Source organism: Gemmata obscuriglobus (assembly GCF_008065095.1).
GTDB classification, from domain to species: Bacteria; Planctomycetota; Planctomycetia; order Gemmatales; family Gemmataceae; genus Gemmata; species Gemmata obscuriglobus.
Genome location: NZ_CP042911.1, coordinates 4193274 through 4308616, shown reverse-complemented (window position 1 = coordinate 4308616; position 115343 = coordinate 4193274). Strand labels below are relative to the sequence as shown.

The window sequence follows — 115343 nt, the reverse complement described above, 5'->3', positions numbered from 1 at the left end:
CGCAGATACCTGTGCGGTCGCCGAAGAGACCAGAGGCGGACGAACCGAAGGACAGTCGCGTTCGTGCCGTTCGGGGTGAGAATGGCGATCCGACTCACCGGTTTGCGATTTTGCGCCGCCGGGCGACGCCGACGGGTCGGTTGTCGGCGCGTGGTGCCCGCAGCCACACAGTTCTGCGTCCGGGTCGGAGTCGGGAGCGGAGTGATCCGCTGGCTGAACTGGTTTTGCGGCGTTCGCGCAGGTGCAAATGCGGAAGGGCGTACCCCCCAACGTCATCAGCACCACGAGCAGCAACCGCACCAGCATTTCGCCCCTTTTTGCGTGTCAAACAGTAACGCTATTATCACGCGTGTGGCAACAGAGTCAATGCGGCTCGATCACCCATGTTCAGTCCTCCGCCCCCTGCCGTGCCGTGTTTCATCAAGGGCGCGGCTTCAAGCCGGCCGGCTTTCGAGTGTCGCTCGCTACCGCGCATACGAATGAGCGCAGTTGGGGTGCCGATCAACCGGTCTACCGCGCAGGCTCGCTGCCATCAGCCGTAGTGCACGTCTCTAAGGGCAGCCTTGACGGGCAGGCGGTCCAGGACCGCCGACGGGTGCCAGGGCAGGCCGCACCGGCTCCAAAGCAATGTGTACTGCCGCTGCTGATTCGAGCAGCGACGAGTTAGAAAATCCGGGTCGCGATTCGATTGGATCGCACAGTGGCGTGGCGCCGCTCACAACTCGAAACATGTGAGCGGGCCGTAGACCTGATCTCAGTACACCCCGACGACGGTGCTGCCGGCGATCTCGGAGAACGGCCGCACGCCGCTGACCCCGTCCCACGGGTACTTCTCGAACGGCTTCTCGCGCTCGCCCTCGTCGCGCTCGGGGAACCGGGGCACGAAGAACTCCTTGGTGAAAGTGGACAGCAGCACCCGGCCGGTGCCGCCGTAAGGCACCACCTCGTCGTAGTTCTTCGGGTTCACCACCTCGATCACCGCACGCGGCTGCGGCGCGTAGTAGCTGATCTTGAACCCGTCGTCCGGCCCGATCGGCTTCGAGCACGCCAAGCCCATCAGCGTGTTGCCGTAGGTCGGAGTCATGTACACCTCGCCGTTGTCGAGCATCTCCTCGTAGGCTTCTCGGGTGAACTGCGGGGTGAACTCGGTCCCGCCGGAGAAGATGCCCGTGATGCCGGCCTGCTTGATGGACCGCACGCCGCCGCGCGGCACCGGTTTGCCAATCGACCGGTACTTCTCCTCGAGCTTCCCGCCGCGCAGCGCCTCGTCGAGGGCTGCGAGCAGCTTGGGGGTGGTGAACATGCACTTGATGTCGTGGCCACCGGCCAGAATCGTCAGCGCCTGGTCGATGCAGTGGTCCTTGTAGGCTTGCGCTTCGGCAATTTTCCGCTCCTTGATGCACTTCACCACGTACCGCGGGTCCAGGTCGACGCAGAAGCAGATCCCCCCGCGGTACTGCGCCAGGTGCTCGATCGCCAGCCGCAGCCGGCGCGGGCCGCTCGGCCCGAGCATGAGCCAGTTACCGCCCCGGGGGAAGTACTGGTCGGGGAGCGTGTCCGACATCATCTCGTAATCGATCTTGAAGTCGTCGATCACGATGCGCGACTTCGGGAGGCCCGTCGTCCCCCCCGTCTCAAACACGTACACGCCGCGGTCGGCGTAGCCCTTCGGGACCCACTTGCGGACCGGGCCGCCGCGCAGCCAGTCGTCCTCGAAGATGGGGAACTTTTTGACATCGTCCCACCCGCCCACATCGGTGAGGGGGTTGAAGTTGAACGTCTTGGCCTTTTCGAGCCAGAACGGGGTGCCGGTTTCGGGCGAGAAGTGCCAGCGGACGACTTCTCGGATGTGGGCGTCGAGCTGCGCGCGGGCGTTCTTGATCCGCTCGTCCAGCGTCGTGCCGGTGACAGGGGACGGCTTGCCAGGTGTGTCTTTCACAGTTGCTCCAGTGCGAGCGAGGTTGGTTCAGGAGTTCAAAAGGCGAGCGGGGGGCATGAGCCCCCCGGGAAATCGACCGACAAAACGCTCATGAGAAAACCGGCTTCGCGGTCGAACTCGGAAAACTCTCGTCAGGGATCGGCCGGTTACGCGCGGACCGGTCGTCGGCTCGTTCCGTCGGTCCGTTCGTAGCGGTCTTTTCTGTCTGCGGTCGGCCGAGGGGCATCGGGCGTGGTTAAGTGCGCCCCGCCGGAATCACTTCGTCTTGAGTGCGAACAACTGGTTCTCGGTCATCACGTACATGACGCCGTTCGCGACGACCGGCGTGGACCGGATCGCTGAGGGGAACTCGAGCTTGGCGATCAGGTATTCTTTCTCGGTCTTGACCTTTTCGGCCTTCTGAATGGCTCGCGCTTCTTTCATGTTCGGGGCGTTCTGGGCAGCTCCCACCGCATCGAACTTCTTGGGCGTTGGAGTGTGTTTGAAAACGTACAGGTCCCCCGACTCGACCGCGAGGAACACCTTGCCGTCCACGTAGCACGGCGACCCCCAGATCGAGGCCTTCGTGTCGTACTGCCAGTACGACTCGCCGGTCTTGGCGTCGAGGCAGTGGATGTACCCGTTCAGCTCGCTGATGTAGACGATCCCGTCCACGATGCACGCCGTGGACATGGTGCGCCCGAACTTGAAGTCGCGCGGGGACCACTTGCGCTTTTCTTCCCAGCCGTACCGCCACACCTCGCACGAGTTCGGGTTCGGCTTCTCGCCGACCTCGTCCTTCCCGTCCGCGCCCTTCTTACGGTCCTCGAGGTGCTTCGAGATGTCGCCGGTCTTGCCCTTCTTCGGCTCCAGGCAGTAGAAGTTCGCGATCCCGCTGGAGTGCTCCGGGTCCTGGCCCACGCCGATGTAAACGCGGCCCTCGTAAACGACCGGGGTGCCGATGAAGTCGTTGCGGTTGCCGGTGCCGCCCAGGTCGTACACGGTGCCCTTCGGGTTGCAGTCGAACTTCCAGATCACCTCGCCCTTGTCCGGGGTGAACCCGTAGAGCCAGCCGTCGCCGCCGGGGAACACCACGGTGGGCACCCCGTCGAGAACCGCGTACACCGGGTTCGACCACTGCCCGTGCATGATGTTCTTGCCCGGGACGTTGCTCTTCCAGGCCAGCGTGCCGTCCTTCTTGTTGATGGCGATGAAGCTGGGGGCCAGCGGGCTGGGCAGGTTGATGTGGCTCTCGTCCACGCCGTTGGCGGTGACCGAGTAGATCAGGTCGCCCACGATCAGCGGGGACCCGGCGGACATGTTGTGCGGGAACACGTCCTGGTTTTTGATCAGGTCGTACTCCCAGACGATGTCCACGTCGGTCGCGTCGGTGTACTTTTCGGTCTTGACCCCGTCGTTCCCGTTGGCGAACCCGTTCACGTCGGCGCAAACGATGGTGCAGCGGTTGCTCACGTAGTACACCCGGTCGCCCTCGACCGTGGGCGTCGAGCACAGCCCCTCCTTCGGCCAGTCGGTCACGTTCCCGTTCGGCAGCTTGTCGTGAACGGACTGCCAGAGGAACTTACCGGTCTTCTCCTCGAAGCACATCAGGATGCCCTTGTCCACGGGCTGAACGGTGCCGTCCTTGTCCTTGAGCGTGTCGCGCTTGTTGCGGGGCTGTTCGTTGTTCGTGCCGACGAACACCCGGCCGCCGGCCACGGTCGGGCCGCCGTACGCGCGGGACCCGAGATCGGTCTTCCACAGCACCCACTCCTCGGACCACTTCTTGACCTCTTCCGCCTCGTCCCACTTGGGCGTTTCCGTCGGGAACTTGGCGATCTTTTCTTTGAGGTTCACCATGTTCCGTGAGAGGGTGCCGCCGAACATGGTGTGGTCGGTCGGCCCGCCGTTGGCCGCCAGGGGGGCCGAGTCGCCCTTCGGGGCGTCGGCCGCGATGACGAAGCTGGGCGGGCCGGTCAGGTGCCCGTTCTGCACGGCGGTGACCTTCAACTCACCGTTGGCGTCCGCCGCGAGTGCCACGGTCGGGCCGGGCGGGAGGGGCGGCGGGGTGAGCGGCGCCGGAGCGGCCGAGGGCTGCGGCACGGACATGGCGCTGGTCATGCTCACCAGCCCGGCCGCGCTGGCGATCAGGCAGACGGATGTCGTAAGAAGCAGTTTCACTTGGCTGTTTGTGGTCATGATCGGCGTTCCGTGTGTTGGGGGCGACGGACCGGGCGGTGCCCTCGTCGCGCTCCCGTACTGCGGGGAGCGCGACAAGGCGAGTGATCACTTCCCGCCCTTGTTGTTCGGGGTGATGCTGAGGTTGTCGAAGTACAGCTCCGACCCCGGCTCGGTTTTGCCGCCGCTGTCGAGCACGTTGGGGATGTACCCGTACAGCCCGGCGGCGCCATCCCGGTTCGGGTGCGGGTCCTCGAACTCAATGGTCCACTTCTCCGGCTCGGGCTCCCCCTTCTTCCACACCTTGCCGCGGAGCACGGCGGCCGTGGGCTTCAACTCGATGGCAAGCTTAAGGGTGTACCAGGTACCCGGCTGCCAGTCGAACGGCACCCCGATGTTGATCCGCTCGCGGGCCTCCCAAGAGGTGAGCCGGAGCGTGCGCTTCTGGAGCTTCGCGTCGGGCTTGCCGTCGAGCACCAGCGAGTACCGGCTGTTCACGATGCCGCCGTCGGGCAGCTTGCCGCGCACCTCGCTCCCCATCAGATCGGCTTGGATGGTGTAGTCGCTCGCGGTGGGGACGGTGACGTAACCGATGGCTTTGGCCAGCGGCGGCGGCGCTTTGTCGTTCACCTTGCTCAACACCTGGTTGCCGTCGGGCAACTTCTTCACCGCGAACTTGGCGTTGGTGTTGATCCAGCCGCCCGGCGACGATCCGTCCGGCGCCTTGTCGAAGTCGGTGCGGGCCGGCAGTTTGGGCGCGACCCGCACCCGGGCGCGGGCGGTGAGGGCGCCGACCTTGAAGGCTACGATCCCCTGCTGGGCCGGGTTGGGGCCTAATTCGAGGGCGCCCTCGGTGGGGCTGCCGGCGACTTTGCCGATGAGCGCCGGCGGTTGAGCGCCGGTCGGAGTTTTGTCCGGGAGCGGCAGCGCCCACTCGACCGGCGCGCCCGGGGCCGCCTTCAACTCGCGCCCGTTGGCGTCGAAATAGACCACGGAGAACTTGTAGGTCCCGCCGGGCGTGAGGGTGATTTCGGCCGGGTACAGCCGGGCGCCGGCCACTTTGCCGTCCGAGGGCGCCTCGGCGGGCGGGGCCGGGTACTTCGCGGCGGCCGGCTTGCTGCCGGTCTCGCCGAGGCAGAACAGGTCCGTGCGCGAGGTGAAGTACACCCGGCCGTTCACGGCGATCGGGGTGCCGTTGGTCTCCGTCTGAACCGGGCGACCGTTGATGCTCTCTTTGAAGATGTAGACGAACGTCTCGTCCTCGTCGGGCGCCTTCCTGCCGTTGAGCTTGATGATGTTGAGACGGCCCTTCACGTCGAAAATGTAGATCTTCCCGTCGGCCACCAGCGGTGCGCCGCGGACCTCCGTGGCGTACCGGTACTTCCAGAGCAGCTTGCCGGTTTTCGCGTCGAAGGCGAACAGCTCGCCGCTGTCCTCGGGCACGTACAGGACGCCGTCCGCCAGTGCCGGCGATGACAGCCCGAACCGCTGGCCCTTGCTGTACTCCCACACCGACTTCGGCCGCTTGGTCGCGGGATCGATCTGGCTCGCGTCCACGCAGATCACTTTGCCGATGACCCCGCCGCCCGGGTTCTCCTCGCCGTGAGAGCAGTACACCAAGTTGCCGTCCACGATCGGGCTGGGGTTCACGGCCCCGCCGCTGAACACATAGCTCCAGACGAGTTCGCCCGTGCGCACTTTAAACGCGTGCAGCGCCCCGTCGCCGCCGCCGGTGATGAGCAACCGCTGCCCGCCGATGACGGCGACCACCGGGTTGGACTGGTAGGTGGACTTGGGCGGGCCGGTGTCGGCGATCCAGACCACGTTACCGTTCTTGGCGTCAAACGCGTAGTACCGGTTGGCGCCGCGGGCGAGGTCGCCCCAGCTCGAGTTGATGATGCCGATGATGACCAGCCCGCTGTCGAAGGTCGGCGCGCTGACCCGGCCGCCGTAGCCGGTGAACCGCCCGAATTCCTCGGTGAGCTGCCGCTCCCAGACCTCTTTGCCGTCCTTGTCGAGGCACACGAGGTTGCCGGCGGTGGTGTTCACATACACGTACCCGGTCGCCGGGTCGGCGGTGAGCGGAGTCCACCCGAGCCGGCTCGAGACGACGTCCGAGTGGTAAATGCGCTCGACGTGTTCCCAGAGCTTTTTGCCGCTCTTTTCGTCCAAACAGACGATCCGCTCGGACTCGCTCAGGCCCTCACCGAACCCCTGAACGACGTACACGCGGCCGCCCATCACGAGCGGCGCGGAGCGCCCGCCGAACGGCGCCGACCACACGACGTTGCCCTTGTCCTTGAGGGCGGGGTCGAAGTCGGCGGGCAGGCCCTTTTCGAGCGAGTGGCCGTTCTGCGCCGGGCCGCGCCAGTGGACCCAGTCGGCGGCCCGCGCCGCGCCTGAACTCGCCAGCGCCAGGAGCGCCAGGAGCCCGAACAGTCTCGAAAGGGGTGGCAGCATCGTTCACTCCGTTATGCGTGCTCGTGGGGGCGGGGCAGGTACAGCGAACCGGGCGCCGGCGGGCTACTTCTGGTACACGACCCGGCGGGCCTTCATCTCGAACCGGGGGAGCGAGCCGGGCGGTGCGGCGCTCACATCAATGCGGAAGCACAGCGCGTCGCGGACCGCGCGGCCCACCTCTTCGGCGAGCGCGTGCCCGTCCCCGGCTACGGGCTCGATCTCCAGCCGCAGGTCCGCCAGAGGGTTCCGGCGGTCCACGTGGATGCGGTACTCGGCGACATCCGCGAACCGGCGGATGATGCTCTCCAGCGCGCCCGGGTAGACATTATTCCCGCGGACGTGGATCATATCATCCGCGCGGCCTAACACGCCACCTTCCAGCCGCCGCCAGGTGCGGCCCGTGGGGTCGGGGGCGGGCGCCATCCGGATCAGGTCGCCGGTGCGGTACCGGATCAGCGGGCTGCCGGTCCGGCCCAGGTTCGTGAGGACCAACTCGCCGGTGTCGCCGTCCGGCACGGGGCGGCCGGTTTGAGGGTCCACCACCTCGGCCAAGTAGTCCGATTCGAGCAGGTACAACTCACCCGGACGGCCCTCAGCCTCTACCGCCACCGGCCCGATTTCGGTCATCCCGTAGTGGTCGAACACGCGGGCGCCCCAGACCGCTTCGAGGCGCTGCCGGGTGCCCGGAATGTTGCCCCCCGGTTCCCCCGCAACCACCAGGGCGCGAACGGCGCTCGACGCCAGATCGATTCCCTCCTTTGACGCGATCTCCGCCAAATGCAGCGCGTAGGTCGGGGTGGCGAACAGGACCGTGCAGCGGTGGTCGAGCAAGAACCGCAGCCGGGCGGTGCTGCTGAGGCCGCCCCCGGGCATCACCAGGAACCCGCACCGGGCCGCGGCCTCGAACGCGGTCCAGAACCCCAGGAACGGCCCGAACGAGAACGGGAAGAACAGCCGGTCGGTGGGGCGCAGCCCGATGAGGGCAAAGTTGGTCGCCCAGCACCCGGTCAGCCAGTCCCAGGTTTCCGAGGTGTCGAGCCAGTGCAACGGGCGCCCGCTGGTGGTGCCGGACGTCTGATGGAAGCGGGTGTAGCGGTCGAGCGGGAAACTGAGGTTCGTACCGTAGGGCGGGCGCTCAAGTTGGTCGGCGATCAGCTCGGCTTTCGTCGTGAACGGCAGTTGAACGAAGTCGTCGAACGTGCGAAGCGAGGCGGGGGCAAGGGCACCGAGCTTGCGGCGGTAGAACTCGTTACCCGTGAGCACGCGGGCGAGCAGGTGCCGCACCGCGTCCAGTTGCGCGCCCCGGAGCCGTTCGCTGGGAGTGTTGAGGAGGATGCTCGGCATGATCGGCCCGGAGCGGCGTTCGTGTTGCGTGTGCCTCGCCTGGCTGCTGCCCGGCCGCCGGGGCCGGTGCGTTCGGCAGTATACTCTCCGCGCGCGGGCCGACAAGCGGTTCGGGTCTGCGAGGCATACAGAGATCGGCCCCGACTCTTACAGCCACCCCACGGGACCGATCGCACGGGCTCCACGGCACCACGGTTCCGGGCCTTTATTCCTGGCTTCAAACCGGCCAGAGGTGAGACACCGACTCCGGGGGGACCACCCGCACAAACCCGGCGGCGTCCTCGAGTTCCAGTCCGTCGAAACTCACGTCGAGGAGGCGCCCGGTGGTCCACGCTCCTCCGACGAGTTCGACCCGCACCGCACGGCCGAGCAGCCCGATCCGCCGCTTCCACCCGGCTTCCACCCCGGCCCGCTCGCCCGCCAAGAGACGGGCGTACTCCCGGTCCAGCGCGCCGACGACCACTTCGGCCGCGCCGCGTGGGTCATACGATCCTCCCGACACCGCGTGCAGCGAGGTCGCGGTCAGAAGGTTGGCGTGCGCGAAATCGGCCGCCGTCTGGGTGAGGTTCAGTCCGAGCCCGGCGACGGCGATTGTGCCGTCCCCGCTGCTGGTCTGCTCGATCAGGATGCCGCAGATTTTTTTCCCGTCGATGAGTAAGTCATTCGGCCACTTAATTCGGGCCTGCGCTCCGGATAGGGCGAAAACCGCGTCCGCGACCGCGACCGCGACCCAGGCGGTTAGAACGACCGGGCGGCGGATCGCGGGCGGGGGGCGTAACACCACCGACATCAGCAGCGAGCTGCCGGGCCGGCTGACCCAGGTGCGCCCGTACTGGCCGCGGCCCGCGAGCTGGTGGTCGGCGATCAGGACCAGTCCGCTCGCCTCCGGGTCCGCAGCGCCGAGGGCCGCGCCGAGCGTGTTGGTGCTTTCGACCGCGTCGTAAACGAGCACCCGCCGCCCGATGTGGGCGGTGTCGAAGCTCCTCGTTTCTCGGGGAAGAGGGGCGCTCACGACAGGTAATCCAGCCCGATGTCGAGTGCCGGGGCGGAGTGCGTCAGCGCGCCGACACTGATCCGATCGACGCCCGTGCCGGCAATGTCGCGGACGGTCTCAAGGTTAACCCCGCCGGAGGCCTCGAGCAGGGTCGTGGGACTGGACACGTCCCGGCGTGCGACGGCCGCCCGGAGCTGATCGAGGGTCATGTTGTCGAGCAGCACGATGTCGGCTTTCACCGCGAGGGCGTGTTCCAACTGCTCCAAGGTGTCCACCTCGACCTCGACCGGGAGGCCGGCGTTTCCGGGGTACTCTCGGGCGGCCACGACCGCCGCACGCACGTCGCCGCCGAGGCCCGCGAGGTGGTTGTCCTTGATGAGAATGCCGTCATACAGACCGACGCGGTGGTTCGTTCCGCCGCCGGTACGAACGGCGTACTTTTCGAGCAGCCGCCAGCCCGGGGTGGTTTTACGGGTGTCGAGCACCTGCGCCCGATGCCCGGCCGCGGCGTCGAGGTATTTGCGCGTGAGGCTGGCGACCCCGCTCAGACGCTGGAGGAAGTTGAGGGCGGTCCGCTCGGCCGCGAGCACTGCTCGCAGTGGCCCCGAGACGGTTGCGACCCGTGTGCCGCGCGTTGTGACCGTACCGTCGGGAACGAGTGGAGTGAATTGTAACCCGGGGCTGACATCGCGGCACACCAGCGCCGCGACGGGGAGCCCGGCGACAACGCCCGGCCCCCGCGCGACGAACGCCGCCGTTGCACGGGTGGATTCGGGGACGGTCGCCAGACTGGTGCGGTCGCCCGTGGGGCCGAGGTCCTCGGCGAGCGCCAGGTGTACGAGTGTGGCGGCGGACTCGAGTTCCGCCGGGGACATTTGCGGAGCGGTCATAAAGGCTATGATACGGCGCCGGCGGTCACGGGCTCATCGGCGCCCCAGGACTCGGCAGTGGCGTGCCCGGTGGCATGTGCCCCAGCTCTTCGGCCTTCTCGGCGGCGAGTTCGAGCTGGAGAACCGGGTCCGCTTCCACGAGGTGCGGCCCGACCCCCGTGCCCGTAATCGGGCCGCTGGTGGGCGCGATCAGCCGGGCGATGGTGACGCGCACCGTGCCCGCTTTGGGCGCTTTTCCGGACTTCCCCGATCCCGGCTCGACGTCGTCGAGCGTTACCAGCCGCAGCGGGTACTGCACGCTGCCCTTTCCGAAGCTCGGCACCCCGACGAGCGTCGCACGGTTGTTGTCCTTGAGGGCCGCCGCGAGCACCTCCGCGGCCGAGGCGGTTTCGGCGTCGATGAGCAGCACGATGGGAACGTCGTGTGCGGCCATGCCGGTCACGGACGAGAAGGCCCGGTTCGCGACCTCGCCCACCTGCCCCTGCGTGGTCACGATGAGGCCGGTCGGCAGCAGCCGCCGGGCGGTCTCGACCGCCGCGAGGAACGACCCGCCGTGGTTGCCTCGCAGGTCGATCACGGCCGCCCGCGCGCCGGCGGTCTTGAGGGCGTTGAGTGCCTCATCGAGGTCCCGGGGTGTAGACGCCTGGAAGTGCCCGATCCGCGTGTACCCGACCGGCTTGTCGGGCAGCATTCGGGTGCCGTACACCGAGGGGATTGTAACAGGAATTCGGACCTGAATCTTGGCGTCGTCCTCCGCGCCGCGGAGGTCGAGGTGGTGAGCCCCCTCGATCGGCGCCCGCAGCGCCCCTGCGACGGCGGGTAACGTCACCGGGTCGATCGTGCGGTTGTTCGCCCGCACCACCCGGTCGCCGCGCCGCACGTGAGGGTACGTCAGCGCGAACCACGAGTTCGGGGTCACCCCTTCGATCACCACGGCGTCATGGATCGCCCCGAGGTAGAGCCCGGCCGCGGCCAAGTCGGGCACCGCGTTCGCTTCCGTTCCCGTTGCGGGGGTGAGGAACACCGTGTACTCGTCGAGCCCGCTGCACGCACCGCTGGCGGCCTCGACGGCCAGGGCCGCGGGCGCTTTGAGCGTGAAGTGGTCCTGGGCGACCGCGATCAGGCGCCGCATCCCGGAGCGGGCCTCCTTGTGGTCCGCGATCGGCCGGCGTGCCCAGTGCTCGCGGAGCTGCGCGCGGAACTGGTCGACCTTGTCGGACCGCGGGTTGTCGAGGAACGCCTGCTTGAACGCCGGGCTACCGAACGCCCGGTCGAGTTCTCGGATCGCATGCGCCCACAGGTTCTGGGCGGTCGCCTTATCGCGGTCGGCGTACATCCCGGGGAGCTTTTGGAACACCTCGGCGAGCAGGTCCAGCCCGCCGTCGAGCGGCATCCCAGTGACGAACTGCTGAAACGCCGGGTCGCGGTGCCGGCGGAGTTGCTGCGTGTGCCGGAGCGCGGTGTTGAGCTTTTCCCGTACATCAAGGGCCGAGCGGTCGGCGACGAAGAGCAGACAGTAGTTGTTGAAGGCCGCTTCCCAGTCACCGGTCTTTTCAGCCTTTTCGGCCAGTTCGCGGAGCTGCGTGGGGGTGGGCTTCGACGGTCGGACGGGTCTCGGCTCCGGCGCGCCGGAGGCCGGGAGCGGGATCGCAAAGGCCGCGAACGCGAGCGTGCCGGCGGCAAGCAACCGGCGGATTGAGGCCCACGCGGTCATTGCGTAATCTCCCTTGTCACGCATTCGGCGGAACCGTCACGGTCGACATTCGAGGAGAGAAGCGAATGGCCACCCGTGAAAAGATCTTAGCCACCCCTGCCGGGTGGAGTCAAAGAAAAGTTCCGCTCTGTTACAGCCTCGAAACCATTTCCCGGCCCCCGTCAAGACGCAGAAAACCGGCCATGAGCGTCACTTGTCCGGGACCGCGATCGGAGTTACCACAACCGCAGTCCTTTTCGGTACGCGGGGAAGAGCCATGATCGATCCGGTGCGCCAGGATGTCGTTGCGGGGGCCGGAACGGTCGTCATCAAGGTCGGCACAAACGTTCTCGCCGATCCGACCGGGCGTCTGGACCGGCACCGCATCGATTCTCTCGCGGACCAACTCCACCGGATCCGCGCGGGCGGCCGAAAGGTTGTTCTGGTGACGTCCGGGGCGATCGGCGCCGGGGTCGGGAAGCTCGGCCTCGGGAAGCGCCCGGCCGACCTGGCCCACCTTCAGGCGTGTGCCGCGGTGGGGCAGTCCGCGCTGATGCAACTCTACCAGGAGAGCCTGTCGCGGTACGGGGTCCACACCGCCCAAATTCTCCTGACCGCCAGCGACTTCGAGAACCGCGCCCGTTACCTGAACGCCCGCAACACAATTGCAACACTGTTCGAGTACGGCGCGCTGCCGATCATCAACGAAAACGACACCGTGTCGGTGGCCGAAATCAAGTTCGGCGACAACGACCACCTCGCCGCGATGGTCACGAACCTGCTGCTCGCGCCGCTGCTGGTCCTGCTCACGAACGTGGACGGCCTCTACTCCGACGACCCGCGCGGCAACCCGGATGCGAAACTACTGGCAACCGTTCCGAACATTGACGCGTCGGTGACCGGCCTCGCCGCCGCGACGAAAAGCGCGCTGGGGACCGGGGGAATGACGAGCAAGCTCAAGGCGGCTCGGCTCGTTACCGTTGCCGGGGAAGCGGTCATCATGGCGAACGGGTCGCTCGACGGCATTCTGGACCGCGTGTTCGGGGGCGAACCGGTCGGGACACTGTTCCTCCCCCACGGGGAAGGGGTTTCGTCGCGGAAGCGGTGGTTCGGGCTGACGGTGCGGCCGAAAGGGGTGTTTCACCTCGACGCCGGAGCCCGGCAGGCCGTTCTGGAAGGGCGGAGCTTGCTGCCGGTCGGCGTAATCGCGGTAGAGGGGGAGTTCCGAAAAGGCGACGTGGTATCAATTTGCGACGCGGCCGGCGCCGAAATGGCGCGCGGCCTGACCAACTACCCGTCGGTCGCGGTGGAACGTATCCGCGGGCTCCAGACCGAGCGAATCGCGGCGGTACTCGGCACGGTCCCGTATCCAGAACTCGTTCACCGCGACAACCTGGTTCTGACGGCGCAGTGAGGTCGCCTGGAACTTGGGAGATAGGAAGTTAGAATGCCCGCGCCGGGTCGTCTCTCTGTCGGAGGCGACGGTGCTTCCTGGTGCCGAACCTGATGATGCCGCAAGGCGAAGCGAATCCCCCGGACCCGCGCGGCTCCGGCCGGCGGGCGGAGTTTGAGGCGCTTCACCAGCAGCACAGCCGGGAAGTGTGGGCGCTGGCGTACGCGCGGTGGATGGACTCGGACCTCGCCCTGGACATCACGCAAGAGGCATTCTTGCGGTTGTGGAAGCACTGGGAGGCCGGGGCCGAAGACATCCAGAACCCCCGGGCGTGGCTGCTGCGTGTCGCGAGAAACCTCGCGGAAGATTACGCAAAAAGTGCGTTCCGGCGGAACGGGACGCAGCCGCCCGAGCTATTGAATGGCGTGCGGTCCTCGCAACCGCTGCCGGCCGACGAGATGGAACGCCAGGAGCAGTTCGCCCAACTGCGGGCCGTGCTAGACGAACTGGCCCCCGCGGACCGTGAGATTCTCACCCTGCGCTACGCCCTCGATTACGACGCGAACACGATCGCCGAGCGGCTCAACATCGCTGTGACGGCGGTTCACATGCGCCTGAGCCGTGCGCGACAGCGGCTCGCGGAACGACTCACGACCCACGGAGACTTCGCCCCAGGTGAACCCACGGGCGAAACCCAAGCATGAACACGAACTCTCCCGAGTCGGTAGACGCACTCGACGCGCTACTGTCCGATTTCTTCAAGGCTCAACTCCGGACCCCGTGGCCGAAGGCGCCGGTAGCTCCGGTTCCGGTCGTTCCGTCTGAGGTGGCCCGTGCCGCCGCGGCGCCCGTGAAGGCGCCGAGTGTACCGGCGCGTGCGCGCGACAACGCGGCCCGCGCGCGGTTCACGCTTGCGGCTTCCGTGGCGCTCCTGATGGGCACCGGTTGGTTCCTTGCGTCCGGCGTACAATCTGGGCCGAACGCCGGTCGCGGCGCCGCGCCGGATGCCGGCGGTCTGAAGTTTCTCCCCGATAGTGGCGCGTCGGGACACGACCACATCCCACTGAAGAAAATGGGCGAAGACAAGGCCAAGGGGAACGAGGGCATCAAGATCGACGTCAGTGGAATCGAGTAAGCTACGGCGCTTGGACCCAACCTGACGACATCACTGCATCTCGGACATCTGAGATGTCAAGAGCGGCGGTCCCACTTGCAATGAGGATGATGGGCGAGCAAGCCCCGAACGTTTTCGTCTCCAAATCCCTTATTGCCGCGCGTGACCAGTTCACGCAAACCCGAGCAAGCTGCGAACCGCATCAAGCCCGCCGCCGTAATTCTGTGTCGTCGAGACTGAGGTATTCCAACCGTTGCAGCCCGTCCAGCCACTCGACGATCTGGTCGGTAACCCCTTCGGAAGAGAGGCGAAGCCTCGAATCAACCTGAAAGGGCACTCGCTGAAGATCGCCTTTCGGATACTCCGGCACGAGGCGGAGCGTCCGGAGCCGAAACTCGGGCGTCAGGTTCCACGCCATTCGCCACATCTTGACCGAGAGAACGTTCCCTCTCTCGTCGTGGGTCACCGACTCTCGGAGCCCGTCCTGCCGCATACGATCGAATTCCTCGCGTAGTGCGCCGGACGAGTACTAGGCCCGGCTCGGCCCCTTGTCCGGATCGAAGTCGGTCTCCTCCAAGAGCATGCCCGTATCTTCATCAAACAAGTAGGAAACTCCGTCGAAGAGGGCGCCTCCGAAATATTCGCCCACTTCGGGGTGCTGATCGTCGATCTCATCCGGCGTAACGGGGACGATCGCTTGGTACAGGACACGCGGTCGGTCGGACGTCCAGTCGGCCGCTGGTCCGCCGCGCACACCGTCGCTTACGAGGTAGTTCGCGACCACTTGGTCACCAATCACCTCGTAAGCGACGCCCGAGAACGGCTCCTCTCGGAGGTACAGACGCCCGTTTCGCTCGTGAAGCGAGTTAAGCCGATAGTGTCGCATTCCGCACCCACTGTTTCGTTTGGTTTAGCAGAGGTGCCTTGAGCGGCCCTCTCCCAGGGCGATGGCCGACGCGAACCCTCGTGCCACCGTGACAGTCGGAACGCTATTTTAGAGGCAGTCTCGAAGCTAGTTTTCTGGGGCCTTGGGCGGCTTCCGCATGAGGTCTTGATCCTTGTTATTCTCGGGCAGGCTATCGCGGGACATGCGATGGATCGGAGCGATGTAAGTCGATCCCGGCCTCGCTTCTCGCGGTGTTGTGCTTGTAGTCCTCGGACAGTCGCCGATACCGGCAGAACTGGCCGAACGTGCGTGCCACCACATACCGCCGCGGTTGCACCTCGAACGTCTTCTGCCATGGACGCCCGGTAACGATCTCCAGTAGCCACGTGGCCACGCCCCAGATCCGCCCGAGCGTGTCCACAAGCACGTGCCGCTTACCACCCGGCACCGTCTTGCCCCCGTCAGACCCTTCGGGCTGCCGGCCTCATACACGTTCCCAGTGGTCGTGTCGCAGTATTTCTCGAAGGGCGGCGACCGCCGAGAGTGGGGCACGAACGCGCGATACGGATGCGAAGGCCGTTTTGACAGGATCGACAGGATGAACAGGATTTAAAACCGATCGGTCTTTATCCTGTTCATCCTGTCGATCCTGTCAAAACGGCGCTCCAGAAGCACGGGCCGCAAAAAGCCGCCCGTTCTCGTCCTTGTGCCCGGTCGTGGGTGTCGCTGTCCTTCACGAGACCGCCTGGAGCGGCACAGGCGCGACCGCTCCTGGACGATCCGGCTCGTCAGAAAGCGACACCCACGACCGGTTCATGTATCAGTGGCCTTCACCGACTGGGAGTCTATGATGCCGGCACTCGGGATTGGTTCCCACCCGGCGGACGCCCGGATCTCGGACCGCAGCGCATTGTGCACCTGCTCCCAGACCCCGGCCGCGCGACACGTATAAAGGTAGTGCGAAACCGTCTTCCACGGCTGCAAGTCGTGCGGGAACTTGCGGCACGGGCACCCGCCTCGGGATAAGTACAGGACCGCTTTGACGATCTCTGGCCGCGTGTACTTGATCGAGCGGGGTGCAAGCTCGCTCTGCGGCGCAAATAGACACTCGGGATCATCCCGACGTGCCATCTGTACCTTAGGGGGCGGGTCCAGTTGGCGGCGTCTACTTCTTGTTGCACTGACAGTCCTGGTTGTGCCCCCTTTGACCGCCGCACAGGCAGTCCGGCCTGGACCACAAAGACCCGTATTCGCAACGGACCACGCAACCGCACTGTGAACTTGGGATGCAAAGTGTAACGGGGGGTTACAGCGCCGACGAGACGGCAAGCGGACACTCGCGAGCCGGTTGCGTCCAGGAGCCGCGCGGAGCGATCTCTCCCAGAATCCCCGGCTGTGGCCGTCGAGAACGATCCCAGTGGCATCCGCTGCGAGGTGTAACGGGGGGTTACAGCGCCGCTGATGGACGCCGACGAGGGCGTCGACTGGACAACTGCTGGCGGGGAACTGGCGCGTTGCTACCCGTTTGCTACCCACGAATCATCTGCACAACCCGCAGATAAGGTCCGTGTGGTCGGCCAATCCAGCCCCCGATGGCACCCGTTCAAGTGGCAACAAAATCAGGCTTCTAAATGACTTATGCGTATCACGTGGAGTCGTTTTTAGCGCTACGCTCGGGGCTCCCAGTCTGGAGCCCCCCCGCGGCACCGACTTGCCTTAGGAGTGACTGAGTTTTGCCGGGGAGCCAGAAACGGCTGATGTGGGATTAACGGTGTTGATGAGCCGCACTTGTAGGCCCCTGGCACGTTGGCTAAAATATCAGACATACGACCACCGGACGGTTCCGACACGGATTCGCGGCCTGCCGTTCGTCTGCGGTCCTCACTCCCGGCTTCGCCCAATTATGCCGCCCGAGCGACTCACCATTCCCGACCTACTTCAGCGCGGCGCGGACCACTTCCAGGCGAACCGCCTGCGTGAGGCCCGGGACGCGTGCGAGCAGGTGCTGCGAGCCGAGCCGGTGAACCCCCATGCCGCGTACCTGCTCGGCCTGATCGCGCACAAATCGGGCAATTATGCGGACGCGGCGCGCTGGCTGCGGCTGTCCGTCGCTGTTGGGGGCGCGAACCCCGCGATTCTTAACAACCTGGGCGAGGCGTACCGGGCACAAGGCCGACTGGCGGAAGCGCTACGCTGCTTTCAGGAGGGCATCCGGCTCGCACCGGGCATGGCCCAACTGCACAACAACTGCGGCCTCGCGTGTCACGCCTTGGGTCGGGTGGCCGAGGCCGCGGTCCATTTTTCGGAAGCCGTCCGCGTGCAGCCGGAGTACGCAAAGGCCCACCGCAATCTGGGCCGGGCGCTCCAGGATCTGGGCCGGGCGCGCGAAGCCTGGGCGTGCTTCGACCGTGCCCAGGCGTGCGGCCAGTGGCCCGAAAATACGACCGCCATCAAACAGTGAACCGGTCCGGACGGAGTTCGCCCATGTTCCGCCTCGGTGTGTGGCTCGCCTACGGCACCCGACTGACGCCCGAATCGGGGTCGGGTGTGTTCACCTACGAACTGATCCGCGCCCTGCTGCGTACCGATCCGCCCGTCGAGCTGACCGTCCTGACCCGGCCGGGCGATCACGACGCAGTCACGGCCAGCGCCGGCGGCCCCCACCCGCGACTCACCGTCCGCTCGCACATTCTCGGCGAGAAGAGCCTGCCGTTCGCCCTCGCCCGCGAGTGCGACGCCTGGCTGCTGCCGGCCACAGTCGCCGGCCCGCACAACCACGTCCCCACGGTGGTGTGGGTGTCCGACGGCGCCGCCCAGGAGGCGGCCCGCCCCCCCCGACCGTCGATCGAGTTCCTGGGCGGTGAGGAGCCGACCGTGGCCGCCCTCCTCCACTCGGCCACCGCGTGCGTGTGCCTGTCGGCGGGCACGGCCAATCGCGTCCTGCGCGACGGTCTGGGGCTGTCGCCCGCGAAGTTGCGGGTCGTCCGCCCGGCCCTGCCCGCGGACTTCGCGCCCCCCTCGGCGCCCCCACCGCGGCCCTCGGACCGCCCGTACCTGTTCTGGCCGGCGGCGTTCCGCGCTTCCAAGAACCACGCCGCGCTCATCACCGCCCTCCACCGGCTTGGCGAGCGCTACGGCGAACGTGGGTTCGATCTCGTGCTCACCGGTGACGAGCCCGGCCACCTGCCCGACGGGCTGCGCGCGCTCGTCGACTCTTACGGGCTCGGGGACCGCGTCCGCGTCCTGGGGCCGGTGCCACGAATCGAACTGGCGCGGCTCTACGCCTGCGCGTTCGCGACCGTGATCCCGTCCGCGCCCGCACAGGGGCCGTTCCCGCTTTACGAGAGTCTGGCGAGCGGCTGCCCGGTCGCGTGCTCGAACGTCCCGAGCTTGGCTGAGCACGCTCGCACGCTCGGCGACGCCGTCCCGTATTTCGACCCGGCCGACCCGGATTCGATCGCCCGCGCGGTGCTGCGCGTGCGGGACGACCGCTCCGAGGTGTTGGCCCGCCAGCGCGCGGCCGCAGCGCCGCTCTGGGACCGTACCTGGGCGGACGTCGCCCGCGAGGTGCTGGACGTGTGCCGCGAGTCCGCGGCAATCGCCACGATCCCCCCGGCCGAACGGGCGGCGCGGTGCGCCCGGCCGTGGCCCGACCGACCGCCCCTCAGCGCAACCCCCGTCGGCGCGCCGGAGCTGCTCCTGTTTTTGCCGGTCGTGTATCCCGGGGGTGTGTGGCAGGCGACCAAAGACCTTCTCACCGACCTGGTGGACATCAACCGGCGGGCGGGCCGGCTGGCGCTGACGTTCGCCCTGCCGGACCACGAGGGCGACCACACGGTGCTGCGTGCGCTCCGCCCGGCGCTCCCGATCGACCGGTTCGACTTCGCACCGATCACCCGCCTGGAGGCCGCGCGGCTAATCGGTCCGGCCGCAGGCGAGCTGCCGGAACGGGTGTACGGGTTCTTCAAGGGCTGCCCCGAGCACGCGCTCCGGGCGGACGCCTGGTTCGCGCTCGCCGACCGGTTCCGGTTCCCGCTGCTGCCCGTCCGCCCGTATGGCGTGTTGGTCTACGATATGATCCAGCGGCACGCGCCGGAGACGTTCCCGGAGTGGTTCTTCGAGTGGTCCGAGCGCGGGATGGCGCCCACCGTCGAGCGGGCCGACTTGGTGCTCACCGCCAGCGAGAGCACCAGATCGGACGTGGTCCGCTCGTACGCCGTCGACCCGAACAAGGTCCGCATGGTGCCGATCGCCGGCGCACCGGCGCGGCGGTTCGCGGCGGTGACGCCCGAGCCGGTCGCACTGCCGCGCGAGCCCTTCCTGTTGCAGGTGACCAACATCGCCCCACACAAGGGGATCCGGGTCATGCTGCGGGGGTACGCCGAGTTGAAGAAGCGGCTCGGTGCCGACACCCCGCTGCTCGTCGTATGCGGGTACGGCACGGAAATGATCGCCCCCACTTCACAGGAGCGGATCGAGGACCCGAACCTGCGCGTGGTCCGGCGTCTGTTCGCGGAACTCGGGCTGCGCGAGGGGCAGGACGTGGCGCCGCTGGGATTCGTCAACGACGCCCAGTTGTGCGACCTGTACCAGCGTGCGGCGGTGGTGGTGAACGCCGCACGGTACGACAACGGCACCCTGTGTGCCATCGAGGGGCGGTATTTCGGCCGCCCGGTGGTGAGCTCCGCATACCCGGCGGCCGAGGAGATGGCCCGGCGGTTCGATCTGCCGGTCCACTTCTTCCCGGTTGAGGACGCGGTCGGTCTGGCGGACCGGTTGGCGGGTGCGCTGGCCGAGAGGCCGCTGACCGGGGCCGACCTGTCGGATGCTCGGAAGCACCTGGATCGCCCCGAATTCGCCCACCGCCGGTACGCGGAGGGGGTGTACGAACTGCTGGTCGAGCTGGCGGAGCGCGGCCGCTCCCGGCACACTGGCGCGTGAGGGCCACCGGCTACGAGCCGGCGCAGCAAATCATACATCTAATTGTTGAAAAATTGCTGCGATACCAAAACAAGCTATTGACACCCGAATCTCAATCATCCAATATTGGATCTGAACTCTTACCGACGGCGACCCGCAGAAGACCGCCCACTGCGGCGATCGCATCCCCACTTGCTACTCCATCCGTTGTGACGACCTGCGGTCGGTTGTCACCTGCTCACCACGCGTTACAACCCGTTTCCCACGCAGAGGCGCCCATGATCCGTCGCCCATCATTCCTGTCGCAGCTTTGGTCGGACTGGTCCGTTGCTGCCGAAGCCGCCCCAACCCAGGGGCCGTTGCTGAACCTCGAAACGCTTGAGGGCCGTGCGATGCCCTCGGCCGTTCTAGCTCGGGTCCGCCAGGACCCCACGATCACTCCGGCGGCGAGCTACGACGAGGTCGTCCTAGTTGCCGACAATGGGTCCGAGTTGGTGCTATTCAGCCAGTCGCACGGGAGCGGATACGGAGCCAGCGGGGCCAGCGCCGCCGTGGCCGACAGCGGCGATGTCGTGGTCGCCTTCACCCCGAGCTACTCGGCCAGTACGGTCCCGAGCGCGTCCCTGGGTGGGCTGTTCCGGTACAGCCCGGTGAGCGGCAGCGTCATCCAGATCGGCACTGTCCCCTCAAGCACGTTCGGCCTGGACATCGCGGTAACCACCGACGGAACGGTTGTCGAAGCTCGAACCCGGAACGTTGGAACGTCCCAGTACAACGAAGTGGTTGCCCTCACCGGCAACGGAGCCGAGACGGTGCTGTTCAGTGAGGCGTACGCGCAAGGGTATGGGGCCAACGGGGCGAGCGTAGCGGTAGCGGGCAGCGGCGACCTCGTCATCGCCTTCACGCCCAACGCCGTTCTCCGGTTGAACCCGACCGCGTTCGCGGGCGGACTGTATCGTTACAGTTCGGCCAGCGGTAAAGTCACCCCGATCGGCCCACTCAACCCGAACACGTCCGACCTGGACATCGCGGTCACCGCCGATGGGAGCATCATCGGAGCCCGGACCCGGTTCACCACGGCGGCCCCGTACACCCATTACGACGAGGTGGTCGCCTTCAACGGCGGGACCGAGACGGTACTGTTCAGCGAGGCACATGCGATTGGATACGGTGCCGTCGGCGCCAGCGCGGCCGCCGCGGATAACGGTGACGTGGTGATCGCGTTCGGCCAGAATTTCTATGCCGCAACGGTCCCGGGGGCGTCCACCGGCGGATTCTTCCGGTACAGCGCGGCGACCGGTACTGTTACCCGGACCGGTGCGGTCCCCCCCCGCATATCTCCCTTCGACCTCGCGGCGGCTCGCTCTGAGATGACGGTCCCACCGGCAGTTCCGCCGGAGGACCCGGCCCCGGAACCGCCGACCAATACGGCCGCCTTCACGCTAAACCTGACCCATGACGCAATCGTGTCGACCGCCGTGGGCGGCCAACTGAGCCTGCCGGTGGGTAGCATCGAGCCGTTCGCGGGGTACACCGATGCCCTGCAGACTGCCGCCGCAGATGTGAACGGCGATGGGGTCGCCGACGTCTTCGTCGCGACGGCCAGCTCCTCCAGCCACGTCAAGTTGTACGACGGCGCCACCGGCGCCCTGCTCCGGAGCTTCCTCGCCTTCGAAGGGTACAACGGCGGCGTGTCCGTCGGCGCGGCCGACATCGACGGGGACGGGACCATCGACTTGATCGTCGGCACGCTCACGGGCTCCTCGCACGTGAAAGTGCTGAGCGGCAAGACCGATCAGTTGCTGGACAGTTTCTTCGCGTTCGACGGCTTCACGGGCGGCGTCCGGGTGACAGGAACCAACAACGCCGATGGCACGGGCCAGATCGCCATCGGCACCGCGACCGGGCCTTCGCACGTCAAGGTTTTCAAGGGCCAGTCGCTCACACTCATGTCGAGCCAGTTGATTTTCGCCGGGTACACCGGCGGGCTCAACGTCGGGTTCACCGATGTCAACGGCGACGGAACGGCCGACCTGCTGGCGGGTACGGCGGCCAACTCCTCTCACGTGGTTGCCGTCGACGGGAAGAGCCAAGACGTCCTGGTTAGCTTCCTCGCGTTTCCGGGTTATGCTGGTGGCGTGTCCGTTGCGGGCAACGGGGGCAACATCCGGGTCGGGGCCGCCGGCTTCGGTCCGCCGCAGGTGACAGAGTTCGACCCGACCGCGACCGCGATCGACAGCTTCATGGCCTTCGACGAGGGGTACCTGGGTGGGGTGCTCGTGAGTTGACGAGCGCTCGCGCAGGATGGCATGAGATGTCGCGCTCACCCGCCTGCATCAGCAGCAGGCGGGTGACGGACCGAGCGATCCGCTTGACGCGATGGAATTTGATCCGGGGAGCAACGCGACTTCGCCGCCGTACCGCGTGGACATCGGGATCAGTACGTCGGCCCCCCCGAGTAGGAGGTGACGAGCAGCCGCGCCCGTCCGCGAAGAGCCCGTTGCCACCGTCGCAATGCGGCCCCCAGAAGTGGTGGGCGACGCAATTATTCTTGAAGTCACCGGGGCATACCGGGCCGGCCCGTTGGGGGCACGCGCCAGCGGTCCCGGTGGCGTATCAGCGCGCCGTGTTGGCGGTCCAGCGGTACGCAACAGTGGCCGGCCACCAACCCCATTTTCGGTCCGCACTCGGGAGCCGCTCGCCGAACGCAACGGTGTTACTCGTCCCGTCACTACCGCGACCGGTTGTGTGACGGGAGTGCTGTGCAGTTCCTTGACAGACCGGTTAGTCCGGCCCAGCCCGTTGCCCTGTTCCAGGTGCGTCATCAGTCGCCCGTCTCCGGACGTGTGGAAGCCGTTAAACCTGTCGTACTTTTGGTTGCTGTACGACACCGCCCAACAGCCGCCACCAAGGGGGGTACTCAGGGCCGATCATGATTCGCACGTACGCCGAAGGAACCACTTCGTGCTGGTGGTGGTAGTTGTGAACCGCCAGCCCGACCTGCTACAGGTTGTTCATGCACCTGATGCGAGCGGCGGCGCGGACCTTTTAGAAGGCGGGGAATAGCAACCTGAGCAGCACCGCGATTATGGCCACCACAACCAGCAACTCGATCAGCGTGAAACCGCGGCGTGCGGCCCGATGCATCTATAACGTCGCCAGTTCGACCCTGGCGGGCGGATCCAGTGGCGCGCCGCACGGACCTCGCCAGGGCAAGGTCATTTGGACAGGAACCAACAGAGTGGGCCACTGAGATTCCTCGTTACAGATCACGGCCCGCGGCGGTGTCGGTGCCCGATGCCATCCCGTCGCTCCTCGGGTTCCGCGACCGATCCCGATCATGGCACCACCGCTGGGCCGGAACTCATACCGAATTCATCCATTTCCAACGCCAGCGCCGGATTTCAACGTGAGTTCTCCACCGCGCGTACAAATCAAACCGTCGACCACGTTGAAAGTCTTGAACTTACGAAAGGGCGGCGCACGTCACACTCAGCGAGCGTAGACGCCAGATTTTACAATACTGGTTGATGTTACGCTCGATGACGCTCTGCGCGCCGGCGACGCCTGAACATCCCTCTGGAGGACCAACACCCCACCGCGTTACTTCCCGAGTCGCTCAGCGTGGGGACTTGCAGTGGGCCGCGTTCACGTCCTTTTAACCGTCCATCGCCATGACTCAACCGCAGTGTCTACCGATCCTGGTTGTGACCGCCGGCGTCAATCGGTATGTTCCAGTGTAAACGCGCTCCGGGCCGCCGGTACACTCCTGCGCTGCGCCCGCGAGCGGCCGATCACCCACCCAACCGGCACCCATGATCCAAATCCCCGCGCTCCGTTTCGGCAAAGCGTATACGAGCCTCGATAAGGCCCAACTCATTCACCACGTCACCGGCGAACCGGTCGCGGAGGTGAGCCAAGTCACGGGGTCCATGATCGCCCGCGACCTGAGCAACATGGAGCGGGCGCACCGTGAGCTGGCCGCGATACCCGTCCGCGACCTCCTGGCGATGTACAAGAAGGCCGCCGATTACTTCCTCAACGCCACCCTGCCCTGCGGCGACACCGAACTCACCTTCGATCAGTACACCCGCCTGCTGTCGGCCACCACCGGCAGCGCGCTGGTGTTTTGCGACCGCAACGCGCGAAAGGTTCACTACGTTCTGGACAACATTGAGGAGGTGATAGGGGGACTGACCCGCGGGTTGCCGATCGACGCCCTCGACAAGGGGTACACGACCGCCACCGGCCAGATGCAGGCGTTCTACCCCACGACCGACGTGTTCGGCGCGGTACTGCCCTCGAACTCACCCGGCGTTCACTCGCTGTGGGTGCCCACCCTCGCGTTCAAAATCCCACTTCTCCTGAAGCCGGGCCGCGAGGAGCCGTGGACCCCGTACCGGGTGCTCCAGGCGTTCATCAAGGCCGGCGTGCCGGCGAACGTGCTCGGATTCCTGCCGACCGACCACGCCGGCAGCGCCGACATCCTCCGGCTCTGCGGCCGCAGCATGGCCTTCGGCGACGACCGCAGCATGGCGCCGTACAAGAACGACCACCGGGTCGAGATCCACGGCACCGGGTACTCCAAGATCATCTTCGGCGAGGACCAGGCCGACCACTGGGCGCAGCATACCGACTTGATGGTCGAGGCGGTCGCGGGCAACGGCGGGCGGGCGTGCGTGAACGCCAGCGCCATCTGGACCCCGAAGAACGCCGACGCCATCGCAGAGGGAGTGGCCCGGAAGCTCGCCGGCGCGAAGGCCCGTCCATGGGACGACCCCGCTTGCGAGGTCAGCGCTTTCGCCAAGCCCGAAGTGGCCGAGGCGATTAATAACATGGTCGAGGAGGGCCTGAAGACTCCCGGCGCTCGGGACATCACGCAGGAGCTGCGGGGCTCGCCGCGGTTGGTGAAGGAGGGGCGGTGCGCGTGGCTGCTGCCCACTATCATCCGGTGCGACACGCCCGACCACCCGCTGGCGAACAAGGAGTTCCTGTTTCCCTACGCCAGCGTCGTAGAATACCCGCAATACGACGTGCTGAAGCGGATCGGTTACACCCTCGCGGCCACGGCCCTGACCGACGACCCGGCGTTCATTGCAGAGTGCATGGCGTGCCCGAGCATCGAGCGCCTCAACATCGGGCCGCTCCCGACGAACCGACTGACCTGGGACCAGCCGCATGAAGGGAACCTCTTCACCCACCTCTACAAGCAGCGCGCCCTCCAGCACGCCCGGCGGCCTGCCGCCGTTTGACCACGAGCCGCTCGGGCGTGTCATCTTCGCACCGGGCGCGCTCGCGCAGCTCGGCGCGGCGGTCCGCTCGGTGGGCGGGACCCGGGTGCTACTGGTGACCGACGCCGGCCTCGCGCACACCGGGCATCCGGGCCGGGCTGTCGGGTTCATGCGCGAAGCCGGACTCGATGTGGCCGTTTTCGACGGCGTCCGCGAGAACCCCACCGATCACGAGGTCGGGAACGGCGTCTCACGCGCGAGGGAGCATGGCGCGGACTGCCTCGTGGCGGTCGGCGGCGGCAGCTCAATGGATTGTGCCAAAGGCATCAACTTCATTCTCACCAACGGCGGCCGCATGGCCGACTACAAGGGGCACGGGAAGGCCGCCAAGCCGATGCTGCCGTCCGTCGGGGTGCCCACCACTGCGGGAACAGGCAGCGAGGCCCAGTGTTACGCGCTCATCACCGACGAGCGCACCCACCTGAAAATGGCGTGCGGGGACAAGAAGGCCGCGTTCCGGGTGTCGATCCTCGATCCGGAGTTGACGCTCTCTCAGCCCCGCTCGGTTACCGCGGTCACCGGGATCGACGCGCTCGCGCACGCGATCGAGTCGTTCGTGTGTACGAAGCGTAACGCCGTGTCCGCGATGTACGCGCGGGCCGCGTTCGGCTACCTGGAACCGAACTTCGAGACGGTCCTGACCGACCCGCAGAACCTGACGGCCCGGTCCGCCATGCAGATCGGTTCGCACCTGGCGGGGATGGCGATCGAGAGTTCGATGCTCGGGGTGTGCCACAGTTGCGCCAACCCGCTGACGGCACATTACGGGATCACCCACGGGGTGGCGATCGGGGTGATGCTCCCGCACGTGATCCGCTTCAACGCCGCCGCCGTGGGACACCTGTACGCCGAACTGGCCCCGACCGCCGCCGGCGCGAACGGCCGGCCCGCAGCGGAAGCCCTCGCGGCCCGCGTCCGGCAACTGACCGCCGCGGCGGGTCTGCCGCAATCCTTGAAAGAGTGCGGGGTGAGTGACACTATCCTCCCTCTGCTCGCCGAGGAGGCGAACCAACAGTGGACCGCGCGGTTCAACCCCCGCCCCGTGACCGAGGCCGATATCCACAAGCTGTATCAGGCCGCGTGGTAACTCGTGAGGTGTGCGCCATGACCCGCGTTCTGTTCCCGGCCGTGCTGGCCGCTGCGGCGCTGTGCCCCGCTCCCGGCGCTGCCGACTGGCCGGTGTTCCGCGGCGACCCGCTCATGACCGGGACCGGAACCGCCAAGCTCCCTGACGCGCTCGAAGAGCGGTGGACGTTTAAGGCCAAAGACGCGGTCGAGGCGGCCCCGGCCGTCGTCGGTGACACGGTGTACCTCGCGTCCCTGGACAAACACCTGTACGCCGTCGAACTCGCCACCGGCAAGGAGAAATGGAAGGTCAAGCTTGGCGCGATGAAGGCGGCCCCGGCCGTCCGGGGCGACCGTGTGTTCGTGGGCAACCTGGACGGCAAGTTCTTCTGCCTAAACGCTACTGACGGCTCAAAAGTGTGGGAGTTCGAGACCGCTGGCGAGATCATGTCCGGGGCCAACTTCCACGGCTCCAACGTGCTGGTGGGGTCTCACGACTCGACCTTGTACTGCCTCAACGCCAACGGCAAAAAGGTCTGGGACGTGAAGACGGACGGTCCCGTCAACGGCTCGCCGGCCGTGATCGGTGACGTGACGTTCGTGGCCGGCTGTGACAGCGTCCTCCACATCCTCGATGCCAAAACCGGGAAGGAACTCGGGTCCGTGGACCTCGGCGGACAGGCCGCCGCGACCGCCGCGATCGCCGACAACGTGGCGTACGTCGGGACGATGGCGAACACATTGGTGGCAGTAGATGTGAAGAAGAAGGAAAAGCTGTGGTCGTTCGAGGCGCCGGTGCGACAGCAGCCGTTCTACGCGAGCGCCGCTGCCGGGGAACTGATCGTGGCCGGCAGCAGGGATAAGAAGCTGTACGGGCTCGACCCGAAAACGGGAAAGAAAGTTTGGGAGTTCGCAACAAAGGGACAGGTCGATGCGTCGCCGGTCGTGGTGGGCGGGAAGGTGTACGGCGGGTGCCTGAGTGACGACGGCGAGTTCTACGTTCTCGATCTGAAGACGGGGAAGAAAGTCCAGGAACTCGCACTCGACGCCGCCGTGTGTGGGTCTCCTGCCGTAGGGCCGGACTGTCTCATTGTCGGCACAGACAAGGGCGTAGTATACTGTTTGGGAAAGAAATAGCTGGTATTTGTTGGGGGGCAACGGATGTCGATCGCGGAAGCGCCCGTCGTTGTGAGCGGTCCGACGCACCTCGACCTTCCCGAAACGGACGGCAAACCCGTGGAGAACGCGTTCGAGCACCCGCAGAGCGCGTTGCTCTCAGATGTGTTGCTCCCGGTGCTGACCAGGCTGCACCCCGACGGCAACTATTTTGTGGGTGCGGACACGGGCATCTACTGGTATCACGCGAAGCCGAACCCACTCGACGGGTGCAAGTCGCCCGACTGGTACTACGTCCCCAACGTGCCGCGGCTGCTGGACGGAGAGCTGCGTCGCTCTTACGTCCACTTCCAAGAAGGGGGTAACCCGCTCGTCGTCGTGGAGTACGTCTCGGGAAACGGGGACGATGAACGTGACCGTACGCCGATCACCGGCAAGTTTTGGGTGTACGAGCACGCGATCGCGGCCACCTTCTACGTCATCTGGGACACCCCGCGAAATGTGTTGGAGGTGTACGAACTGATCCGTGGGAGCTACCGGCAGTTGGACGCGGACGCGAACGGACGGGTCCGTATCAGAGACATGGACATCAGCTTGGGTCTCTGGCACGGTGAATACCACGGGTACACAACGAACTGGCTGCGGGCGTGGGATCGCGAGGGGCACATGCTTCCGACCGCGGGAGAGCGTGCGGAAGCTCAGCACCGCCGCGCCGAGACCGAAAAGCAGCGCGCCGAGACCGAAAAGCAGCGCGCCGAGACCGAAAAGCAGCGCGCCGAGACCGAAAAGCAGCGCGCCGAGACCGAAAAGCAGCGCGCCGAGACCGAAAAGCAGCGCGCCGAGAAACTCGCCGCCCGGCTCCGCGCGCTCGGGGTCGATCCCGATTCCGTCTGAACGTGAAGGCTCATCATGACTGTCAGCGCTGCCGAGCAAGAAAAAACGGGCTTGGGTAACTACTTCATCGCGAACTACCCACAGTTCTCGTTTTGGAGTAGTTCGTATCTCCCCGATGCCGAGCGGGCGGTCAACTCGCCCCCGCGCCCCGGTGTCCCGCTCGGTCTGTACCTCCACATCCCGTTCTGCCGGAAGCGGTGCAAGTTCTGTTATTTTCGTGTCTACACGGACAAGAACGCCAGCGACATCTCGGTCTACCTCAACGCGATCACCAAAGAGGTCGAGCTGCTCAGCAAGACGGGGTGTGTCGGCGGTCGGCCGCTGGACTACGTTTATTTCGGCGGCGGGACCCCGTCGTACCTCAGCGCGTCACAGCTCGACGGGCTGATGTCGCGCTTGCGGGCCATCATGCCGTGGGACAGCGCCCGCGAGGTAACGTTCGAGTGCGAGCCCGGCACGCTCCAGAAGCACAAACTGGAAACGCTTCGAACGCACGGCATCACCCGCCTGAGCCTCGGGGTCGAGAACTTCAAGCCGGAGATCCTTCAGTACAACGGGCGCGCGCACTCCGAAGACGAGATCTACCGCGCGTTCGGCTGGGCGCGCGAGCTCGGGTTCCCGCAAATCAACATCGACCTGATCGCCGGGATGGTGGGGGAGGACTGGGACAACTGGAAACGCTGCGTCGCAAAGCTCTTAGAGCTTCAGCCGGATTGCGTGACCATTTACCAGATGGAGCTGCCGTACAACACGGAGTTCTCCAAGGCGCTCCGGGTCAAGGACGGTGCCGCACGCACGTCGCTCGATCTGATCCAGCCCGCCGAGGGAACTGTATCGCCCGCGGGCAACGTCGCGGACTGGCCCACGAAACGCGCCTGGACCAAGTACGCGTTCGACGAGTTGGTCAAAAACGGCTACGAGGTCTCCAGCGCGACTACGGTGGTGAAGAGCAAGGCGAACACGAAGTTCGTGTACCGGGAAGCCCTCTGGCGCGGGGCGGACATGTTCGGAACTGGCGTCGCGTCGTTCGGGCACGTGAACGGCGTTCACATGCAGAACCTCGACACCTGGGAAGCATACGTTGGCAAGCTGGAGGCCGGTGAGTTGCCCCTCGGCCGCGCGTTCCCGACTACCGAGCGCGACCGGTTGATCCGCGAGGTCGTCCTCCTCCTCAAAACCGGTCACCTCGACGTGGACTACTTCCGAGGCAAGTATGGGGTTGACATCCGCACCGAGTTCCGCGAACCGCTCGCAAAACTGGACCGCGAGGGGTGGCTCAAGGTCACCGGAGAAGGCGTCGATTGCACCCCCGAAGGGCTGATCCAGATTGATCGGCACCTGCCGGCGTTCTTTGATCCGCAATACCTGAGTTCGCGGTACACTTGACGACCGAAGGCGCGCCCAGACCGAAACGTGACCAGACCGTTCCCGGTGTCGTCGCCCGCGAGCCTTCGCAGTTCGGCTCCATCGTTCCGGGACCCACCCGATCCACACCAGTGCCCCCATGCCCGAGCCGCTCGTGTTCATGATGGGCAAGCACCCGGCCCCGGTGCCGGGGGACTTGCGATACTGCAAAAACCACATGTGGTGCCGCCCGGCGGGCGAGCAACCGAGTGTGCTCGTGTTCGGGTTCACGGCCTACGCCGTGCGGCTCATGCAGGATGTGTACTTTCTCGAATGGCGTGTGGACGCTGGCAAGATGGTCACACTCCGGCAAGAGATCGGCTTTATTGAAACTCAGAAGGCCACCTCCGGGCTATATGCTCCCGTTGCGGGCACGGTCGTGCGGTTCAACACTGCCCTGCTGAACGATCCGGGCACGATCAACCTGGACAGCTACGGCGCCGGGTGGCTGTTCGAGTTGATCGGCGATGCCGCAGAAACACTCGACGCCGCCGGGTACTACGCGCACCTGGAAGCTGGCTGGGATGCGACACAACGGATGATTAAGGGCCAGATCAACGCCGGTGCCGAATGACTGTACCGTTGTAGCACCCCACAACCAGTGCGAGGCTCGTTACTCAGATCAATTTCCGCGCGCAATGAAGCCGTAGGCAGCACTTTTAACCGATCGCGCGAGCTACTATCACAGCCGCCGCGCCTCCTTCGCCAAGCTGATCCGGTCCATAGTCAGAAACCCATATTCGTCTACGCCCCACGCCCGTTGTCGGCTGCGCTGAGAAACTGGCGGCACGGCCTCTGCCCGTGCAACGGGCCGACGCGGACTTCAATACCCTGCCGGTTGAACTGGGTCACGGGGTCGTCAGCCGGACGGATTTACCAAACGGGTCCACTCGGTACGGGAGTTCTGTTTGTCGAACGTCCGCAACGAGGGCGCCGGGGTTGGGAAGAGCGGTCGAGGTGCATTCGGCCCATCGGAACACCTACTTTAATCGACACATTTGGCAAAAGAAATTGCCGGCGACGAGGTCGCTGCGGATACTGCTACTAGGCGTACATCAAACGAATTGGTTAACATAGAAGAAAAAGCAGCGAGGCTACAATCTGCGCAGCGAGCGAACGGTCGTCGGTACTCGTACACCAGGATGTCAGACTGGTATTGCCTTCGGCCGACGATGACGAGCCGATCCCAGTCGGGGACCGGTACCTGGAGAGGAAGAAATGCGCGCCACCGGCTTTTTCCAACCCATCAAGCCGCGGCACACTTGGAACGGCGGCGGGGCCGGTCGCTAAGATAACACCACACCTGCCCGAAACCGCGCCGGCGCCACTGCCGCCGTTGCCTCCGCCGACACCGGGGTCCGCATGAGTCGCTCGCGCCTTACGGTCGTTCTGTCGCAGGCCCCCGGTAAACACCCGGCGAAACGGGCCCTCGAAGAGAGCATTGTCGCTTCCCTTCTGCTCGAACCCGATCTGGAAGTGTCGGTGGTGCCGAACCTGTATGACCTCGGCCCGGATCACAGCGGGCGGCTGTTCCTCGATTCCGTTCGGGGGGACATGGTCGTCCTGTCATGGCTGTACCCTCGAGCCGCCTTCTGGCTACTCGACCGCAACGGCATCAAGGGTCACTTCGGCGAAACGAAGTTAAAACCGCCGACGGACGATGAGGACGACGCCGAGACCGACACCCCGGTTGAGAAGCCCGAAGCGATCGGGCCGTCGGGTACGATCCCGGACCGGCACATCTACACGCTGGACCTGCGTGACTCGAACAAGCACGAGGCGTTCGGGGTCGAGATCCGACGGATCGCTGCCGAGTGCCGGGACCGTCGCGCCGCGAAAGCCCGGGGGAAGGCGACGAACAACCCGCCCGTTCTGCAACTCGGGCTGTCGGTCGCGAAGCCGGAGCCAGAACTGCCCCCGGCGCAGCAGGCGTTCGCCCCGGAGGCACTGCTGGCGCCGGCCGGCCGGCGCTGGTACCCGGTGATCGACTACAGCCGCTGCACCAACTGCCTCGAGTGCCTCGACTTCTGCTTGTTCGGGGTGTACGGAGTCGACTCGCTGGAGCGTATCCTGGTCGAGAACCAGGACCAGTGCAAGAAGGGCTGTCCGGCGTGCAGCCGGGTGTGCCCACAGCAGGCGATCATCTTCCCGGAGTACAAGTCGGCGGCCATCGCGGGGGCCGAAACCGGCGCAGTGGGCGGGCTAAAAATCGACCTCAGTCGGCTGTTCGGCGGCGACGTTGGTGACGCGCTGGGTATGGCGGTTCAGGAGCGCGACCGCGAACTGGTAAACGACGGGCGCAGCGCGGTGGGCACAACGGTCGGCCTTCCCAAGCGGCAGGCCGACAAGCCGGCCGCACAGAAGGACGATCTGGATAGACTTGTGGACGACCTCGACAGCCTCGGGCTGTGACCCCAGCAGGACGAAATAGAACTGTGCATTCTTGTTATCGATCGAGGACGACCTTGACGACACCCGGCGAGATCCAGCAGTGCCCGCACGGAGGCCCGCTGTGCCGCTGCTGAAACGATTTTCGGACGCGCTGCGGGCGGTGTTCGCGCCGGCGCCGCCGACTGCTCGCGAGCGGTCGGCACGCCTCGAGCGGCAAATCCGCGCGCTCGTGGACACCCTTCCCGCTCTGCCGGCCACGGCCGTCCGGGCGCTGGCTCTGATGGACGACCCCGATGTCTCGCTCGGGGCGCTGGCCGAGCTGATCCGAAGCGACACCGCCCTTGCGACCGGGCTGCTGCGGGTGGCGAACAGCGCGCTGTTCGCGGGTGGGTCCGCTGTGCTGCGCGTGGACCAGGCGGTGGTGCGGCTCGGCCTGTGGCAGTGCAAGAGCTTAGTAACCACGATCGGCATCCGCCGGGTGCTGAGCGGAAAGACCGACGACACTGCAGGCGCCCTCAGCGCGCTGTGGCACCACGGGTACGTTACCGCGTCGCTCTGTTCGGCGCTGAACCGGACCGGTCGGCTCGGGTTCGGTGGCGAGGAGTACGCCGCGGGTCTGCTTCACGACATCGGGCGCGTGCTGATCGCTCTGGCCGACGCCGAGTGCGTCCCGCTCGCGCGGCTGCTCGACTTCGCCGACGACTTGAACCCCACGGCCCGCGAGCGCGAGGCCCTCGGCGCGGACCACTGTGAACTGGGCGCCTGGTTCGCGCTGCTCAGCAACCTGCCCGGCGCGCTGATCGACGCCATCAAGCACCACCACGCGCCGGCCGGCGCGCCGCGGCTCGCGGTGCTGGTCGCCGCGGCAGACCACATGGCCAACCACCTGGAGTGCGCCACGACGGCTGAGGGCTACGATCCTACAACCAACTCGGCCCTTGCCCTTTTGCTCGCGGACCGCTCCGCCGGGCACCGTGACGCGCTGTTCGCGAACGTCCCCGGCCTGATGACGGACGCCCTGGGCTGCGCGGGCGCCACAATGACTCATACCAAACTTGGTTGATCCGTAACCGCTCTTCAGCGGCCCGGAGGGCTGTCTTTACGTGGCAGTCATGGCCGTTTCGCGTCCGACGGTTACGGATCGATCGGATTCGTCAGGACGCCCGAACTCACGACGGAACCAGACATGATTCCCGCCGAGCGGCTCCGCACCGCGTACCGGACCGCCCGCGCCGCGCTGCTCGCCGAGCGGGTGCCTGAGGGGCACTGGGTGGGCGAGCTTTCGACCTCCGCGCTCTCCACGGCGACGGCGGTGATGGCGCTGCACCTGGTCAACCCGTTCACACACCGCGAGCTGATCGACGCCGGGCGGAAGTGGCTCGCCGAACACCAGAACGCCGACGGCGGCTGGGGCGACACGGTCAAGAGCTTCTCGAACATCTCGACGACGATGCTGTGCCGCGCCGCGTTCAAGCTCGCGGGCGAGAAGGAGTACCCCGAAACCGTTCAGCGGGTGGAAGAGTACCTGAGTCGAAACGCCGGCGCGCTGCCGACGGCTCGGGCCGCGGCCATTCGTGCCCGATACGGCAAGGACCATACGTTCTCGGTCCCGATCCTAATGACCTGCGCGGTGGCGAAACTGGTTCCGTGGGACGAGGTGCCGCGCCTGCCTTTCGAGCTGGCGTGCCTGCCGCAGAGCTGGTACCGGTTCGCGAAGCTGCCGGTGGTGAGCTACGCCCTGCCGGCGCTGATTGCGATCGGCCAGTGCATCCACCACCACCGGCGGTCGCAGAATCCGATCCGCAACACCGTCCGGCGCCTGGCGCGGGGGCTGTCGCTGAAGGTGCTGCGGCGCATTCAGCCCACCAGCGGCGGGTACCTGGAAGCGACCCCGCTGACGAGCTTCGTGGTCATGGCGCTGTCGAGCATCCGGCGCCGGCGCGCCGCTGCGGAACAACAGGTGATCGACGAGGGCGTGCGGTTCCTGGTCGCCTCCGTTCGGCCCGACGGGAGCTGGCCGATCGACACGAACCTCGCGACCTGGGTGACGACGCTCAGCGTCAACGCGCTCGCGACCGCGGGCGACCTCGAAGCGCTCGACACGAAGGAGCAGATACTCGCGTGGCTGCTGAAGCAGCAGTATAAGGAGCGGCACCCGTACACCGGCGCGGACCCGGGCGGGTGGGCGTGGACGGACCTTCCGGGCGGCGTGCCCGACTGCGACGACACCCCGGGCGCGCTGATCGCTCTCGCACACCTCGACCCCAAGTCTGATCCTCAAGCCGTTCTCTCGGGCCTACGCTGGGTGCTCCGGCTGCAAAACGGGGACGGCGGTGCGCCGACCTTCTGCCGCGGTTGGGGCACGCTCCCGTTCGACCGCAGCGGCGCCGATTTGACAGCACATTCGGTCCGCAGCCTCGCGAGTTGGTACCGCGTATGGGGAGCAGGACCGCCTCCAATCGAACACTTGAGACACCGGCTCAAGGATTTGGAATTCCCCTTATCGGGACTCTTCTGGGATGTGGCGAGACGTAACCCACGCTTCGTCCGCTACCTCAAGAAACAGCAGCGATCGGACGGCTCCTGGCTCCCGCTGTGGTTCGGCAACCAGCACGCCCCCGACGATATCAACCCTGTGTACGGCACCGCGCGCGTTCTCGCCGCGTACCGCGATCTTGAGCTAAAGGACGCGCCCGAGTGCCGGCGCGGGATCGAGTTCCTGCTCTCGGTGCAAAATGCCGATGGCGGCTGGGGTGGGGCAAAGGGGTGCCCGTCGAGCGTCGAGGAAACGGCGCTCGCGGTGGAGGTGCTGCTCGACCTCGCAGACGGCGACGCCGTTCAGAAGGGCGTCGCGTGGCTCGCGGAAGCGGTCGAATCAGACCGGTTCCGCGACGCCAGTCCGATCGGGTTCTACTTCGCGAAGTTGTGGTACTTCGAGAAGCTGTACCCGATCATCTTCACCGTCGCGGCGCTGGGCCGGGCGGTGAAGATCACTTCGCCGGCGCCGGCGGCAGAATCGGCTTGAACTCGCCCTTCCCTTTCCGGTCCAGGTTCTTGTTCAGGTTCACGGGGTCGAAGTCCACTTTCGCCCCGGTCGACGGTACCTCAACCTTTGCGGACCACAGCACCGCATTGACCACCACCCGGCGGAAGTTCTCATCCGCCCAGTTGCGGTGGAAGTGCCCGCCAGTGAACCCGAAGCCCCGGCCCTTCGCGCGATCCGGGCGCTCGTAAGCCCATGCCATCGTTTCGATCTCGCCCTTGCGGCGCTTGGTGTACTCGGTGCCGCGGGTCCCGTCCGGCGGCACGGCTTGCAGGATCGGCGTGACGCCCTTCATGTCTTCCACAAACCGCATCCCGTAGTACCACTCGTCGCGGAGCGTAAACGGCTTCACGCCGCGGGTGATTTCGTGCTTCGGGAGGCTGCGGATGACGGCGTCCCAGTGCGGGTTAATGCTGTAGTTCGGTTCGTAGTACCCGCCCATCCAGCCGAGGACCTTTTTGCCGTGTTCGGGCAGGTAATCGACCGCGTAGTGCAGGTTCACCCACCCGCACCCGCGATCGATCTGCTTCTGGATCAGCTCCATGCGCTTGCCCTGCACCACCGGGTGCCCGTTGCGGCCGTCCATGTACATCACGACGCAGTCGGCGGTGTCGAACAGCTTTTCGTTCTTGGGCCAGCCGTCCCGGGCCATGATCGGGAACACGCCGTCCGTCTGCTTGAGCAGGTCACAGAGGATCGCGCACCCCGCAAAGAACTCGTGGTCCCCCGGGCCGTGGCTGGCGCGCCCGGCCACCACAAGAACGCGTTTGCCTTTGAAATCAGCCGGTGGCTCTTTCTCAAGTACCACCTTCGACTGGTCAAACGGGTCGGCCTTCGGTTCTTCGGCCCGGGCCGTTACAATCGGTGCGAACAACAACAGGGAGAGAACGGCGCGCATGGTGAAAGGCTCGCTAGCGAGGAGGGTATCAGGCGGAGGGTATGGGGCGGGATACACGAAACCGCGCCGCCGGTCCGAACGCAAGCGCGTTTTCTGTTGCACCCACTCGGGGTTGAGGCCAAACTGGTTTGACCGCCCGGCGTCCCGTATCCTCTCCCAAGCCCGCGCGGGGCGCGAGCTTCGCATTCACCAGCCGTTGCCAAGGACCGACCCGTGACGACTGTCGCCGAAGCCCTTTCGGAAGCCGCAACGGAACGCGCGCCGGCCAAGCCGCCGAAGCTGAACTCCGCCGCGTTCAAAGAAGTGCCGCAGGACCGCGCCGTGCGCGACCGCATCCGCGCCGAGGTCGAGCGGTTCTGCAAGTCGGTGGACAAGTCCAAGCCGCTGACGCGCGACTCGGCCAAAGAAATGGCCGAGTCCGTGCTCAAAACGCTCGGGCTGGGCGAATCGTGTCTCGGCTTCACAATGGTGATGCTGACCAACGAGTTCTGGCGCGACCAGGTCGCGGCGATCCCGTTCCACCGCCGGCTGATGCTGCTCCCCCACTGCCTCAAGAACGCGGAGGGGTGCCCGGCCGAGTACGACGAACTCGGGCTGGACTGCAAGAAGTGCGGGGCGTGCGAGGTCGGCGACTTCCGCACCAAGGCCGAAGAACTCGGCTACAAGGTGCTGGTGAGTGAAGGCACGCCGATCGTGCTGAAGATCATCGTGAGCGGCCACGTCGATGCCATCGTCGGGGTCGCGTGCCTGAACGTGCTGGAGAAGGCGTTCGACAAGGTGCTGCTGGCGGGTATCCCGTGCATCGCCACCCCGCTGCTGTCGAGCAACTGCAAGAACACCTCGGTCGATAACGACTGGGTGTTCGAGTCGATCGGCCTCCACAAGCCGGCCGAAGGCGCGAAGACCAAAACGTACGTCCACCTGATGCGGGCGGCGAACGGGCTGTTCGAGGAGCCCGAGTTGCCCCGGCTGGTTCCGAAAGCGCGGGCCGGGTCGCCGGAACAGGACCCGCTCCGCAAGCACGAGGCCATCGCTTACGACTTCTTGGCCCGCGGCGGGAAGCGCTCCCGCCCGTTCATCACGCTCGCCGCTTACGACGCTCTGAAGGGCGCACCGGCGACGCTCGCCGATAGCGGCTGGGAGTTGCCGGACCACGTCAAGCGGGCCGCGGTCGCAATCGAGGCGTTCCACAAGGCGAGCTTGGTTCACGACGACATCGAGGACGACGACGCGTACCGGTACGGGGCGGAAACGCTGCACCGGACGTACGGCGTCGGTACCGCGATTAATGTCGGCGATTACCTGATCGGCGTCGGCTACAAGTGCGTCTCCCGCGACCGCAAGGCGCTCGGGGCCGAAGTGGCGGCCGACGTCCTCGACAAGCTCGCCGACGCGCACATCAAACTGTCCGAAGGGCAAGGCGCGGAGCTGTTGTGGCGGGAAGCGAAGGACAAGTCGCTCACCACCCTTGATGCCCTCAAAATCTACGCACTCAAAACCTCCCCCGCGTTCGAGGCCGCACTGTACACCGGCGTGCGGCTCGCTGGTGAGGCGACGGCCTACGAAAAGCTGATCGCCGATTTCAGCCGGAACGTCGGGGTCGCGTTCCAGATCCTGAACGACATCAAGGACTGGACCGGCGACGAGGACAACAAGCTCGTCTCGGGGCAGGACGTTCTGGCCGCCCGGCCGACCCTCCTGCTCGCTCTGGCGCTGGAAGGCTCGACGCCCGCCCAGCGTGAGGAACTGCTGCACCTGATTGTTCAATCGCGCACGACCGCCGCGAACCCCGAAGAGATCGTGGCCCGGGTGCGGCGGTTGTACTTCGCGGCGAAGGTGTTCGAGAAAGCCGACAAGCTGGTGGACAAGTTCCGCGCGAAAGCCGAATCGCTGGCCGACGAGGTTCAACCCACCGAGTTCCGCGAACTGCTCTACTACCTCGTGGACAGCGTTCTTGAGAAGCCGACCCTCCCGCAGCAGGGCGTAACGCAGTTCGTGCAGCTCGGAAAGTAAACGACTCGGCGTCCGCGGGACATGCCCCGCGGACGCCGGACGGTCTGAAAGCCCCCGCGCCCGTGCCGGTATTCTCCCCCGCCTCTCCGCTCCTGCCACGCCGCTTTCACGCAAGGGGCCAACACGTTGCTGACCACTGCCCCCACGTTCGAGCACCTGTATCAACTGTTCCCGGACTCGCCGGACCGCCCGGAAGCGGTCGAGGTGCCCGCCGATGAGGTTCCGGAACCGTACCGTTCGCTCTTGGTTCACAAGCACCACATGACCGTTGCGGTCGAGCAGTTTTACGGCTCGGCGGTTGATGTGAGAGTTATTGCCTGCCGGCGTGAGGGTGACGAGTACGCCCGCAAAATCCTTCTCGCTCTCAAAGAAGGCGCTCGGCGCGTCGTGCAGTTCGGTCTGGTGAGGATCAATCTTGGCGTTTGCCCCGAACCGGTTCGCGCGGCCATCGTGGAGGGCAAAACGCCGCTCGGGCGAGTGCTAATCCAGCACAACATGCTGCGCCGCATCGAGCCGCTGATGTTCCTCCGTGCAACGCTTGCTCCCACGATGGCGGAGTGGTTCCGTGTCGCTCCGGGAACGGAAACCTACGGTCGCATCGGTGTCATCTACACTGGCACGCGGCCCGCGGTGGAAGTACTGGAAATACTCGCCCCTGTGGGGTAGAAGCTCGGCATAGTGAGTTGAAGGTGCATTATCCCACCGGCCGGGACGAAGCAACCCGTTGACTTCGACCCGGCTCACACGCCGGTCGTTCAATCACGCGCCGTACTTACCGAGGCGTCCGGCGTGGGCCATCGCCAGCAGCATCAGGTGCATCGCCTGGAACTGCCCCAGTCCGCCGCGCAAACACGCCTTCTCGCTGAACTCGGCCACTTCGTCGGTGCGGCACATGTCCGCGCACAGGAGCGTCGGGACCGGGTGCCACGAGTGCGATTTCATCTTGCTCGGGGTGCTGTGGTCCCCGGTCACGATGAACACGTCCGGCTTCAACTTCTGGATCTCCGGGACCACCGCGTCCAGTTGTTCGATCATCTGCACTTTCGCCGCGAAGTTCCCGTCCTCGCCGGTGCTGTCCGTGTACTTGTAGTGCAGGAAGAAGAAGTCGTAGTCGTTCCACACCTTGGAAAGGGTGTCGACCTGCCCCTGAAGGGTCTGGCCGGGGTCAAGGATGTCCATCCCGACGAGCCGGGCCAGGCCCTTATACATCGGGTAGACCGCAATGGCCGCAGCCTTCAGCCCGTACACATGGTGAAACGTCGCGATCTTGGGGTAGGTCGCGAACCCGCGCAGGGTCGCACCGTTGATCGCGCCTTCGCCGGCGAGCACCTTCACCGCCGCGGCGATGAACTGGTTGACCACCTCCGCGGTGCGCTTCGACGGCTCGTCCGCGCCTTCGGCCTTCAGCGGCGCCACGCCGACCGCTTGCGGGTCGGTGTCGTTCACCTTGTCGCCCAGACCGTCGCCGCGGATCACCAGAACGAACCGGTGCTCCTTCACCGGTTCGACGAACAGCTCCACGCCCGGAATTGTGATCGTCCGGAGCTTCTCGACGGCGGCCTTGTTCTTCTCGTTCGTCGGGCGTCCCGCGCGGCGGTCGGTGATTTTACCGTCCGCGCCGAGGGTGCAGAAGTTGCCGCGAATGGCGACATCGCGGGCCGTGACCTGGAAGTTGATCCCGAGCGCTTCCAGGATGCCGCGGCCGATCTGGTACTCCAGCGGGTCGTAGCCGAACAGCCCGAGGTGGCCGGGGCCGCTCCCGGGCGTGATGCCCGGCAGCACGGGGGTGCTCAGTCCCGTCACCCCGGCTTTGGCGCACGCGTCTAAATTGGGCGTGCGGGCGGTCTCGAGTTCGGTCAGCCCGCCCGGTTCGAGCGGCAGCCCCCCGAGACCGTCGGCGACAAGGAGGACGATTTTCGTCTTGGCCGGTTCGCGCAGGTCGCGAATGAGTTCGTGTATGTTCATGCCGAAGAGTTTACGGCCCGCGATTAATGAAGTACAGTAGGGGCGAAGGCCGCTAGTCGTTGCTCTCGCGCCGTTTGCCCGTCGTGGGTTCGCGGTGGGCACAGCCGGCGAACGACCCAGGACCATCCGATGCCCCTGAAACTGCCCGACGAGAACATCGAGTACCAGTTCTCCCGGCTCCTCGCCACGCTGCACGAGACCTGGACCCCGCTCGCCGAACTGCAACAGCAGCACCTCCTCCCGCCCGAAAAGGTGGACGAGGTGAAACAGTGGGCCACGTCCGTTCGGGGCCAGGTCGTTGCCGAGCGGGAGTTACAGAACCCGCCGCCCAAGATGCGCCCGCTCCAGCCCGGGTTCATCGACCTCCCGCAGAAGATGCTCGACGGCTACAACCGCAGGCAAGACCTCAGCGACCTCGGCAAGGTGCTGCGCCACGCCCAGCGGCTCCGCGACACCGTGGACCGTGTGGTGGTGGTGGGCGCGGGCGGCAGCCACTCGGCGCCGAGAGCCATTTTCCAGGCGCTGGTCCACGCCCACCACAACGAGCTGCCGGCCAAGTTGCGGATGGGCAAGCCGCGGATCTACTTCGAAGGCCACGACCTCGACAACGACTCGCTTCAAGAGCTGTTCGAGCTACTGGAAAACACCTGCGTCGATCCCGAGCTGATCGAGGAGCGGTGGGGCGTCATCGTTTCCGACTCCGGGGGCGTGCTGGAAACGGCGGCGACGTACCGCGCGGTGCGGGGCGAGGCGGCGAAGTTCTACGGACCGAAGTCGGACGCCCTCCGGCGGGCCATTGTTCCAATCGCGAGCCCCAAGAGCCGGCTCCGCGACCTGTGCCGGGCGGACGGTTTCGCCGACGACGACATCCTCACCGCCCCGGACGAAGTGAACCCGCGCTTCGGGGTGTTCGGCCCGGCGGGGCTGCTGCCGGCGGCGGTGATGGGGCTCGACGTGCGGGCGATGCTGCTCGGCGCCGCCACGATAACGCGGCGGTTCATCGAGGAGCCGTTCGACCGCAACCCCGTCCTCCAGTTCGCCACCGTGAACCACCTGATGGCCGAGCGCGGGAAGCCGACCCGGGTGACCGCCACCTGGTCTCGTAAGCTGGAGGCCGTCGGCTGGTGGTACGACGCCCTGTTGAGCGAATCTCTGGGCAAGAACAGCCGCGGGCCCACCCCGCTGACGGTGGTCGGCCCGCGCGACCTGCACACCCGTGGCCAGCAGCTCCAGGACGGCACTCGGGACAAACTGATCAACAACCTCGTGGTGCGGCAGGTGAAGCACCCGGCGGTAATGGTCGGCATGTCGGACCGCAACGAGGACGACCTGAACCAGTTCAGCCGTAAGGGCATGCCCGACATTTTGGACTCGGCCGTAAAGGGCGCCGCCGACGCGTACCATGAGGCCGCACGCCCCGGGGCCGACATTATCCTGCCGATGATTTCGGAACACACCATCGGCCAGTTGCTCCAGATGATGATGCTCGCCACCGTGGTCGAGGGGCGGCTCGCCGGCACCAACCCCTACGGCCAACCCGGCGTGGAAGCGTACAAGTCGCACCTGATGCGTCACCTGAAAAGCACGCCGAACCTCCCGAAGGGCGAGGTCCGCGACGCCACGAAGGGGGCTTGACGCCCCGCGGTCGTCGGGCCCCGCGAAGTCGGGGCCAAGGGTGAAGTCGCCCGCCCTCGCCCCAGCGTGCCGGTCGCTTGTTGACACGGGCGTGAATGCCCTCGGCATTCACGAGACACTGCCGGTGGTACGCACGCGTCCACGAATCGGGAAAACCGGCAAAGTGGTCCCGCTTCTCCCCGCCCTCTCGACCGTCACGACTTCGCCCCGGGGTTGAGTCGGCGACACATCAAGTGTTTCCCCAAGCATTTTTCTCCGGTGTGGTAGTTCCGGAAGTCCGCTGCGAGCCGCCCCAACGTCAAGTTTCCGGGCCGGTCCTCTTGTCCAGCCCGAGATGCGAACCCACTCAGGCGAGCCATTTCGCTTTGTAAGTGGCTTAACCGTAACAGGTTGTAGAGCGTCGCACGGCTGCCGCCCTCTGATGGTCATGTCAGCCTCCTAAGGGATTGAAGCGTGCGATTCGCGGGTAGCATCCACCCAGCGAACAGCCAGTCCGTGAACCGCTCGGATACCAGCGATCGTCCAGTTTCGGTCCCGTCGGCGGCAACCGCTCGGGGCGATAACGTGCGGCAGAGGAACAGCTATTCACGTGCGCACCGATACCCGGGATCAATTATCGATCGGTACGTGATTCCGCTTTGGCCCCCGTATTACTTACTGATGGCACGACCTTCGCCGTCGTGATGAGTGACGTGGTTTGACACCAACCCGCTACGCCCGTCCAATCGAGTGGCGGATTTACCGTAGAGGGGCATGCCGGCTTGTAACTCGATACCGCACGCCCCGGCGCCGATATCACCTCCTACGCCTACAAGTCGCTCTTGCTACACCACCGAAAAGCACACCGAACCTACCGAAGGGAAAATTCCGCGACACCGTCAAGGGTGTTAATACCACCATTTCACAAACGCTGGTTTACTGGCATCCGATTCGGAACGTTGAGACACACGTCGGGCTTTTTCAGCCCGTGCCGCTTGCCGGCTCACGCAACTTGGCGGTCGCGAAGCGGCTTCTTGACCCGGCCCCACTACTCCGGCGCCACGGCCTCTCCTCCGCTAAGCGACGCCAGCCCCGGCCGGAAGGCGTCTGCGGAAGATTGCAAGAACCGCACGCTCCCGTCGGCGAACACGATGTTCACCTCGCCCGGGTGCGGCGGCCAGAAGTGGAATATGTCGAGTTTCAGGACATGCGGTAAACCACGGTCGATTATCGCCCTGACCCATATTTCGCGTGCCACGTCCCGAGGAGCTTGCACAGGTCGGCCGTGCCGAGGTCTTTGCCAATGTAGTCCTCAAAACCCTCCACTTGCGTACCCGACGTGAAATCTGCGACGTAGCGGTCGATGGTCTTCTTCGCCACACCGGTGATCGCGTGGATCGAGTCGGTGCCGTGTCCGGCGCGGTGCAGTGCGAGAATCAGGTGCGGGCGGCCCTTCGAGATCGCCTGCGGTTCCGTCAGGAACCGGTACGCGCGCCCGACGAACCGCGGCGCATCGGGCTTTCCCTTCGCCTTCTTCAACGACAGCCCGACGCGCGAACAGGCGAGCACCGCGGCGGCCCGGGGCGTAGCCGCTTCGGCGATGTGAATCGGCGAAGTCGTGTCCCAGATCGTGCGCGCGCTGATGAGCCCGTCGAGTGCGGCGACGGTTGCAGCTTTTGTTTGCGCGAGCAGGTGATCGACCATCACACACGGGCCGTCGAGGAGGGTGCCGTCCGGCTTGACGACGGTGCGAATGAGGATTCCGAAGTACGAAATCCCGTCGCCGAGCGCGATGTCCAGACCCTTGAACGACCCGCCGCGGTACTCGCCCCGGGTCCGGTGGAAGTACCACCGCCCGTCTTCGAGCTGAACCGGGTCGCGATGCGCGAACAGGTCGGGGTGCGCGCCGCCAGAGTAGTACACCTCAAGTTCCGCGAACCGGTACCGCTCGCCCGCGACCACAAAGTCGCACTGGTTCATCAGACGCGAGGTGAGTTCCGCGAACCACGCGGCGTGGTGCTCGTCGGAAACGACGTGCGCCGGCTTACGGCCGAGTTCCGTGAGAGGGGGCATTGGGCGGGGCTACCTTTGCTAAAGCGGAGGACGGTTACCGGGGTTTCTTGTTTGGGAGCCTCAAGGCTCACTGAACTCTGAGCGCGCCGACCCACTCCCGCGCGCGGGCCAGGTCGTCGTCCGACAGCCCGCCGGGCCGGTGGATCGCCGCCGTGACCGCGCGCCCGCTGGTTTCGTCGGTTGCGGTCACCTCGATCCGCCCGTTCGCGGCCACGCCGCAGGTGACCCGCACCGGAGAGCCTTTCGGAAGGTCGGGCGGGAGGCCGTCGATCCAGCACTCGCCCACCGGGATGCACGCTTCCGCCTGCTGGGCCTCACCTTGCAGGACTCGCACCCGGACCCGCGTCTGGTTGTGCGCCACGGTGAAGTAGACCCGACTCACCGACGCCGGGAGTTGCGTGTTCTTCGGGATCAGCTTGTCGCTCACCCGCTCCGCGCCGGCCCGGGCCTCCACCCCGAGGCTGTGCGCGTTCACGCTGACCTCCATCACGTCCGCCAGCTCGCGGTATTCGGACGCGGGACCGGCCCCGGACTTCGAGGCCGCGATGCCGGCGTGAACCGCGGCGCCGCGGGCGACGACCTCGCTCACCGCGAGCCCCCGATCGGGCTCGATACCTGTCAGTTCCGCCAGCATCCGGCCGCACGCCGGCATGTGAGTGCTTCCGCCCACCAGCAGGGCCTTGCTCACGTCGCCCCAGGTCAGGTTCGCTTGTTTCAGAACCGCCTGCGTTGTGAGTCGGGTCCGCAGGAGAAGGTCACGGGTCGCAGCCTCGAACTCTGTCCGCGACAGCGGAAACGTAAACTTGTAGCCGCCGTGAGAAACGGTAAAGCTGGTCTGCTCGACCTTGCTCAGCGTGCGCTTCGCCCGCTCGGCGGTCGCGTACAGGTGGGCCACCGTCTGCGGGTCGCTCCGCGGGTCCTCGTGGCACTGCTGCACGAACTTGTCGGCCGCCCAGTTCACCAGCCGCTCGTCCCAGTCGCGCCCGCCGAGCCGCACGTCACCCTCGATCGCCAGCACTTGGAACCGCTTCTTCGCGAGCTTCACCAGCGTCACGTCGAACGTGCCGCCGCCGAGGTCGTACACCAGCACCGTTTCCGACTCGGCCGGGAACTCGGGAACGTTGCGCCCCCCGCCCTCCGCCGAGTACGCGAGGGCCGCGGCCGACGGCTCATCGATGATGTCGATCACGTTGAGCCCGGCGACGCGCCCGGCGTCCATTGTCGCCTTGCGCCGGGTGTCGTCGAAGTACGCCGGCACCGTGATGACGCAGCCGCTAATCGGCCCCAGTTGTGCCGCCGCGTCCTGGGCCAGCTTCTTCAGAATCACCGCGGACAGCGTTTCGGGCCGGAACTCGCGCCCCGCCACCGGCACACCGAAGTCCGGGCGCCCCATCCGCCGCTTCACCAGAGTGGCCACGCGGCCGGGCTGCTCCAAGGCCATGTCGAGCGCGGCGGCGCCGACCACTGCCGAGCCGTCCGGCGCGAGGTAAATGGCCGACGGGGTGAGCACCTCGCCGTCGCTGTTGGGTACGGTGAACGGGCGGCCGCGTTCGTCCAGGGACGCGACGGCGCAAAAGGTAGTTCCGAGGTCGATGCCGATCAGGGACATAGGCTAGCCATCGGGTGCGTGACTGGGCACGAACACCTTAATTCTAACGCAACTTCCTCTCGCGTGACACGATGCGCAGCGCGGTGACCGTGTTTCCGTTCGACCTGTTCGGCAGCGCCGGCGCCGGCGCAGGGGCCAAACTGCTGGGAGACGCGGTGAACGAGATTCTGGACGACACGGAGGCCGAAACGCGCCCGTGCCGCGCCGATGTGCTCCGCGGCAACGTGCGGGTCCAGGAGTTCGCCTTCGACACACTGGACGCAGTCGCGGGGTGGCGCAAGACGGGCCGGCGGGCCGCGAAACAAGCACTGCGAGCCAAGGAATTTTCGCTCTGGCTCGGCGGGAACCACCTCTCGGCGCTACCGGCGCTCGAAGAACTCGGCCCGGACACGCTCGTCGTGCAGTTCGACGCGCACCTGGACGTCTACGCGTTTCACGACACCACGAGCGAGCTGTCGCACGGTAACTTCCTCACGCACTTCGAGGCGCCGCGGCCGCGGCTGGTGAACGTCGGGCACCGCGACCTGTTCCTGACGGCCGACGAAATCAGCGCAACGTTTGAGGCGGTTTATCCGGCCTGGGACGTGGCTGCGGACGTGGCGCGAGTGGCTTCGGCCTTGCGTGAAAAGGTTACGGGAGCGAAACGGGTGTGGATCGACCTCGACTGCGACGTGTTCGACCCGTCGGTGCTGCCGGCGGTGGCCGAGCCGCTCCCGTTCGGCTTATCTCCGCCCGCGTTCCTGGCGCTGTTCACAGCCGTGTGGTCTGGAAATGTCGTCGGGATGTCGGTGTCCGAGTTCGATCCCGGGCGCGACGTGCGCGACACCGGGTTAAACCTGCTCGGCTGGCTCATCGAGTACACGCTCCTCGCGGCGGCGGCACGCTGACGGAACAGCGCCACGAGGAACCCGGTTCGGATCACTCGTCGGCGTCGAAGCGGCGCGGCCGCCGCCGGATCGGCTTTGTGGTAGCCGCATTCGACACCACAACCCCGAAATGAAGAAGATGATGCCGCGGGCACACCGGCACGTCTTTTTTGCACCCGCTCTCGTCGTTACTGAGAGAAGCCTACTCTCTAACGAGGCCCGGATCATGCGTGGGGCATTGTTGCTGGTGCTGGTTCAGACGTGCGGCGCGCTCGGATCGGAACCCGAACGGCTGTTCAAGGTGGTTCCGCAGCGGGGATTCCCGGCGGTGGAGTCGGTGACGCTCTATCAAACCAGGAACAGCAAGCGCGAGAAAGTCGCAGATGTGACGGCGTTCGAGAAGCCCACGCAACTGCCGTCCGCCGGGCCGTTCGAGGTGTGGGTTCGGTGCAAGGGCGGCACCGCGGTAAAAGCGCTCGACGCTCTGTCGGTAAAAGAGGGCGCCACACACGAACTCAAATTGGGAGAGTTGTTCGGAACGGTTGAAGTGTTCGGAGACAACCTCCCGCGGGCAGAGAAAATTGTTCTGACGGACCCGCGCGACCCCGGTCCGGGCGAGAAGAATCACGTCGCGGTCCAAGTAGCGACCGCTTACCGGGTGGAGCTGTGTGTTCCGCCCGGGGTCTACGCGGTGTGGGTGGTTCCGGCGAACGGGGGCCGGGCTCAACGGGTGGAAGACAACGTCCGGGTACAAGCCGGGCGCAGCGTGCGCGTGGGAGATTGACCTCGCACACCGGGTAAGTCACGAACGTGATCGACGAGGCATCACGGGCGCACCCACGGTGGCTCGCCGGTGATGCCGGTGTAATCGGGAAGTAGTCGGGCGGAGCCGGTGATTCGTGTTCGATCACCGCGCCCGCATCGATCAGCTAATTAGGCTAGTAACGTTTACAAACGTGTGAACGTGCGGGAGCGAGCGGAAGCTCCACACGAACCCCGGCCCTTCTAGCCGCCAGTAGCTCCACGGTTCCTTCTCGTTCCGCTTGTCTTCCTCGTAGAACGCCATCGACAGCTTCTCCATGCCTCCGTTCGCCTTGATGATCTCCATCACCTCCGCCCCATCCTCTTGACGGTATGGGGAAACTACCTCGGCCATCACCTTCTGGGTCAGCTCCTTCTGCTCCTTCGTCATGTCCGAGTAGCCCAGCCCGGGCACCTTCGCGCCCTTCTTCGGCACCTTCACCCCGGTGTGCTCGTCCACCCAACGGCCGGGCAGCACGGCGGTCTTCTTCTGGTCGGCGTCGAGCGCCCCGAACAGGTCGGTTGCGGCCTTCGTCTGCTTGCTGAACACGTTGGTCTTCGCGTACCCGTTTGGGGTGTGGCCGTAATACAGCGGGCCGCCGAACGCCACCGACTGCTCCGAGTTCCCGTCGCACCGCACGGTGAGGTGGTGCCCGCAGAACACCAACGAGAACTTCTGCCCCTCGACCGCCTCGCCGTAAATCAGAGCGCCGATGTTCTCGAAGTCGTTGCTGGCGTCGAACCGCCCGTCACGGCTCAACTGCCTGTACCCCTCGTCGCCGTTTGCGATCGCGCGGAAGATCCGGTCCAGCAGCTCGATTTGCTTCTTGTTGTACTCCTCACCGATCTTCGACTTGCCGTCGGCCGCGTTGTGGGTCAGCAGCCGCGCCGGGGTGCCTTTGCCGTTGCTCACGCCGTGATCCCAGGGGCGCACCAGCTTCTTCCGCTGCTCCGAGTTGAGGCTCTTGTACAGCTCGAACACGAGCCCCTCAGCCTGCGACTGCTTTTCGGCGCGGGCCGCGCGGGCCTTTTGAAACGGGGTCAGCCCGGTGACGGCGACGGCGGCCGTGCCCAGGATGCGGATGAAGTCACGGCGTGCGATGGCCGGGGTCGCAGCGGCGGGAGCGGACGTGCAATCCGGGCAGGACGGGTTCTTGTCGGCGGGCAACATGAGACACGCTCCGGCAAAGGGAAAGGTGGGCGGTGGGGGTACGACGCCGGTCCCATTAGACCCGATCCCGGAGCGGTTGTCACGCAAGAACGAAGCGATACCGAAGGTAAAACATCTGACCTTATGGACTATTGCCCCACACTACACATATGTGGATCGCCTATAAGTTCGTTAAGGCAATTTACGGTGCGCGGACCAGGACGCCGGGGCACCGGGCGAACGGGAAAGGGCGCCTCCGCCCCCACTAACTGCCGATCAGCCGGCGGAGCAGGCCGCGCAAGCCGCCGGCCTTGGCCGGAGCGGCCGGCTGAGAAACGGGCGCGGCCGTCGCGGTCATGGCGTCCAGGGTCGCGTGCTCCTGCGACAGCCCCAGTTGCTGGAGCTGACTCACCGGCAGCCACGCTTGCAGCGCCTTCACCACCTCGCGGGCCGACGAGTACCGCTGGTGCGGGTCTTTGGCGCCCATCCGCCTCACGATGAGGTCGATCTCGGGGGCGATCCCGTGGCGCAATTTCGCCGGCGATGGGATCCCGCGGATCTGCCGCTCGGACATCATCTCGGGCGCCAGCCCCGGGAACGGGACCTCGCCCGTCAGCATGAAGTAGAAGGTCGAACCGAGGCTGTACACGTCGCTGCGGCCGTCCATCTCGCAGCCCCACGCCTGCTCGGGCGCGATGTGCGCGATCTCCTCGGCGTACTCCTTCGTGCTGATGCGCTTGGTGACCCGCGCCCACGGGCTTTCCAGCATGTGCGTCAGCCCCAGGTCGATGAGCTTCACGCCCCGGTCCGGGAGCACGGCGATGTTGCCGGGCTTCAGGTCGCGGTGGATCAGCCCGCAGGCGTGCGCGTGCATCAGGCCGATGGCCACCTGGGCGACGAGCTGCGCCGCGACGTGCGCGGCCAGCGGTCCCTTCTCCGCCACCAGCCGGTCCAGCGTGACGCCCGGCACGTGTTCGGACACGACGAAGTGCGTGCCCTGCCAGTACCCGACGTCCAGCACCCGGGCCACGTTCGGGTGGTTCACCTTCGCCGCGGCCCGGACCTCGTGCATGAACGCTTCGAGGACGGTCGGGTCGTTGGCCCGGTCGGTGGGCAGCACCTTCAGCGAAACGAGCCGCTTCGTGTGGGTGTCCTCGGCTTTGAACACCATCCCGACGCGGTCCTGCCGGATGCCGTCGAGGATGCGGTACTGGTCCAGAACGAACCCCTGGGTCCGCCCCTGGAGCAGTTGCATCGCCTGGAACTTGGTCAGCAGCTTCTTCCGGACCAGGAGCGAGGCGACCTGCATCGGCTCCGCGGTGGCGAAGTCGATGTTGGTCGCCTGGAGCACCGCGATCAGGTCGTCGGGGGTGAGCAGTCCACTTTTGCGGACCGCCGTGAGGAACGGGGTGTTCAGGCGGGGCAGCTTGGTGTGCGTTGCCACGGGCAGGGCTCCAGCCGGGTCGGGCGAGCTTGGTCGGCCGAAGACTAGAGCGCGCCCGTGCGGCGCGCAGACAAACCGGGCGCAAAAGGGCGCCGGGAAACGCCCACGCGCCAGAATTTCAGACAGCCGGGCTCACGGGATCCAGTTCGTGTCAGGCCCGACCGCCGCGCAGAACTCCGCGAGCAGCTTGGCGGAGTTCGACAGGTCGTCGAGGTGAACGACCTCGACCGGGCTGTGCATGTAGCGGTTCGGGATGCCGATCAGGCCGGTGGCGACGCCCTCCCGGGCGATCTGGATGGCGTTGGCGTCGGTGCCGGTGGCGCGCGGCGTGCCGCGCACCTGGACGGGAATGTTGTGGGCCTTCGCGGTTGCCTCCAGCAGGTCGAAGACGCGCGGGCTGATGTTCGGCCCGCGGTACAGCACCGGGCCGCCGCCGCACTTGATGTCGCCCTGCGTCTTCTTGTCGCCGCTCGGCACGTCGGTCGCGTGGGTCACGTCCACCGCGATGCCGACGGTCGGGTTCACGGCATAGGTGGCGGTCGTCGCGCCGCGCAGGCCGATCTCCTCGGCGACCGTCGAAACGCCGTACACCGCCGCCTTGAGCAGGCGCCCGTGGAGCAGCCGCACCGCTTCCATGCACACCCACAGCCCGACCTTGTCGTCCATTGCGGGGCTAGCGGCCAGGCCGTTGCGGAGCGGCCGGTACCCGAGCGCGAACGTGAGCGGGTCGCCGCACTGAACGAGCGATTCCGCTTCTTCCTTGTTCCTGGCCCCGATGTCGACCCACACGTCGGCGAAGTCCGGCACCTTGTTCCGCTCTTCCGGCTTCAGCAGGTGGATGGCGCGGCGCGCCACCACCCCGGTCACCGGCCCGGTCTTGGTCCAGACGGTGAGGTACTGCCCGAGCAGGATCTGCATGTCCCAGCCGCCGATGGGCTGAATGTACAGGAACCCGTCGGAGTCGATGTACTGCACCATCAGGCCGATCTGGTCGCAGTGCCCGGCGAGCATGACGCGCGGGGCGTCCGCCGGGCGCCCCTCCGGGAACCGGGTCGCGAACACGTTCCCGTGCGAGTCCGTGCGGACCTCGTCGGCGAACGGCTTCATCCGCTCGCGAACGACCTGCTGGATCGGCTGCTCGAACCCCGACGGGCTGGGCGTTTCCAACAGCGCCTTCAAGAACTCGTGCGACGTGTGTTCCATCTCAGTGCCTCTCAGATAAAGGGTTCACCGCAGAGGGCGCGAGAGGGCGCAGAGAAAGACAGAGAGCTTGAACCTCACTCTCTGGTCTTTCTCTGCGCCCTCTCGCGCCCTCTGCGGTGAAGATCTGCTGCCTTCATTAGTGCCGGAAGTGCCGGACGCCGGTAAAGAGCATCGTGATGCCGTGCTGGTTGCACGCGGCGATGCTGTCGGCGTCCTTCACCGAACCGCCGGGCTGGATGACCGCGGTAACACCGGCCGCAGCCGCCGCGTGGACGTTGTCCGGGAACGGGAAGAACGCGTCGGACGCCAGTACGCTCCCCTTCGCATGTTCTCCGGCCTTCTTGACCGCGATCTCCACCGACACCACACGCGACATCTGCCCGGCCCCGACGCCGACGACCTGCGCGCCCTTCGCGAGGACGATCGCGTTCGACTTGACGTGCTTGCACACGAACCATGCGAAGTGGAGCGCGTGCCACTCGTCTTCGGTGGGCTTGCGATCGGTGACGCATTTCCAGGCGTCGGGTTTGTCAGCGCCGGTGTCGCGGGTCTGGACGAGCAACCCGCCGTCGACGCGCCGGTAGTCGAGCCCCTGCGGCCCGCCGGACAGCGGCCCGGTCTTCAGGAAGCGGACGTTCTCCTTCCACTTCTTGAGGGCTTCGAGTGCGTGGGGCTCGTAATCCGGCGCGATCACGCACTCCACGAACCGCTTTGCCTTCGGATCCATGATTGCGGCCGCGGTGTCGACATCGACGGTCTGGTTGAACGCGATGATGCCGCCGAACGCGGAGAGCGGGTCGCCGTCCCAGGCCTTCAGGAAGGCGTCGGCGAGTTTGCCGGATGTCGCAGCTCCGCACGGGTTGTTGTGCTTCACCACCACACAGGCAGGAGCTGCGAACTCGCGGGCGAGGTTCAGCGCCGAGTCGAGGTCGAGGATGTTGTTGTAGCTGAGTTCTTTGCCGTGCAGTTGCTCGGCGGTGGCGACGCAGGGGCGCGCCGGTTCGGGCACGTCGCTGTAGAACGCCGCCTGCTGGTGCGGGTTCTCGCCGTAGCGCAGCGGCTGGATGTTCTTGAAGCCGGGATGCAGGTGAACAGGCAGGGGCGTTTTGTCGTTCGGGCTCTTGGACTGCTGATGAAGGAAGTACGTCGCGATGGCGTGGTCGTAGGCCGCGATCAGGCTGAACGCGGCAGAGGCGAGTTTGAACCGCAGGTCGCGCGTCGTCTGCCCGTTCTGCGTTGCGAGTTCGGTCAAAATGTCCGCGAACTGAGCGGGCACGGTTGCGATGGCCACGCTCGCGAAGTTCTTGGCCGCGGCGCGGACCATGCACGGGCCGCCGATGTCGATGTTCTCGATCGCCTCCGCTTCGGTCACGCCCTCCTTCGCAACGGTCTTCTCAAACGGGTACAGGTTGCACACGACGAGGTCGATCTCGGGCAGCGCGTGTTCCGCGAGCGTCTGCATGTGCTCGGACTTGTCGCGCTTGGCGAGCAGCCCGGCGTAGATCGCCGGGTGCAGCGTCTTCACCCGGCCGTCGAGGATCTCGGGGAACTTCGTCAGCTCGCTGATGTCCTTCACCGGCAGGCCCGCGTCCGCCAGAGCCTTGCGCGTGCCGCCCGTGGCGATCAGTTCAACTCCGTACTTGGTGGAGAGTTCGCGGGCAAAGTCCACGAGTCCGGTTTTGTCGGACACACTGAGGAGGGCGCGGCGGATCGGACGCAGCATCGGCATCATTCCTTTCGTAAAGCGTTGTTCTATGCGCGCCGCGTGAGCTGAACCACCTTGCCCGCACCGCGCATCCTCACACCGCCTGGGAAGTCACACGCCGAGGCGCTACCACCCGCAACACTCACCGCCCGCTCCCACGCCGCGAACGTCATGTCCGAGACCGGCCAGCCCTCGCGCTCCCACACCAAACGCAGGGCCGCGCGCGCCAGACCGGGCGACGCGGACCGCAGCGTCGCGGCGTCGAGGATCAGGGTGCCCGCGGCCGGCGGACGCTCCGCGCGGCTGAGCAAGTCTGCCGCCGCCGCAATCACGATGTCGTGTGCCTCGTTGGCGTGTTCGGCGAGGTGAGCGAGTGCGCCCACGATTTCCGGATTGAAGGTTCTCAGTAGCGGGAGCAGTTCGTGCCGAACCCGGTTGCGTGTGAACTTCGGGTCCGCGTTCGAGCTGTCTGTGCGGAACGGTTGCCCGAGTTCATTGAGATAGGTGACCACGTCGGCGCGCGTGACCGCGAGGAGGGGCCGGACGAGGGGCCGGCCTCCGTCCTTCACCCCGGGGAATGCGTCGTTCGGCCGTTCCGCTGCGATCCCTCTGAGCCCCTGAATCCCGGTGCCGCGGATGAGCCGGTGCAGGACGGTTTCCGCCTGGTCGTCGGCGGTGTGCGCCGTGGCGACCCACCCGGCGCCGACCGCACCCGCGACCCGAGCGAAGAACTCGTATCGAACCCGGCGGGCGGTCGATTCGAGGTTGTCGCCGGCGGCCAAGGCGGCTACGTCCGCACTCAGCACCCGGCATTCGAGCCCGAGGCCGGCACACAGCTCGCGCACGAACGCCTCGTCGCCGTCGGACTCCGCGCCCCGGAGCCGGTGGTTCACGTGCGCGACCACGAGCGTGACATCAGCCGAGCGAAGGGCGCGGAGCAGCGCCACGCTATCCGCCCCGCCGGAGACCCCCACAATGCCCGCCCCTGCCCGGCCCGCCGCGAACCGCCGTGCTTCTCGCAACACCCGCGTCACACCGATCCCCCCGCGCCGGTAGAATTAAGAACCATCATCGTGGCACGTGAGCCAGGGCCTTTCCTTATTTCACCTTGCTTACACGAGGGAACGTGGCTATGTGGGGCGCCTTCTCGCAGCCAGGAAGGTACCCATGTCTCCTTGCACCCTGGTCGATGCCCTGGCGGCGGTTCCCGATCCCCGCAGCAAGCACGGCCTTATCCACCCACTCGCCCCCTTCCTCGGACTCGTCGCCCTCGCCATGCTCATGGGGCGCACCAGCCTCAATGGCATCGCTCGCTTCGGGCGACAGCACGGACCCGCCCTCGCCCATGCCCTCGGCTTCCGACGCGGCAAGACCCCGGCCGTTTCCACGCTCTCCCGCACCCTGCGACGCTTCGACGCCGACCAACTGGAGCACGTCCTCTCGTACTGGATCGCCAGCCGCGTCGACCCGGCCGCCTTCACACACATCTCCATCGACGGCAAGACCCTTCGAGGCTCTCGCAACGGCGCGATCCCCGGTCAGCACCTGCTGGCCGCATACGCCCCCACCGTCGGTGCCGTACTCGCCCAGGTCAAGGTCGATGCGAGCACCAACGAGCACAAGGCCGCCTTGACGCTCCTCGGCATTCTGCCGCTGCGAGGGAAGGTCGTGGTCGGCGACGCCATGTTCTGCCAGCGAGACCTGGCCGAGGAGGTGGTCGGGGCCGGCGGCGACTACGTGCTCACGGTGAAGGACAACCAACCCGGATTGGGGATCGACATCCGAGCCGGGTTCGCCTTCGAGACCGCCGCCCGATCGATCGCGGCGGCCACTTCCCCCTGGGGATCGGCCTCCGCCCGCCCCGAGCCGCATCGCCACGACCGTCGATAAGGGTCACGGCCGCATCGAGAAGCGGACGCTGCAAACGACCTCGATTCTGACGTGCTCGCCGACGTGGGCGGGGGTGAAGCAGGGCTTCCAGTTGACGCGTGAGCGGACGGTCCGAGGCCAAACGACGGTCGAAGTGCATTTCGGCATCACGAGCCTGTCGGCCGAGAAGGCGGATGCGGCCACACTCCTGAACCATGTGCGGACGCACTGGCGCATCGAGAACGAACTGCATTACGTGCGTGACGTGACACTGGGCGAGGACGCGTGTCGTGTGCGCATGGGGCACGCACCACAGGTGCTGGCGGCGCTGCGGAACGCCGTGGTGCACCTGTGGCGTGAGGTCAAGGCGGTGAGTTGCCCGGAGGCGATCGAGCGGCTCCAGATGGACCCGGCAATGGCCAAGGGACTTATCGGAGTTACGTAGAGTGAATCAAGGAAAGGCCCTGGCACGTGAGCGAAATCGATTAAAGTCCGCTTGCGTCGTCCCCCGCCGGAGGCTATGCGTGCAACCCGAACAACCAACTACGACCGGCCCGGAGAGTGCGAACGGCCCGATTGAACCGGCCCCGCCGGTGGTGCGGCCGGTTCGTCGGGGGCGCCGGCCGATGACCCGACTGGTGCGGGCGGTGCTGGTCGCCTTCGGGGTGGCACTCGCGGCCGTCTTTGCGGCCGCGGCGTCGATCAACCCGTACGGCCCGAACGGGGCCGCGCAGACGATGTCCACCCACACGCAGCTCGGCTTGCCGCCGTGCAACTTCGCGGAGCTGGCGGGAAAGCCGTGCCCGTCGTGCGGGATGACAACCAGCTTCGCCCTCCTGGTTCGCGGGGACGTGTTGAACTCGCTCCGGGCGAACTGGGTCGGCACCATCATCTGCGTCGTCTGGGCGGCGACGCTGGTGTGGACGCTGGCCAGCGGCATACGGGGCCGGTTGGTACTGATCCCCCAGCGCCCGGGCGCCGGGGAGACGATCTTCACCGCCATCACCGGGGTGATCGTCATTTTGATGCTGGCGCGGTGGGGCGCGCTGCTGATTTGGGACTGACGGGAACAACGCGGCTGCGCGTGAGTGCGAGCAAGAACGCAGGACAGAGGCAACGCTCCGTTCTTGTTCGCTGCACTCTCACTCACCCGCTCCCACGCACTCATTAATGGGGGGTTCACGGATGAACCGTAATCGTGTCGGCCGGTGGGCCCGCCTGGCGGTGTGGACGTCGGTCTTGGCAGTCGGGTCGATCGGGTGCAACCCGCTCAACATCGCCGCATTCATCTTCGCGCGCGAGGACAAGGTGCCGGCCCGGTACCCGCTCTCGTTCAAAGAGGGGCCGAAGAAGGACAAGGACGAGATCGTCGTGGTGCTGCTGCCGCAGATCGCGCCGGGGAGCAACAACCCGCAGTTTGCGACCGCTACCCAGGATCTCGCCGACCGGCTCGCGAAAGCGCTGCCCGAAATGGCAAAGGAAAACAAAGACAAGAAGAAGGTGAAGGTCGTCAGCCAGACCGAAGTCGGGAGGTTCAAGAGCAAGAACCCCAACTGGAAACAGATGAGCACCGGCGAAATCGGGCAGAAGCTCGGGGCCGACTTCGTGCTCGAGATCTACCTCGACCAGTTGCGGCTGTACGATCCCAACACCAAGAACAGTATCTATGACGGCCGCGCCGAGGTGTTCGTGAGCATCTACGAGATCGGGGCCGATGGCGGTGAAATGAAGGACAAGTACCCGCTGTCGTTCTCGTACCCGAAAACCGCCCGGTCGGTCGAGGCCTATCCCTCCGAGAGTGCGTTCAAGGCGCTGTTCATCGAGAACCTCGCGGCCGAAATCGCCAAGATGCACACCGACCACAAGCCGAGCAACAGCATCGCGGACGCCCGCTGACCGACCCGTGAAACGCGGCGGCCCGACCCGTTTGAGACAACGGGTCGGGCCGCCGCGTTTCGTACAATGTCCGCACGACTCGCCCCGGAGGGTTCGCCGTGCTGCCGAGCTTCGTTCACCCCACCCCGATGACCGCAAAGCTCTACGAGTACGTGCTGTCGGTCGGGTTGCGCGAGCCGGCCGCGTTTGAGGCGCTCCGTGAGGAAACCACGAAGCTCGCGGAAGCCGAGTGGCAAATCGCGCCCGAACAGGGGCCGTTCCTGGCCATGCTGGTCCAACTGATGGGCGCCAAAAAGTGCCTGGAAGTCGGGACGTTTACGGGGTACTCCGCCGCGTGGGTCGCGAGCGCACTGCCGGCCGACGGAAAGCTGATCTGCTGCGAGCTGAGTGCCGTGTACGCCGGCGTCGCGCAAAAGCACATCGGGCGGATGGGGCTGAGTGCGAAGGTCGAGTTCCGGATCGCGCCGGCGGCGGACTCGCTGGCGAGCTTGCTGGCGACCGGCCACGCGGGCACGTTCGACTACGCCTTCATCGACGCCGACAAGGGCGCCTACGACCTGTACTTCGAGCGCTGCCTGGAGCTGGTGCGTCCCGGCGGGCTCATCGCCATCGACAACACCCTCTGGGACGGTAAGCCCGCCGACCCGACCGTCACCGACCCGGACACGCAGGCCATACGCGCCCTGAACGCCAAGCTCCACGGCGACCGGCGCGTCACGCTCAGCTTCCTCCCGTTCGCGGACGGGCTCACGCTCGCTCTGAAGCGCTGAAGCCGCCGCGCCCGAACTTGCTCGGGTCTCGCACCGTCCGTAGCTTAATCGCTCACCGATTCGCTCTGTTCCCTGTTGAGGTTCTGTCAATGGCTGCCACGCGCGGCGAACTGTTCGCGGGCGTCACCGTCGCGATCGTCACCCCGTTCAAGAACGGCGAGGTCGATTGGGACGAGCTGGGCAAACTCGTGGACTGGCACTGCGAGCAGGGCACCGACGCGCTCGCCCCGTGCGGCACCACCGGCGAGTCCCCGACCCTGACGCACGAGGAGAACGAGCGCGTCGTGTCGTTCGTGTGCGAGCGCGCCGGCGGTCGGACGAAGGTGATGGCCGGGACCGGGTCGAACTCGACCGCCGAAGCGATCCGGATGACGAAGGCCGCGAAGCGGGCCGGCGCCAACGGCACGCTCCAGGTCGGCCCGTACTACAACAAGCCGTCGCAAGAGGGCTACTTCCGCCACTTCGCCGCGGTCGCAGAGGCCACCGACCTCCCAATCGTCATCTACAACATCCCCGGCCGCACCGGGAGCAACATCCTCCCCGAAACGATCGCGCGGATGGCCGAGAAGTGCCCGACGATCGTGGCCGTGAAAGAGGCGACCGGCTCGCTCGACCAGGCGAGCAGCGTCGCGGCCCTCACCGACCTCACCATCCTCAGCGGCGACGACAGCCTGACGCTCCCGCTGATGAGCATCGGCGGTAAGGGCGTGGTGAGCGTGGTCGGGAACATCGTCCCGCGCGACATGATGGCGCTGGTGCGGGCGTTCGCCGCGGGGAGGTTTGAAGAAGCGCTCCAGTGGCACCGCAAACTGTTCCCGCTGTGCCGGGACATGCTGAGCGTGTCCACGAACCCGATCCCGCTGAAGGCGGCCATGAAGTTGCTCGGCCGCGGGAACGGCGAGATGCGGTTGCCGATGTGCCCGATCGACGCCGCGGGTGAAGCAAAGGTTCGCCAGACGCTCGTCAATTACGGGCTGTTGAAGTAATTGCCCTCGGCGCACCCGACGGGGTGTCAGACCACGTTCGTAATCTGGCCGCCGCTCGTCACCTTCGAGCGGCGCCCCCGCGCGGCCGAAACGCCCTCAGCCCCGGTAGCAGCACGTCTTTCCGGGGTGCCTGAAAGTCACACCTCCTGCGCGAGTATCCCTACACAACCCACCCGACCATTCGACCCTGATTGGGAGCCGCGCCATGCCTGAAGATCCGTTACCCGAATCGCTCGATGTGCTGGCGGTGGCCCCGCACCCAGACGACCTCGAAATCCTGTGCGGCGGCACACTCGCGAAGCTCGTTAAGCAGGGCTACCGGGTCGGCATTTTCGACCTCACCAGCGGCGAGCCGACCCCGCGGGGCACGCTCGAAACGCGGAAGAAGGAAGCCGAAGAAGCGCGGCGCATCCTGAACGTGCCGGTGCGCGTGAACGTGGAGTTGCCGAACCGGGTACTCATGGACGGCCCCGAGGCGCGGTTCGCGCTCGCCACGCAGTTCCGCCGCTACCGCCCCGGGATCATCATCGTGGCGGCCGGACGCACACCCGCGGCGTCGCCGGATCACCTCCAGGGCGGGCTCATCGGCGAGGCGGCTCGCTTTTACTCACAGTTGACAAAGTGGGACGAGCGGTTCGCGGGTACAGCGCCGTACCGGGTGCCGCACCTCGTGTACGCCCCGTTCCCGTTCGACGCCGAGCAGCGTCACTGGCACAGTCAATTCGTGGTGGACATTTCCGACACCATCGATCAGAAAATCGCGTCCGTGCGGGCGTACGAGTCGCAGTTCGACGCCGCTCGGTTCGCGAAAGTTGAGCACCTGATCCGCTCGACCAACGGCTACCACGGCGGTCGCTGCGGCTACATGTACGGAGAGCTGTTCGCGCTCCCGACACCGGTCGGCGCGCCGGACCTCGTGTCCGTTGTCAGCGGCAGTAAAGGCGTACTCGCACCTCCGCAAATTCCCGGCCGTGATCACCCGCCGATGGGTTGAGTCGCGCGAGAACCCGGTCTGGGGCGCCGCACTTCAAAAGCTTCAACGGGTTATCCAACAGCTTCAAGTTGGCGACAGGCGTGACCAGATCAATCGCCTGCTCAAAACGTGCCCCGGTTACACCCGCCTGCGTCAGCAGGCGGGTGGCACGCACCCCACGAACTCGCACTGGCACTGATGGGCTCGGGCCGCGCTTGTATTGCCGCTGGGGCCGCCTAAAATGCCGGAAACGAAAGGAGTTCGTCCCGGCGAGGCGAACTCGCTCGGTCGTGCCGCCCTTCCCGCCCCCGACGAGCCCGCAATGAAAAACACCTGCCCGAAGTGTAACACGGCGTACAACGTGACCGCCGCGGCCGTCGGCCGCAGGTTCACGTGCAAGAACTGCGGCACCCCGGTCGTTGTGAGGGAAGACGGCCTGGACTACCAAAGTTCGGCCGCACCGCCGGCGGCCGAACCCGCTCCGGCGGGAGCGGACAACGCGTTCGACTTCAACGCGGGCGATGAGGAACGCCCGCCGGCGAAAAGTGCGAAGAAAGCGGGACGGTCCGGGAAATCGCGCCCGGAGGACGACGAGTTTGATGACGCCCCGCGGAAAGCGAAAAGCAAAAAGCCCCCGGTCGATGACGATGTGTCGGACGACGACGCCGAGCGCCTTCCCGCGCGCAAAGCAAAACCCAAGGGCACCCAGAAGAACGCACTGACAGACTTTCTGCTCTTCCGTGAGTTCATTGCGCCGCTGTTCGTGAAGCTGATCTTCTTTCTGTCGATCGGGGTGCTGGTTCTGGTCGGGCTGGCTTCGGTGGCGTTCGGGCTGATCGCCGGCAAGCTCGAAATGGTCTTCGGGGCGATCTGCTCGGCGGTCATCTTCTTGCCACTCAGCCTGCTCATGGTCCGCGTGTACTGCGAACTGGTGCTGCTGGGGTTCTCGCTCTACGACCGACTCGGGGAGATCAAGAACCTGCTGGAGAAGGGCCAAGCAACAACGCCCGCCGCGCCGCCCGGCCCGCCGACGCCATAACTCTGAACTGTCACATTCGTAGCCTTCGACACGACGTGCGCTGATAGCCAGGTCTCGGCTGAGTTCTTCCTGGCTGTCAGCGTTTTCTTCCGCGCCCACGGTACTTCGAGATCCAACCGGCCAGCGCCGCGACACCATGAGCAGCACCCCGTCCGTTGTCGGCATCGATCTGGGCACTACTTACAGCCTCGCGGCGTACGTCGAGAACGGCCGCCCCGTCGTCGTGCGCGACCGCGCGGGCGCCGCGCTGGTGCCCAGTTGCATCTCGTTCCACGAGGACGGCACGGTCCTCGTCGGGAGTGCGGCGAAGGAGCGCGCCCTCGCCGACCCGCAGCACACCATCTTCAGCATCAAGCGGCTCATGGGCCGCACCCTCGCCGACCTCAAGAACGAGCTGGAGCTGATCCCGCACCAGGTGGTCGAGCGCGACACAGCCGACGGCCGGAAGGTGCTCCGGGTGGACATCGGCGGGCGGGAGCACACGCCCGAAGAGCTGTCGGCGTTGATCCTCAAAGAGGTGCGCAGGCGGGCCGGCAACCCGACCAAAGCGGTCATCACCGTGCCGGCGTACTTCGACGACTCCCAGCGCCAGGCGACCCGCGACGCCGGCCGGATCGCCGGGCTGGACGTGCTCCGCATCGTCAACGAGCCGACCGCCGCGGCGCTGGCCTACGGCCTCGACCGCCGCGGCTCGGGGGTGATCGCGGTGTACGACCTGGGCGGCGGCACCTTCGACTGCTCCGTGCTGTCGCTCGCCGACGGCGTGTTCAAGGTGCTGGCCACCAACGGCGACACCTACCTGGGCGGCGACGACTTCGACCGACTTCTGATGCAGCTCGCGGCCCGCGAGTCGGGGACGGATCTTGCGACCAGGGACGCGGAGCTGCTCCAGCACCTGCGCGACGCCGCCGAGCGCACGAAAATCGCCCTCAGCACGGCAGAATCAGCGGACCTGAAGCTGAACGTACCTGCGAACGGCCCCCGCCCTGCCCTGGCGTACGCGCGAACGGTCACGCGCGCCGAGTTCGAGGAACTGATCCGCCCGCTCGTCGATCGCTCCCTGGACCGCTGCAAGGCCGCCCTCCGCGACGCCCAACTGAAACCGGCCCAGGTGGACGAAGTGGTGCTGGTCGGCGGTTCGACGCGCATCCCTTACGTGCGAAAACGGGTCGGCGAGTTCTTCGCGAAGACCCCGCACACCGGGCTGAACCCCGACGAAGTCGTCGCCCTCGGCGCGGCCGTGCAAGCCGACATCCTCACGAGCGGGCGCCGCGACCTGCTGTTGCTCGACGTGGTGCCGCTGTCGCTCGGCATCGAAACGCTCGGCGGCGTGGTCGATAAGCTGATCCACCGCAACAGCACCGTGCCCGCGACCGCGACCACCCGGTACACCACCGGCGCCGACAACCAGACCGCCATCCTGATTAACATTTACCAGGGCGAGCGTGAGCTGACGAAGGACTGCCGGTTCCTGGGCACGTTCAAGCTGTCCGGCATCCCGCCGATGCCGGCGCAGTTCGCGCAGGTCGAGGTGACGTTCCGCGTGAACCAGGACGGCATCCTCGCCGTCACCGCTCGGGAACTGCGGAGCGGCGCGCAAGCACACGTGACGGTGCAGGCGGCACACGGGCTGTCGACCGACGACGTGGACCGGCTCGTGAACGAGAGCATCGTGAACGCCCAGGACGATTTCACCGCCCGGCGGCTGATCGAGCTGCGGAACAAAGGCGCTAACGACCTGAAGCACACGGAAAAGGGGCTCGCGCAGGCCGGCGCCCGACTGTCGGCGGAGCAGCGTGCGGCGATCGCCGCCGCGGGCACTGCGCTTCAAAGCGCGATGAACGGGTCGGACTTGGCGGTTCTGCAGCGCGCGATCGACGCGTTCGGAACAGCCACCAACCCGCTCGCGCTCTTGGTGATGAACGACGTGCTCCGGCGGGGCCTCGGCGGCGAGAACCCGGACGCCCTCGACCCGGACACGCTGTAACCCTCCCGTTCAACGAAATATCGGCAGGATCGACCCATGACGTGGCACGACGCGCGCGAGATCGGCGAAGCGCTGTTCGACCAGTTCGACACCATCAACCCGCTGACGGTCCGGTTCACCGACCTGCACAAGCACGTCCTCAACCTTGAGGGCTTCGCCGGCAAGGCGCACGAATCGAACGAGAAGCTCCTCGAAGCCATCCAGATGGCGTGGTACGAGGAGTGGAAGGACGAGTACGGCTCCTGACTTCAGCCCGCCGGGGTGGTGGGTTCGGCACGCAGGAGCGGGCTCGGCACCCGCCCCGCCCGCCAGCGCCGGACCTGCCACAGCGCGAACACCAGCACCGGCCCCCAAACCGGCGCCCACGGCACCAGGGCTACCGCAAACAGCACGACGCTTTGACCGGCGCTGAGGACCGCGTCCCACGAGGTCCGGAACGTCGCGCCGATCTGGGTGCCGAACGTCGGGGGAGTGTAGTCCTTGACCTCACGCAGCGACAGGTTCGTCGTTGCGAACGTGGTGCGGTTCAGCAGGTACTCGCGGCGGCCCTGCGCCCGCTCCACCTCGCCGCGGATCTGAGCGATCTCTCGCATCAGTGATTTGATGTCTTCGAGCTTCTCCTCTTTCCGCTTCTCCAGGAGCAGCGCGTTCAACTTGTCCTCCTGCTCCTTCAGGTTTTTGACCCGTTTCTCCACGTCCATGAATTCCTCGGTCACGTCCTGCGCCTCGGACGCATTGCGCTCCGGGGTGCCGAGGGCGAGCACGGCGTTCCGCACCGCCCGGTCGCTGGCCACCGGGATGCGGAGCGTGTACGTGGCGGCGCGCCACCGGCCGCGGTCTCCGCGGACCTCCGACTGGACAACGTAGCCCTTGTGCTCCGCGACCAACCGGTCCACCTCGGCCGTCGCCACGTCCAGATCGCTCACCACGACATCCAGTGTGTGCGTGTAGACGATCATCGGCACGCGTGCGGCCGCGTTCGCATCGGCGCCGTTCTTCGCGGCACCGGCCTGTTTCTCGGGTAACTGTTTGGACGCGCCCTCTGGCGCCGGAGATTTGCTGGCCGGAACACCGCAGCCACCAGCGAGGCCGGCCCCGAACGCGACCACAACCCAGGCAAGAGTGCGCCGTACCAGCATGTGTTCACCTGCGATCGGATTGCCGCACTGAGCTTCGATCGGAAGCCCGCCTGTCTCTGATCCCGGTGCGTGCGTATTATTCCCTCCCCGGTCGCGGCCACGGGGCGTGATCACGGCGTCCCGGGCTTCGGCTCGGCTGGCACCCGGTTGTAGAGCGTGGTCAGGTCGGCGAGCCGTTGGATCACCTCGCCGCGGAACTGGTCGAGCCGGAACCGCCACCGCCAGTTCCCCGAGGCGACGCCGGGCTTGTTCATTCGCGCGTCGTTGCCGAGGCTCAGCACGTCTTGCAGCGGCGCCACCGCCACCGTCGCGACCGACGCCCACGCCGACTGGATCAGGTCCCACGCCACGTCCCCGATCGGCCGCCCGAGGGTGAGCGAGAGGTAGTGCCGGTCGCGGTCGCTCAGCGCCTCGAACCACCCCCGCACAGTGTCGTTGTCGTGCGTGCCGGTGTAGCACACGCAGTTCTGGACGTAGTTGTGAGGCCAGTGCAGGTTGTGCGGCCCTTCCAGCGCGAACTGGATCACCCGCATCCCGGGCAGCGCGAGCTGGTCGCGCAGCTCTTCCACGTCCGGCGTAATGACGCCCAGGTCTTCCGCGATCAGGGGCAGCCCGCCGAGGGCGGTGCGCAGCCGGTCGAACAGCTTCAGCCCCGGGCCGTCCACCCACTGCCCGACGCGCGCCGTCGGCTCGGCGGCGGGTATGTGCCACGCCTGCCGGAACCCGCGGAAGTGGTCGAGCCGGATCAGGTCGACCTGCTTCAACTGGCGCAGCACGCGGTTGCACCACCACGAGTAGCCGGTCGCCTCCATCCGGGTCCAGTCGTAGATCGGGTTGCCCCAGTGCTGCCCGTCGGCGGAGAAGTAGTCGGGCGGCACCCCGGCAACGACCGTGGGCTTGCGGTCGGGGTCGAGCAGGAACTCGTCCGGATGCGCCCACACGTCCGCCGAGTCCAGCGCCACGAAGATCGGCGCGTCGCCGATGATCTTGATCTTCTTGTCGTTGGCGAACTTCTTCAGCGCGCCCCACTGCTTGTCGAACAGGAACTGCCCGAACTTGTGGAGCAGCACCTCGCTGGCGAGCTGCTTCTCGAGTTCCGCCAGCGCGACCGGGTTGCGCCGCAGCAGGTCCGGCGGCCACGCGAGCAGCCCGGTGCCCCCCAGCGCCTCGCGGATCGCGACGAACAGGGCGAACCCGTCGAGCCACCCGGCCTCGCTGACGCAGTAGTTCTCGAAATCGCCCTTCAGATGCGCGGCCTTCCCGCCGCGGAACGCGTCCCACGCCGCGCGGAGCAGCTTGGTTTTGAACGGCGTCACCCGGTCGAACTGGATCTCGTGATCGGCGAAGTGCTCGTTCGCCCACAGGTCCGGACCGACGAGGCCCTCCTGGTGGAGCAGTTCGGGGCTGAGCAGGTTGATGCTGCCCGCGAACGCCGAGAGCGACTGGTACGGCGAATCGCCGGCCCCGGTCGGACCGAGCGGCAGGATCTGCCACCACGACTGGCGCATCGCGGCCAGCGTCTCGACCCAGCGGTACGCGACCGGGCCGAGATCGCCGATGCCGAACGGCCCCGGCAGGCTCGTGGGGTGCAACAGGATGCCGGACGAGCGAGGCAGGGACGGCGTGGCCATGCAGGACCCTCGGCGCGAAGCGTCCCCTTTGGGGTACGGGAGAACGCGCCAGAGAGAAGAGCCGCCGCAGATAAAGGGATGGTGCCCCACTCGCGTCGCAGCGCTGGCGGAGAAGCGCCACCATGGGGCCGCCGCGGACTACAACCCGACTGACAGCGAACCTGCGTCCAATCGTTTCAATTTCGTTGTTTATGCGTCACCCGTCTGCTGACAGGTGTCACCGGGGCGTGTTCCGAGCCGGCGATTGATCCCGTCACGGCTATTGCCAGCTTGAAACGACTGGAGTTTGTCTGACCAGCCCAGTGACGGCCCACGGCACCTACGACGTGAGGGGTCGAGTGCGGCGGCGGAGTGTTCACGGAAACGATCACGGTGCCGGCCAACAGAGCGGTGGTGTCCTGTTCGTCTTGTATGCAGCTGCTAATAGGTGGTAAGGAGTTTACACCGTTCGGTCGTGCTTTTCCCTCGCGCGTGTTGGGATCGGTCATGGACGATCTGAGTCGGTTCTGTTGCCGGAATGCGGATTGCCCGGACCACGGGAAGCGGGGGGCACGGTAACCTGACGGTGCCGGCCCGGTACGGACCGAACCGCACCCGGGTGCTGCGGTGCTCCACGTGCAAGGCCCGGTTCTCGGAGCGCAAGGGCACGCCCTTGTACGGCACCCGGTTGTCGGCCCAGACGGTGACCGCGGTGCTGGCCCATGTGGCGGAGGGATCCGGCACCCGCAAGACGGCCCGATTGGTCGGGGTACATCGGGACACGGTCACCCGGTACATCCGTCAGGCCGGCGAGCAGGCCCAGCAACTCCACGACGAGTTGGTGGCCCTTTCCCCCCCGGACCAACGAGCTCCAACTGGATGAGGAGTGGAGCTTCGTGGCCCGCGAGGAGAAGAACGGTGCCCCGGAGGAGCGGCGCCGTGGGGACTGCTGGGACCACGTGGCCCTGGATCCGGAGCACCGACTGGTGGTGAGCCTGGTGGTGGGCCAGCGAACCGAGGAGGCGACACACGCGCTGGTGCGGGACGCGCATCGGCGGACCGGCGCATCGGCGGACCGGCTCCTGCGGCTCATCACCACGGGCGAGTACCCGGTGTACGAATCGGCCATCCGCGCGGCATACGGGCAGTTGGTGACCCCACCACGGACCGGGCGACCGGGGCGCCCGCGGAAGGCTCGGGTGGTGCTCCCGGCGGCGGTCGCGTATGCGACCGTGCACAAGGCGCGTGAGAACAACCGGGTGGTGTCGGTGAGCACCCGGGTGGTGCTCGGGACCGCGGCCGCAGTGGCCGCCGCGCGGCTGGATTCGGCGGTGAGCACGGTTGTGAATACGTGCTTCGTGGAGCGGCACAACGGGACCGATCGGAACCGGTGCCGCCGCAAGGTGCGGAACAGCTACGGGTTCTCGAAGGACCGGGGCACGCACCGGGCCGCCACCGCGTTCAGTTACTTCAGCGACAACTTCTGCTGGCCCGTCCGCACCCTGCGCGTGAAAGGCGAGGGCGGCCGGTATCGGGCACGAACCACGGCGATGGCCGCCGGGCTCACCGATCACGTGTGGTCGTTGCAAGAGTGGCTGGCGTTCCCGGTCGTGCAACAAAAGTAGGACACCGCCAGCGGTTCGCTTAGTCTTTCTTTGATCCTGTGTATCCTGTTGATCCTGTCAAAACTCTTCACTCCGCCACAGCTCTGAGTTGTGGGAGGAGTGAAGCCCTCGCCATCACTCTCGCCGCAGCGCGGGGATAACCGGCACCCGCAGCACCCCGGCCGTTGCGACCGTCGCAACCGTCAGTCCTGCCACCAGTACGGCCCCGAGCATCAGTCCGAGGCGCACCCACGGGATCGCGGCCCCGCTCAGCACGTGCGGGGCGACCGAGGCCAGCGCGGTCAGCACGCCCGCCCCCAGGCCGACGAGCAACAGCAGCCCGTTTTCAACGATTACAAGGAACTGGAGAGCCCGCGTGCGGTAACCGACGGCCCGCAATAAGGCGAGTTCACCCAAACGCTCCCACACCCCGCGCAGTACCACCACCGCGAGCCCCAGTACCCCGAGTAGTAGCCCGAAGCCGCCGAGCAATTGGAACGTCGAGAGGTACGCGCCGATGACCGCCTGGAACGACGCCACCTTGTCCCGTGTCGGCGTTGCGGCGAGCCCGTTCGCCCGGAACCCGATTTCCAGCGCCCGCGCGACCGCGGTTTGCTTGTCCGCCGGGGTGCGGATCAGGAACGCACGGTAGCCGGTTTGCTTGGGGAACGCTTTCACGAACGCCGCGTCGCTCGTAATCACTTCGCTCTGGAACGGGCTGTCCACGAGCGTCCCCACGATCCGAAAGCGCACCTCGGCGCCGTCGTCGCCGGGCATCGTGAACTCGTCCCCTATCGCTTTCTTGAGCATCCACTGCGCGGTGTTGTTCTCGCAGAACACCGGGACCGCGTCGTTGGGTGCCGGCTTCGCGAGCAGTAGCCACGGGTTCGCTTTCTCCTCGGCAGACGCCGCTTCGGTCATGTAGAACTTGAACCCGCCGCGAGCGATCAGCGCTTCCGGCACACCCAGCACACGGGGCCGGGCCGCCTGGAACAGGTTCATGCAGCTCGCGTCGTCGCCGCCGCGCAGCCGCAATGGGAACACCTCTTCCAGACCGGCGCTCAGGTCCGCTTTCGCTGTGCGATACGCGTCGGTGGCCGGTGGTGCGTCGGGGTCAGTACCCGACGGCGCGTAGGCCTTCTGGAGTTGCTTCTCCAGATCGGCGCGGCCGAGCCCGCTGTCGAACGGCTGGAACAGCGGCACGTCCGCTTCGGCCAGGAGGTTGAACCCGCCGCTCCCGCCGCTCTTGTCGAGGAAGTCGCTTTCGGGCGTGCGGCGGAAGCTCTCGACTGCGACCAGCAGGAACGCCGCCGATGCCAGCAGCGCCGCAGTTAACAGGCTGCGGGCCGGATTCCGGGCCGCGTTGCGGGTTCCCAGCTTAGCGAGCGCGGACAGCCCCCGGCCGTTCACGACCGCGTGTCGGGTGCGGCGCATCCACCACCGTACAGCCGCCAGCGCCGCGGTGAGGAGCAACCCGCCGCCGCCGAAAAACGTCATCGCGCGGAAGTCGGGGTTGCTGACCGTACCGCCGGCCGCGATCAGCGCGATGCCGACGACCAATCCACCGATTGTGACGATTTTCGTGACGAGCCCGATACCGGCCGTCGAGCCGGCGGGCAGTGCCGTTTCACCGCGGAGGAGAGCCGGCGGCGCGATCCTAACAAGCCCGCGAACGCTCCACCATTGCGCGGCGAGGGCCATCAGCACCGTGATTCCGAACCCGAGGGCGAAGCTGAGGGGCGTGGCGTGCGGTTGGAAGTACGCCTTGACGCCCTGATCGGGCCACAAGTCGAGCAGCACCACGAGCAGCAATCGGTTGTACGCCACCCCCGCGATAAGCCCGAGCGCGGCGCCCAGCACCGCTACGAGTAGCCCCTCCGCCAGGAGCAACCGCCGAACGTGCTTGACCGCGAACCCGGTCGCGAGCAGGAGCCCCACTTCCTTCGCCCGGCGGTCGATGGAGAGCCGGAACAGTAGCCCCACCAGCATCAGCGCCGCCGCGATGAGGAACAGGCTGAACCCGAGGAACAGCCCGCCGAAGTCCGTGCCCCCCTTACTCGCGGTGAGAAGGCGGGCGCGCACGGGATCGAACACCAGGCCCGCGGAATCGGGGTCGAGGTGCTTGGGCAGCTCGGATTGAAGCCGTTCGCTGAACTTGTCGAGCGGCTCGTTGTTCGCCGGCGCCACTCGAACCGACGTGTCGGTGCCGTACCGGCTGCGGAACAGCTTCCGGGCGGTGGCGAGGTTCAGGTAGGCCATCGGCACGGCCTTGTTCTGGTTGAAGAACGTGCCGCGCGGGTGCGGGGTCGGCTTCTCGGGCACGCGCCGCTTGATCTCGGCGCCGGGCAGCACCGGCGGGCGGTCCCAGTCGAACAGGTTCGCGCGGTCGTCGGTCACGCCCTTAATTTCGGGCGTCAGGTCTTTGTCGCGCGCCGGTCCGGAGAGGGGGATGTACCCGCTGAGCGTCAGTTCCGCCTCACGCTTCAGCCCCTCGCCCTCGACTTCGGGATCGAAGTAGACGAGCTTCACCTTCGTGCCCCGCGGCAGCCTGTTCAGTTCGGACCCGGGCCACGTGAGCAGTTCCACCTCGTCGTCGGCGAGTGACGGTGTCGGGATGGGGGCCAGTTCGTGCGGACTGAGGGGCGAAGGTGCGGTGGTGTTCAGACCCGCGACGATCGGGTACGGGATCTGCTTGTCGCCCACGGCGAGCGTGTCCGCCACGTACACCACCGTCGGCTCGGCGCGGGCGCCGACGGCCTGAGCCGCCGCCCGTACCGCGTCTGATACCTTTGGCGGAAGAATGAGTTCCGCCGATTCGACACTCAGGTAGCCGCCGCGCCCGAGCCGGCGGGCGACCTCGCGGAACTTCAGCCCGTAGTCTTCAGGCCGGAGACGTTCCTTGAGCGCGGCGTTGAGGGCGTCGTGAGGCGCGCCGCTCGCCAGCAGGACCGTTGCGACCGGCTCCGCGTCCCCGGTGACCATCCGCGCGAGCGTGCGCACCGGAACGAACACGTTCAGCGGCGCGGCCGGGTTCGGGGTCAGGTTGAAGTCGTTTTCCGGTGCCTCCGGGGGCAGCACCGCCGCGACGGTAAATTGCTCCGCCGTCGTGACATCGTCGGTACTGCGCTTCGCGAGCGAGGAGGAGCGCGGCAGGTCCGAGAACCGTTCCGCGCTCAACGTGACGGTGTCACCGGTTTTCGCGTTCAGCTTCTCCGCAACGCGGTGCGAAAGGATCACGGGCGGGAACGTGTTGGTCGATCGGTTTCGGCGTATGTCGCTGGCCCAATCCACCTCGGACACGCCGACCGGGGCCGAACGCGGATCGATCCCGAGCACCGTGACCTTCCCGAGGTACGGGGCGGTGGCCGGGTCGCCGCTCGCCTGGACGGCCCCCGGCACGAGGAGGACCGGTTTGACGGTCCCGGGCATTCCGTCCGCGATGCCCGCGCGCACGGGGCGCGGGAAGAATGCGACCGAATCGACGCCGCCCAACTGCCGCTCGACGCGGTCGCGGAGGGAGCCGCGGAGCGAGTCGCCGACGAGCAGCGCCCCGGTGAACACGGCCGACCCGACCGCGACCCCGAGCAGCACGGCGAGGTTCCCGCGCGCGTGGTACACGAGGTTCCGAAGGACCAACCCGGAGAAGCTGAGCATGAGTGCGCCGGTGAGTGTGTCAGGCGGGTTGGAGCGCGCCGTCGTTCATCTCGAACCGGCGCGGGAACAGCTTCGCCAGGTCGGCGCTGTGCGTCACCACGACCAGCACCGTGCGCTCCTGCCGGTGCAGTTCGAGCAGCAGCTCGCCGACCGCGTGGGCGCTGGTGCGGTCGAGGTTGCCGGTCGGCTCGTCGGCGAGCAGGAGGGTCGGTTTGAGTACGAGCGCCCGCGCGACCGCCACCCGCTGGCGCTCGCCGCCGGACAGTTCCGCGGGGCGGTGGTCGAGCCGCGCCCCCAGCCCGACGCGGTCGAGCAGTTGCCGGGCGTAGGCTTCGGTTTCCGCCGGGCCGGTGGTTTTGTTCACCAGCGTGGGGATGAGGACGTTCTCCAGCACCGAGCACTGCGGCAGCAGGTGGTGGTCCTGGAACACGAACCCGATCTTCGAGTTCCGAAACGTGCTCAGTTCGGCTTCGGGGAGCGCGAAGGGGTCGGTGCCGTCGAGCGCCACCGTCCCGCCGGTGGGCCGGTCGAGGGTCCCGAGGATGTGGAGCAGCGTGCTCTTCCCGGACCCGGAGGGCCCCATCACGGCGATCGCGTCGCCGCGGTCGAGCCGGAGCGAGGCCCCGCGCAGCACCGACAGCGGGGTGGCACGGGTGGCGTACTCTTTCGAGACGTTATCAACGACGAGTGACATCGTGTGGTCATTCCGTGGCGGGGGCGGGCGGGTTCGGGTGCTCGGGGTCGTTCCCGTCGTCGAGGTACACGAGATCGTCTCGCGCCGCCTCGGTGTACTCCGTGTGGTCGGGGTAGATCAGTTCGATGCCGAACAGTTCGCGGCCTTTGTGACCGATCGGGCCGCGGAACTCGATGATCCGGCCCCGCAGGCCGGTGAATGTACGTAACTGGACACGATCCCCGAGCCGGGGCGGGCGCGTCTGGTCGATGGTTTCAGCCGACATGGCTCACCCTCCGGCGGTCACCAGGGCGGGGTGCCGAGCAGTGCCTGGAGGTAATCATACATGATGCGGTCCAGTTCCGCCGCCAGTCCGCCGCACGAGACCTGCCACACTTGAGGGAGTGCCGGCGCAAGCGCCGGGCCGGGAGGCGCCGTGACCCCGTGATGCACCACGAAGTTGCGCCACTGGTTCAGCAGCGCGAGGTGATTCAGGCGCACCGCGTTCGCAGGGTCGGCGTCCAGCGCGGCCCGCACGCCCACGCCAAAACGGTCGAAGTCGCGGACGAGCGTCTGGAGCGTCGGGTTGCCCGTGCCGAGGCCGATTTGTGCCATGAACTGCGTTCGCGCCACTAACCCCATGCCGGGCGGAAAGGTGCGCACGACGGACTCGACGGACTCGCTATACAAGTCTCGACAAAATCCCTGAAAGTGCGCGCACAGCATCGCCACGAGGGCGCGCAGGTTTTCGTCCGCGAGAGCGGACGGCGGGCCGGACGCCACCTGCGCGTCGAGCGCGTTCAACCGCGGAACGCGGTCCGTCTGCCAGCGCAACAGGGAGTTAGAGGGCATTTCGTTCCGATCGGTCCCGTTGTGCCGCTCCACGAATCGCTTACTAGCTGCGGTGGCGATCAGCCGGTGTACCGCGGCTCCGAACACGGCCCGCGGCGTTGGGAGCGGGCTCGATGGCAACCCGCCGCACTCGCGCAACACACTCGCCCCACCACGCACGGCGCCGGGGATATTATGCCGTCGCGCCCGCCACGGCTCAACAAGGCCCGCGCCGCGCCAGCGCCTGGTGAGCCGTTCTTGGCCCGCGCGAATCCGTTCGGTGGCCCGCGAACTCACGGCCGGCGCGACGGGCCCGGGGCCGTCGAGGCCCGTCGCACGCTTGACGGGGGCGCATTCGTGACGCACGCTTCGGTGCTATCCTTCCTTCCGCAGCGTAGTCACGGGCGCAAATTCACAAGGATGGTCCGGTGTCGGCATCTATTTCCACGCCCCCACTCAACCCGCTACCGCCGCGCCACCGCGCCGGCCGGAACGAGGTACTGGCCGCGGTCCTCGACCCGACCCGGCTGCCCACCGCGCCGGCGGTCGCGCTCCAGGTGGTGAACGCGGCCTCCAAATCGGACTGCGAGCCGTCCGAGATCGTCGCCCTCCTGGCCCTCGATTCGGCCCTGTGCGGCAAGCTCCTGCGGGCCGTGAACTCGTGCATCTACGGGCTCAAGCAGCCGATCGCGTCGGTCGCCCGCGCGGTCCACGTGCTCGGCCTCAACACCGTGCGCTCGCTCGCCCTCGGGCTGTCGCTGCCCGCCGTGAAGGTGGGCCGCGGTGCCGACCAGATGACCCGCGACTACTGGATGTCGTCGGTCGGCGGGGCCATCATCGCCCGCGAGCTGGCCGTCCTCACCCGCCGGTCGAGCCCCGACGACGACCTGGTCGCGGGCCTGCTCCGCGACCTCGGCGAGCTGCTCCTGCGGCAGATGTTCCCGGACGCGTGGCTGCGGCACGTCGCGTACTACGGGGAGGGGCTGGTCGAGGACCCGTGCGGGGCCGAGGTCGCCTCGTTCGGCATCGACCACGCCGACGTGACCGCCGAGATCCTCCAGCAGTGGAAGCTCCCGGCCGACATCGTCGAGCCGATCCGCTACCACCACCAGCCCGAGCTGGCGACCGCCGCGTCGAAGGTGCAGCAGAACCGGGCCGAGCTGCTCCAGTTCTCCAACTACATGGTCCACCTCGACCGGGTGGCCCAGAACCCGGACCTGCTGGCGCGGGTGATGATGACCGCCAAGGAGCGGTTCCACCTGCCCCGCACCGCCCTGGTCGCGTTCCTCCAGAGCGTGGCCCCCAAGATCGAGGCGTTCGCCTCGGTGCTGAACCAGGACATCGGCCAGTGCCCGGACTACGCGACCGTGCTCGCGGCCGGCGCGCAGGAGCTGGTGAACCTGACGGTCGAGACCAGCCGCACCCGGATGAGCGGCCCGTCCGCGTCCCACCGCACGCCGGCGCCCCCGCCGAGCCGGTCCACGGCCCGGACCCAGGCCCTCCCGGACGACTCGACGCCCCCGCCCACCCACTGCGACGTGAAGGGGCTCCCCGATTTCCGGCCCGAGTTCGCCAAGAAGTTGCCCGAGTGCGGGTGCCGGCTCGGCGGGTACGAGCTGCGCAGCCTGCTCGGGCGCGGGGCGATGGGGGTGGTGTTCAAGGCGTTCGAGCCGAGCCTGCACCGGTTCGTGGCGATCAAGGTGCTGGCCCCGGAGCTGACCGCCAGCGCGAGCGCACGCGCCCGGTTCGCCCGCGAGGCCCGGGTCGCGGCCTCGATCCAGCACGAGAACGCGGTCGGCATCTACGCGGTGCGCGAGGCGGCCGGGGTCACCTACCTCGCCATGGAGTACGTCCGGGGCAGCTGCCTGGAGGCGCGGGTCGAGCAGCACGGGCCGCTGCCCGTCCTGCTGGCGGTGAACGTGGCCCGGCAGATCGCGTCGGGGCTGGCGGCCGCCCACGCCAAGGGGGTCATCCACCGCGACATCAAGCCCGCCAACATCCTGCTGGAGGACGACACCGGGCGCGCCAAGATCACCGACTTCGGCCTCGCCCGGATCGCCGACGACGCCAAAATGACCGCCGACGGCGCGCTGATCGGCACCCCGTTCTTCATGGCCCCCGAAACGGTCCAGGGGGAGGAGGCGGACTCCCGCTCCGACCTGTTCGGGCTGGGCGGGGTCATGTATCACATGGTAACCGGCAAGGTGCCCTTCCCCGGGCAGACGGTGGCGGCGGTGTTCAACGCCGTGTGCGGCAGCGAGCCGCTGCGGCCCAGCCTGGTGCGGGCCGCCGTGCCGGACTGGTTCGAGGAGGTGATCCTGAGGCTGTTGCGGAAGGACCCGGCCGCCCGGTACCCGGACGCCGCGAGCGTGGCCGCGATACTCGGGGAGTATTGCTAACGTCGTTCCGATTATTCCAGCCCGCACGGCGCGGGCGCGGGCCGGTCGTGCAAAATGTGTGTTGCTGAATGATGCTCTTCTCTCATACGATGTTCATCGAGCCGGACGTCTCGACTCGTAACCCTTGGGCGCCCCCAGCGCAACACGGTTCGGGTGCATGATGTCGCACGACACCTCCCAGCGTATCGCCCAACCTCACCCACCAGACCGGCGCGCGATCCTCGTTGCCGAGGACGACGACGCAGTCCGCGAGTTCGTCCGTATTGTGCTGGAGCAGGCCAACTTCCGGGTCAGCACGGCCCCGAACGGCCGCGCCGCCGGCGACCTGTTCGAAGCCGACCCGCTGGCGTTCGACATGCTGCTGACGGACGTGGTCATGCCGCTGGCGACCGGCGTCGAGCTGGCCGCCCGGGTGCGCGCCGCCCGGCCCGAGTTGCCGGTACTGTTCATGTCCGCGTTCCCGGGCAGCCCCGGCCTGGCCCCGTGCCCCCTTCCCCCCGGGACCGTGTTGCTCGAAAAGCCGTTCTCGTTGGTCCAATTGATCGAGCGCGTCCGCACAACACTTGCGGCCGACGAGGCCGCCTGACGCGCCCCCCGGCCGCGACGGGTGCAAACCGATCCGCAACGGCCCACCCGTTCAGCAGACAGCGATCACACGTGGCAAGCCACAACCGCAAATCCAGACAAGCACACCGACCGTCACATTCCCACCATTCAGAGAACCGCGCCCGTTCGGCGGGCGTTGTTGTGATCCGGGCGTTGCGCCCAACCTTCCGTTGACATCAGCCGGATAGCGGGTCTCGGTGTCGGCAAGCCGATACTGCGTTCGGGTGCCGCCGGCGCCGAACCGGCCGCGTGCGCCCGTGTGATGGGCAACGGCAGTGAGGCAATGTGAACGATGGGTCCGTACCGCGCTGGCCCCACCGATGGGGCACTGACTAGACATTCGCTACCGACGGACTGGCGTTTCGCTGGCTCACTGCTACCCCGAAAATCGCCCGTTACGCGCCCGCATGCGACCCGAGCGGGCTCGATCGAAACCCAACATGATCCCAGGAAAGAGGTGCAAAGTGATTACCGATAACGCCTTACATAAGATAGCCGGTGGTGTCCTGTTCGTCTTGTATGCGGCTACTGATGCGTGGTAAGTAGTTACACTGTTCGGTCGTGCTTTTCCCTCGCGCGTGTTGGGATCGGTCATGGACGATCTGAGTCGGTTCTGTTGCCGGAATGCGGATTGTCCGGACCACGGGAAGCGGGGGCACGGGAACCTAACGGTGCCGGCCCGATACGGCCCGAGCAACACCCGGGTGCTGAGGTGCTCCACCTGCAAGGCCCGGTTCTCGGAGCGCAAGGGCACGCCCTTGTACGGCACCCGGTTGTCGGCCCAGACGGTGACCGCGGTGCTGGCCCATGTGGCGGAGGGATCCGGCACCCGCAAGACGGCCCGATTGGTCGGGGTACATCGGGACACGGTCACCCGGTACATCCGTCAGGCCGGCGAGCAGGCCCAGCAACTCCACGACGAGTTGGTGGCCCTTTCCCCCCCGGACCAACGAGCTCCAACTGGATGAGGAGTGGAGCTTCGTGGCCCGCGAGGAGAAGAACGGTGCCCCGGAGGAGCGGCGCCGTGGGGACTGCTGGGACCACGTGGCCCTGGATCCGGAGCACCGACTGGTGGTGAGCCTGGTGGTGGGCCAGCGAACCGAGGAGGCGACACACGCGCTGGTGCGGGACGCGCATCGGCGCATCGGCGCATCGGCGCATCGGCGGACCGGCTCCTGCGGCTCATCACCACGGGCGAGTACCCGGTGTACGAATCGGCCATCCGCGCGGCATACGGGCAGTTAGTGACCCCACCACGGACCGGGCGACCGGGGCGCCCGCGGAAGGCTCGGGTGGTGCTCCCGGCGGCGGTCGCGTATGCGACCGTGCACAAGGCGCGTGAGAACAACCGGGTGGTGTCGGTGAGCACCCGGGTGGTGCTCGGGACCGCGGCCGCAGTGGCCGCCGCGCGGCTGGATTCGGCGGTGAGCACGGTTGTGAATACGTGCTTCGTGGAGCGGCACAACGGGACCGATCGGAACCGGTGCCGCCGCAAGGTGCGGAACAGCTACGGGTTCTCGAAGGACCGGGGCACGCACCGGGCCGCCACCGCGTTCAGTTACTTCAGCGACAACTTCTGCTGGCCCGTCCGCACCCTGCGCGTGAAAGGCGAGGGCGGCCGGTGTCGGGCACGAACCCCGGCGATGGCCGCCGGGCTCACCGATCACGTGTGGTCACTCGCTGAATGGTTGGCCCATCCCGCCGTGCAACAAAAGTAGGACACCACCGAACCGCTTACTGTCTTTAAAATCCTGTCAAAAACTCTTGCCGAACTACGCAGGAACTGCCGCGGGCTTACGTTCGAGCACTAGCCCGGCCGCGAACCACATCGCGCTAATGATCGTCAGTGTTAGCAACGCGGCGAACGTGCTGCCCGGCACTGCCGCCCAGGCCAGCGGCAGCAGCACCCCGCCCAGCGCCCCGAGCAGCCCCACGAGCCCGCCCACCGCGCCGACTTCGCGCGGGAAGTGGTCGGGGATCATCTTGTACACGCTCGCTTTGCCCACGCCCATCCCCGCCCCCAACATGAACAGCGCGCCCGTGAAGCCCCACACGCCGAGCCCCAACGGCAGGACCAGCGCCAGCCCGGCCACCAGCATGGCGACGAACACCGCCGCCATGACCCGCGCGGCACCGTACTTGTCGGACAGCCACCCGCCCACCGGCCGCAACAGGCTCGCGGGGAACACGAAGCACACCGCCGCCAGGAGCCCGATCCACTTCGACAGGGTGTTCAGGTCGTCCTTCACAACCGGGTGCGCGTTCAGGTGCGCGGTGTAGGCGTCGCCCTTGAGCCCCTTGATGGTGTCGAACTCGCTCACGAGCTGTTCGTTCAGGTGGAAGCTCACGGCCAGTTGTTTGCCGTAGGTCGCGTAGTAGAACTGCGGCAGCACGCCGGAGAGCGCGACGTACGCGCCGAACACAACGGTGTACTGGAGGCTGTACTCCCACACGCGGGCGTGTTTCATCGGTGCCATCAGTTCGGAGAGGGGCCGCCCCCGCGCCGGGCGCCGGTCCTCGCGCGGCGACAGGAACCAGACCGCCAGCGCCAACAGCACCAAGAGACCCGCATAGGCAACCGGAATGAACCGCCACCCGCCCGGCACCACACCGCCAAAGAACCCCGCCGCCGGCACCGCGGCGATCAGAATCGGCCCGACGAGCTTGGTCACCGACGCGCCCACGTTGCCGGCCCCGAACACGCCCAGCGCCAGCCCCTGGCGCTCCTTCGGGAACCACGCCGCGCACCACGCGATGCCGACCGAGAACGAGTTACCGGCCACGCCGTACAAAACCGCGCAAATGAGCAGTTCCGTGTAACTCGTCACACGGCTGACCAGAAACGTCGGGACCACGGCGAAGAGGATCAGCGCGGTCATCACCCGGCGCCCGCCGTAGCGGTCGGTCCAGACGCCGAAGTGGAACCGCAACAGCGCCCCGGACAGGATCGCGGCGATCGTGAGGTTGTAGAGCTGCCCGTCGGTCAGCCCGAGTTCGGGCTTAATCTTGATGCTCAGCATCCCGAGCATGAGCCAGACCGCAAACAGCAGCGTGAAAGCGACCGTGGACAACGTGAGCACGCGCGCGCGTTGTCCCGCCGCGGGGGCCGCGGCAGAGTGTGAGTCGGGGGTCATTGGACGACGTCTCGCGGGGTTCGGGTTACGGACTCGCGGAGAGGTTTTGGAACGGTAAGCCCGCTCAGCGGGCGGCCACGGGGGCGTGGGTCGCCAGGAGCGTCACAAGTTGCCCGCGACACGACCCGCAGCCGGTACCGGCCCGGGTCGCCTCGCAGAGCGCGGGGAGAGTGTCACAGCCGTCGCGGATCGCTCCGACGAGCGCCGCCTCGGTCACGTGGTTGCAGTTACAGATTTCGCGCTCGGTCGCGGCGGTCGGGGCGTTCCCGGTCGCGAGAACGTCCAGGCGGTTCTGGGGAAGCGGCTCATCGCGATCGAACATCTGCACCAGCGCGGGCGCGGCCTCGGCGCAGCCCACCAGCATCGCCCCGACGAGTTTGCCGTCGCGGACGATGAGCTTGCGGTACACGCCCCGCCGCTCCTCGAACACCTGGAGCACCTCGTCCGTGGGGAGCTGCGCGTCCGGCACGCCGAAGCTGGCGACTTCGACGCCGGCCACCTTGAGCCGCGCATAAATCTTGGAACCCCGATAGCGGGCGCGCGGGTTCGTTCCGGTGAGGACATCGGCCAGCACGGCGCACTGCTCCCAGATCGGCTGGACGAGCCCGTACACCAGTCCGTTGTGCTCGGCGCACTCGCCGACCGCGTATACCCCGGGCACCTGGGTCGCGAGCAGGTCGTTCACAAGGACCGCGCGGTTGACGGGAACCCCGGACGCCTTCGCGACCTCCACCCGGGGCACAATCCCGCAGGCGAAGACGACCAGGTCCGCGGGCACCACCTCACCGGTGCGCAGCCGCACGGCCTCGACGTGACCGTTCCCGATGACCTCGTCCGCGGTGGTGCCGGTGCGAACGAACAGACCGGTTTTCTCCAGCGCCAGCCGCAGGAGTTCGCCGCCGTGCTTGTCGAGCTGGGCGCTCATGAGCACCTCGTTGAGGTGCAGTACCGTGACGCGCAGACCGAGGTCCCCAAGTGCCTTGGCGGCCTCCAGTCCCAGCAGCCCGCCCCCGACCACAACCGCGCAGCTCCCGGGTTTAGCGCGGTCGCGAATCGCTATGCAATCTTCGACCGTGCGGAACACGTGAACGCCGTCGCGCGGGGAGCCGTCGTCGCTCTTCAGTCCCGTTACCGGCGGAACGAGCGGTGAGCTGCCCGTCGCCAGCACGCACACGTCGTAGGGGTGGGCGTCGCCGGTGCTGGTGGTGAGCCGCCGCCCGACCGGGTCGATCTGGGCGACCCGCACCCCGGCGTGGAACGTTACCCCCCGGTCCACGTACCACTCAGCGGGCTTGAGCGCGATCGCTTCGGGTGCCTCGCCCGACAGCACCCGGCCGAGCAGAATGCGATTGTACGCGCCGCGCGACTCTTCGCCGAAGACCGAAACCTCGAACTGCGCGGCGGCGTTCCGGCGCACGAGTTCGTCGAGCAGCCGGCTGGCGGCCATGCCGTTCCCGACGATCGCGAGGCGCTTCTTCATGGGCTCATCTCTCGATCGGTTCTATCGCCAAACACGGGTCAGGCTAGTCTTCTCCTGGGACCGCGGGCGTCCCGCCCGCCGCGATTCGGCGCGGGCCGGAAATCGACGCTCTCGAAAGCGACACGACCGACAACGCAGCGGGCGTCCCGCCCGCGGTCCCAGGGAAAGGCAACGCTCTGCACTACCAGAGCACGCCCACGCGCGTTACCCCTGCGCCCCGTCGCGCACGCTGGCGATGCGAACCGCGGCGAGCTTGAACTCGGGCATCCGGCTCGTCGGGTCAAGCACGCCGCTCGTGAGCAGGTTCGCTGCCTGGCGCCCGCCCCAGTGGAACGGCGCGAACAGCGTGTCCGGGCGGATGTCGGCGGTCACCTCGGCCACGAACTCCACTTTCGCGCGGCGGCTCTCGACCGTAACACGGCTGCCGGTGGAAACGCGGTGCCGCCGGGCCAGTCGCGGGTGGATCTCCAGGCGCGGCAGCAGTTGCGCGTTCGCGAGCTTGCCGACGCCGCGCGTCTGGGCGCCGGAGTTGTAGTGCTCCTTGTAGCGCCCGGTCGTGAAGAACAGCGGGAACTCCGCGCTCGGCTCCTCACCCGCCTCCCGGTGCTCGACCGCGAAGAAATTCGCCCGCCCGTCGGGGTGATGAAACCGCTCGGTGAACATCCGCGGCGTGCCGGGGTCGTCCTCGCTCCGGCACGGCCAGAACACCCCGTCCTGGCGCTCGATCTTCGCGTAACTGATGCCGGAGTAATCGGCCGGGGCGCCGGCGGTCGCGCGCTTCAGCTCGTCGAACACGTGCTCCGCCGAGCGGAACGCGAATTTGTCTCCGACACCGAGGCGCAGCGCGAGGTCGTACAGCACGCGCAGGTCGCTGCGGGGGCCGGTGGGCGGCCGGGCGACCGTCCGGCGCCGGATCACCCGGCCTTCGAGGTTGGTCAGCGTCCCCTCTTCCTCGGCCCACTGGTAAACGGGGAGAAAAACGTGAGCGTGTTCGCTCGTCTCGTTATGGAACGCATCGCACACGACCAACAGTTCGAGCGCCTGTAACTTCGGCAGGATGCGGGCGAGGTTCGGGGCCGCGACCGCGACGTTCGAGCCCATCACGAACAGGCTCTTCACCTCGCCGCTGAGCACGTCCAGAAGTTCGTAAGCGCTCTTCCCCTTGCGCGGCAGCGACGCAGCATCGACGCCCCACACGCTCGCGACCGCCTCGCGGTGCGCGTCCACCTCGATCAGCCGGTACCCGGGGAGCTGGTCGGCCTTCTGCCCGTGCTCGCGCCCGCCCTGTCCGTTCCCCTGGCCGGTGAGCGTGCCGAACCCGCTGTGCGGCTTGCCGACCTTCCCGAGCGCGAGCATCAGGTTGATCCACGCGTGAACGCTGTCCACGCCCTTGCTGTGCTGCTCGGTGCCGCGCCCGGTCAGCACCATCGAACTCCGTGCGGTCGCCAGCCAGCGGACCGCCTGGCGCAACTGCGATTCCGACACGCCCGTGAGCCGCTCCACCCGCGCCGGGTGATACTGGAGCACCACCGCCCGCGCCGCAGCGAACCCGTTTGTACGGTCCGCAATGTACCGCCCGTCCACAATATGCTCTTCGATCGCGATGTAGAGCAGACCGTTAGCAAGGGCGAGGTCGGTGCCCGGTGTCACCTGGAGGAAGAGGTCCGCGCGCCGGGCCGTCGGGGTGCGGCGTGGGTCCGCCACGACGAGGCGCCCGCCGTTGGCGCGCTGCCTATCGAACCACTGCATCATCGGCGGCAGCGTGTCGGCCGTGTTCGCCCCGACCAACAGCACCACCTCGGCCCGCTCCACGTCGGCGACCGGGAACGGCAGCCCGCGGTCGATCCCGAACGCCCGGTTCTGTGCCCCGGCGGCGCTCGCCATGCAGAACCGGCCGTTGTAATCGATGTTGGCGGTGCCCAGCGCGACCCGGGCGAACTTCCCGAGGAGGTAAGCCTTCTCGTTGGTCAGCGCGCCGGACCCGAACACCCCGTTCGCGTCGGCGCCGCACCGCTCGCGGATCGAAGCGAGCTTCGCTGCAACGAAGTCGAGTGCCTCGTCCCATTCCGCCGGCCGCCACCGTCCCCGGCCGTCGCGCAACTGCGGCACGGTGACCCGCTGCGGGTGCCCGAGCAGCGCGGCCGACGACCACCCTTTGACGCACAACTGCCCGTTGTTGACCGGAAAGTGCGGGTCCCCGCTGATTCGTGGCCGGTCGCCGCCGAGGTCCTCGCCCATCAGGATGCCGCACTGGAACGCGCAGTACGGGCAGTGCGTCCGCACCGCCAGCTCCGGCTGCGACAGCGTTGCCAGCGGGATCGGCGGGAGCGCGGTCACGATTGCGGTACCGTTATGAACACTTGGCCGTTGCTCACCTCGACCGGGTACGCCCCGGTCGGGCACACGCTCTCCTGGTCGCACGCGCCGGAGCGTCCGTCGAAGCGGAACGCGTGGAGCGGGCACACGATCTGCGTGCCGATCAGCATGCCGTCTGCGAGCGGCCCGCCCTTGTGCGGGCACTTCCCGTCGACCGCGAACACCTCGCCCTCGCGGCCGCGGAACACCGCGAGCGACCGCCCGCCGACTTCGAAGGCGCGGCCGAGGCCCGTCGGCAAGTCGTCCAGCGTGCAGAGCGCGACACGAGTCACTGTGGCTGTCACGGGGCGGTCCTCGTTAAGAGATCAGTGGGAGGGGAACGCGTTTCGCCTCGTCGAACTGGCCCGCGTACACCGGTTTGTCGCGCTCGAGCCACGGGTCGACGTAGGCCGCCATTGTCTTCTCCACCTCGACATCAAGGGCGGCGCAGACGCCGAGCGAATCGTTGACGATGATCTCGCGCAGCTTCTCCACCCCGACCCGCGGCACGAAGTCGTAGGTGCGTTCGAGCCACTTCGCGTTGTCGCGGTAGTAGATCAGGAACCGGCCGATGACTTTCAGCGCGTCGTGCTTCGTCGGCACCCGGCACAGTACGTCCGTCTTCCGCACGTGCGCCCCGGCGGCGCCGCCCACCGAGATCTCCCATTCGCCGCCCTCGGTCGCGATTACGCCCACGTCCTTCACCGTCGATTCGGCGCAGTTCCGGGGGCACCCGCTGACCGCCAGCTTCACCTTTGCGGGGAACTCGAACCCCTGGAACCGCTTCTCCAGGTCGATCCCCAGGCCGGTGCTGTCGTTGGTCCCGTACCGGCAGAACTCCGACCCCACGCACGTCTTCACGGTGCGGAGCGCCTTCGCGTACGCGTACCCGCTGGGCATCCCGAGGTCCGCCCACACGCCCGGCAGGTCCTCCTTCTTGATCCCGAGCAGGTCGACCCGTTGCCCGCCGGTGAACTTCACCATCGGCACGGCGTACTTCTTCGCGACCTCGCCGATCTTGATGAGGTCGTCGGCCGTGGTGATGCCGCCGTACACGCGGGGGACCACCGAGAACGTGCCGTCCTTCTGAATGTTCGCGTGAACGCGGTCGTTGACGAACCGCGAATCGCGCTCGTCGATGTACTCCGTGCCCCAGATGCCCTTCAGCATCGATGCCAAGCCGTTGCGGCTCTTCTCGTCGTCCGCGGTGCCTAGTTCCCGGAGCACCGCCGACACGCTCTTCAGCCCGCGCGCCTTCACCGCCGCAACGAGGGTTGGCTTGTCCATCGGCACCGCCGCGACGTACCAGGACTCGCTCGGGTCGGCCTTCACTCCCCCGGCGACCGCCTCGATCAGCCCCTTCACGAGCTTCTTACACGACCCGCAACCGGTTCCGGCACGGGTCGCCTTACCTACCGCCGGGACGGTACATTTGCCCTTCTTGATGGCCTGCACGATGGTGCCCTTGCACACGCCGTTGCAGTCGCAAATCTGGTGCGAGTCGGGCAGGTCCGCGAGCGACGCTTCTTTCTTGGCCGATCCGGCGGTGAAGAACAGTTCGAGTCGGCGCTCCGGGACGGGTCCGCCCGCCTGGAACATGCGCATCAGGTCGTCCGCCGGGCTGAGGTCGCCGAGCAGGCACGCGGCGCTCACCTTGCCGTCGCGGATGATCGCCTTCCAGTAGACTTGGCGGGCGGGCTCGCTGAACTGCACAACCTCGTCCGTCGGGCACAGGTCGTTGATCCGGCCCATGCTCGCCAACTCGACGCCCATCACCTTCAGCTTGGTCGCGATCTTCGAGCCGCTATACGTCGCGGTCGTGTCGGCTCCGGTCAGCACCTTCGCGAGCACCTTCGTCTGTTCCCACAGCGGGGCAACCAACCCGTAGATCATCCCGTTGTGCTGAACGCACTCGCCCACGCCGAACACCGCCGGGTCACTGGTGCGGAGCTGGTCGTCCACGACAATCGCCTTGTCGCAGGCGATGCCGCACTCCTTGGCGAGTTCGGCGTTGGGCCGGATGCCCGCGGAGATGACCACGATGTCGGCCGGGAGTTCGCTGCCGTCCGCGAACCGCACGCCGTTCACCTTGAGGTGGCCGAGCAGCTCCTTCGTGACGCCGCTCGTGCGGGCCTTGATGCCGAGCTTCGCGATGGTCTCGCCCAGCACCTTCCCGCCGGCTTCGTCGAGCTGCACGCTCATCAGCCACGGGTTCACCTCCACAACCGTCACCTCGACGTTGTGGGTCATGAGCCCCTTCGCGGCTTCCAGTCCGAGCAGTCCGCCGCCGATCACCACGGCGGTCTTGCAGCCCTTTGCGTACTCTGCGATGTTGCGGCAGTCGTCGAGGGTGCGGAACGCGAACACCCCGTGCAGCGGGGTTCCGGGGATCGGCGGGATGAACGGCTTGCTGCCGGTCGCGAACACGAGGTAGTCGTAAGGGACCGCGGCGTCGCCCGTGTGAACCACCTTCGCGTCCCGGTCGATACGGGTGACGCGCGCGCCCGCGTGGAGCGTGATCCCGTTCTCCTCGTACCACGCCAGCGGGTTGAGGAAGATCTCCTTCGCGTCCTGGGTGCCGTTCAGCACGTTGGACAGCAGGATGCGGTTGTAGTTCCCGTACGGCTCGTCGCCGAACACGGTGATGTCGAACAGTTCCGGGTCGAGCGCGAGCACGTCCTCCAGGAAGCGCGCCCCGGCCATCCCGTTCCCGATCACGACCAGCTTCGGCTTCTGCGGGTGAAGCGCGCGGATCATCGAGCAGCTCCTTCGGATTCGGCGGCCAGGGATAACAACTTCTCGCGGAACCGGACCACTTCGCCCACCACGAACACTGCGGGGCCGGTAATCATCGCCTCGTCTGCGAGGCGCCCGATGTTCCCGAGGTCGGCGACGAGCACCCGCTGCCCCGGCAAGGTGCCCGACTCGACGACAGCCGCGGGCGTGTCGAGCGGTAACCCACCGCCGCCGAGTTTCGCCGCGATCTTCGCGACGTGCCGCACGGCCATGTAGAACACCGCGCCGGGCAGCCGGGCGAGCGCGTCCCAGTCCAGTGTGCAGTCACGCGAGTCGGGATCATGATGCCCCGTTACCAGCACCACCGCCTGACCGGCCGCCCGGTGCGTCAGCGGGATACCGGCCGACGCCAGCGCGCCCGCGGCGGACGTCACCCCCGGCACGATTTCGTAAGAGACGCCGGCCTCAGCAAGGGCCTCCGCCTCTTCGCCGCCGCGGCCGAACACGCACGGGTCGCCGCACTTCAACCGGCACACCGATTTTCCCGCTCGGGCGTACCGCACCATCAGGTCGTGGATCGTTTCTTGTTTCGTGGAGCCGACGCAGTAACCGCGCTTGCCCACCGAAACGCGTTCGGCGTGAGGCCCGACCTCTTCGAGCAACTCGGGCGCGAGGAGTGCGTCGTGTAGAACGACATCAGCCGACCGCAAAACGCGCAGCCCGCGCACCGTGATGAGGTCCGGCGAACCGGGACCGGCGCCGACCAAGTAAACGACCCCAGCCGACGCGAACCGGCTCACGGCGCCCCTCCGCACGTAGCAACTCCCTGACGGTGCAGCCAAATGCGGCCCACCGCGTGCGGGAGATGGATCGGGTTCGTAAGGTTTGGAGACGACAGACGCTAATTGCACGTGGTGTGCCAGAGACGATAACTACCACGCATCGGGACGATAAATACGTGGTTAACCACATGTTTTTTCAGTGGTTTTTTGAGCACATAATGCGGCTTGGTGCGAACGAACGTGGCGGTGTGGTTCGCCCAGGGTCAGAGCAGCGCGCCGATTCTGGTGCTTACCAACGGGGCATTTCGCACCCTGTCGGGAGCGTGTTGAGCGATGCGTAAGCTGCTTGCGGCCCGGCCCGCGACGCTCGCCCTCGCGCTGGTCGCGTTCGTGTTCGCGGTGGACTTGTGCCTCCCGCTGGGCGTCGCCAGCGCCGTACCGTACACGTTCGCGGTGCTCCTCGCACTGCGCGCCAAGCCCGGCTGGGCCGGCCCGGCGGTGGCGGGGCTGTGCGCGGCGCTCACCGTCGCGAAGATCGGGATCGTGCCGGAGCGCGGCAACACCGAGATGTGGAAGGTGATCGCGAACCGGTGCCTCGCCCTTTTTGCGATCGGAATGACCACCTTGCTCGGGCTCCTGCGCCGCAGTGCCGAAGCGCAGATCCGCCAGCACGAAGCGTTGCTGGCCCGGATGAGCCGTGTGGCGGTCGCGGGCGAGCTGGCAACCGTTCTGGCGCACGAGCTGAACCAACCGCTCGCGGCGGTGTGCCTGCAGGCGGACCTGGCGGTCCACCTCGCCACGGACGCCGCCCCGGCGGAACTGAAGGCCGCGCTCGGAGAGGTTGCGGAGCAGTCGCGCCGGGCGGCGGACATCGTTCGCTCGATCCGCCGAACGGTGCGCCCGGCCGACGCCGCACGCGGACCGGTCGATATTAACGAGATCGTGCATGACGTGGCGCGTCTCCTCGACTGGCGCGCCCGGCGGGCCGCCGCGGCGGTTTCGCTCGTTCTCGCTCCGGCCCCCCTTCCGCCGACCTACGGCGACCGCGTACAACTCGAGCAGGTGCTCGTGAACTTACTTCAGAACGCGATCGAGGCGGTCGAAGCGGTCGGCGGCCCGCGGCTGGTGGTTCTGGAAACGCGTCGAGCCGGCGCGGCGATCGAGGTGCGGGTCCGCGACACCGGTCCGGGGGTCAGCGCGCCGGAAAAGATCTTCGAGCGCTTTTACACCACCAAGCCCGACGGAATGGGGCTAGGTTTGGCCATCAGCCAGTCCATCGTGCGCGCCCACGGCGGTGCCCTGACCGCCGCCAACCGCCCCGACGGCGGCGCCGAATTCGTCTGTGTGCTGCCCGCTTACATTGAGGAACCGAAGTGAGTGCCGAGCCGACGATTTTCGTGGTGGACGACGACGAGGCCGTCGGTCGCGCGCTCGCGAGCGCCGGTAAGCTGCTCGGTAGCCCCGTGCGCACGTTCACCTCGGCACAGTCCTTTCTGGACGTGTACGAGCGCGACCAGCCCGGGTGCCTGGTGCTGGACATCAAGATGCCGGGGATGACAGGCCTGGAACTCCAGCGCGCGCTGGCCGACGCGAACCTGAACATCCCGGTGGTGATGATCAGCGGGCACGCGGACGTGCGCATCGCGGTGGAGGCCATGACGCTCGGCGCGCTCACCCTCCTCGAGAAGCCGTTCCGGCTCGAAGAGCTGCTCACGCACGTCCGCCGGGCGCTCGAAAAGGACCGCACCGGCCGGGCGGCCCGGCAGCACGCCGCCGACGCCGACGCCCGTCTGGCCGCTCTCACACCGAAGGAGCGTGAAGTGCTGGACCTGATCGCCTCCGGGAAAACCAACCGCGAGATGGCCGACGCGCTGGGGCTGAGCGTGCGAGCGGTCGAGGACCGCCGCGCCCGGCTCATGAAGAAGGTGGACGCCAAGTCCGTCGCCGAACTGGTGAAGTTGCTCACCGCGCGAGAGTCGTAGCACGGTCCGCCCGAGCGTAATCGGGAAATTGAGGTGACGTTGCGTGCGGTAACCACGCAGCATCGCCAGTGCTTCCGCCCGTGTGCAACCGGCACGAGAAAGAAATGCTCCGTTATGGTGTGCAACGTTTCTGGATTGTTGCCCTGCGAACTGGTCCTTTTGGGCACACCTCAACGGGATCTGCCCATATCACGGCGATGACTTACCGACGTGGATGTGATCCTCTCGGCCGTGAACGACCAGCGACACGGGTACGTGGAGGAGTGCGGCCTCGAACTACGACATCCGCTCACTGCGCATGGCGGGTTTTCATGGCATCACGAAGTTGGCTGCCCCCGATGAGAGCTAACCCGATACCCCACAAGGTTCTAGAAGAAGCCACGAATTGCAGAGAGCCACTTTTTCGATTCTACCCCTTGAAGAAGACCTTTAAGATCCCAAAATACTCTACGTGACGCCCCTTTAGCTCAGTTGGTAGAGCAGCTGACTCTTAATCAGCGGGTCCTCGGTTCGAGCCCGAGAGGGGGCACTTCCTAAGTGCAGAAAAGAGAAGGGGTTGCGGCTTTCGCCGCAACCCCTTCTCTTTTGCTGAACGGAAATCGCCACACTATTTTTCGCCCAGCAGCTGGGCATGAGGCGGGAGCAGGATTGCCGCAGCCTGCTTCAGGATGCCAGACCGGTCAAACGCCTTCGCGGCTTCTAGGTAGTGTCGGGCCGTCTGAGGGTCGGCACCGAGTGCCGCTGCCGTGGCGTACACATCCCCAGTCGTCGCCGCCACCAACGTGAACGCCCGTCCGCGCAGGTCGTGCGGTCGAAGGTTCTGTTCCCCCGGCCGGCTCTCGTTGAACTCGTGGAACAGATTCTGGATGGTCCACCCCCACGTCGTCGGCTTGTACTCCGTCACCCCGTGCTTCTTCCGATCCGGCCGGTGCAACTTCGACTCCTCGGCCGACCGCTCCCACAACCAGACCGGCCCGGCGTGCGTCTTGAGCGCGGTCGCCAGTTGAGCAGGGAGCGGCACCACACGCGCCTCCCGTGTTTTGGTCGTCTCGGCGGACAGGGTAAGTGTGTCGGCGCCAAGGTCGGTCGTCCGCACCTTGCACAAGTCGAGGGTCCGGCGCCCGGCGACAATCTTCACCTGGACGAACAACTTGGGAAGCTCCCAACCCGGGTGCCTCTGCGCCAGCCACGTGAAGAACGCGGTCACCGTCTCCTCGGCCGGCACCGTCACCCGCCTGCCGCGCGGGGTGTTCGGGTACTCAACCTCACGCGACGGGTTGCCGTCCACATGCCCGAGCGGCTTGAAATGCTTCTGCCACAGCGAACGGAGGCAGCGAAGGTAGGTCGCACACGAAGTCTTCGAGCGCGTGTACCGCTTGGCGTCACTCGCCTTGCCGCGGGCGTACGTCCCCGACATGAACTTGCGCTTGAACTGCTCGGCCAGTGGAACGGTCACGTCCGCCGGACCGGCTAACTCTGGGAAGATGTCTCGCAGGGCCTTGACCGCGGTGCGGTACGCCCGGACCGAATCGGGACGCAGGTCCGGCGTCCGGTCCAGGTCGGTCAGGACCGCGTCCCAAGTCGCCTTCGACGGCTCGGGCGGGAGTGCCGCGCGGTATTCCTCATCGATCATGGCCGGGCAGGCGTCTCGCGCCCCGCTTCTTGCGGCACCCGGTCGTCCGTTCGACCCGCTTTGCATCAGGACCGAGGAACCGGACCCGGAATCCGGCGGGCCGCGACTGAGCGAGTAATCGACCTCGGTGCCATCGGCCAACTTGTGCGTGTACTGTGCTCGTTGAGCCAACTGCGTTTCTCCTAAGTTGTCAAAGAACAGTGACCTTACCTGTACGACCCAAAGTTGTTTCGCGAGCCCGGAGTGCCTCTGGTGGCCGAGTTCAACTACAAGTGAGCAGGTGGCGGGGTGGAACCGAATGACCAAGAGCGAATCGAACGAGGCCGGAGGGCGAATGAGTTCGGGCGAAATTCCGAAGCGTACTCCCTATTGCTGCCGCTCGCTGAAGCCGGGAATGCGGAAGCGCAGAATATCGTCGGCAGCCTCATGATGGACTGCCGCCACCGGTTTGACACCATCGAGCAATGGTCGTTAGCGCCGTCACTCGACGCACAGGTGGTCCAGAGCGACCGGGACCACGCCGCACAGCTCTTGCGAGCAGCATCGGAGCAGGGGTTCGGGCCGGCCTCGTTCAACCTCGCGTCCCTGCTCGTGATGGGGCACGGCAACGGGACGCGAGAGGAACGACTGGCCGAAGCCGCTGGGCTGTACGCCAAGGCTTACGACCAAGGATTCACTGCGTTCGGATGGCTCATGAGCCGTGATGGTCCGGGCCAGGCGTTCTTGGACGTGATGGAGCGGTACGGGGCCGGTTCGTACTGCCCGTGCCCGTGGTCCCCTCCGGCAACCGAGACATGACTGAGGAGGGGCTACCCGGCGTCTCGACGTTCGGCGGCCCATTCCCCTCTGCTCAATCCTCTTCTGACTCATCGAGCAGCACAGCCAGCGTCCGTTGTGGGTTGTTCAGGAACGCTTTCGTCAGGAGGTAGTGGTCGGTCTGCGCGTACGAGGTCTCCCGGATGCCGTCCGCGCCGAAGACGTAAATCCGGGCGTCGGGATACGCCATGATGATGGGCGAGTGGGTGGCGATGACGAACTGCGAACCGCCCTTGCAGAACTCGTGGAGAAGGGCCAGGAACTCGATTTGCCGTTGGGGCGACAGCGCCGCCTCGGGCTCGTCCATCAGGTACAGGCCGTTTGCGCGGAACCGGTTCTTAAAGAGCGCGAAGAACGACTCGCCGTGGGACTGCTCGTGGAGCGAGCGCCCGCCGTAAGCGTCAATGAGCGGCGGGCCACCGAGCCCCGACTTCTTGAACTCTCGGTCCAGCCGCTCAATATCCGTCGCGACGTTGAAGAAGCTCTCGGCCCGGAGGAAGTAGCTGTCACCTGGAGCGCAGAGCGCACGGGATAGTCGGAGAGCGTCGCCGAGCTTGGAGTGCGAGGGCCGGGTCGTGAAGTTGAAGTTTCGACTCCCCCCCTCCGGGTTGAGCCCGCACTGGACGGCAACCGCCTCCAACAAAGTCGATTTCCCGGCCCCGTTCTCGCCGACGAAGAACGTTACCCTCGGATGGAACTCCAGGGTGTCCAGGTGGCGCACGGCCGGCAGCGCGTACGGGTACTGGTCCGGAGTGGTGACCCGGTCCCGAAGAAGCTGCATCCGCAGAAGGTACGGTCCCGGACGTGCCGTCAGTTTCCGTCGGGCCATCGACCGCCTCGTTCGTCGGTGTTCAAGTCGGTTGCGGGTGGATTACCGCAACGGCGCCCTTAGCGGCCAAGTTCTTTGATGATGAGGTTCATGTTGAACCGCTGGCGAGTCTTCGCCAACGACTTCTTCTGGTGCCGAACTTCGGCAGGCTTCTGGAAGTAATCGACACGCTTCTTGGTTGGCTTCGGCCGGAACAGTGGGTAACGGTCCGACCTCTCGATGTACCGCTTGAGTCGTCGCATCGCCTGCTGAACGGTCTCTCCGGGCCGAACTACTACTCGAACGCCCAAGGTGGTGCGTCTTGTACGGCTGACGCGGTGCCGGCGGAAACGAGAACGCTTTGATTTCTCTCGCAAGTGTATCCGTCGAGCAGAAGGTGACAATGTGAATCAGCAGGAGATGCTCCCTTCCTGCTCAAGAGCCACTTCTCACTTAAGCGACCTGTGGTATGATGCCGGTCGGGCGCGCCACACCGGCGCGCCCGACCCGAACCGTGGCCTGTACGCCACGTTGCAGATGAGTGACACGCTCGGCATCAACCCGTCCGCCATTCCGTGGCCATACGAATCAGAACCGCGCTCAGAAGGAATCGGGAGACCGTTCCTAACGCTTTCCAGCCCTCATCCCGGCGCGCCGCATACGCGGGTGCCTCCGGGCGAAGTGGCCCTGAGAGAAGTCAGCCGGCTCGTCGAACTGCTGACCGGAGTTACCTTAACTCGGCTCCAGTGCTCGCCTCGTGGTACGTGCCTGGACCTGTCGGTCAGCGACCCTCAGTCGCTCGCGTGGCTTGCCCACGATATGTGCGCGAACGACGTGCGATTCCTGGCCACCGTGGACTGGTGCCGGCTCTCGTGCCGCGGCACGCTGCGAGCGGAGCCTGGCGACATCGTGTACCAGGCCGAATTTCCTGGGCCACGGGAGGCTGGACCAGGCGAGTCTCCGACCGCTCTACAAATCCTGGGCATCGGCCTGACGCATGAGCTTCGGGACCGGGGAACGTTGAAGGAACAGGAGGCGACGTGGCTGCTGGAACTGTTTCACAACCGAGCTGAACGCTAAGCACGAGTCCGGTGTCCCGCTCGACCGCCGGCAGACGTGTAAGCAGGCAGAGGAATGGGAAGCGCGGCCGAGTTGGCGGGCAGTACATGAAGTTGGTCTACACCCGTCGGTACAATATCGGGTTCCTCGGCCTCGAACGTCTTCACCCGTTCGACTCGCGGAAGTACGGGCGGGCCTGGAACGCGGTCGGCCGCGAAGAGCGCCGACTCCGGAACCGGGCCTGGATGGGCGTACCGCGCCCCGCGTCCTTCGCGGACCTGTCAGCCGTTCACGACCCGGCGTACCTGGACCGCCTCCGCGACTCGAAAGTGCTGGCTTCCGCACTGGAGCTGCCGTTCATCCGCCGTCTCCCGGCCTGGGCGGTCAGGTGGACGGTGCTCCGGCCCATGCGCTGGGCCGTGGCCGGGTCGTTGGTAGCCGGACGCGCGGCGCTGACCGACGGACTGTCGGTGAACCTGTCCGGCGGCTACCACCACGCCAAGCCGGACCGGGGTGAAGGGTTCTGCGTTTTCAATGACGTGGCCTACCTCATTCACCGCTTGCGGACCGAGGGTCGGCTCGCGGCGGATGGTCGGGTGGCGTACATCGGCCTCGACGCCCACCAGGGTAACGGGGTGAGCCTTCACTTCCGCTCGGACACGCGGGTGTTAATGTACGACGCCTACAACCCCCGTATCTATCCGAGCTACGACCACGGCGCCCGCGCCCGCATCGACTGCCCGGTGCCGCTCCCCGCTAACTGTACCGGGGCCGAGTACCTGCGTGTGCTGGAACTGTCGCTGCCGGGCTTTCTCGACTCGGTGGGGCGGTCGGGCCGGGTCGCTCTCGCGGTCGACAATGCCGGGACGGACGTGTACGCAGGTGACGCCCTTGGCGGCCCTGACCGACCTGGCGCCGATCTTCGATTCGATGAAGCAGTCCACGGAAGGTCTCATCGCGTCGTTCCGGCAGTTCAGCCTGAGCAGCAGCCAGTTCGAGAGCACGCTGTCGTCGATGAACGCCGTGGCCGGCAAGTTCGCCGTCGAGTCGAGCGACATCATCTCCGCAGTCCAGCGGGCCGGTGGCGCGTTCAAGCTGTCGGCCGGCGACATGAAGTCGGAGTCGGAGGCCCTGAACGAGTTCATGGCGCTGTTCACGTCCGTTCGCGCGACCACGCGCGAATCGGCGGACAGCATCGCCACGGGCCTACGCACGGTGTTCACGCGGTTCCAGCGGGCCGACACGGTGAAGGCCCTCGGTGACCTCGGGATTAACCTGCGGTACACGCGTGAAGAGGCGCGGGCGCTGGGCCAGACGAACCTGACGGACCAGTTCGTGGGGGCGTACGAGCCGTACGTCGCCTGTCGCAGGGCCTCGAAGGGCTCCGCGAGACCGACCCTCGTTATTCGCAGGTGGTCGAACAGCTCGGCGGCTACCGGCAGATTTCGCGCGTCGTGCCCCTTCTGAAGGAGTTCAAGACCGCCGAAGAGGCCAAAAACATTGCCGTTGCGGGCGGCATCAGTCTCCAGCTCGCGGCCGAGAAGCGGCAGGAGTCGCTCTCGAACAAGATTAGCAAGCTGAAGGAAGAGTACCTGGAGCTGTTCCGGAAAATCACCGAGAGCAAGTCGTTTATGGCCCTGGCCAACACGATGCTCTCGGTCGCCAGCTCGTTCGCGAAGGTGTTGGATTACGCCCGGCCGCTCCTCCCTCTGCTCACCACGCTCGCCGCGGTCAAGATTGGCACCAACCTCGGCACCATCGGCGGGGCGTTCACCCGCGCGTTCGTTGCTCCCCCGGGTGCGATTGTGTCCGGAGCAAGGACCGGCGCCGGAACGACCCGGTTTTCGGAAGGCGGGTCCGTACCGGGTTCGGGCAACACGGACACCGTTCGTGCGGTCCTGACGCCGGGCGAGTTCGTGGTGAAGAAGCAGGCGGCCGAGCGCATCGGCTACCACAAGCACAACGGCATGAACGAGCGTCCGGAGCGGTTCACCACGCGGGCCTACGGCGGAGACATCTTCCGGCCGGTCGGGACCGACACGGTGACGGCCATGCTGACGCCGGGCGAGTTCGTGATTAATGCGCGGTCCGCGTCGGTCAACGCGGCCCTGTTGCACCAAATCAACGAGGCCCGCGGTCCGGACTACCTCGCCAACGGCGGGATGGCCGACTACGACCGGTTCGCGGCGGACTCGGGGAGCCGGGCCGCCCAGAACGAGGCCCAGCGGCAGGCGTAGGACCGCGTGAAGAAGCAGCAGGGCCGGCAGCGCCGACGGGACGGCGGGCTCGGCCAGACCGAGGCCATCCGCAAGCTCTGGTCGAACTACGGCGGGCGCGAGCGGTACGAGCGGCTGATGCGGGAGGGGGCGGCGGACACTGCGGCCGGCAACCTCGTGTTCGCGGCCCAGGCCCGCAACTTCAACCGCCAGTCGGGCGCGTTCGACGGCATCCGCCGGCCGGGCGACGAGGGCCAGCTGAGCATCGAGCGGCGGGTCGGCTCGGTCGAGGACCGGCAGCTCGACGAGCGGTGGCGGACCGACGAGGCCCTGAAGCGGTACACGGCCGCACGGGTCGGGCAGCAGACGGTGAACGTCCGCAAGTTCGCGTCGGGCGGGTTCGTGGGCGGTGCGGGGACGGGTGACACCGTGCCCTCCTTGCTCACTCCGGGCGACTTCGTTCTCAACACGGCCGCGGTTGCCCGGATTGGGGCTCACAACGTGGCCCGGTTCAATCAGGGCGGTCCGGTCGGCCACGTCAGCTACCTCGCGAACGGCGGGCAGGCCCAGGCCACCAGTGGTTCGTCCGGCGGCACGGTCGCGCTTTCGGGCGAGGCGGTCAGGGCCGTGACCGACTTGTCTTCGACGCTCGCCCAGTTCGTTCAGCAGGCGGGCGGATTCGGTCAGGCGGCGCAGCCCCTGGCCCAGACGTTCAACGTGTTCGCCGGCTCGGCCCAGCAGCTGACGCAGGCCCTGAGCAACATGCCGAAGTCGCTGACCATCACGGGACAGCATCAGGTGAACGTGGTGATTAACGGCGCCGAGGTGATGACCAAGCTGACGCCGGAGATTCAGCAGATGGTCACCAGCAGCGTGAAGGAGCAGTTGACCCGCGTGTTCAAGGAACAGATGCCCGATGCGGGTGTCCACCTCAACTGATGAACGAGAGCGTGATGCAGACGATGACGGTTTTCACGGCCGAACGCGAGGCCGGGCTCGAACCGACGATTCGGTCTACGGCCCGGGTGGCCTGGGCGTCGCTCGTTCGCGAGGGCGACGGTCCCGTGAAGGAGCGACCTACACGCAGCTGGCACGCGACTACGGGGTGTCGGTGTCGGCCGCGTACAAGGCAATCGTCGGCACCAGCTGGAAGCATGTCGAGTGATTTTCCCGGCCGGCCACACAAAGAGCGGCCGAAAACTGGTTTCATTTCAAAACCGAGTGCCACTCAAGTCCACGATGTTGGTGCCGGCGCGCAATCCCACTGGAGACTTCATGCCGAAACCGACCTTCTTCAGGTACGACTCGACCACGTACTCGTTTTACGATGCCGACGGGAACATCCTGGTGACCCTGCCGGCACCGACCAGCGACCTGACGCAGACCATCGCCGTGACGTTCGGCTACTCGGCCGAGACCGCCCCCGACATCTTGTGTGTTGGTTCCGGCGCCCCGTCTGATGAGGACGTGCCCTCGCAGGCCCACCTCGACACCGTGGCGGCGTTCTCGACCGAGCCGGGGTCCCGAGTTTGAACTGGCCCCACGGAATCCCCGAGGCCGAGTTCCTCGCGGCAGTCGCTCACGTCGCCAGGGTTCTGGCCGCGAAGTTTCAGTTTGGAATGCACGACGCGGACGACATCACCCAGATGGTCGCGGTGTACGCCTTGGAGGCGCTGCCGCGGTATGACCCGGTGAAGGGGAATCTCGAAGGCTTCGTTTGAGACTTCTCGCTGAACGCGACAACTTCATGATGCCGGCTTTCTGGTCTCCACACCCTTCGACTGTGTATCCGGCGTGACCGCGGTTTGTTTTTGGGTCAAGCGTTGTTGGTGCCAGCGATCCAGGGCCAGGACGATGAACCGGACGATGGTCCTTCGCCGACGCCATTTGTACCGCACCTTTTCCAAGTATCGGAGGCGCCGATTGGTGCGCTCCACGTGGTTATTGGTCCGAACCCGTCGAGCGTGGGGGCTGTGCAGGAACGCCATCATCTTGTCGAACTTCTCGGCGCTCAGCAGTTCCAACGCCGAGGACAGGTCGGGATCGGATTGGTACTGTGCGTCTCGGACCAGAGCCGCCCGACGGCACCGCGCTTGATGAGGGCTTTGCTCGGGGTCGAACAGCCGATAGATCCGAAGCGCGAACGCGCGGAGCGCCCGCAGCGCGGGCAGGTAACCGAACATCTGGCTGAGCCAGCGGCGTTGTCGCCCATCCAGATGTTCGGGTCGGGTCACGATCAGGTGCCGATGCTTCCACACGAAGTGCCCTTGCTCCGTCTTGGTCTTCCCGCGGCGTGCCCGGGCCTGTTTCTGGGCCTTGCTCGGCCGGCCCCGACGTCGCTTCCGTCCCCCTTTTCGGGCGAGCGCGCGTCGGAGCCGTCGCAGGGCATCGAAGACATGGGTATTGATGTCCTTGAGGACATGGAACACGCACAGCTGGTGACGGGCGTGGGGCCACAGGTCCGCCAACACGGTGGGGTACAGGTTCGAGCCATCGGTGACGACCACTTGGGGCAAGAACCCGTGGTTCCGCAGGTTGTTCAGGAACCCACGCATATGGGCCTGATCGTTGGCCGAGACCACGGCGAAGGCCACCGGGAAATCGCCGATCGGGTCGGTGGCCAACAGGAGCGTGCGGTGGCCCAAGTGCAGCTCGTCGATGCACAGGGTGCCCGAGAAGTTGTCAAGCGTCCACTGGCGGTACCCGGGCATGTCGGTCTGGCGCACCTTCCAGTCCAGGCAGTCCGAGAGGAACCCGTCGGACAGATCCAGGAGGAAGTCCCGACGCAACGCCTGTTGGAGCCGATGGGCGCTCATGCCGTCCTCGAGGAGTCGGTCGATGACGGCCTCGCGAACGCGGTTGGTGTACTCGGCTCGAGGTTCGATCCCTTCGATCTGAGAGCGGAAGGTCTTGCAACAGGCACAGGTGGCGCGGTATTCTCCAACGGTCAACTCGAGGAACACGATTTCCCCGTAGGCGATGTCCCGAACGCGGCGGGTGTGGGTACCTTTCCGCCGTCCCCGTTCTCCGCACCGGGGGCACGGGAAGGTCTCCGGGGCACAACTCTTCGACACAACGCGCACATGAGCGCGGTCCATGCCGGTGTCCTTGATGGGTTGGTGTGGTAACCCCCAAAAAGGCACCGGCTGGACTCTTTCACAAGATCAATCACCGCAACGCAGTACCCGCTGTCGCGTCCAGCGAGAAGTGTCCTTCGTTTACTCCCATTGTGCCAACCGGCTATCGAACGCCCGACGCAACGAACTCGGATGCCGCACGGATACTCCATGCCAGACGTGCTACCAGCACGCTCTTGGCAGGGGCGCCGGGCACCCGGATGGCTCGACCTGCACGAAGTTCGAGAGGTGGTGCCGCCGCCGTCAGGCCCGAGCGAACCTCGCCAGCCCTTGCAGCGTCGATAGGGTTGCAGGGTTGGAGCAGGAGAGGGCCATGTGGGCCGGCACGCTGCTCCCGGACGCGACCGCGAACCAGGAACTGCTCGACCTCATCGACCGAAACATCCCGCTTGACCTTCGAGCCGGTTTCTTGCGGATGCGTATCGGCGAGCCGGTTCCGAAGCCAAGACGAGAGCGCGTCCTGCAAGCGGCCAGCGACATGCTCGATGACCAGCGCCAGTTCGAGGGCCGAGGCCCGAACAGGACGTTTGAGGGCCTGGACCCGGACGAGATGTTCGACGACCTGGACGAATAACTCGGCGTTCAGAGCGAATGAGTCGATAATCGGCGCCGGAACGACCGGCGTTCTGACCCCACCCCCTACCGGTCCAAGATTTGCCAACTTTGCGCCTGCACTACCGCAACACAGCACAGCGTTGCACTTAACCACGCGCCCGAGAGCGCCTGTGAGACCGACATGATACTATCACCGACTGCCCTTGACGCCCTGTTCGCCACCGGGAACGAGACCGTTCGCCCGGTCCGACCGAATGGACCACGACTCACACCGGATACCGGCCCCAAGACCGAACACCAGGGCGATTCTCCTCGCGCCGAGCGCATGGGACACGCCGGCGTACCGGCCACGTCGAACGAGATGCGAACCGGTAAGGGTGGCTGAGCCCACGGAACGGGTGCTACCAGCCTTCACCTCCTGCTGACGAATCAGGTCCGGAACACCTTCTCTGCTCCTAATCCCGCCCCCTCTTCGGTACTCGACGGACACCGGTCCGCGTTTTGCTTCCTAATCCGACCGGAACCTGTGCGGTGAACTTGGGGGAGACGGCGATGAACCGCGGACTGGCTCGAAACTGGTGGCTGTTGGCCCTTCGGGGCGGACTTGCGATGCTGTTCGGGGCGCTCGTGTTCGTGTGGCCCGAGTTGGCCTGGGCCACCATCATCGTGATGTTCGCGACGTACGCGTTCCTCGACGGTGCGGTCGCCATCGCTGCTGCGGTGGCCGGTCACGAGCGCGGTGCGCGGTGGTGGTCCCTGGCTTTGGAAGGCGTGGTCGGCGTCGCCGCCGGGGTTCTCACCGTGGTCTGGCCCGAGGTCACCGGGGTGGTGCTGCTGTACCTCATCGGGTTCTGGGCAGTATTCACTGGGGTGCTCGAAATCGTCGCGGCCGTCCACCTGCGCAAGGAAATCGAGGGTGAGTGGGCTCTGGGCCTCGCGGGGGCGCTGTCCATCGCCCTCGGTCTCGGCGTGATATTCGTTCCGGCCGCCGGGGCTCTCGTGGTGGCGTGGCTGGTCGGCACGTACGCGATGCTGTTCGGCATCACCCTGATGACGCTGGCGTTCCGGCTCCGCGGTCATCACCGGCTTTCGACGACCCGCACCGGCGTGGTGATGTGAGTCCGGTGCCGAGCGGTTCCCTGAGCAGGAGAGGGTGGATTCGGGACACAACCCGATGTCCCCCTCCTGCTCAACAGCGGATGCCGCTCTCGATAGTCCGCCACCGGTCACTTGTCCTGGGGGGCCGGTCGGACAATTCCTTCCGCCAAGGGGTCCTTGAACTCCGGCTCCTTCAGCCCCTCAGCTTTCTTCAGCGCCGCCTTGAGGTCCTCGACGAGCAACTTCTCGTCGTACGGGGTCGCGTCCGGCACCTTGATGTTCTCGGGGGCCATGCGGGCCAGATACAGTGCCCCCGGGTTCCCGCGGAACTGGCCGTAGCAGTAGACCTCGCCTTTGACCACCAGCTTCACGCCGCCGAGCACCGTGCGCCACACTTCGCCAACCGCGCCAATCGCCTTCGCCCTCTTCAAGAACAGCAACACTCGCCCCAGCGGAACCTTCTCCGCAGCATTTCTATCCTTCTGAAGCACTTGCGGGACCACCTGCCGAGTGTAACTAGAGTCGACCTCGACGGTCAGTTGCTGCTTGGGCTTGCAGTCCCCCTTGAACACCTCCACCACCGCGAACGTCGACTGGCCGACATCCGCCTTGACCTCGTCGCAGAGCACGATGTCCGAGGCAAGGAACGCAAGCGAGTCCATGCGCTAGTACGGAATGAGTGCCGCCGAGGCGCTCGGGCCGTAGCAGGCGAGGAACAGGAAGGGGAACAGATACTTCATCATCGCCTCCGTGAGGGCCGTTAACAACTCCACAATGATGGTCCGGCCCTCACTGGTCAATGGCAACGACGGTCATTTACGCGTGGCGCCAAGGCCCACGCTCACCCCTCCAGCCCGGCCGCGCGGCGCCCGCACGCGATGCACGCAGCGGACCACGACTGCTCGGCGCGCTCGTGATTGGCCCACACCTTGACATCTCGGTCCGCGGAGCCGGTCCCGGTGTCTTCTTGGTCGGCCTCCAAGAGCGGGTAGATGTTCACGGGGCAGCCGCGCCGCCATGTGCAAACGGATTCGCGGTCCGCACCTTGGTCGAGGCACCCCCACAGGTCCGTGAGTCGCATCCGGACGACCGGATGGGAGGCGTGTTCCCCACGCTCGTGGGGGTGAACCGTAGTCCCGGACCTGTTGCTCAGTCGCGAACCGTGTTCCCCACGCTCGTGGGGGTGAACCGATCGACGGCGTGGCGGCGGTGCCCGCGATGTTCGTGTTCCCCACGCTCGTGGGGGTGAACCGAATACGTCGACTCTTTGTCGGAACAGCACCGCGTGTTCCCCACGCTCGTGGGGGTGAACCGGCCGCGAAGCTGCCGGCGGCGAAGCACGAGACGCGTGTTCCCCACGCTCGTGGGGGTGAACCGAGGGCGTCAGCACCAGCACCTTCCGCCTCTGGGTGTTCCCCACGCTCGTGGGGGTGAACAGGTGGTGGCGGACTGGAGCAGTACGCTGCTGGTGTGTTCCACACGCTCGTGGTGTGAACCGGCCAATGACACCTACGCCAAATGCGCTCTCGGGGCCGCAGCCTGAATGCCAAGCCCTGCGATTTTCGGTGGTGTCCTGTTCGTCTTGTATGCGGCTACTGATGCGTGGTAAGTAGTTACGCTGTTCGGTCGTGCTTTTCCCTCGCGCGTGTTGGGATCGGTCATGGACGATCTGAGTCGGTTCTGTTGCCGGAATGCGGATTGCCCGGACCACGGGAAGCGGGGGCACGGGAACCTAACGGTGCCGGCCCGATACGGCCCGAGCAACACCCGGGTGCTGCGGTGCTCCACGTGCAAGGCCCGGTTCTCGGAGCGCAAGGGCACGCCCTTGTACGGCACCCGGTTGTCGGCCCAGACGGTGACCGCGGTGCTGGCCCATGTGGCGGAGGGATCCGGCACCCGCAAGACGGCCCGATTGGTCGGGGTACATCGGGACACGGTCACCCGGTACATCCGTCAGGCCGGCGAGCAGGCCCAGCAACTCCACGACGAGTTGGTGGCCCTTTCCCCCCCGGACCAACGAGCTCCAACTGGATGAGGAGTGGAGCTTCGTGGCCCGCGAGGAGAAGAACGGTGCCCCGGAGGAGCGGCGCCGTGGGGACTGCTGGGACCACGTGGCCCTGGATCCGGAGCACCGACTGGTGGTGAGCCTGGTGGTGGGCCAGCGAACCGAGGAGGCGACACACGCGCTGGTGCGGGACGCGCATCGGCGGACCGGCGCATCGGCGGACCGGCTCCTGCGGCTCATCACCACGGGCGAGTACCCGGTGTACGAATCGGCCATCCGCGCGGCATACGGGCAGTTGGTGACCCCACCACGGACCGGGCGACCGGGGCGCCCGCGGAAGGCTCGGGTGGTGCTCCCGGCGGCGGTCGCGTATGCGACCGTGCACAAGGCGCGTGAGAACAACCGGGTGGTGTCGGTGAGCACCCGGGTGGTGCTCGGGACCGCGGCCGCAGTGGCCGCCGCGCGGCTGGATTCGGCGGTGAGCACGGTTGTGAATACGTGCTTCGTGGAGCGGCACAACGGGACCGATCGGAACCGGTGCCGCCGCAAGGTGCGGAACAGCTACGGGTTCTCGAAGGACCGGGGCACGCACCGGGCCGCCACCGCGTTCAGTTACTTCAGCGACAACTTCTGCTGGCCCGTCCGCACCCTGCGCGTGAAAGGCGAGGGCGGCCGGTGTCGGGCACGAACCCCGGCGATGGCCGCCGGGCTCACCGATCACGTGTGGTCACTCGCTGAATGGTTGGCCCATCCCGCCGTGCAACAAAAGTAGGACACCACCAGATAGCCCCGCTGCACTGTTTCCGCTCCCGAGCGCAAGCCGAACTCGTACGGCCCACACCAACACGTTGGGAACATCCGGAAGGGCCGCGCGATACCCAAAGGACGCGCCGCTCATTACGCCAACGACAGCACGCGGATTGGGAAGGCGATTTCCACGCACCGGCCTTGGCCGCACCGCCGGCATATAATTGCGGGCTCAGACGCCTCTCCTTTCCCGACGCCGTTCCGGAGCAACATCTATGCGTCTTCCGCGCTGGGCGATGACCGCGACCGTGGCCGGTCTCGCCGCGGTCCTGACGATTCCGACACACGCCGAGGAGCCGAAGAAGTTGACGTACCCCGAAACGAAAAAGGGCACCGTGGTCGACGAGTACCACGGAACGAAGGTCGCGGACCCGTACCGGTGGCTCGAAGACGACGTGCGCGAGTCGAAGGACGTGGCCGCGTGGGTCGAGGCCGAGAACAAGGTGACCGCCGCGTTCCTGGAGAGCATCCCGGAGCGCGAGGCGATCAAGAAGCGGATCACCGAGATCTACAACTACGAGAAGATCAGCGCCCCGTTCAAGGTCGGCGGCCGGTACTTCTTCTTCAAGAACGACGGGCTCCAGAACCAGAACGTGCTGTTCGTTCAGGACGCGCTCGACGCCGAGGCCAAGCTCCTCATCGACCCGAACGCCTGGACCAAGGACGGCACCCTCGCGCTGTCGGGGCTGGAGGTCAGCGACGACGCCAAGCTGATCGCCTACGGCACCGCGCAGTCGGGCAGCGACTGGAACACCTGGAAGGTGTTCGACGTGGCGACCGGCAAAACGCTGCCGGACGAGCTGAAGTGGGTGAAGTTCAGCAGCACCTCGTGGACGAAGGACGGCAAGGGCTTCTACTACAGCCGGTTCCCCGAGCCGCAGGCCGGGGCCGCGTTCCAGAACCTGAACGTGGATCAGAAGCTGTACTACCACAAGCTGGGCACGCCGCAGAGCGAGGACGAACTGGTCTACGAGCGCACGGACAACCCCAAGTGGACCGTCGGCGGCGGGGTGACCGAGGACGGCAAGTACCTGATCATCTCCGTCGGCGACGGCACCACCAGCCGTAAGTCCCGCATCGCGTACCGGGCGCTCGGCACCACCGACAGCCGGACCGTCGAGCTGATCGACAACCACGACAACAAGTTCGACTTCCTGGGTAACGACGGCGGGGTGTTCTACTTCAAGACCGACTACCGGGCACCGAAGTACCAGATCGTCGCGATCGACACGAAGAACCCGGACAAGAAGAACTGGAAGACGGTGATCGCCGAGGCGAAGGAGCCGCTCGACGGCGCCGACCTGGTCGGCAACCGGTTCATCTGCAGCTACCTGAAGGACGCGAAGACGCTGGTGAAGGTCCACGAGGTGGACGGCACGTTCGTCCGCGAGGTGGACCTGCCCGGGATCGGCACCGCCGCGGGGTTCAACGGCAAGCGCGAGGACAAGGAGACCTTCTACACGTTCAGCAGCTTCGCCACGCCCCCGAGCGTGTACCACTACGACATCGCGACCGGCGCGAGCAAGCTGATCCGCCAGGCGAAGGTGAAGTTCGACCCGACCCAGTACGAGGTGAAGCAGGTCTTCTACGCGAGCAAGGACGGCACGAAGGTGCCGATGTTCATCGCGCACAAGAAAGGCCTCAAGCTTGACGGCACCAACCCGACGCTGCTGTACGGGTACGGCGGGTTCAACATCTCGCTCACACCGGGCTTCTCGGTGTCGCGGCTGCAATGGATGGAGATGGGCGGGGTGTTCGCGGTGGCGAACCTGCGCGGCGGCGGCGAGTACGGCGACGAGTGGCACCGCGCCGGCACGAAGCTCCAGAAGCAGAACGTGTTCGACGACTTCATCGCGGCGGGCGAGTACCTCGTTAAAGAGAAGTACACCTCCCCCAAGAAGCTCGCGATTCAGGGCGGGAGCAACGGCGGGCTGCTCGTGGGCGCCTGCCTGACGCAGCGCCCGGACCTCTTCGGCGCGGGCCTGCCGGCCGTGGGCGTGATGGACATGCTCCGGTTCCAGAAGTTCACCGCGGGGCGGTTTTGGGTGGACGACTACGGTTCGTCGGACAACAGCGCGGAGTTCAACGAGCTGTACAAGTTCAGCCCGTACCACGTGCTGCTGAAGAACGGCCCGAAGGCGTACCCGGCAACGATGGTGACCACCGCCGACACCGACGACCGTGTGGTCCCGGGGCACAGCTTCAAGTTCGCGGCGGCACTCCAGGCGAACAACTCGGGGCCGAACCCGACGCTGATCCGCATCGAGACGAAGGCGGGCCACGGGGCCGGCAAGCCGACGACGAAGATCATTGAGGAAGTCGCCGACCAGTGGGCGTTCCTGGTGAAGACGCTCGACTTCAAGCCGACGATCGAGAAGTGAGAACCCGAGCGTGAGCGAAGCCGCGGCCGGGGGGAACCTCGGCCGCGTGCGCGGGTGGTGGGCGAGGTTGGTCTTCAGCACGTAGTAGTGCCGCGGTCTTGCGACACAGTTCGAGATGTCTGCGCAGAATCAATCACAAAAAACACATCCGTCGGCCAATATAATCAATTATGCCAATGTGTGTTGGCGCGGCGCTACTTCTTGTCCTTGACCCGCTCAAGGGTTATAAGCGCTGCTTCACCCAGCGCCCCGGTAGCGAAGGTTGTGGGCCGCCCCTTCTCGCCGCTCTTCGGGTCCCCCAGACAAATGACGAGTCGGCCCTTTTCCAGCTTGTAGATCCCCGGACTCGTTATGCCCTTACCCGCTCCTTCCAGGCCGGCCAGATCGATGTGCTTCGGCGATTTGGTCGTGTCCAGTTTCACAGACGATCTCCCCCCGAGTTTCTCGCCGGGGTCACCGAACTGGACTTCCGCGCCCGAGAACACCCAACGCCCACCCTCAATCTCGGCGGCCGGGGCCTTCTTTCCGTTGGCTTCCAGAGCCACAACCTTCCACTCACCATTAAGGAGTTTGAGGTCATTGGTCGGTGCGGCCTGGGGCTCGAGTGACTTGGCACGGTCAGCCTTTTCGAGTTTCTCGAGTTCCTCCTTGATCTCCTTGATGGCCCACGGGAGTCTTGAGGGGGAATTGAGCCCGATATCATCGGTGTAGTATTTCAGCCGCGGTCTCAGTTCCTGGATCTTTCGCTCCAGGTCGGCCACCTTTTTGGTCAGCGCGGTCGCGTCCTCCTTACCGGGTCGCCCGGCGGCATAGATTTCCCGGCGATGTTTGAGCAGTTCGAGTTCGGTGATCACCGTCAGGAGTTGCTCGAATTCGGCGAAGCGGTCCTTTGCGTCCTGAGCCAGTTCCGCATTCGTTTTGACCTTCGAAGCGGGCTCGCCTTTTTGGGGCGGGGCCGCGGGTACGGGCATCGGAGCCGGCGGTGCTGGAGTTGACGGCAGCGAGCCGAACGCTGCGATTCCAGCCCCAGCCAGTCCGAGCAAACACGCGACCGCACCCGCGGCCATCTTCCACTTGGCGGTACTCATGGCGTGCAGAACTCCTTCGGTGAGGGTTAACACGACGGGGCGAACGGCCGCTCCACCGCTTACGAGTGCCACGGCGGCGCGGACCATACCGACCGGTGTGGCCGATGTTGACAACACCAGGATCGGGGCCACCCCACGCTGGATGAGCCGATCGCGCAGCAGGCGTCGGGCGCGACTGAGCCGCCCGGCGATGGTCCCGACCGGGCATCGCAATGCGGCTGCGGCTTCGACGTGGGTGCGTCCTTCCAACTCGCACAGCACGACCGGCAGTCGGTACCGGTCCGGGAGCCGTGCCAGTTCCTCCTGAACGATCCCGGTGATTTCCGGGTCGGGCTCCGCTGGAGCCGGAACGGTATTCAGATGCCCTGACGCCAGGACGGGAACCCGGGCGGTTCGCGCGCGCAACTTCAGGGCGACGTGGACAGCCACTCGGTGCAGCCACCCGCCGATACGCGCCCCGCGAATCGCACCGGCTTTACGAGCAAGAATGAGAAAAGTGGCCTGAAAGGCGTCCTCAGCATCGGCTTCTGAGCGAAGGAGCCGCCGGCACGGAGTCCAGACGGTGTCCGCGTGGCGGCGCATGAGCAGTTCGAACGCGGCCGCGTTTCGGTTTTGTGCGAACTGGCGAAGCAGTTCGGTGTCAGGGACCGAGTCCCCAACCTCAGCGGTCGCAGCCAGCACGCGAGCAAATCGGCGTAGCATGGGTCATCAAGTTCTCGGGGGCCGTTGCTGTTCCCTCATACTGATCCCGGCACGCCCCCGATCCATACGCCGAAACCCAAAAAACGACGAACGGGAGTAACAACAGGATCGGGAGGTCTCGGGCCGATCTCTACATCGGGTGCCTCTTGCGGCCGCAGCAGTTGCGAGCGAGAATGCCCTTTTTCCCACCGAAGGGCCAGCACATGTCCGCGGGCACTCCCGACACCGACGCCATCGCCGCGAAGGCGGTCGAACTCGTTCAGCCCGACACCGTGGTCGGTCTGGGTACGGGGCGCGCCGCGACCGCGTTCATTCAGGCGCTCGGGGCCAAAGTGCAGGCCGGGCTCCGCATCCGCGGGTTGCCCACCTCGGAAGTCTCCGCCGAACTCGCCACCAAACTGGGCATCCCCCTCGTGACCTTCGATGACGTGCCGTACATCGACGTGTGCGTGGACGGCGCCGACGAAGTCGACCCGAACGGCGACCTCATCAAGGGCTACGGCGGCGCCCTCGTGCGCGAGAAGGTCGTTGCGGCCTACGCCCGCACGTTCGTTGTGCTCGCGGGCGGCGAAAAGGTTGTCAAGGTGCTCGGCGAACGTGGCAAGCTTCCCGTTGAAGTCGTGACGTTCGCACTGACCCCGTGCCGCAAGCGTCTCGAAACGCTGGGTCTCCCGTCCGCGCTGCGGATGAAAGACGGGAAACCATTCGTCACCGATAACGGGAACTACATCCTCGACTGCCGCACCACCGCCATCACGGCCCCCGCCGACACGGAGGCGCAAATTCTCGCGATCCCCGGCGTCGTCGGGACGGGCATCTTCGCGAAGATGGCCCACACCATCATGATTCAAGGCACCGATGGGAGCGTTGAAGTGCGTGCGGGTAGCGCGAAATAACTTCGCGTGCCAACGGCGCGAGGTTTTGACGGGATCGACCGGTTGAGCGTGAGCAGAAAAACAAGAAAGCCCGCCCAGCCGTCCCGTTCTGCTCATCCTGTCGATTCCGTCAAAAATCGGCCCCTGGCCAGTGCCGCCGCGACAGATTGTGGCCATTCTTCTTTGTTCCACACCCCCCCGCAACCGATCCTATAGTTTCTAGGGTCGCGAATTGGCGCCGGCGGGAGAATCACTGTGGCCGGGTTGCGGGTACTGGTAGCGGCGAGCGAAGTGGTCGGGTTCGCGAAGACCGGCGGGTTGGCCGATGTCGCCGGCGCGCTGCCCGCGGCACTCGCGCGCCGCGGGAACACCGCTTCTGTCGTGATGCCGTTCTACAACGCGGTGAAGCGGTCCGGGCACCCGATCGAGCGCACCGGGATCGTGCTTCCCGTGCCAATGGGGGACCGGGTGCTCGCGTGCCGCGTGTACCGCTCGTTCCTCCCGAACACGTCGGTGCCGGTCTTCCTGATCGAGCACGCACCCTACTTCGAGCGCGACGACCCGAAGACCGGGCGCGGGCTGTACCAGGAGCAGGGCTGGGGCGGGAAGCAGGATTACGGCGACAACGGTGTGCGGTTCGTGTTCTTCTGCCGCGCGGTCATGGAACTGGTGCCGCACATCGGCTTCGCCCCCGACGTGATCCACGCAAACGACTGGCAAACCGGCCTCATTCCGGCGTACCTCGCGGAGACGTACCGCAACAACCCGGGCTACCAGCGCATCCGCTCGACGTTCACGGTCCACAACATCGCGTACCAGGGGTCTTACCCGCGCGAGCTGATGAACTACACCGGCCTGCCGGGGTGGCTCTACAACCCGAACCAACTCGAGCACTACGGCTTCAACTTCCTCAAGTCCGGGATCGTGTTCGCGGACGCGGTTAACACGGTCAGCCCCACCTACGCCCGCGAGATCCAGACGGGCGAGTTCGGGTACGGCCTGGAAGGGCTGCTCACGAACCTCCACTGGAAGCTGTCCGGGATCGTGAACGGGTGCGACTACGAGCACTGGAACCCGGCCCACGACAAGCACATCGCGGCGCGGTACACGCCCGAGAACGTGTTCGAGAACAAGCCGTTGTGTAAAGCGGACCTCCAGCGCCGGTTCAACCTGCCCGAAGAGCCGACCACACCCGTTCTGGGGATGGTCGCGCGGCTCGTCGGGCAAAAGGGAATCGACATCACGCTCAGCGCCGCGCAAGGGTTTCTGGACCTAGGCTGCCAGATCATCGTGCTTGGTGACGGCGATCAGATCTACCACGACCAGCTCCAGGCCCTTCGGGACAAGAATCCGAACCGCGTGGGAATCTACTTGGGGTTCAACGAGACGCTGGCACACGTGGTTGAGGCCGGCAGCGACCTGTTCCTGATGCCGAGCCGGTACGAGCCGTGCGGGCTGAACCAGATGTACAGCCTGAAGTACGGCACCCCGCCGGTGGTGCGTGCGACCGGCGGCCTCGCTGACACGGTCGTGAACGCCACGGAAGAGAACCTCGCCGACCAGCGGGCGACCGGCTTCAGCTTTAACGAGTACACCGCCCACGCCCTGTACGAGACGGTGCGTTGGGCGCTGGTCCTGTACCGCCAGCGGCCCGACGACTTCCGCCAAGTCGTTCGGACCGCAATGGCACAGGACTGGAGCTGGGACCGCAGCGCCGAGGCTTACGAGCGCCTGTACCGCAAAATCTCCGGAATCGGCTAACGCCCGCCGTGCGAAAAGCGAAAGCCCTTCGTTCTGGCCGAAAGCCAGAACGAAAGGCTTGCTAGCGTGAGTTTCGCGAACCCCAACTCAATGGGCACAGGTCGCCCGCCGTTGCGTACACATCCGCGCACAGATCTTAACCGAGCCACGCCGGAAGTTCACCCGCGGCCGGCAGTTTCACCACCGTCACCGAACTGATTTGCGGGTGCGCTTTGACCTCTGCGACCGCCTCGTCTGACGGCCAGTTGTCGAGGTTCAGAATGCCGATCGCTTCGCCGCCCGGCGAGGTGCGGCCGACCGTCATCTGCGCGATGTTCACCTTGTGCTTGCCGAAGATGGTGCCCACGAACCCGATCAGTCCCGGCACGTCGTGGTGCCGGAACACCAGCAGCACGCCGTCGAGGTAGCCCTCCATCCGGAACGGCCCGAGTTGCACGAGCCGAACGTACTGGTCACCGAAGAGAGTGCCCGACGCGACCGTCGTGCCCCCCTCGGTCTCGACCTCGGTGTGCAGGAGCGCCGCGAAGTCGCCCTTCTTCGGGCTCGACGATTCCGCGATCTCGATCCCGCGGTCGCGGGCGAGCACGTCGGCGTTCACGAGGTTCACCCCCTCGCTGAGCCGGTACTCGAGCATGCCGGCGGTGAACGCCGCGGTCAGGAGCTTGGTCTTTTGCCCCGCGAGTTCGCCGCGGTACGTGAGCGACGCCTTGCGAATCGCCCCTTGCGCGACCTGCGCCTGAAGCAGCCCGAGCCGACGGGCGAGGTCAACGTACGGACGCACTTCCGCGAGTTCGGCGGGGTTTACCGCCGCCATGTTAACCGCGTTCGCAACCTGGCCGCTCAGCAAGAAGTCCTTGATGAGCTGCGCCGCCTCGACCGCGACGTTCTCCTGCGCCTCGAGCGTGGAGGCCCCCAGGTGGGGGGTGATGACGATGTTCGGGGCTTTCGCGAGCGGGTTGTCCGCCGCGATCGGCTCCACGCTGAACACGTCCACGCCGGCCCCCGCAATGGTGCCGGCGGCCAGAGCCTCGGCCAGCGCCTTCTCGTCGATGATGCCGCCGCGGGCGACGTTCAACACACGGGCGGTCTTTTTCATCAGCCCCAGTTCGCGGGCGCCGACCATGCTCTTCGTTTCGGCCCCGCCGGGAACGTGCAGCGTGAGATAGTCGACCTTGGGCAGCAGCTCGTCCAGGCTCGCCGCCGACTCGTACCCCAGTTCGGCCACCTTGGCGGCAGTCACGAACTGGTCCAGCGCGATCACCTTCATGTCGAGGCCCTTCGCGCGCCGCGCCACCTCGCGCCCGATACGCCCGAGCCCGACCACGCCGAGCACCTTACCCGCCACCTCGGTCCCGACGAACTTGTTGCGGTCCCAACCGCCCGCCTTCATGGTCGCGTCCGCGGCCGGGATGCGCCGCGAGAGGGCGAGCAAGAGGGCGATGGTGTGCTCCGCGGCGGACACCGTGTTCCCGCCGGGCGTGTTCATCACCACGACCCCCTTGCGGGTGGCCGCGGCCACGTCGATGTTGTCCACGCCGACGCCGGCGCGAGCCACCGCGCGCATCTTTCCAGGGTTGTCGAAGTACTCGGCGCTGAGCTTCGGCTGCGACCGACAGATGACGGCGTCGGCGGCCTGAATGGCGGCCTTCAGCTCATCCCCCTTCAAACCGGGGCGGTTGTCCACTTCGATCCCAGCGGCCTGAAGCAGTTCGATCCCGGACGACTCCAGCTTGTCGGCGATGAGTACGCGCGCCATTGCTGTCCCAAAACTGAGTATGGAGATTCTTCCCGTTAAGTTACGGGTTTATGCGCGCCCGGCAGACTATTTACCACTTTCCGGTAGCAGGCGGATGCCACGATGCACAATGTAACCCGTTGCCGGATTCGGTCATGCGGTCGCCAGGGCGAGTTGCTCTGTTCTGATCTCCCTGTCGCGCGTCGGAGTACGCCGGTGCGGTGTGGTGATAGTTCAGAGGCACGGGTGTGGACTTGCCGCTCGTGAACCTGGTGGACGCGTGCGATCAGTGCCGGGGCGAGGTGCTGCACCCCGGTGTTGTCGTGCCTGCGAAGTGTTTGGTGAACCGTTCATCGTCGCTGAGCAATGCGCCACGGATCGTGCGCACGCCCTTGCCACCTTCGTGGGTGTTACCGCCGGATCGCTCGGGACGGGCGCATGTTGTCCTTCGGCGAGTAGTCCCACACGATGTCGCCACTCGTGTCCACCTCGATCACTTTGCCGGGCTGGCCCTGCGACGCGGACATGTACGTGATGAGTGTGTGGCCGTTCGGCAGCCGCTGCGCGCACGTCGCGTTGTTCACGTCGTACTTCCACACCTCTTTGCCGGCCTTCAGATCGTACTCGGCCACGCGGTTGTACTCGCACACCAGAATCCGGTCGTCGCCGGATGCGTTCATGCCGTGCAGTTGCTGTACCCGGGCCAGCGACAGCGGCTTGCCCACCTCTTTGCCGTCTTTACCGGCCAGGCGGAACAAGTTCGCCTGGTTGTTCGCACCGTTCCACATCGTCACGAACGCGATGTCACCGTTCGGCAGCCGGCACCCGCCCATAATGTCGTGCTGTCCGCGCGTGAACTGCCACACTTGCTTGCCGTCCTTGTCGCGCACGAGGATCTGGTTGCGGCACACGTACACCACCCCACCGTCGGACAGCAGTTCGACGCCGAGCGGCTGCGTAATGATCGTGGTCTTCACGATGCGGCTCGTGGAGTCGCGCTCCGTCACGCGGTTCATGTTCAACTCCGCGATCAGGTAGTTACCGTTGGGCAACTTCTTCACGTCGGTCGGGAAGCTGAGTTGATTCACCCCGATCGCCCCCAGATGAGCTTTCTCCTTCTGGTCCGGCCCCAGCGTGACGACCCGGTAGCGCCCGAAACTTCCGTCGTACTCGATCACGTCCGTGAAGCCGGTGATGCGCGGGTTGAACTCGAACGCCGCCAGATCGAACGCGGCGCCCTTCTGCTTCCACCACCCGGCCCACGCGTCGCGTGCCTTCGTTAGTGACTCCTCGGATTTGCCGAACTTGGCGTCCGGTCGGGTGTCCCCGGCGGCGAGCAGGAGGAACTCCTCCAACTGCCAGATGCGACCGCGGGGCAACTGCGGGATCAGGCCGATCAGGTCCGGGACGAACTCCCGTTCGCGAGTGGTGAGCAGCAGCGCCCACAGCCCACGAAACTTGGCGTCGGTGTCGGACTCCTTTCGCACCGCGGCCTTCACCAGCGGGAACGCGTCCTTGATGCGAATGCGTTCGGCGCCGGCGCCGCCTTCTGTCAGCGCGACGTACGCAGCGGATCGGCGGACCACTAACTTGTCGTCGAGCGCCTTGAGCAGGGCCGGCTCCGGTTTACCGGCGTCGTTGACCGCCAGCGCGACGAGGCCGGCGCGGATGTCGTCCGCCACTTCCTCCGTGTCGGCCATCGGGAGGAACCCGAGCATCACCGCCGCGGCATCCCTGGGTTTGAGCTTGACCAGCGCGCGGACCGCGGCCGACGCCACGGCCGAGTGGGGGACTTTTTCCACCCGCTTCAGCGCGATCCGCGCACGGTACGCGACCTCGGGGTCGGGGTTCTGCACCGCGGCCTTGAGCGGGCCGATCGCCGCGGAGCCGAACTTCTCCACCTCGTCCGTGGCCCGGACGCGCGCCTCGAACTCGTCGGTGCCGAAGCGGGCAATCACCTCACCGATTTTGTTCTGGTCGTCGTCCGAAAGGGTGCGAGCCTTGAGGTAGGCGAGCAGCGAGTCGGCGTCGGTCGACGTGAGCCCCGCAGCCTTCAACGCCGCGTCGTCACTGAGTTGCGCGCCGGGGGAAGCGGTCGGACCCGCACCGGGGCGCGCCGGGAGACGTTTGCCCGGAAGCACCGGTGCGTCCGGGGGCACTCGTTTTTCCTGCCCGACGATCGGAACGAGCGGCAGCGCGGCGAGCAGCAGCACAACGGCGAGCGGCATCCCGTAACGGCGCATTGAGACGGTCTCCGAAGGAGCAGACGTGCTCTAATTTACACAAACGGCCTCGGCGCGGGAAAACATATTCCGGCCGGTGCGTCCGGGTGTCTGGGTGCGGCCCCGGTTATGTCCGACGCTTTACGCGGGCAAGCATGAGGCGCCGCCGAACGTCCGGTACGTTAGGGTCTTGAGGCCGAGCCAGTACGTTGAACCGGCAGGGTCTCGAAAGCCCGCACACGAACTCCACACTTGGCACCACACGCAGCACAAAAAGTACCCCGTGGACGGCGTGAGCCGCGTCCACGAATGCTCGCCCGGGCTTGTGTCAACTGGCCACGCAGAAAAGCGGTTGGGATCCGTTGGCACCGCGATCATCGCTTTCGGGGCGCCGTGACGGCACCGGCAATGCGGCTTGTGGGATTTCGGATTTCATGCGAGCATTAGCGACCTGGGAGTCCTAATTTTATCCAGGACGCCGTATCCAACTCGCACGCTCATCGGAGCCGCCGCTATTCCTGCCACTGCACCAAATTCGGGCGTGTCGCCCGTGATTACCGTTCCCAAACTGCCACAGTTACCCGAGCCGGCAATGGACTGGTACGCGCGCGCGCGTACTGTTCCGTTCATCCTGCTGCACGTCGCGGCGGTGGTGGCGCCGTTCTTCGTGCCGTTCACCTGGGAGGCCGCGGGGCTCGGGTTGCTCTTCTATGTCACGCGTATGTTCGGCATTACCGGTGTGTACCACCGTTACTTCGCCCACCGCGCCTACAAGACGAGCCGCTGGTTCCAGTTCGTGCTTGCGTGGATCGGCTGCGCCGCGATGCAGAAGGGGCCGCTGTGGTGGGCCGGGCACCACCGCCACCACCACAAGCACTCCGATCAGGAGGACGATCCGCACTCGCCGATCGTCCGGACCGTGTGGTGGGCGCACATCGGCTGGGTGATTTCCGGGCGGTTCACGAACGCCCCTGAGATGAGAGACTTCGCTCGGTTCCGCGAGCTGCGCGTCCTGGACTCCTCATTTACCTGGGTGCCCGGGCTGTCGCTTGCCGTGCTGTGTTACCTTCTGGCCGGCTGGAGCGGTGTAGTGTGGGGGTTCTTGGTGGGCACGGTGTGCCTGTACCACGCCACATTCCTGGTGAATTCGGCGTGCCACCTGTTCGGCACACGCCGGTACGAAACGACGGACCAAAGCAAGAACTGCTGGTGGGCCGCGATCCTGACGATGGGCGAGGGTTGGCACAACAATCACCACCACTACCAGAGTTGTGCGCGCCAGGGGTTCAAGTGGTGGGAGGTGGACATGAGCTACTACATCATCCGCGCGCTGGGTGCCGTCGGACTGGTGTGGGACATCCGCGAGCCCACAGAAAAGGCGCTCACGACCAACCTGATTGCGAACAAGAAGTAAGGCATGCGCGGAGCGCTTTTTAATCCACCATTTGTTCTCGGGGATCGGCTACCTGTGTCTTCTCTGGGAGGGGGCACGGGTAGCAGACGCACGGCCGACACGGGCCGGGCGTGCTGACTTCGACGCGGCCCACTCAGTCGGCAAAAACGGTAACCCGCGATCCCCGCCTCCGGCACCGCGCGGGTGCCGGTCGTTGTCCACCACCAACCTGGCCCGCCCCTTGTCGCAGGGCCTTACGTTCTGGCGCAACGCCCTTCCCTTTTCACCGCCGCTCATAGAAGTTGCCGGGCAGTCGCCGGAGCACCTTCTTCAGTTCCAGTTGCATCAGGATGCGCGACAACTCGCCGACCGCCACGCCCAGTTCGCGTGCCAGTTCGTCCGCGTGCCGTTTGTCCGCGAGGGCGTCGAACACGCGCTGCTGGGTCACGTCCAGTATTGGTGCCGGCGGACGGGGAACGTCCTCCCGAACGGCTCGACCGGTTACCGCGTCCTCCTGCGACGGGTGCCCTTGAGCGCCTTTATACTGGGTTCCTGCGGGTGCCAGACCACGGTCCATCGAACCAGCAGGGTAGTCGGCTGTCGCGATACCCTTCAGGTCTTCGATGATGTCGTCGGCGCCGCGCACGAGCCGGGCGCCCTTGCGCAAGAGTTCCAGACAGCCGGCGCTGGCCGCGCTGTCCACGTTCCCGGGCACGGCGAACGTTTCGCGCCCCTGCTCGGCGGCGTGCGTCGCCGTGATCAGCGCGCCGCTCTTCGCGTTCGCCTCGATCACCACGATCCCCCGACTCAACCCGCTGATGATCCGGTTCCGCGCCGGAAACATCCCGGGCTGCGGCGCCACGGCCATCGGGGTTTCGGTCACCAGGCACCCGTTTCCCGCCACCTCCGCCGCAAGGTCCGCGTGTTCCGGCGGGTAAATGGAGGAGAGGCCGCCGGCGAGAACCGCGATCGTGCGCCCGCCGGCCGCCAGCGCCGCGCGGTGGGCCGCCCCGTCGATCCCGCGTGCCAGGCCCGATACGACGGTGAACCCGGCGCGCACGAGATCCCGTGAGATCTGCTCCGCAAGTCTTTTTCCGTAGGCGGTGCAGGACCGCGCGCCCACGATGCCGATCGCGTTCACGTCCGCGGCAACCCACGCCCCCCGGACGTACAACAGCGGTGGCGGCGCCGGCACCGCGGCCAGCGGCGCCGGGTACTCGGACGAGCCGAGTGCGACCGGCCGCACGCCGTGCCGCTCCAAAAGAGCGAGTTCCGAATCGATGTTGACCGCACGCAAGGCCGCAGCGAGGGCCGTTGCGAGCTTTTCACCGATGTGTGGGATCTGAACCAGATCCGCGGCGGTGGCCCGAAGGGCCGCGGCGGCCGTGCCGAACCGCTCGAGCAGTGCGGCTGTCAGTTTCGGACCGAGTCCCGGCACGAGCGCCAGCGCAAGGTGGTCGTTCACGTCCGACATTGGAACCGATGCTCGTGGGGCGGGGCTGTTGGGGTTTTTACGATACCGGATCGCCGTTATTCCCGACACAACCGTTTTTCGTGCACGCGCTGGCGGCCTAATAAATAGTGATACATAATGCGGTTCCCCCTCTGTCGCGGTCCCGTTCCATGCCGGGGGCGCTCAGGAGATGTCCGTGTTCGGAACGGTCAACACCAAGCTCAAGATCTTCAGCGGGCGGGCCAACCGTCCGCTGGCCGAGGGTATTGCGAGGGCGCTCGCGGTGCCGCTCGGCAACCTCACCATCGGCGACTTCCCGGACAAGGAGACCAGCGTCCGCATTGAGGAGGACGTGCGCGGCCGGGACGTGTTCATCGTGCAGCCCACCTGCACCCCGGTGAACGACCACCTGATGGAACTGCTCATCATCCTGGACGCGTTCAAGCGGGCCAGCCCCGCGCGGATCACCACCGTCCTCCCGTACTACGGCTACGCCCGCCAGGACCGCAAGGACAAGGGCCGCGTTCCCATCTCCGCGAAGCTCGTCGCCAACCTCATCACCAAGGCCGGCGCCGACCGCGTTCTGGCCCTGGACCTGCACGCCGCACAGATCCAGGGGTTCTTCGACATCCCGGTGGACCACCTGTACGCGGTCAAGGAGATCGCCAAGTACGTCCGCTCGCTCAACATCGACCAGAGCGATCTGGTGGTGCTCAGCCCGGACGAAGGGAGCATTAAAAAGGCGCTCGATTTCCAAAA

General features: G+C 66.5%; 98 protein-coding genes, 1 tRNA gene, 2 pseudogenes and 1 CRISPR repeat array (1 of these 102 only partly in view). Of the genes and pseudogenes, 56 read left to right on the top strand and 45 right to left on the bottom strand.

The genetic code is table 11. From position 1 onward, the window contains the following. Positions 1-754 precede the first annotated feature (754 nt). The 7 genes from GobsT_RS17855 to GobsT_RS17825 form a co-directional block, all read right to left on the bottom strand. Positions 755-1939: a hypothetical protein gene (locus GobsT_RS17855; protein ID WP_010042709.1), complete on the bottom strand. Its 1185-nt coding sequence runs from the start codon at positions 1937-1939 to the stop codon at positions 755-757. A 255-nt stretch (positions 1940-2194) separates the two neighbouring features. Further along, the gene (locus GobsT_RS17850) at positions 2195-4117 is read right to left on the bottom strand and encodes an outer membrane protein assembly factor BamB family protein (protein ID WP_010042708.1); all 1923 of its coding nucleotides are present in this window, start codon (positions 4115-4117) and stop codon (positions 2195-2197) included. Positions 4118-4204: 87 nt separating this feature from the next. After that, positions 4205-6556, bottom strand: a complete 2352-nt coding sequence (locus GobsT_RS17845) for an outer membrane protein assembly factor BamB family protein (protein WP_010042706.1) — start codon at positions 6554-6556, stop codon at positions 4205-4207. A gap of 63 nt (positions 6557-6619) precedes the next feature. Continuing rightward, positions 6620-7900 (bottom strand): phenylacetate--CoA ligase family protein, encoded by a 1281-nt coding sequence (locus GobsT_RS17840; protein WP_010042703.1) that lies wholly within the window; start codon positions 7898-7900, stop codon positions 6620-6622. Between the two features lie 217 nt (positions 7901-8117). After that, the gene (locus GobsT_RS17835) at positions 8118-8912 is read right to left on the bottom strand and encodes a biotin--[acetyl-CoA-carboxylase] ligase (protein WP_010042701.1); all 795 of its coding nucleotides are present in this window, start codon (positions 8910-8912) and stop codon (positions 8118-8120) included. After that, positions 8909-9784, bottom strand: coding sequence for a carboxylating nicotinate-nucleotide diphosphorylase (nadC, locus tag GobsT_RS17830; protein WP_029601010.1), 876 nt, complete (start codon positions 9782-9784; stop codon positions 8909-8911). Before nadC ends, GobsT_RS17835 begins: the two co-directional genes overlap by 4 nt. 25 nt (positions 9785-9809) lie before the next feature. Next, positions 9810-11498: a S41 family peptidase gene (locus GobsT_RS17825; protein ID WP_010042697.1), complete on the bottom strand. Its 1689-nt coding sequence runs from the start codon at positions 11496-11498 to the stop codon at positions 9810-9812. Positions 11499-11754: 256 nt separating this feature from the next. Here GobsT_RS17825 and proB point away from each other — a divergent pair, with 256 nt between their 5' ends. The 3 genes from proB (at position 11755) to GobsT_RS17810 (ending at position 14005) form a co-directional block, all read left to right on the top strand. Beyond that, positions 11755-12891, top strand: coding sequence for a glutamate 5-kinase (gene proB / locus GobsT_RS17820; RefSeq protein ID WP_010042695.1), 1137 nt, complete (start codon positions 11755-11757; stop codon positions 12889-12891). Positions 12892-12971: 80 nt separating this feature from the next. Then, positions 12972-13574: an RNA polymerase sigma factor gene (locus GobsT_RS17815; protein WP_010042693.1), complete on the top strand. Its 603-nt coding sequence runs from the start codon at positions 12972-12974 to the stop codon at positions 13572-13574. Continuing rightward, a complete protein-coding gene (locus GobsT_RS17810; protein ID WP_010042692.1) occupies positions 13571-14005 on the top strand; it encodes a hypothetical protein in 435 nt (144 codons plus the stop codon). Before GobsT_RS17815 ends, GobsT_RS17810 begins: the two co-directional genes overlap by 4 nt. A 181-nt stretch (positions 14006-14186) precedes the next feature. On the opposite strand, the gene GobsT_RS17805 is transcribed toward GobsT_RS17810, so the two are convergent. The 4 genes from GobsT_RS17805 to GobsT_RS41105 form a co-directional block, all read right to left on the bottom strand. Continuing rightward, a complete protein-coding gene (locus GobsT_RS17805) occupies positions 14187-14450 on the bottom strand; it encodes a hypothetical protein (protein WP_148087782.1) in 264 nt (87 codons plus the stop codon). 63 nt (positions 14451-14513) lie between these two features. Next, entirely contained in the window at positions 14514-14870 is a 357-nt protein-coding gene (locus GobsT_RS17800) for a hypothetical protein (RefSeq protein WP_010042690.1), read from the bottom strand. Positions 14871-15060: 190 nt separating this feature from the next. Then, positions 15061-15318 (bottom strand): hypothetical protein, encoded by a 258-nt coding sequence (locus GobsT_RS17795; protein ID WP_109571028.1) that lies wholly within the window; start codon positions 15316-15318, stop codon positions 15061-15063. Between the two features lie 365 nt (positions 15319-15683). After that, entirely contained in the window at positions 15684-16001 is a 318-nt protein-coding gene (locus GobsT_RS41105) for an IS5/IS1182 family transposase (protein WP_010040050.1), read from the bottom strand. 772 nt (positions 16002-16773) lie between these two features. Here GobsT_RS41105 and GobsT_RS17785 point away from each other — a divergent pair. The 3 genes from GobsT_RS17785 to GobsT_RS17775 all read left to right on the top strand — a co-directional run bounded on the left by GobsT_RS17785 (position 16774) and on the right by GobsT_RS17775 (position 22078). Next, positions 16774-17331 (top strand): tetratricopeptide repeat protein, encoded by a 558-nt coding sequence (locus GobsT_RS17785; protein WP_010040044.1) that lies wholly within the window; start codon positions 16774-16776, stop codon positions 17329-17331. Positions 17332-17354: 23 nt separating this feature from the next. Continuing rightward, positions 17355-19811 (top strand): glycosyltransferase, encoded by a 2457-nt coding sequence (locus tag GobsT_RS17780; protein WP_010040043.1) that lies wholly within the window; start codon positions 17355-17357, stop codon positions 19809-19811. 257 nt (positions 19812-20068) lie between these two features. Beyond that, positions 20069-22078: an FG-GAP repeat domain-containing protein gene (locus GobsT_RS17775; RefSeq protein WP_081471631.1), complete on the top strand. Its 2010-nt coding sequence runs from the start codon at positions 20069-20071 to the stop codon at positions 22076-22078. Between the two features lie 760 nt (positions 22079-22838). Here the strand turns inward: GobsT_RS17775 and GobsT_RS17770 are convergent. After that, a complete protein-coding gene (locus GobsT_RS17770) occupies positions 22839-22937 on the bottom strand; it encodes a type IV pilin protein (protein WP_010040041.1) in 99 nt (32 codons plus the stop codon). A 668-nt stretch (positions 22938-23605) separates the two neighbouring features. Between GobsT_RS17770 and GobsT_RS17765 the strand changes: the two genes are divergently transcribed. The 9 genes from GobsT_RS17765 to GobsT_RS17725 all read left to right on the top strand — a co-directional run bounded on the left by GobsT_RS17765 (position 23606) and on the right by GobsT_RS17725 (position 34976). Continuing rightward, positions 23606-25042, top strand: a complete 1437-nt coding sequence (locus GobsT_RS17765; protein ID WP_010040039.1) for an aldehyde dehydrogenase family protein — start codon at positions 23606-23608, stop codon at positions 25040-25042. Then, the gene (locus GobsT_RS17760) at positions 24969-26168 is read left to right on the top strand and encodes an iron-containing alcohol dehydrogenase (RefSeq protein ID WP_010040037.1); all 1200 of its coding nucleotides are present in this window, start codon (positions 24969-24971) and stop codon (positions 26166-26168) included. Before GobsT_RS17765 ends, GobsT_RS17760 begins: the two co-directional genes overlap by 74 nt. 17 nt (positions 26169-26185) lie before the next feature. Beyond that, complete coding sequence (locus GobsT_RS17755; RefSeq protein WP_010040034.1) at positions 26186-27283, top strand: outer membrane protein assembly factor BamB family protein; 1098 nt, start codon at positions 26186-26188, stop codon at positions 27281-27283. 24 nt (positions 27284-27307) lie between these two features. Continuing rightward, positions 27308-28156, top strand: coding sequence for a Uma2 family endonuclease (locus GobsT_RS17750; protein WP_010040032.1), 849 nt, complete (start codon positions 27308-27310; stop codon positions 28154-28156). Between the two features lie 15 nt (positions 28157-28171). Beyond that, positions 28172-29542 carry a coproporphyrinogen-III oxidase family protein gene (locus GobsT_RS17745; RefSeq protein WP_010040030.1) on the top strand — a complete coding sequence of 457 codons (1371 nt, stop codon included), beginning with the start codon at positions 28172-28174 and terminating at the stop codon, positions 29540-29542. 118 nt (positions 29543-29660) lie between these two features. Then, complete coding sequence (locus tag GobsT_RS17740; protein WP_010040028.1) at positions 29661-30134, top strand: glycine cleavage system protein H; 474 nt, start codon at positions 29661-29663, stop codon at positions 30132-30134. A 788-nt stretch (positions 30135-30922) separates the two neighbouring features. After that, the gene (locus tag GobsT_RS17735; RefSeq protein ID WP_010040026.1) at positions 30923-31972 is read left to right on the top strand and encodes an ATP-binding protein; all 1050 of its coding nucleotides are present in this window, start codon (positions 30923-30925) and stop codon (positions 31970-31972) included. Between the two features lie 100 nt (positions 31973-32072). Then, positions 32073-33014, top strand: coding sequence for an HDOD domain-containing protein (locus GobsT_RS17730; RefSeq protein ID WP_010040024.1), 942 nt, complete (start codon positions 32073-32075; stop codon positions 33012-33014). Between the two features lie 123 nt (positions 33015-33137). Next, complete coding sequence (locus GobsT_RS17725; protein ID WP_010040021.1) at positions 33138-34976, top strand: prenyltransferase/squalene oxidase repeat-containing protein; 1839 nt, start codon at positions 33138-33140, stop codon at positions 34974-34976. Here GobsT_RS17725 and GobsT_RS17720 read toward each other — a convergent pair. Then, a complete protein-coding gene (locus GobsT_RS17720; protein ID WP_010040018.1) occupies positions 34942-35892 on the bottom strand; it encodes a ThuA domain-containing protein in 951 nt (316 codons plus the stop codon). The genes GobsT_RS17725 and GobsT_RS17720 overlap by 35 nt on opposite strands. Positions 35893-36105: 213 nt before the next feature. Here GobsT_RS17720 and GobsT_RS17715 point away from each other — a divergent pair, with 213 nt between their 5' ends. Both GobsT_RS17715 and GobsT_RS17710 read left to right on the top strand, forming a co-directional pair. Then, positions 36106-37905 carry a polyprenyl synthetase family protein gene (locus GobsT_RS17715; RefSeq protein ID WP_010040016.1) on the top strand — a complete coding sequence of 600 codons (1800 nt, stop codon included), beginning with the start codon at positions 36106-36108 and terminating at the stop codon, positions 37903-37905. Between the two features lie 204 nt (positions 37906-38109). After that, on the top strand, positions 38110-38571 hold the full coding sequence (locus tag GobsT_RS17710) for a hypothetical protein (protein WP_148087781.1): 462 nt from the start codon (positions 38110-38112) through the stop codon (positions 38569-38571). A 93-nt stretch (positions 38572-38664) separates the two neighbouring features. Here GobsT_RS17710 and GobsT_RS17705 read toward each other — a convergent pair whose 3' ends face one another. Then, positions 38665-39870 (bottom strand): 2,3-bisphosphoglycerate-independent phosphoglycerate mutase, encoded by a 1206-nt coding sequence (locus GobsT_RS17705; protein ID WP_010040013.1) that lies wholly within the window; start codon positions 39868-39870, stop codon positions 38665-38667. A 129-nt stretch (positions 39871-39999) separates the two neighbouring features. Here GobsT_RS17705 and GobsT_RS17700 point away from each other — a divergent pair, with 129 nt between their 5' ends. Then, complete coding sequence (locus GobsT_RS17700; protein WP_010040011.1) at positions 40000-41505, top strand: glucose-6-phosphate isomerase; 1506 nt, start codon at positions 40000-40002, stop codon at positions 41503-41505. 1027 nt (positions 41506-42532) lie between these two features. Here GobsT_RS17700 and GobsT_RS40520 read toward each other — a convergent pair. The 3 genes from GobsT_RS40520 to GobsT_RS17685 all read right to left on the bottom strand — a co-directional run bounded on the left by GobsT_RS40520 (position 42533) and on the right by GobsT_RS17685 (position 45166). Then, positions 42533-42742 (bottom strand): H-X9-DG-CTERM domain-containing protein, encoded by a 210-nt coding sequence (locus tag GobsT_RS40520; protein ID WP_261340051.1) that lies wholly within the window; start codon positions 42740-42742, stop codon positions 42533-42535. Then, positions 42712-43557 (bottom strand): hypothetical protein, encoded by an 846-nt coding sequence (locus tag GobsT_RS17690; RefSeq protein WP_010040008.1) that lies wholly within the window; start codon positions 43555-43557, stop codon positions 42712-42714. The genes GobsT_RS40520 and GobsT_RS17690 overlap by 31 nt, the downstream gene beginning before the upstream one ends. Before the next feature lie 67 nt (positions 43558-43624). After that, the gene (locus tag GobsT_RS17685; protein ID WP_010040005.1) at positions 43625-45166 is read right to left on the bottom strand and encodes an Hsp70 family protein; all 1542 of its coding nucleotides are present in this window, start codon (positions 45164-45166) and stop codon (positions 43625-43627) included. 83 nt (positions 45167-45249) lie between these two features. Between GobsT_RS17685 and GobsT_RS17680 the strand changes: the two genes are divergently transcribed. Beyond that, entirely contained in the window at positions 45250-46053 is an 804-nt protein-coding gene (locus GobsT_RS17680; RefSeq protein ID WP_157506713.1) for an arginase family protein, read from the top strand. Positions 46054-46258: 205 nt separating this feature from the next. Further along, the gene (locus GobsT_RS17675; RefSeq protein WP_148087780.1) at positions 46259-46816 is read left to right on the top strand and encodes a hypothetical protein; all 558 of its coding nucleotides are present in this window, start codon (positions 46259-46261) and stop codon (positions 46814-46816) included. A 141-nt stretch (positions 46817-46957) separates the two neighbouring features. Here the strand turns inward: GobsT_RS17675 and GobsT_RS17670 are convergent, their stop codons facing one another. The 5 genes from GobsT_RS17670 to tilS form a co-directional block, all read right to left on the bottom strand. Next, positions 46958-48004 (bottom strand): DUF3500 domain-containing protein, encoded by a 1047-nt coding sequence (locus tag GobsT_RS17670; RefSeq protein WP_010051369.1) that lies wholly within the window; start codon positions 48002-48004, stop codon positions 46958-46960. Between the two features lie 244 nt (positions 48005-48248). Next, positions 48249-49427, bottom strand: coding sequence for a serine/threonine-protein kinase (locus tag GobsT_RS17665; RefSeq protein WP_010051368.1), 1179 nt, complete (start codon positions 49425-49427; stop codon positions 48249-48251). A 132-nt stretch (positions 49428-49559) separates the two neighbouring features. Further along, a complete protein-coding gene (locus GobsT_RS17660) occupies positions 49560-50630 on the bottom strand; it encodes a M42 family metallopeptidase (RefSeq protein ID WP_010051365.1) in 1071 nt (356 codons plus the stop codon). 136 nt (positions 50631-50766) lie between these two features. Beyond that, complete coding sequence (purH, locus tag GobsT_RS17655) at positions 50767-52353, bottom strand: bifunctional phosphoribosylaminoimidazolecarboxamide formyltransferase/IMP cyclohydrolase (protein ID WP_010050174.1); 1587 nt, start codon at positions 52351-52353, stop codon at positions 50767-50769. Between the two features lie 29 nt (positions 52354-52382). Next, positions 52383-53309, bottom strand: a complete 927-nt coding sequence (gene tilS, locus GobsT_RS17650) for a tRNA lysidine(34) synthetase TilS (protein WP_261341492.1) — start codon at positions 53307-53309, stop codon at positions 52383-52385. A 193-nt stretch (positions 53310-53502) separates the two neighbouring features. Between tilS and GobsT_RS17645 the strand changes: the two genes are divergently transcribed. From GobsT_RS17645 to iscX, 10 genes are all read left to right on the top strand, one after another. Next, positions 53503-54225 (top strand): ISAs1 family transposase, encoded by a 723-nt coding sequence (locus tag GobsT_RS17645; protein WP_010035860.1) that lies wholly within the window; start codon positions 53503-53505, stop codon positions 54223-54225. Next, positions 54206-54649 (top strand): ISAs1 family transposase, encoded by a 444-nt coding sequence (locus GobsT_RS17640; protein WP_109570720.1) that lies wholly within the window; start codon positions 54206-54208, stop codon positions 54647-54649. Before GobsT_RS17645 ends, GobsT_RS17640 begins: the two co-directional genes overlap by 20 nt. 79 nt (positions 54650-54728) lie before the next feature. Further along, positions 54729-55268 carry a DUF2752 domain-containing protein gene (locus GobsT_RS17635; protein ID WP_010050169.1) on the top strand — a complete coding sequence of 180 codons (540 nt, stop codon included), beginning with the start codon at positions 54729-54731 and terminating at the stop codon, positions 55266-55268. Positions 55269-55389: 121 nt separating this feature from the next. Further along, positions 55390-56100, top strand: a complete 711-nt coding sequence (locus tag GobsT_RS17630) for a hypothetical protein (RefSeq protein ID WP_010050167.1) — start codon at positions 55390-55392, stop codon at positions 56098-56100. Positions 56101-56198: 98 nt separating this feature from the next. Beyond that, positions 56199-56870, top strand: a complete 672-nt coding sequence (locus GobsT_RS17625) for a class I SAM-dependent methyltransferase (protein WP_010044136.1) — start codon at positions 56199-56201, stop codon at positions 56868-56870. An 89-nt stretch (positions 56871-56959) separates the two neighbouring features. Then, on the top strand, positions 56960-57856 hold the full coding sequence (gene dapA, locus GobsT_RS17620) for a 4-hydroxy-tetrahydrodipicolinate synthase (RefSeq protein ID WP_010044134.1): 897 nt from the start codon (positions 56960-56962) through the stop codon (positions 57854-57856). Positions 57857-58061: 205 nt separating this feature from the next. Continuing rightward, the gene (locus GobsT_RS17615) at positions 58062-58850 is read left to right on the top strand and encodes a PIG-L family deacetylase (RefSeq protein WP_010044131.1); all 789 of its coding nucleotides are present in this window, start codon (positions 58062-58064) and stop codon (positions 58848-58850) included. A gap of 301 nt (positions 58851-59151) precedes the next feature. Then, on the top strand, positions 59152-59868 hold the full coding sequence (locus tag GobsT_RS17610; protein WP_010044129.1) for a DUF4282 domain-containing protein: 717 nt from the start codon (positions 59152-59154) through the stop codon (positions 59866-59868). Positions 59869-60004: 136 nt separating this feature from the next. Continuing rightward, positions 60005-61855 (top strand): molecular chaperone DnaK, encoded by a 1851-nt coding sequence (gene dnaK, locus GobsT_RS17605; protein WP_010044127.1) that lies wholly within the window; start codon positions 60005-60007, stop codon positions 61853-61855. Positions 61856-61891: 36 nt separating this feature from the next. Further along, the gene (gene iscX, locus GobsT_RS17600) at positions 61892-62101 is read left to right on the top strand and encodes a Fe-S cluster assembly protein IscX (protein WP_010044125.1); all 210 of its coding nucleotides are present in this window, start codon (positions 61892-61894) and stop codon (positions 62099-62101) included. 2 nt (positions 62102-62103) lie between these two features. Here the strand turns inward: iscX and GobsT_RS17595 are convergent, their stop codons facing one another. Both GobsT_RS17595 and malQ read right to left on the bottom strand, forming a co-directional pair. Then, on the bottom strand, positions 62104-62994 hold the full coding sequence (locus tag GobsT_RS17595; RefSeq protein ID WP_010044122.1) for a DUF4349 domain-containing protein: 891 nt from the start codon (positions 62992-62994) through the stop codon (positions 62104-62106). Positions 62995-63104: 110 nt separating this feature from the next. After that, positions 63105-64625, bottom strand: a complete 1521-nt coding sequence (malQ, locus tag GobsT_RS17590) for a 4-alpha-glucanotransferase (RefSeq protein WP_010044114.1) — start codon at positions 64623-64625, stop codon at positions 63105-63107. A 517-nt stretch (positions 64626-65142) separates the two neighbouring features. On the opposite strand from malQ, the gene GobsT_RS17585 reads away from it, so the two are divergent. Next, positions 65143-65487, top strand: coding sequence for a helix-turn-helix domain-containing protein (locus tag GobsT_RS17585; RefSeq protein WP_232068371.1), 345 nt, complete (start codon positions 65143-65145; stop codon positions 65485-65487). Positions 65488-65500: 13 nt separating this feature from the next. Then, positions 65501-66229 carry a hypothetical protein gene (locus GobsT_RS17580; RefSeq protein WP_010044112.1) on the top strand — a complete coding sequence of 243 codons (729 nt, stop codon included), beginning with the start codon at positions 65501-65503 and terminating at the stop codon, positions 66227-66229. 114 nt (positions 66230-66343) lie between these two features. On the opposite strand, the gene GobsT_RS17575 is transcribed toward GobsT_RS17580, so the two are convergent. From GobsT_RS17575 to GobsT_RS17560, 4 genes are read right to left on the bottom strand one after another with little or no spacing between them, the layout of a single operon-like run. After that, a complete protein-coding gene (locus GobsT_RS17575) occupies positions 66344-69862 on the bottom strand; it encodes an ABC transporter permease (protein ID WP_010044110.1) in 3519 nt (1172 codons plus the stop codon). Between the two features lie 19 nt (positions 69863-69881). Continuing rightward, positions 69882-70556, bottom strand: coding sequence for an ABC transporter ATP-binding protein (locus GobsT_RS17570; protein ID WP_010044108.1), 675 nt, complete (start codon positions 70554-70556; stop codon positions 69882-69884). Between the two features lie 7 nt (positions 70557-70563). After that, a complete protein-coding gene (locus tag GobsT_RS17565) occupies positions 70564-70821 on the bottom strand; it encodes a hypothetical protein (protein ID WP_010044107.1) in 258 nt (85 codons plus the stop codon). 17 nt (positions 70822-70838) lie between these two features. Further along, entirely contained in the window at positions 70839-71387 is a 549-nt protein-coding gene (locus GobsT_RS17560) for a hypothetical protein (protein ID WP_148087779.1), read from the bottom strand. A gap of 407 nt (positions 71388-71794) precedes the next feature. Here GobsT_RS17560 and GobsT_RS17555 point away from each other — a divergent pair, with 407 nt between their 5' ends. The 4 genes from GobsT_RS17555 (at position 71795) to GobsT_RS39710 (ending at position 76089) form a co-directional block, all read left to right on the top strand. Further along, positions 71795-73765, top strand: coding sequence for a protein kinase domain-containing protein (locus tag GobsT_RS17555; RefSeq protein WP_010044101.1), 1971 nt, complete (start codon positions 71795-71797; stop codon positions 73763-73765). Positions 73766-73922: 157 nt separating this feature from the next. Continuing rightward, on the top strand, positions 73923-74351 hold the full coding sequence (locus GobsT_RS17550) for a response regulator (protein WP_010044099.1): 429 nt from the start codon (positions 73923-73925) through the stop codon (positions 74349-74351). Between the two features lie 613 nt (positions 74352-74964). Further along, complete coding sequence (locus GobsT_RS17545; protein ID WP_109571035.1) at positions 74965-75339, top strand: hypothetical protein; 375 nt, start codon at positions 74965-74967, stop codon at positions 75337-75339. A gap of 276 nt (positions 75340-75615) precedes the next feature. After that, positions 75616-76089 carry a hypothetical protein gene (locus GobsT_RS39710; RefSeq protein ID WP_148087778.1) on the top strand — a complete coding sequence of 158 codons (474 nt, stop codon included), beginning with the start codon at positions 75616-75618 and terminating at the stop codon, positions 76087-76089. Positions 76090-76143: 54 nt separating this feature from the next. Here the strand turns inward: GobsT_RS39710 and GobsT_RS17535 are convergent, their stop codons facing one another. The 6 genes from GobsT_RS17535 to cobA form a co-directional block, all read right to left on the bottom strand. Then, positions 76144-77505, bottom strand: coding sequence for an MFS transporter (locus GobsT_RS17535; RefSeq protein ID WP_010047242.1), 1362 nt, complete (start codon positions 77503-77505; stop codon positions 76144-76146). Between the two features lie 64 nt (positions 77506-77569). Then, complete coding sequence (locus GobsT_RS17530) at positions 77570-78985, bottom strand: FAD-dependent oxidoreductase (protein WP_010047239.1); 1416 nt, start codon at positions 78983-78985, stop codon at positions 77570-77572. A 204-nt stretch (positions 78986-79189) separates the two neighbouring features. Further along, entirely contained in the window at positions 79190-81322 is a 2133-nt protein-coding gene (locus GobsT_RS17525; protein WP_010047237.1) for a molybdopterin oxidoreductase family protein, read from the bottom strand. Beyond that, positions 81319-81645, bottom strand: a complete 327-nt coding sequence (locus GobsT_RS17520) for a Rieske (2Fe-2S) protein (protein WP_033199467.1) — start codon at positions 81643-81645, stop codon at positions 81319-81321. The genes GobsT_RS17525 and GobsT_RS17520 overlap by 4 nt, the downstream gene beginning before the upstream one ends. Before the next feature lie 13 nt (positions 81646-81658). Next, entirely contained in the window at positions 81659-84097 is a 2439-nt protein-coding gene (nirB, locus tag GobsT_RS17515; protein WP_010047233.1) for a nitrite reductase large subunit NirB, read from the bottom strand. Further along, positions 84094-84876: a uroporphyrinogen-III C-methyltransferase gene (cobA, locus tag GobsT_RS17510; protein WP_010047231.1), complete on the bottom strand. Its 783-nt coding sequence runs from the start codon at positions 84874-84876 to the stop codon at positions 84094-84096. Before cobA ends, nirB begins: the two co-directional genes overlap by 4 nt. Before the next feature lie 315 nt (positions 84877-85191). Between cobA and GobsT_RS17505 the strand changes: the two genes are divergently transcribed. From GobsT_RS17505 to GobsT_RS17495, 3 genes are all read left to right on the top strand, one after another. Continuing rightward, on the top strand, positions 85192-86235 hold the full coding sequence (locus tag GobsT_RS17505; RefSeq protein WP_010047230.1) for a sensor histidine kinase: 1044 nt from the start codon (positions 85192-85194) through the stop codon (positions 86233-86235). Next, positions 86232-86840, top strand: a complete 609-nt coding sequence (locus GobsT_RS17500; RefSeq protein ID WP_010047229.1) for a response regulator transcription factor — start codon at positions 86232-86234, stop codon at positions 86838-86840. Before GobsT_RS17505 ends, GobsT_RS17500 begins: the two co-directional genes overlap by 4 nt. 456 nt (positions 86841-87296) lie before the next feature. Next, positions 87297-87369 (top strand) — tRNA-Lys (locus GobsT_RS17495). A gap of 78 nt (positions 87370-87447) precedes the next feature. Here the strand turns inward: GobsT_RS17495 and GobsT_RS17490 are convergent. Continuing rightward, positions 87448-88644, bottom strand: coding sequence for a tyrosine-type recombinase/integrase (locus GobsT_RS17490; protein ID WP_148087777.1), 1197 nt, complete (start codon positions 88642-88644; stop codon positions 87448-87450). Positions 88645-88842: 198 nt separating this feature from the next. Here GobsT_RS17490 and GobsT_RS17485 point away from each other — a divergent pair, with 198 nt between their 5' ends. Beyond that, positions 88843-89271: an SEL1-like repeat protein gene (locus tag GobsT_RS17485; protein ID WP_010052177.1), complete on the top strand. Its 429-nt coding sequence runs from the start codon at positions 88843-88845 to the stop codon at positions 89269-89271. 52 nt (positions 89272-89323) lie between these two features. Here GobsT_RS17485 and GobsT_RS17480 read toward each other — a convergent pair whose 3' ends face one another. Next, entirely contained in the window at positions 89324-90118 is a 795-nt protein-coding gene (locus tag GobsT_RS17480) for an AAA family ATPase (RefSeq protein ID WP_010052178.1), read from the bottom strand. A 59-nt stretch (positions 90119-90177) separates the two neighbouring features. After that, positions 90178-90360, bottom strand: coding sequence for a hypothetical protein (locus GobsT_RS17475; RefSeq protein ID WP_010052180.1), 183 nt, complete (start codon positions 90358-90360; stop codon positions 90178-90180). Between the two features lie 142 nt (positions 90361-90502). Here GobsT_RS17475 and GobsT_RS17470 point away from each other — a divergent pair, with 142 nt between their 5' ends. The 7 genes and pseudogenes from GobsT_RS17470 (at position 90503) to GobsT_RS17440 (ending at position 95093) form a co-directional block, all read left to right on the top strand. Then, the gene (locus GobsT_RS17470) at positions 90503-91177 is read left to right on the top strand and encodes a hypothetical protein (RefSeq protein WP_148087776.1); all 675 of its coding nucleotides are present in this window, start codon (positions 90503-90505) and stop codon (positions 91175-91177) included. An 86-nt stretch (positions 91178-91263) separates the two neighbouring features. Then, positions 91264-91995: pseudogene (locus GobsT_RS17465) on the top strand (arginase family protein); the annotation flags it as partial. 52 nt (positions 91996-92047) lie between these two features. Next, positions 92048-92623, top strand: coding sequence for a phage tail tape measure protein (locus GobsT_RS17460; RefSeq protein WP_029600923.1), 576 nt, complete (start codon positions 92048-92050; stop codon positions 92621-92623). After that, complete coding sequence (locus GobsT_RS17455; protein WP_148087775.1) at positions 92611-93393, top strand: hypothetical protein; 783 nt, start codon at positions 92611-92613, stop codon at positions 93391-93393. The genes GobsT_RS17460 and GobsT_RS17455 overlap by 13 nt, the downstream gene beginning before the upstream one ends. Before the next feature lie 6 nt (positions 93394-93399). After that, a complete protein-coding gene (locus GobsT_RS17450; protein WP_010040705.1) occupies positions 93400-94311 on the top strand; it encodes a hypothetical protein in 912 nt (303 codons plus the stop codon). Between the two features lie 336 nt (positions 94312-94647). Continuing rightward, positions 94648-94905, top strand: a complete 258-nt coding sequence (locus GobsT_RS17445; RefSeq protein ID WP_029600922.1) for a hypothetical protein — start codon at positions 94648-94650, stop codon at positions 94903-94905. Further along, positions 94902-95093 (top strand): sigma factor, encoded by a 192-nt coding sequence (locus GobsT_RS17440; protein WP_010040701.1) that lies wholly within the window; start codon positions 94902-94904, stop codon positions 95091-95093. The genes GobsT_RS17445 and GobsT_RS17440 overlap by 4 nt, the downstream gene beginning before the upstream one ends. A 24-nt stretch (positions 95094-95117) precedes the next feature. Here GobsT_RS17440 and GobsT_RS17435 read toward each other — a convergent pair whose 3' ends face one another. Then, positions 95118-96335, bottom strand: a complete 1218-nt coding sequence (locus GobsT_RS17435; RefSeq protein ID WP_157506574.1) for a transposase — start codon at positions 96333-96335, stop codon at positions 95118-95120. A gap of 487 nt (positions 96336-96822) precedes the next feature. Between GobsT_RS17435 and GobsT_RS17430 the strand changes: the two genes are divergently transcribed. Together GobsT_RS17430 and GobsT_RS17425 are read left to right on the top strand one after the other, a co-directional pair. Then, a complete protein-coding gene (locus GobsT_RS17430; RefSeq protein ID WP_010040694.1) occupies positions 96823-97083 on the top strand; it encodes a hypothetical protein in 261 nt (86 codons plus the stop codon). A gap of 533 nt (positions 97084-97616) precedes the next feature. After that, entirely contained in the window at positions 97617-98183 is a 567-nt protein-coding gene (locus GobsT_RS17425) for an HdeD family acid-resistance protein (RefSeq protein WP_033198399.1), read from the top strand. 107 nt (positions 98184-98290) lie between these two features. Here GobsT_RS17425 and GobsT_RS17420 read toward each other — a convergent pair whose 3' ends face one another. Both GobsT_RS17420 and GobsT_RS17415 read right to left on the bottom strand, forming a co-directional pair. Beyond that, positions 98291-98824 (bottom strand): hypothetical protein, encoded by a 534-nt coding sequence (locus GobsT_RS17420; RefSeq protein WP_010040690.1) that lies wholly within the window; start codon positions 98822-98824, stop codon positions 98291-98293. A gap of 179 nt (positions 98825-99003) precedes the next feature. Next, positions 99004-99243 (bottom strand): hypothetical protein, encoded by a 240-nt coding sequence (locus GobsT_RS17415; protein WP_010040687.1) that lies wholly within the window; start codon positions 99241-99243, stop codon positions 99004-99006. Between the two features lie 20 nt (positions 99244-99263). After that, positions 99264-99600: direct repeats of the CRISPR family, unit length 30 nt; unit sequence CGTGTTCCCCACGCTCGTGGGGGTGAACCG. Between the two features lie 222 nt (positions 99601-99822). Between GobsT_RS17415 and GobsT_RS17410 the strand changes: the two genes are divergently transcribed. The 3 genes from GobsT_RS17410 (at position 99823) to GobsT_RS17400 (ending at position 103355) form a co-directional block, all read left to right on the top strand. After that, positions 99823-100197, top strand: coding sequence for a hypothetical protein (locus GobsT_RS17410; RefSeq protein ID WP_109571035.1), 375 nt, complete (start codon positions 99823-99825; stop codon positions 100195-100197). Between the two features lie 13 nt (positions 100198-100210). Beyond that, positions 100211-100939, top strand: a complete 729-nt coding sequence (locus tag GobsT_RS17405) for a hypothetical protein (RefSeq protein ID WP_010040677.1) — start codon at positions 100211-100213, stop codon at positions 100937-100939. A gap of 250 nt (positions 100940-101189) precedes the next feature. Further along, positions 101190-103355, top strand: coding sequence for a prolyl oligopeptidase family serine peptidase (locus GobsT_RS17400; RefSeq protein WP_010040675.1), 2166 nt, complete (start codon positions 101190-101192; stop codon positions 103353-103355). A gap of 194 nt (positions 103356-103549) precedes the next feature. Here GobsT_RS17400 and GobsT_RS39705 read toward each other — a convergent pair whose 3' ends face one another. Both GobsT_RS39705 and GobsT_RS41100 read right to left on the bottom strand, forming a co-directional pair. Then, positions 103550-104443 carry a TIGR03067 domain-containing protein gene (locus tag GobsT_RS39705; protein ID WP_232068369.1) on the bottom strand — a complete coding sequence of 298 codons (894 nt, stop codon included), beginning with the start codon at positions 104441-104443 and terminating at the stop codon, positions 103550-103552. Positions 104444-104599: 156 nt separating this feature from the next. Beyond that, positions 104600-105145, bottom strand: a pseudogene (locus GobsT_RS41100) (RNA polymerase sigma factor); the annotation flags it as partial. Between the two features lie 203 nt (positions 105146-105348). Here GobsT_RS41100 and rpiA point away from each other — a divergent pair. Both rpiA and glgA read left to right on the top strand, forming a co-directional pair. After that, on the top strand, positions 105349-106041 hold the full coding sequence (gene rpiA / locus GobsT_RS17390) for a ribose-5-phosphate isomerase RpiA (RefSeq protein WP_010040672.1): 693 nt from the start codon (positions 105349-105351) through the stop codon (positions 106039-106041). Between the two features lie 234 nt (positions 106042-106275). Beyond that, a complete protein-coding gene (glgA, locus tag GobsT_RS17385; protein ID WP_010040669.1) occupies positions 106276-107781 on the top strand; it encodes a glycogen synthase GlgA in 1506 nt (501 codons plus the stop codon). Positions 107782-107917: 136 nt separating this feature from the next. Here the strand turns inward: glgA and serA are convergent, their stop codons facing one another. Both serA and GobsT_RS17375 read right to left on the bottom strand, forming a co-directional pair. Beyond that, positions 107918-109537, bottom strand: a complete 1620-nt coding sequence (gene serA / locus GobsT_RS17380; protein ID WP_010040665.1) for a phosphoglycerate dehydrogenase — start codon at positions 109535-109537, stop codon at positions 107918-107920. A 389-nt stretch (positions 109538-109926) separates the two neighbouring features. After that, positions 109927-111759, bottom strand: coding sequence for an outer membrane protein assembly factor BamB family protein (locus GobsT_RS17375; RefSeq protein WP_010040663.1), 1833 nt, complete (start codon positions 111757-111759; stop codon positions 109927-109929). A gap of 571 nt (positions 111760-112330) precedes the next feature. Between GobsT_RS17375 and GobsT_RS17370 the strand changes: the two genes are divergently transcribed. Beyond that, on the top strand, positions 112331-113152 hold the full coding sequence (locus tag GobsT_RS17370) for an acyl-CoA desaturase (RefSeq protein WP_010040661.1): 822 nt from the start codon (positions 112331-112333) through the stop codon (positions 113150-113152). Between the two features lie 262 nt (positions 113153-113414). On the opposite strand, the gene dprA is transcribed toward GobsT_RS17370, so the two are convergent. Beyond that, positions 113415-114605, bottom strand: coding sequence for a DNA-processing protein DprA (gene dprA / locus GobsT_RS17365; RefSeq protein ID WP_010040659.1), 1191 nt, complete (start codon positions 114603-114605; stop codon positions 113415-113417). Between the two features lie 169 nt (positions 114606-114774). Between dprA and GobsT_RS17360 the strand changes: the two genes are divergently transcribed. Further along, positions 114775-115343 carry the 5' portion of a ribose-phosphate diphosphokinase gene (locus GobsT_RS17360; RefSeq protein ID WP_033198396.1) on the top strand. It continues 418 nt past the right edge of the window, so only the first 569 of its 987 coding nucleotides appear in the window; its start codon is at positions 114775-114777; its stop codon lies beyond the right edge, outside the window.

What these genes read in the sequence shown, in the direction of transcription:
- GobsT_RS17705 (WP_010040013.1), bottom strand. Translation starts at nt 39,870, where the DNA reads ATGAACATACACGAACTCATTCGCGACCTGCGCGAACCGGCCAAGACG.
- GobsT_RS17400 (WP_010040675.1), top strand. Translation starts at nt 101,190, where the DNA reads ATGCGTCTTCCGCGCTGGGCGATGACCGCGACCGTGGCCGGTCTCGCC.
- GobsT_RS17825 (WP_010042697.1), bottom strand. Translation starts at nt 11,498, where the DNA reads ATGACCGCGTGGGCCTCAATCCGCCGGTTGCTTGCCGCCGGCACGCTC.
- GobsT_RS17585 (WP_232068371.1), top strand. Translation starts at nt 65,143, where the DNA reads ATGCGGATTGCCCGGACCACGGGAAGCGGGGGGCACGGTAACCTGACG.
- GobsT_RS17690 (WP_010040008.1), bottom strand. Translation starts at nt 43,557, where the DNA reads ATGCCCCCTCTCACGGAACTCGGCCGTAAGCCGGCGCACGTCGTTTCC.
- nadC (WP_029601010.1), bottom strand. Translation starts at nt 9,784, where the DNA reads ATGACCGCTCCGCAAATGTCCCCGGCGGAACTCGAGTCCGCCGCCACA.
- serA (WP_010040665.1), bottom strand. Translation starts at nt 109,537, where the DNA reads ATGGCGCGCGTACTCATCGCCGACAAGCTGGAGTCGTCCGGGATCGAA.
- GobsT_RS41105 (WP_010040050.1), bottom strand. Translation starts at nt 16,001, where the DNA reads ATGGCACGTCGGGATGATCCCGAGTGTCTATTTGCGCCGCAGAGCGAG.
- GobsT_RS17735 (WP_010040026.1), top strand. Translation starts at nt 30,923, where the DNA reads ATGAGTCGCTCGCGCCTTACGGTCGTTCTGTCGCAGGCCCCCGGTAAA.
- GobsT_RS17850 (WP_010042708.1), bottom strand. Translation starts at nt 4,117, where the DNA reads ATGACCACAAACAGCCAAGTGAAACTGCTTCTTACGACATCCGTCTGC.
- GobsT_RS17575 (WP_010044110.1), bottom strand. Translation starts at nt 69,862, where the DNA reads ATGCTCAGCTTCTCCGGGTTGGTCCTTCGGAACCTCGTGTACCACGCG.
- GobsT_RS17745 (WP_010040030.1), top strand. Translation starts at nt 28,172, where the DNA reads ATGACTGTCAGCGCTGCCGAGCAAGAAAAAACGGGCTTGGGTAACTAC.
- GobsT_RS17685 (WP_010040005.1), bottom strand. Translation starts at nt 45,166, where the DNA reads ATGTCCCTGATCGGCATCGACCTCGGAACTACCTTTTGCGCCGTCGCG.
- GobsT_RS17545 (WP_109571035.1), top strand. Translation starts at nt 74,965, where the DNA reads ATGGACGATCTGAGTCGGTTCTGTTGCCGGAATGCGGATTGTCCGGAC.
- GobsT_RS17415 (WP_010040687.1), bottom strand. Translation starts at nt 99,243, where the DNA reads ATGCGACTCACGGACCTGTGGGGGTGCCTCGACCAAGGTGCGGACCGC.
- GobsT_RS17775 (WP_081471631.1), top strand. Translation starts at nt 20,069, where the DNA reads ATGATCCGTCGCCCATCATTCCTGTCGCAGCTTTGGTCGGACTGGTCC.
- GobsT_RS17840 (WP_010042703.1), bottom strand. Translation starts at nt 7,900, where the DNA reads ATGCCGAGCATCCTCCTCAACACTCCCAGCGAACGGCTCCGGGGCGCG.
- GobsT_RS17425 (WP_033198399.1), top strand. Translation starts at nt 97,617, where the DNA reads ATGAACCGCGGACTGGCTCGAAACTGGTGGCTGTTGGCCCTTCGGGGC.
- GobsT_RS17845 (WP_010042706.1), bottom strand. Translation starts at nt 6,556, where the DNA reads ATGCTGCCACCCCTTTCGAGACTGTTCGGGCTCCTGGCGCTCCTGGCG.
- nirB (WP_010047233.1), bottom strand. Translation starts at nt 84,097, where the DNA reads ATGATCCGCGCGCTTCACCCGCAGAAGCCGAAGCTGGTCGTGATCGGG.
- purH (WP_010050174.1), bottom strand. Translation starts at nt 52,353, where the DNA reads ATGCTGCGTCCGATCCGCCGCGCCCTCCTCAGTGTGTCCGACAAAACC.
- GobsT_RS17720 (WP_010040018.1), bottom strand. Translation starts at nt 35,892, where the DNA reads ATGCGCGCCGTTCTCTCCCTGTTGTTGTTCGCACCGATTGTAACGGCC.
- GobsT_RS17535 (WP_010047242.1), bottom strand. Translation starts at nt 77,505, where the DNA reads ATGACCCCCGACTCACACTCTGCCGCGGCCCCCGCGGCGGGACAACGC.
- GobsT_RS17675 (WP_148087780.1), top strand. Translation starts at nt 46,259, where the DNA reads ATGCGTGGGGCATTGTTGCTGGTGCTGGTTCAGACGTGCGGCGCGCTC.
- GobsT_RS17505 (WP_010047230.1), top strand. Translation starts at nt 85,192, where the DNA reads ATGCGTAAGCTGCTTGCGGCCCGGCCCGCGACGCTCGCCCTCGCGCTG.
- iscX (WP_010044125.1), top strand. Translation starts at nt 61,892, where the DNA reads ATGACGTGGCACGACGCGCGCGAGATCGGCGAAGCGCTGTTCGACCAG.
- malQ (WP_010044114.1), bottom strand. Translation starts at nt 64,625, where the DNA reads ATGGCCACGCCGTCCCTGCCTCGCTCGTCCGGCATCCTGTTGCACCCC.
- GobsT_RS17430 (WP_010040694.1), top strand. Translation starts at nt 96,823, where the DNA reads ATGTGGGCCGGCACGCTGCTCCCGGACGCGACCGCGAACCAGGAACTG.
- GobsT_RS17420 (WP_010040690.1), bottom strand. Translation starts at nt 98,824, where the DNA reads ATGGACTCGCTTGCGTTCCTTGCCTCGGACATCGTGCTCTGCGACGAG.
- GobsT_RS17375 (WP_010040663.1), bottom strand. Translation starts at nt 111,759, where the DNA reads ATGCGCCGTTACGGGATGCCGCTCGCCGTTGTGCTGCTGCTCGCCGCG.
- GobsT_RS17760 (WP_010040037.1), top strand. Translation starts at nt 24,969, where the DNA reads ATGAAGGGAACCTCTTCACCCACCTCTACAAGCAGCGCGCCCTCCAGC.
- GobsT_RS17370 (WP_010040661.1), top strand. Translation starts at nt 112,331, where the DNA reads ATGGACTGGTACGCGCGCGCGCGTACTGTTCCGTTCATCCTGCTGCAC.
- GobsT_RS17480 (WP_010052178.1), bottom strand. Translation starts at nt 90,118, where the DNA reads ATGGCCCGACGGAAACTGACGGCACGTCCGGGACCGTACCTTCTGCGG.
- rpiA (WP_010040672.1), top strand. Translation starts at nt 105,349, where the DNA reads ATGTCCGCGGGCACTCCCGACACCGACGCCATCGCCGCGAAGGCGGTC.
- GobsT_RS17755 (WP_010040034.1), top strand. Translation starts at nt 26,186, where the DNA reads ATGACCCGCGTTCTGTTCCCGGCCGTGCTGGCCGCTGCGGCGCTGTGC.
- GobsT_RS17565 (WP_010044107.1), bottom strand. Translation starts at nt 70,821, where the DNA reads ATGTCGGCTGAAACCATCGACCAGACGCGCCCGCCCCGGCTCGGGGAT.
- GobsT_RS17610 (WP_010044129.1), top strand. Translation starts at nt 59,152, where the DNA reads ATGAAAAACACCTGCCCGAAGTGTAACACGGCGTACAACGTGACCGCC.
- GobsT_RS17570 (WP_010044108.1), bottom strand. Translation starts at nt 70,556, where the DNA reads ATGTCACTCGTCGTTGATAACGTCTCGAAAGAGTACGCCACCCGTGCC.
- dprA (WP_010040659.1), bottom strand. Translation starts at nt 114,605, where the DNA reads ATGTCGGACGTGAACGACCACCTTGCGCTGGCGCTCGTGCCGGGACTC.
- proB (WP_010042695.1), top strand. Translation starts at nt 11,755, where the DNA reads ATGATCGATCCGGTGCGCCAGGATGTCGTTGCGGGGGCCGGAACGGTC.
- GobsT_RS17550 (WP_010044099.1), top strand. Translation starts at nt 73,923, where the DNA reads ATGATGTCGCACGACACCTCCCAGCGTATCGCCCAACCTCACCCACCA.
- GobsT_RS17765 (WP_010040039.1), top strand. Translation starts at nt 23,606, where the DNA reads ATGATCCAAATCCCCGCGCTCCGTTTCGGCAAAGCGTATACGAGCCTC.
- dapA (WP_010044134.1), top strand. Translation starts at nt 56,960, where the DNA reads ATGGCTGCCACGCGCGGCGAACTGTTCGCGGGCGTCACCGTCGCGATC.
- GobsT_RS17560 (WP_148087779.1), bottom strand. Translation starts at nt 71,387, where the DNA reads ATGCCCTCTAACTCCCTGTTGCGCTGGCAGACGGACCGCGTTCCGCGG.
- GobsT_RS17740 (WP_010040028.1), top strand. Translation starts at nt 29,661, where the DNA reads ATGCCCGAGCCGCTCGTGTTCATGATGGGCAAGCACCCGGCCCCGGTG.
- GobsT_RS17410 (WP_109571035.1), top strand. Translation starts at nt 99,823, where the DNA reads ATGGACGATCTGAGTCGGTTCTGTTGCCGGAATGCGGATTGCCCGGAC.
- GobsT_RS17530 (WP_010047239.1), bottom strand. Translation starts at nt 78,985, where the DNA reads ATGAAGAAGCGCCTCGCGATCGTCGGGAACGGCATGGCCGCCAGCCGG.
- GobsT_RS17475 (WP_010052180.1), bottom strand. Translation starts at nt 90,360, where the DNA reads ATGCGACGACTCAAGCGGTACATCGAGAGGTCGGACCGTTACCCACTG.
- GobsT_RS17800 (WP_010042690.1), bottom strand. Translation starts at nt 14,870, where the DNA reads ATGCGACACTATCGGCTTAACTCGCTTCACGAGCGAAACGGGCGTCTG.
- GobsT_RS17660 (WP_010051365.1), bottom strand. Translation starts at nt 50,630, where the DNA reads ATGGAACACACGTCGCACGAGTTCTTGAAGGCGCTGTTGGAAACGCCC.
- GobsT_RS17810 (WP_010042692.1), top strand. Translation starts at nt 13,571, where the DNA reads ATGAACACGAACTCTCCCGAGTCGGTAGACGCACTCGACGCGCTACTG.
- GobsT_RS17615 (WP_010044131.1), top strand. Translation starts at nt 58,062, where the DNA reads ATGCCTGAAGATCCGTTACCCGAATCGCTCGATGTGCTGGCGGTGGCC.
- GobsT_RS17725 (WP_010040021.1), top strand. Translation starts at nt 33,138, where the DNA reads ATGATTCCCGCCGAGCGGCTCCGCACCGCGTACCGGACCGCCCGCGCC.
- GobsT_RS17700 (WP_010040011.1), top strand. Translation starts at nt 40,000, where the DNA reads ATGCCCCTGAAACTGCCCGACGAGAACATCGAGTACCAGTTCTCCCGG.
- dnaK (WP_010044127.1), top strand. Translation starts at nt 60,005, where the DNA reads ATGAGCAGCACCCCGTCCGTTGTCGGCATCGATCTGGGCACTACTTAC.
- GobsT_RS39705 (WP_232068369.1), bottom strand. Translation starts at nt 104,443, where the DNA reads ATGAGTACCGCCAAGTGGAAGATGGCCGCGGGTGCGGTCGCGTGTTTG.
- GobsT_RS17630 (WP_010050167.1), top strand. Translation starts at nt 55,390, where the DNA reads ATGAACCGTAATCGTGTCGGCCGGTGGGCCCGCCTGGCGGTGTGGACG.
- GobsT_RS17670 (WP_010051369.1), bottom strand. Translation starts at nt 48,004, where the DNA reads ATGTTGCCCGCCGACAAGAACCCGTCCTGCCCGGATTGCACGTCCGCT.
- GobsT_RS17780 (WP_010040043.1), top strand. Translation starts at nt 17,355, where the DNA reads ATGTTCCGCCTCGGTGTGTGGCTCGCCTACGGCACCCGACTGACGCCC.
- GobsT_RS17645 (WP_010035860.1), top strand. Translation starts at nt 53,503, where the DNA reads ATGTCTCCTTGCACCCTGGTCGATGCCCTGGCGGCGGTTCCCGATCCC.
- GobsT_RS17770 (WP_010040041.1), bottom strand. Translation starts at nt 22,937, where the DNA reads ATGCATCGGGCCGCACGCCGCGGTTTCACGCTGATCGAGTTGCTGGTT.
- GobsT_RS17785 (WP_010040044.1), top strand. Translation starts at nt 16,774, where the DNA reads ATGCCGCCCGAGCGACTCACCATTCCCGACCTACTTCAGCGCGGCGCG.
- GobsT_RS17595 (WP_010044122.1), bottom strand. Translation starts at nt 62,994, where the DNA reads ATGCTGGTACGGCGCACTCTTGCCTGGGTTGTGGTCGCGTTCGGGGCC.
- GobsT_RS17750 (WP_010040032.1), top strand. Translation starts at nt 27,308, where the DNA reads ATGTCGATCGCGGAAGCGCCCGTCGTTGTGAGCGGTCCGACGCACCTC.
- GobsT_RS17445 (WP_029600922.1), top strand. Translation starts at nt 94,648, where the DNA reads ATGCCGAAACCGACCTTCTTCAGGTACGACTCGACCACGTACTCGTTT.